Origin of the sequence: Rhodococcus sp. 4CII, from assembly GCF_014256275.1 — a bacterium.
Taxonomy (GTDB): Bacteria; Actinomycetota; Actinomycetes; order Mycobacteriales; family Mycobacteriaceae; genus Rhodococcus_F; species Rhodococcus_F wratislaviensis_A.
Window position 1 is genome coordinate 1 of sequence record NZ_JACCFE010000003.1, and the last position, 115,343, is coordinate 115,343.

The following is a 115,343-nucleotide window of genomic DNA, read 5'->3' on the forward strand; positions in this document are numbered from 1 at the left end:
CCCCCCGAAAGTCGTCGTCCCCGCTTAAACACTGTCGGCTCTGCGGCACTTACATAATGTACATACATTGGCGATACGAATGTACCTAACCGTTCTGCGTTTACGCAACGCTTATATAAGGTGTGGGTGTGACGTGTCGCGCGGGAGCATTGGGTTAAAGACGCCTGTCGTCTTTAAGTACGCTGCTTCCATGCCCGACATGCAGCAGTTCGCCGATGTGGTCAATCTGCGTCGACGTCAGTTGGGGCTGAGTCTTGCCGCTGTCGCAGCACAAGGCGGGCCATCTGAGCCGACGATGGTGAGGATCGAAAGCGGCGAGTCACCGCCCCTGCGCGTTGCGACGTTTAAGAAACTCGATCACGTGCTGCGATGGGTTGAGGGAAGTGCTGCGACAACATACGAGGGTGGCGAGCCAACACCGTTGGGCTCCGATGAGGTCGGTGCGCCAGCTGGTGAAGTATCGATTACATACTCAGCATTGGGCGAACTTGTCGAGGTGAGCGCCGAGCTTCGCCGGCTTGCCAACGACATTGACGAGCCAGAGCTGTCTGACGCCGTCGATCGTTTACGTACTCTGATCTCGCCGCACATAGGCAAAGTCGCATCGGCGATGCTCCGAAATCGGGGAGAACAGGGGCACATCAGCCCGACTTGGGTTGCGCAGGCGCTTGAAGAATTTTGGTCCGTACCTCCGGACGACATCACCCCGGCACGAACGAAAGCCAATATTCGACGTCGTTCTCTGGCCCACGACCTAACGAAGGATGATGATGCAGATGACTGACGAAGTCACCGACCGCCAGAAAGTTGAGTTGCTTCTCAGCGTTACGGCACTGAGTAGTGGTGAAGTTGCGGCGTCGCTCGATTGCAGCGAGCAGGCTCTCTTGGCTGGCGATCTCACCGTAGGCCAGCAGCATCGGTTCGTTGAGATCAGCGGCGTTTTCAACGACAAGAGTGCTGCTCACGCCACTTACTTCGGTACTCCCGGTGAGAATGACGCCTACACCGAACTCCGTCTGTTGAAGGTTTTGGTCGCTGCGGGGCCCGAGTGCGTAATGTTGCGTGGGTCTGCCAATGCGAGTCAGCGTAAAGCGCTTCTGGTCAGTCTCGAAGAGATCGGGAATCCCAACGCCGCGCAAGATTGATGACATCGGTTGCGGTGACTCGGGAGTCAGTGAGGGTCTTCGTATTCGGCACGCGCGGGGCGGAGTGTAGGTCCGTGATTGTGACTGTCGCTGGGTCTAGTCCGAGGTCGTAGAGGGTGTCAATGCACTCCGTGATCATCCGAACGGTGCGCGCGTCTGGTCCGAGATCTTTCATATCGAGCTTTACGTGCGGGGCGGCGTCGGTTAGGTCTCGCCACAGAACTTGAAGGTCAGTGACGTTGACGGATGAACGGTTGATAGCACTTTCACCACTCGTTCGCCGGACCACCGCCGCTGCACCGACCAACGCCACCACCAAAGTGAAGTACGCGAAGAGGTTCCCGTTTGAGTTCCGCTGGAACTGCTCTGCCGGTCCAATCTCGCCGGTGGCGGCACGAATTGCGTACCACAACAACGTGAGCGCATTGAGACCTGTGGCCAGGAAGAGGCCAACGACCGTAGCCGAAGGCGCGAGCAGTCCGCGGTTCGGCCTATCGGTTCGGATCGCGGCGGCGAGAACTGTCGCGGCATACGCTTCGAACACGACGATCGAGCCTGCATAGATTGTGAAATAAGCGACCGCGATGCCCTGCGGATGCACCGCTTCAATGACATGGTCACGTTGACCAGCCAACCCGTCGAGAGCGATCAGGCCAGCTGATGCAGCGACCACCCCGGAGGCCAGGCGGGCGGGCCGTAGACGTTTCGCTGCACTTGCTGCTGCCCAAGCTGCAACCGCGGCTGCTACTACACACAGGACGTGTGCAGCCAACCGGACCGTGCGGGCATCAAGGTAGAAGGTGAGCGCGTCGTTGATGGGGCCAGCCTTAAGGGTGTCTACCGCGGTGAAGCACAGGATGAGCATGGTGACGATCCGTGCATGTCGGCTGCGGACCAGGCAGAAGCGGGAGATCACAACGATCCAGGCAAAGATGAGTATGCCCAGATCGAGAGCGAGTGGCAGGTGGTTTCTCATCGGCTCGCGTAGGCCTGAATCATGTTGTTGGCACACACGATCTGCACAGAGCTACGCAACGCTTTGAAGTCCAGATCATCGAGTAGGGTCAGAATCAGCAGTTTGGTAGCCAAGTACTCGGCTCCGTACTCCGCGATGGTGTCGTATTCGGTTCGTTTGAGTGCGTCCTTGAGAAGTTCCGGAGACAGTGACGGGAACCAAGCGGTCAGCATTTGGTCGTCCAGTACTTCGGTCATTCCGCAGCTGTGGTCCAGAAGGATATGTGCTAGTTCGTGGCAGATTATCAGTGTGGCCCGCCACGATCCTGCTCTGTGATCATAAAACACGTAATCGGTGTTGTTTCGGGCGCGCAAGAGGAATCCGGAAGGCCGATCCTCCAGACCAGAGACCGGGAAGGGTACGAGCAAAACGCGCCTGCCGGTGCGGGCGGAGCAGAATTGGCGCAGGTCCTCGACTGTCACTGCGTGGTGGCGGAGTGCCTGCGCCACAATGCGCCGCGCCTTCAATCGAGTGAGATACCGTCTCAGCCCGATCATTGAATCCCCCGCCGCAACATCGTGCGGACTGCTTCTCCATCAATTCCTGTCGCGATCTGGTGAGGACCTGGTCCTACAACCTTCAGTACAGGTCCGGAATCAGATCCGTCGACCACGCTCAGCCGGCCGGACTCCGTCACAAGGCCAGCTGCCGCCGCGTCCACCAAGCACGCGGCAGTGACGCCATCGTGTGCCGGAACCCGCCAGCACTCCTGAGGGTCGTACCCGTAGGCCGCTCCTCGGCTGACCCCGTAGTCCTGATGGACTCGGCGAAGAATTCTGCCGGGCGCACCACTGCCGAAGTCCCCGTTTACGAGCAGCACGGTGCGAGTGACATCGATTCCTATCCAGAGTGCATGCAGCTCCGAGGACGCGACATGCTGGGAGGCAACCGGATCATGTCGAGTATTGGTATCTCCGACCTGCCGCAACCATTCACTATTGCTCGCACCGTGACCACCCATGATCACTACGCGTTTGAGCAGTTCGGGTAACCGTGGCTCACGCGTTAGAGCTGCCGACAGATTCGTCAGAGGCCCGATGCATAACAATTCACCTTCACCTGCATGGTCACGAGCGAACCGAACGAGTATTTCTACTGCATTCGTTGGACCGGCCCACCGCGGCCGAGGCACTTCGGTCCCACCGAGGCCATCTGGTCCGTGAGCGTCGCCGCGCCGCCACGAAGTGTGTGGATGAGACCCGCTGGTCACCGGTATGTGGTTTGCGTCCACCGCGTCGAGCACGTATCGGGCATTCGCTGCCGCTTCTTCTGCCGTGCAATTTCCCCAGGTCGACGTGACACCTACTAGCTCGATGTCTGTCGAGCCGACGAGAAAGGCCAACGCCAGTGCGTCGTCCACCCCGCAGTCGCTGTCCACGAGAACGTGTCGCAAATCGAGTCTCCCAGATATAGATAAGTGCCACATCGCTCATGTACCGCTAACATAGGTAGAGGAACGGAACGACTTGCTCGGATATGACGGCAACAATATCTGGATTTACCCAGCGTGTCGGAGCGCCTTGGCGGTCCAATCTGGACCAGGATGGACGTCGTAGAGAAGCTTCAAGGCAAGGAGATTCGGATGGCTATGCCAAGCAAAGGCGATCGTGGCCGTTTGGGCCGTGTTCCGACTGCCGTGTACAGCGATCTCGAAAAACTGGCCGAGAAGGCTGGGGCAAGCTCAGTTAGCCAGTACGTCTCTGACTTGTTGTCCCTGCATACCGGGCATCCCGAGCTAGTGCGCGAACTGGACCAGGGGGTGTTGCCACTCTCCGCATAGGACGCGAAAGCGAGACTCCAACACCAAAGGATTACTCGCGAGCCGCCACATACTTATCCGCGGTGCCGCTGACCAGCTGAGAAACCAAAAACCCCCGGCGGGTAGGCCGAGGGTTTTCGAGGTTGGTGAGATTCGAGTTACCAGCTCGAATCTCAGTGGTACTGCATCTCCCCGAAGGGACAGACTTTGCCGGTCTGGTCTCAGGGTATCTCACGCCCTGATGCAGGTCTAGAAACCCATGCGCGTGTCACCCCGCCACTTGGTGACCCCGATAACACACAACGGCTCTACAGCACGTGTACTCGACTGTGGTCGCCGCGCCGACGAGTCCGCATCGATCCAGACCGACAACACAACTACAGTGCCGCTGTCTCCATCCCAGCGCAGCTGCCGGAGTTTCCGTGGGCGGTCTACCTCACCGACTCCGACCGGCGGTTTCGCCTGCTCGGATTCGACTTCGACAGCGGCCGCCATGGACGCGGCATCGCGCTCGAGGATTCGGAACGTCTCGCCTCTCAGCTGACCGAGCTGGGAGTGGCGCATCTGCGAACTCACTCCGGACCCACCGGCGGGCAACACGTATGGGTCCGGCTTGCCGAAACCGGCGCAGACCCGGACAAGGTTCGGCGACTGGCGCATGCCCTCGCCCAGCACTACCCCAGTCTCGACACCTCGGCCCTGACGAATCCGGCGACAGGCGCGGTGCGCCCGCCGGGAGCGCCACACCGGGCAGGAGGCCGCTCGACCCCACATCTGCAAGGCCAGGCCCTCTCGGCGGCGCTCGATGAAGTCGGCCGCGGAACCACACCCGAAGTCGTCACCTGGCTACTCGCGCGCCATCCCCACAGTGAACCATCTCCATCCGCCGTCGCCCGTAGCTCGCGCGCACTGCGGATCGTGGAGGACGCCGCGGGTCCCCGGCTCGACCGCCCCCGCCGGCCCCTTCCCCACCGAACCGCAGCCTTACTAGGTGCCGCACCGGCACCGGGCACCGACCGCAGCGCCCTGACCCACACGATCTTCCTGTCCATGGCGCGGGCTGGGCACTCACTGGACGACGCCCGGGCCGCGGTTGCCGCCGCCCCGGGGCTGATTCGGCTTCGTGAGGACGCGGCCCGCGGCCGCGGCGACACAGAACGCCAATGGTCCCGCGCCCTCACCCGGGCCGCTACCTTTCCCGCTGACCCCGGCCAGGCTCCACGTGAGACGATCGACGACGAGCTCGACGGCGTGGAATATGCCCTCGGCGCGACAACGGCGCGCTGGGGCCGGCGCGGCGGGGCTAGTGACGAGCGGATCCTGCACGCGCTGACCAGCTTGGCGCGCAGCGCCCGGACTCGGGTTCTCGACATCGACTGCCGACGTCTGGCGCAGGCGTGCGCCCTGGACGCCTCCACGGTATCGAGAAGGCTGCGTGTGTTGGCAGGGGAAGGCTGGGTCACGTTGACAACTCCCAGCGCCGGGACGCGAGCTGCGAGGTGGACCCTCAACCTGCCCTCAGATGTGGGTATAGACACCTCTAATGCAACACAAGGGGAACCCGCCCCCGCCTCCGGAATTGGGCTTCCCCTTCTGACTCATCACACCCACGATCTATGGACCTCATCGATGTGCGGTGGGTTGGGTGCGGCGACCGCACGGGTTCACTGGTTCTACCGGTCAGGGGTGCAGAGCCCGAACGACCTGTCTGACAAGACCGGTTACACCACCGAGTTCATTGAAAGAGCCCTCAGTCGCCTTCATTTGGCGGGACTGCTCATCTCCGCGGCCACGGGCGAGAAGTTGCTCCGGGTGTTTGAGTCCGCCGCAAAGATCCGTGGGGTGGCGGGTACCAACGCACGCCGTACGTCACGACATCTGGTGGACCGAGAGTTGTTTACCTGGTGGAATGAAGAGCAACAGTGGCGGACTACGCGGGGTAAGAAGCGCGGGACACGCCGAACTAACTTGACCGGGGCGTTTGCACTACCAATTTCGGCGCCGGCGAGGGTCCGCTACGGCAGGTTCCCCACCAGATCGAACGGACGAGCCGATTACTCCACTGCTCGGGCCATCGTGGCTCAGATCAATTCAGCCGGTCGGTCGGCCGCATGACAGCACGATCGACGGCATCGACGAATGTCGCAGCGATACAGATGTGCCTCGATCCGCCGCGGCGCGCAAGAAGTCGTTCCGGCCGCAGTCTGGCGGTGCGATCGAGGGGCTGCCCCTACGGCGCGTGCCCCTGCAGAAGCGGCGACTGCACCGAGATGGTCCAGTATTCTAACGCTCTAGCATTGTGACGCTAGAACTGCATTATCACGGTTCTCGTTTCGGCAACTGCTCGACGAGGGGTGGGAACCGAATACGTCGGAAAGGGGCCGTGTCCCCGGTATAGGTCCTGTTCAGGTGCGGTCTGTTGTGGCTGTATCGGGTGTGGGTAGGGTGCAGTGTCGCGGACCCGCTTCTCGCACAAATGACCAGTTGTGCGAGTTCTGAGAACACCTCGCCGGGCTCGTGTCCGCCCAGGTCACCATTCTCAAAACTCCTCTCACAACTCGCAACTTCTGAGAGGGAGTTCTGCGACACCATCGGGGATGGGGGTCGCGGTAGTAGCGGCCGAATAATCACCGAGGTACCTGGTCAGTCAGCACGTACTCGCAGCGGTTAGAAAGATCGGGCTGGGCATAGCAATTGACCTGTATTTCCGCCCGATTCTCGGCGGATACCACGGCTACCCCGTTCCCGAGGGAGGACTACACCCGGACGAAGACCCCGAAGGCCAGCAAGCCGCCGCCGCGCGCGGGCAACCACGGCGGCCGAAGGTGATCGACGATGACGGCGTGCTCTTCGCCAGTGCGCTACCCCGACAAGGGCACCCCGATCGCGGCATCGTAAGAAGCTGACCATCAAGACCGGCAAGAACGCCGACCAGCAACCCGCGGCCCCTTTCCAGCGTATTCGGTTCCCACCCCCACTGCGGGTGCTGGTCTTCTTCTCGGAGAACACCCGCGTGCAGTGCGCGGCCACCGCCAGGCGCCGTGTCCGCGAGCGCTCGGTGGAGAGAGGCGACCGAGGGATGCTGGCCGGCGTTCTTTGGGTAGCTTCGCTTCACGAAGCGGGGGCGAGGAGTGTGTTGTCATTGTCGACCACCTTCGGCCGGTTGTCGCGGGGCGAACGCGTGCTTTCTGGCGCACTGGGGGGAGAGGGCGGGGCCTCCCCTCCCCCGCCTCTCATTGTTCCCACCCCAGGTTGACTCTTCGGGTTGTCTTCTCAACGGAGACAGGGTCGGCCATCGTGTCATTCAGATGCGACGTCGAGCGTTCAAGCGTTCAAGCGTTAGGGCATTATGACGCTAGAACTGTGTACGACCGCGAGGCCTCCGAAGACGGCTCACAACACCAAGGGGAATGCTTTCGAGTGCCATCTAGCGCAGCGTCCGTGTTCGCGGTCGCGACTGGAACTTTCGTCCCGAACGGCAAGGTTGTCAGCTGGTCGCACCGACTACGGATGCACGCGCTTCCTCGTCGTACTTTGCGCGGTCCGATCTAACGTCCGGCAACGGTGGTACGTCGTATCCGGCTTGATGCGCAAGGCTTTCGAACTTGTCGTACCGCCGCCATGCGGTAGAAGCGTGTACCGACGGGCTGGACGCGCTCCCGATGTACTCGAAGGACAGGGACGGGTCTGCCAGTTTCATGCGTGCGGTGGCTTTCACTGCATCGGAGAGGTCGGCATTCGTCAGAAAAACATCGAGAGTGAGTGCGTTTGGAGAAGATGCGAACGGGATTTCGTCCGATTCGTGTTCAACGTGGTCGGCGAGCGATTCACGAGTGTCACTCGATAGCAGTTCGGTCGTTTGCAGATTCTCCGCGTTGTAGTCGAGGGAGTCATCCCGTACACCAGCGAAGTAACGTGTATCCGCGCCGGCCAAGTCACTATGCTTTGTACTTGCGAGCTCTTGCTCCCGGAACTCGAAGAACTCTTCCTGGTCGACTTCGCTAGCTGCCACACGTATCTGGGCGCTGTACTCGTTGTACGCGGATCCGATGGCCTTGATCAGGATTCCGAGTCCGTGAGTGCAAGCGAGAATGAGCGCAGGCGGGATGATTGCAGTAAGCGCTGCAACCCAGGGCGCGTTCGGCGTGATTCCGATGTCAATACCTGCAGCAATCTTGCGTTCCGCTTCCACCACGGCTTGATACGCGTGGGACGCGTTCATGTAGACGCTGAGGAAGACGACGACAGCAGCTAAGCCAGCGAAAAAATTTCGACCCCTTGAGTGACCAGTTATTTTGTTCAGGGCGACGGCTGCCATCGTCGAGAAGCCGATCGCGCTGTCGATGATGGCAGGGAGTATCCAGGCGAGATCAGCACGCATCATGTTCTGTCGGCCGAACTCCCGCAATGCGTCGAACGAGAGTACGAAGCTTCCTGTGGTGATGCCAGTGGCGATAATAATCGCAACGACAAGGACAACGATGAGGCTGCGAAACTGGATCTTCGCAGCTCGGAGGTTAAAGTCGGTCATGATCGGGCTGTTCCTTTCTACGGGTTCCCGGTCACGGAGTCCCGTCGGTCTGCAAACCGGCGGGACTCCCCTGCTTTATAGAAAGTCGGAACACTGCGATGCGTTAGGCGACTACAGTCGTGGCCGTCCCTGATTACCTGGTGGGGGTGCCGCTGCGCGGATTGCGTCGATGACCTCGCCAGGGGTCATGCTTTCGGACAGGGCGCGGAGGGCGAAGCGCACGATTGCGCTGCGCGAATCGATGCGTGGCTTCTGCTTGCGGCCGAGGTAGATCGCTTCCTCGAGAAACTGGTCCGACGCATCGTCTAGGTAGATCGTGGACTTCGTCAGCTCTTCTGGCTCCTGAGAGGGGACAGAAGCCGGCGCCTGTTTCGGCAGTTCCGCGGGTGTCCGCTGGCGTTGAGCTGGCGGCTGCTGGTCAGCGTCTCCCCCGTTTGTAGTGACGGGCGGAACATGCATGCCAGCTGCCCCAGTCGCCACCGACGGCTGCGCCAAGTTGACCGGTTCCTGTACGGGCATCCCGGGGGTCGCCTCCTGGGAAGGCGACTCGTCCGAGAGATTCACCGGAGTGGCGCGCGGCTGATGACGCGGTGGCGGCATCGTGCGAGTCGCATTGCTCCGGGTGGACTTGCTCCGCATCTGGTTGAGTTGATCGATTCCGCTACTCACTGGACGTACTCCGTCAGGTACTTGGCCGTGTCTGTGATCGCTGCGGCAAACGCGCGTAGCGGCTTCGCCGGCGGCTCCTCGGCCGTAATCGCAATTCGTTTCGTACGGGTCCCAACGTGGCTGGCTGCTGGGATCGGCGGACCAACCTGAACAGGAGTCCCCTCGATCATTCGTGTGAGTCGTTCAACAGCCCGTGCGGGAGGCACGGGCGGCACCATCGACGGCGAGATGACGAGCGGATAGTCAGCCAGCTCGTCGATTAGTTGTTCGGTCGCATCAAGGTCCAACGTTCGCAGCGGTGTCGGTGCCAGCACGACATTCGCGACAGAGAGGGCGCCATGCCCGTGGGGGCTGGAGCCTGGATGCGTGTCGACGACAACCCATTCCGTGTCCCATTCCTCAGCCCACCGTACAAGGGCCTCAGCCATGACCTCCTCTGAGGGCGCCTGGTCGTACAGGTCTGGATGCCCTGGCACGAGCAGCGGTTTCTTGAAGCCCTTCATCGGCTTCGGAACTCGCCCTGACCTGATCGCGTCGAGCAATGGGACCTTGACACGATCTTGAGGACGATATCCCCATTTGCGTGTCGCTCCCCCACCGTCGTGCTCGAGGTCGACGAGAACTGCGTCGAGCTCGTATGCAAGTTCATAGGCTTCAGTGGTCTTGCCTACGCCTCCCTTGCGGGAATGGCAGACGATGATGTTGGCCATTTGCGCCTTCCTGAGGACTCATGTGGAAACGTCGCGCCTCGCGAGCGAAGGGACAAGCTGTCGGCGACGAACCGGAACTGAGGCGTCAGATCGCGACTGCGCTGTAGACGCTACAACCGCGCCGTAGATACGTGATGACGACACGCCGCTCTGGCGCATGAACCGTACAACGCTGAAGCGTTACAGAATTATGGAGTTATAGCGGTATAACGTCACAACCCTGAAATTCCCCCGGTGACCAGCGGACTACCTTCAGCGGATGGTCTGCGTTAGGGCTGTGTGCCTGGCGTTGTGGCGTTAGAACTACGTGACGCTGCAGCGTTGCAATGCCGACGGCGGCCTGGTGCAACAGGGGTGCCGGCTTGCGCAATGCGTCGCTCCGGAGTTCTGGCGTCACAACGCTCCAACGCCGTGACGTCCGGACGGTTGATTGCGGACCGATCAAGACTCGCTGTTCCAGCGCTATAACGTCATGACGTTCGACGGGCGTACCGGCGTTGCGCATCGGCGGACCGTGGTTGCGCAGCGTCTTGCGTCGCCGTTCTAGCGTCATAACGCCCTAACGCCCCAGAGGTGGTGTGGCGATGCAAATGCAACGCAAACCGATGTTCTAGCGTCACAACGTTCCGGCGGCATGGCGTCTCGATGGTGTGCGACTGCGACTGCAGTGCCGGCATCCGCGTTGCGGCATTGCAGCGCTACAACGCCCAAACGCTCGGGCGGCGGATCGGCGGACGGGCGAGTCGGCCGTTGAGCCCCGCAACGGGCCTCCATGGAGTTCTGGCGTCACAACGCTCCAACGCCGTGACGTCCGGACGGTTGATTGCGGACCGATCAAGACTCGCTGTTCCAGCGCTATAACGTCATGACGTTCGACGGGCGTACCGGCGTTGCGCATCGGCGGACCGTGGTTGCGCAGCGTCTTGCGTCGCCGTTCTAGCGTCATAACGCCCTAACGCCCCAGAGGTGGTGTGGCGATGCAAATGCAACGCAAACCGATGTTCTAGCGTCACAACGTTCCGGCGGCATGGCGTCTCGATGGTGTGCGACTGCGACTGCAGTGCGGGCATCCGCGTTGCGGCATTGCAGCGCTACAACGCCCAAACGCTCGGGCGGCGGATCGGCGGACGGGCGAGTCGGCCGTTGAGCCCCGCAACGGGCCTCCATGGCGTTCTGGCGTCACAACGCTTCAGCGTCATAGTTGCTGTCCGCCCCGTCGCATCCGCCCGGCTCCGACTCGTTAGGGCTGTGTGCCTGGCGTTGTGGCGTTAGAACTGCGTGACGCTGCAGCGTTGCAATGCCGACGGCGGCCTGGTGCAACAGGGGTGCCGGCTTGCGCAATGCGTCGCTCCGGAGTTCTGGCGTCACAACGCTCCAACGCCGTGACGTCCGGACGGTTGATTGCGGACCGATCAAGACTCGCTGTTCCAGCGCTATAACGTCATGACGTTCGACGGGCGTACCGGCGTTGCGCATCGGCGGACCGTGGTTGCGCAGCGTCTTGCGTCGCCGTTCTAGCGTCATAACGCCCTAACGCCCCAGAGGTGGTGTGGCGATGCAAATGCAACGCAAACCGATGTTCTAGCGTCACAACGTTCCGGCGGCATGGCGTCTCGATGGTGTGCGACTGCGACTGCAGTGCCGGCATCCGCGTTGCGGCATTGCAGCGCTACAACGCCCAAACGCTCGGGCGGCGGATCGGCGGACGGGCGAGTCGGCCGTTGAGCCCCGCAACGGGCCTCCATGGCGTTCTGGCGTCACAACGCTTCAGCGTCATAGTTGCTGTCCGCCCCGTCGCATCCGCCCGGCTCCGACTCGTTAGGGCTGTGTGCCTGGCGTTGTGGCGTTAGAACTGCGTGACGCTGCAGCGTTGCAATGCCGACGGCGGCCTGGTGCAACAGGGGTGCCGGCTTGCGCAATGCGTCGCTCCGGAGTTCTGGCGTCACAACGCTCCAACGCCGTGACGTCCGGACGGTTGATTGCGGACCGATCAAGACTCGCTGTTCCAGCGCTATAACGTCATGACGTTCGACGGGCGTACCGGCGTTGCGCATCGGCGGACCGTGGTTGCGCAGCGTCTTGCGTCGCCGTTCTAGCGTCATAACGCCCTAACGCCCCAGAGGTGGTGTGGCGATGCAAATGCAACGCAAACCGATGTTCTAGCGTCACAACGTTCCGGCGGCATGGCGTCTCGATGGTGTGCGACTGCGACTGCAGTGCGGGCATCCGCGTTGCGGCATTGCAGCGCTACAACGCCCAAACGCTCGGGCGGCGGATCGGCGGACGGGCGAGTCGGCCGTTGAGCCCCGCAACGGGCCTCCATGGCGTTCTGGCGTCACAACGCTTCAGCGTCATAGTTGCTGTCCGCCCCGTCGCATCCGCCCGGCTCCGACTCGTTAGGGCTGTGTGCCTGGCGTTGTGGCGTTAGATGTGAGTCGCCACCGAAATGTCAGTAGTGGTTCATCACGGCGGTGTCAGTAGTCCAGTTGGCGTTGCCGCACCTCAGCGCCCCTGTGCGAGGTCAATGCTTGCCAGCTCAGCCGCGTCGAGGTCAGGCGATTTCGCGACCCTGGCAGGTCCGAAAGTTTGCGCAGTTCAGCCCCGAATACTGACATCTAGGGACGAGACGTGCTGACATGGAGTGACGAGTTCGCAGGTCGTGCGTCTGACATTGCGACGACGTGTGAAGTGACAGTGGAGATGTCCAATCGGACCAGGCATTTGTCCAACGCGGTGCTGCTGGAATGCCGGTCGGTGTGCCAATCATTCTGTCCAATCGTTGCGAATTGTCGGACTCGGCGCGCGTTGTGCCAGTGAAGTGTCCATAAGGAAGGCCGTCAGCATCGAGGCACGATCGGGGGAATCTCGGCGATGACAGGGCCGCTTCCTGCGCTGCACTTCCGACATCAGCGACATCTCCCCAGGTAAGCCATCGAGAAGCCGGCGTTGGACAAGCCCCGGGCGCGATTGGACATAAAGGCTGGCAATTGGACAACTCGCGTGTCACTTCACACGACGGATCACACCTACACGCAGTCGCATCAGGCCTTCTTGCGCCCTTCAGCGGCTTACTTCTGGTTTGTGCGCGGTTGGTGACGAGAATTCCTCTTCCCGCACCGTCTTCCCGAAAACCGCACCTCAGCGCACTTTTCGCGTCGAAATCGTGTCGGAGGGTGCCGATAACATGCTCGGCATGACGATCGACCAGGGCCTACGTCCCCGCGAGCTGCCCGCGGCTGCTGTTACCGAAACCGCGGCGGTGTTTCCGGACCTGTCGGAGGCGGTGGCGGCGCGGATCGGGCGGTCGATGGCCGAGTCCCGGTCCGAGGGCACCCGCCGCACCTACGCCTCGGCGTGGCGGCGATTCACGCACTGGTGCGCCGCCCACGGGCATGCTCCGCTGCCGGCACACCCGGCGACGGTGGCCGCCTACCTCGTCGACGCCGCCGACACCATCGGCCCGGACGGCATCCGGGTGTATGCGCCGGCCACTCTGACCAAGTGGGTGGCCGCGATCGCCCACCACCATTCCCGCGCCGGCCACGAGTCGCCGACCGGGCAGGAGATCGTGCGGGCCACGCTGTCCGGGATCCGCCGCGACTACGCCGCGGTGGGGGACCGGCCCCGCACCCCGCGGGCCGCGCTGCTCACCGCGGACATCGTCACCATCGTCACCGCCGCCCGCGGCGCGGTGGACGGCTGGGCCGGCGCGGTCCTCGAACGCCGCGACAGCGCACTGATTCTGATGGGGTTCGCCGGCGCCTTCCGGCGCAGCGAACTCGTCGGCCTGGACGGCGGCGACGTGCGCGTGCACCGGCACGACGGGGTGCACGTGCGGCTGCGCCGATCGAAGACCGACCAGGAAGGCGACGGCACCGTGCGGGCGCTGCCGTTCACCGACCGCCACGACAGCTGCCCGCCCTGCGCCTATGTGCGGTGGGCGCAGGTCGTGGCCGCGTTCGATCACCGCGGCCGCCCCGGCGTGATCCGGCTGCTGACCACCGCGGACTCGTTCGAGTCGCACGTCTGCCGCGGCGTCAGCCCCCGCACGCCGGCGCGGGCGCCGCTGTTCCGGTCGATCCGCAAGAACGGCAACCTCTCCGACACCGCCCTGTCCGGGGCGGCGGTGCACAAGGCGATCCGACGCCGCGCCGCACAGGCCGGCTACGACCCGGACCAGGTCACTCAGCTCGGCGGACACTCCCTGCGCGCCGGGTTCGTCACCCAGGCCTTCCGCAACGGCGCCGACGCCCACGCGATCATGCGACAGACCGGGCATACCACCCCGGAAATGGTGGAAGCGTATGCGCGGGAACGCACTCCGCTCGTCGGAAACGCCGTCACCGTCCTCGGGCTGTAGGCGATGTACGCCACCACACCCGGCACCGGCGCCGATCCCGCGCAACCCCCACCGCGTCTGTCGGCCCGGGACCGGCACGTATGGGTGCTGTTCGCGGACTGGTGCGCCGCGACCGACCAACCCCCGATCCCTGCCACACCGCAGCAGCTGGCCCGGTTCCTCCGCGACAACCCCGCCGCCCCGGCCACCCAACGACGCCGGGTCAGCGTCATCAACACCGTCCACCGCAGGCAGGGGCACCCCGCCCCCGGCACGGACGAGGCGATTCGCCGCGCCCTCAACACCACGAGAGCCGCTCGCCTGCACCGCGTATCGGCAATCGTCGCCGAGCGGCTCCCGCAGATCCCTATCGCGGGGTGGCCGGCCGGATTCTTCGGCCGCCGCGACCGGCTCATCCTGGTCCTGGCCGCCGCCGGGGTGGGGTTCGAGCAGATCGCCCGGCTCCGACGCCGGGATCTCACCGCACCAGGCGACCACAATGCATCTCTCCTGCTGACTGTCGACGGTGGCCGGGTCGACCTGCCCGAGTCACCGGAAATCCCCGTGGGGGTGATCTACCGTGAGTGGATCGAGGTCCTGGGATTTCTCGACCGGAACGAGGGCACCGGCCCGGTCGCTAAGCGTTTCGAGGCCGGTCGCGACCTGACCGGTTTCGACGCCGGCTACCGCGCCGACGACCGACCGCTGCTGACCTCGATCAACCGCTGGGGACACACCCCGCTCGACCCGGCGCCGCCCACCGCACGTGCCGTCGCCGCGATCGTCCGCGCCCACCTGTCCGGAACCGCGCCCGCGCACGTTCTTCCGCCGCCGAAGCCGCGGCCGCGGCCGGCCGAGTCGCCCGGCAGGTATCCGATCGACGACGGCCGTGTACTCGATCCGTCCTACTACGAACGGGGCACCGCGGCCCGGCGCAACGCCCACCATGAGTTGACCGACGTCACCGACCTCCTCGACGACATCGAAGACCGCGCCGACCAGCTGTTGGCCGAACTGGACGGCATCCTCGACAACACGTTCTGAGTGGTCGCCGAGCCCGGACCGCTCGCTATCCCGGTGCAAGAATGGCCGGGACAACGTTGTGGGATGACGCCGTGTTGCGCGGGCGTTCTCGTGCTCGGCGATCGCGTTCTGCCAGTCCTTGGACACCAGGTGCACGACGGAGGATCTACGCAGAGGGTGCAGGAGGGCCGAAGTAGGCGCCTGTCACCGTTAGTCCGTCAGGCGCGGTCGAGTCGTGGGAAGGTGATTTCCTCGACGAGCAGGTGGATGGCGGCGGCGATCGGAATGGCAACGAGCGCACCGACGATCCCGAGGAGGGCGCCGCCGATCAGCACGGCGACGACGGTGGTCAGCGCCGGGACGTGGACAGTTCTGCCGATGATCCGCGGCACCAGGAGGTAGTCCTCGGCCAGTCGGAAGGCGACGAAGAAGATGATCGTGGCGATGCAGACCGGCAGCGACACCGTCAGTGCCACCGCTGCCACCACCACCCCGGCGATGGTCGATCCCACCACGGGCACGAGATCGAGCAGTGCAACGAAGATGCCGAGGAACAGTGCGTAGGGGACGTCGAAGGCGATCAGCCACACCGAGGTGGCGATCCCGGCGATCACCGAGATGAGGACGTTGCCGAGCACGTAGGCGCCGACCTTCGCGGTGATCTGGTCTCCGATCAGGATCGCACGCGGTCGGCGGGAGTGGGGTATCAGCCGGTAGCCGGTGGCCCGCAGTTGCGGGAGATTCGCCAGGAAGTACACGGTCAGCACGGCGAGGATCAGGGACTTGCCGACGGCGTCGACGACCGCGGTGCCGGCGCTGACGGCCTCGTTGACGAGGGTCTGCCCGCTTCCGTTCACCGCATCGGTGAGGCGGTCCTGAAGGTGGTAGCGGTCGTTCAGCCGGCCGACCGTCGAGGAGTGGTCCTGGAGTTGGCGCAGGTAGTCCGGTGCCCGGTCGATCAGCTGCTCGGCCTGGGTGACCATCGGTGGTATCGCGACCGCGAAGAAGGCCACCACCAGGGCAAGCGCGACGGTGAAGACGATGGTCACGGCCAGCCAGCGGGGGAGGTATCGGTCCACCAGCCAGGAGGTGATCGGGTCGAGGCCGAGGGCGAGGAACAGCGCCAACCCGATCAACACGAGGATGGGCTGCGCGGTGATGAGCAGGTGCACGGCCCCGTAGGTGACGGCGACCCCGGCGGCGCCGGTCGCGCCGATGAAGAACGGTGAGCGCCGGTTGAATCGGGGACCGAGATGTCCCAGGGGTTCTTCCGGGGTGCTGATTCGGGCGGCGACGGCTTCCGCTTCCGGGACCGGGTCGTTGTCGTGGACGGGTTGCGGCGCCGGCCTGCGGTCGGCGTCCTCGGCGGAACCGAGTCCAGGTGCAATGGGCATGGCGACGACCTCCATCCATCCGGTGCACCCCACGCCGCGGTGGCGTGCGGCACGATCGAATCGGCGCCCTGTCGACGGCGCCGCGTGGTGTGGCCGCCGGTCGGCGACGACACCGACAATGTTTCGAGCCGGGTGCCCCCGCCGCGGGGAAAGTAATCGCGTGAGGCAGATGGCGTTTCGAGCCGCACCGTCCACGACATGCACCCGCGGGCTCGGCGAGCAGAATCAGATCGTGGACGCCCGACGGTTACCGGAGGACACGGCCAGGCCCTTGGGGCCCTATGTGGTGGGTCGGCGAGCAAGCAGTCGAGGTGGCAGCGAACTGCTGAAAGGCCTGCGTGTTAGTGGTCGGCGCAGGTGGGTAATGCGTAGTGACGACGTCACTGCCCCGGCGTTCCCATTCGACCCCCCATTGTGAGGTACTCATGTCGACCGATGCGATCGTGCTCCTGAAAAGCGATCACAAGCAGATCCGAAAACTCTTCCGGGACTTCCGCGGTGCCGGGCCGAACGCCCGTGTGGAGAAAGGCCGCATTGTCGACGCCATCATCGAAGCGCTGACGGTGCACACCTACATCGAGAACGAGGGCATGTACCCGCAGGTGCGCGAACTGGCCCCGGACCTCGAGGAAGACATTCTCGAATCCTACGAAGAGCACCACGTCGCCGACGTATTGGTCGTCGAGCTGGCAGGGATGACGCCGGACGACGAGCGATTCGACGCGAAGACGACGGTGCTGATCGAGAACGTCGAGCACCACATCGAGGAAGAAGAGCAGGACTGGTTTCCCAAGGTGCGAGAAGAGCTGGGGCGCAAACAGCTCCAGAAGATCGGCGAGCGCCTGCTCGAGCTGAAGGAGAAGGCACCGACGTCTCCCGCCCAGCCGTCGGCGTTGAAGAAAACGGTCGACGCCGTCCTGCAATAGGGATCGAGCGGAATAATCGCACCTGCGGACCTGACCGTGCACACCCTCGACACGGTACGAACGGCGCCCGGGTCTTCCATCCGCGCGGCCTGGTCGCGACCGGGCACCTCGAGGTCAATTCTGCGTGGGGACCGCTGTCGGCGGGTATCCCGATCGACGTCGTGGCCCGGCTGTCCGGCGGGGTGGGCACACCGGGCGGTGTGCCCGACATGCTCGGACCGGCCCTGAGGGTTCCACTCGACACAATCGGCGCGAACTAGGATCTGCTGCTGGCCACCTCCGGTACAACCGCCGTGACACGGCTGTTCCCGCTCCCCGCACGGGGCTGGGACAGTGCCCGCTACAGCAGCCTGATGCCCTATTCGTGCAGGGGAACGGACACCAGACGGATCGTCGCCGTCCCGGTCGGCCCGCACCCGGGCACTGCCGCGAGAATGGGACCTGCGGTGGCTGCGGCGCTTGACGAAGCGTCTGTGGGGTACGGCAGACTGGGGCCGAGAACGGATCCTGGTCGGTGTCCACTCGGATCGTCGGCCCACGCTCGACCCGGACGGGTGGACGCGCAGTGCGGCCACCTGCCCCGGAAGCGCGGGAGGGCGGCCACGATGCGACCGGTCACGGCGGACGCGAAGATGCTGCTGTCGGTGATCGAGCGGGCCCCGAACCTGGTCGCCGTCTCCGACTACGACAGCGGTCGCCTGCTTCATCTCAACCCCGCGGGAATGCACCTGGTGGGATTGACCGACGCCGCGGCCGTCGCCGCGCGCAGGGCACCGGAGTTCTTCACCGATGTGGGGGTGGTACAGGCCCCGGAGATGGAATCGGCGCTGCTTGAGCAGGGGCAGTGGGAGGGCCGGTCGGAGTTCCGGCATTTCCTGCACGATCCCTTAACCGGGCTACCGAACCGTGCCCTGGCGCATCGGCAGATCGACGCCGCCCTGGGGCACGCGGGACCGAGCACACCACGGCGGTGTTGCTGATCGACGTCGACGCGTTCAAAATCCTCAACGACCGACTCGGTCACGGGGTCGGGGATGAAGCACTCATCCTGCTGGCCGAAAAGCTGCAGTCGGTTGTGCGTGCCGACGACACCGTGTCGCGGATCGGTGGCGACGAATTCCTCATCGTGTGCCCGGAGATCATCTCCGCCGAGGACGCCGTCACCATCGCCACTCGGATCACCACCCTGCAGGTCGGAACTCACCAGAGTGGGCGCGGTTTCCGGTTCACCGCGAGCGTGGGTATTGCACTTGCCGCACCGGCGGAGACACGTGAGATGTTGATCCGCCGCGCAGACGCGGCCATGTATCAGGCCAAGACCACCGGAAGTGGTTACGCTCTGGCTCCCGAGGCGATCCCCCGATGAGCCTCCGGCCGCTACGGACAACCAGCGCCGAAGGGAACTGAGCCTGCCCGAATGGAAGCGCCCGGTGTTCCGCCTCGACGGTGATCTGCCCACCCCGCCGGATGCCCCCACCCCGGTGAACCGTGGGCTTCGTCTAAGCGGACTTGCCCGGACCCGCTGGGAGGCAGGCCGATTGGCGCAAAGAGTCGGTGTGGTGTACAAACTTCAACACGCTGTGATGTGAAGCGGGTCACAGCATCTGTGACGGGTGGACACAGGCACCGCCCCTGCGGTGATTGCCGCACCTCGACATCACATTTGAAGGAGGAGTACATGAACACAGCCTCGACTGTCCGGACATCCCCGCTCACCGCCCGACCGCATCACGTCGGCGGCTCGATGAGCCCGGCGGAGATCAAGTCCAGGATCGAGGCCATGTTCGCCGACCGCCGCCCGGCCGCCCCGACAGGCGCACTGAGATGAGGAGGGAGCGCATGAATGTTCTGCTCCTGCCGACGTTGCTGCTGACCGGGTTCGCCGCGGTGTTGGCGATGCAGACCGACCCGCAGTCCCCCTCCCGCCACTGACCGAGGTTCGTTGCGAGAGCTTCGCTCCTTGGGCCATCCGGCGCTTACGCGCCTCCGATGTTGGAGAAGCTCGTGGCCACGCGGGGTGGCCCTGTCATCGGGGGCCCGTGTTCGTGGTCGCCGAGGTGACGACGAGCGACGCGATCGCCTCCATCCCTGCTGTGGTCGGGTGCAGCGGCTGTGCGAAAGACTGTGAGCGGAGGCCTTCGAACCATCGTTGCTAGCTCCGGTCGGGCGCAGGCATCGTGGCCCGCGCCGGCGGTGGCGATCTCCACGTACCGGGCCCGGTTCGTCAGCGCTGCTTCGGACAGGACGCGATTGAACTTCACGAAGAACTTGGAGATCCAGGCCGCGTCGGCATCGCTGGTGGGGATGTTCGGCCAGCAGCCGCGGCTGCCGAAGATCCCTCCATGACCGACAAGGAACACGGTTGCGCCGGGCGCCTTCCGGGTGATCGCGGCGAGTGTTGCGGACACCTTCGGCCCGAGCCCGGACAGCGCTGCGTTCATTCGTTCGGCGACCGCGGGGTCCGAGCGGCAGTTCGCATCCAATCCCGGGTGGTCTGTGTAGCACGAGCGCACCAGCGAATACCACCGGATGTCGTTTCCGCCGATGCTGAGGGTGACGAGCGTCGCGTCCGAGCGCAGTGCGTCGAGCTGCGGCGGCATCGGCCCCGACGGTGTGAGCTGTGCCGTATCCGTGACGTTCTCGGTCCTGGCCCCCGAGCAGGACACGTTGACGAAGTGTGCGACGTGCAGTGTCCGGGCAACCACGACGGGGTATCCCTCCGCCGACCGGAAGCATCCGTCCCGAATCGACGTCGGCGCCAGGAACGGCCCAGCTGCCCGCGAATCACCCATCGCGACATATCGGACGCTGCCGGGCACCGGGTCGGCCAGCGCCGGGTCGGACCACAGAACCGCGAGCGCCGCCATGATCACGATCAGTGGGAACCGCCGGTACGTGAGTCCGACCATTGTGCGGTCAGCAAGGGTTCGGCGGTCGACGGCTTCCATACGAAATCACTGCCGCGACGAGAATTCCGCAGATCCGGCGACGGTACCCGGTGAGGTGGCGGTTCTGCGGCGTCGGGTGCGCAGTGCGTTGATCAGGAGCGGCGCTGTCGAGACGAGTACCACGGCGATGAGGATCACCTCGATGTGGTTGCGTACGAACGGTATTCCTCCGAGGAGGTAGCCGAGGACAGGAACACCCATTCCCCACAGGATTCCCCCGATGACGTTGTAGAGGGCAAACGTGCGGTAGCGCATGCCGGAGGCTCCGGCCATGACCGGCGCGACAGTCCGGGCGATGGGAACGAATCGGGCGAGCAGGATGGCGCGTGGCCCGTACCGGTCGAAGAAGCGGTGCGACTGCTCGAGCTGTTTCGGGCCGATCCTCTTCGCGCCCGGCCGTTCGAACACCGCCGGCCCCAGCCGGCGGCCGATCACGTAACCGAGCTGATCGCCCAGGATCGCGGCGATCGGGACGGTGATCAAGAGCAGCCAGAGAGGAGCGAGGGGGTGTGGCTGCGCGGCGAAGACGCCGGCGGTGAACAGCAGCGAGTCTCCGGGCAGGAAGAAGCCGACGAGGAGCCCGGTTTCGACGAAGACCGCTCCGAGAACGCCGAGCAGGCCGAGGGTGCCCAGCAGGGTCGATGCATCCAGGATCCCGATTCCCAGTGCCAGATTCATGCTGCGGTTCCCCACGTCGTCGTCTCGGCGGCCGCGGTCTGAGCGGGACGCTCGCCGTGGTCGGTCGCGGTTGTCTTGCTCATCCAGGCGGCGTAGACCACCGACCCGGCGAGGACGGCGGTACCACCGAGCAGAACACCACCGACGACGTCCGTGAGCCAGTGTTCGCCGAGATAGAGGCGGGTGACGGCGATCAGCACGGTCAGGCCACCGGCGAGCAGACGCAGCGCCCACCGCTGCGCAGCGGGCAGACCGAAGCCGAGCATGACCGCGGCCATCCCGAACAATGCCGTTGCTCCGGTGACGTGCCCGGACGGGAAGGAGTGATCGGTCTCGAGCAGGACCTGCGTCACCAACGGCGGACGCTGCCGCCCGACCAGCGCTTTGGCGGCGGTGGACGCCGCGGCTGCCGCACCGACGGTCCCGATCAGGATGATCGCGGGCAGCAGCGAATGTGCACGCCGGGACAGGACCGCCCCGCCGACGACTGCCAGGACGACGGTGCCGACCGGGCCGCCGGCGTCGGTGATCGCGATCGCCGGTCCGGTCAGCCACGCTGAACGATGGCCCGCGAGCCAGCTCAGCACCGGCCCGTCGGCCGCGATCATCTGTCCCGACACCCGTACCTGGTAGGCAAGCGCCCCGAACGCCACCACCAACGCACCGACGCGAATTCCTCTCAGCCCCCACGTCCAGCCCCCGCGACTGTCACGCGCGGCAGTGAGCCACAGTGATGCGACAAGAAACAGGAGGAGACAGGAGGCGAGAAGGACCAGTGTGACGGTGGCCGCTCCGCCCTCCTGAACTTCCGTCACGGCGTCGCGACCGACACCGATCAACCGGACGTGAACGGGCAAGCCTTGCGTGCCGGCTGGGACCAGCTGTGTTGCTACTTCTCTCACACCTAGCAGTATCTGCGCCGGTCGCTGTGGCGACGCTGAGAGGAAGACGCCGACGCCCGGGGTGTGCGGTGTTCTGCCGTGGGCATCGGCCTCTCAGCAAAGCCACAGCTGTTCGAGCCCATCCTCGTGGACGAGAGCCGACCACGGGAGGCCAGCAGTGATGCCGACGACAACGAACGAGTCTTCCCGGTCGCCGGTCCGACAACGGCGCACGCACATCCTGCGGATCTCGCGCAGGACGACAGCGGTGGCGGCCCTCGTCCTGGTGATCGCCGTGTCGCTCTCGTACACCCAGGCGATCCCGGCTCCCGGCTACGCGACCTGGCAGGACAAAACCTCCTCGTGGCTGCGGGACCACGGCGCAGCGTCGATGGTGAACGCGTACGAAAATTGGCGCTACACACGGCATCCCCCGTCGAACGCGTAACCCGACCCGAGTGAACTCCCGTCTGCGCCGCCCCCGCGCGCCCTACTCATCGCACCGGATCCCGCACTACCCGCCCTTCCCGGTCCTCCCGACGTGCCTGCACCGGTGTGGGCTGCCGGGCGCACCGATTCCGGCGGCGTTCCGCTGTCCTACACAGCGGTGTTCGAGCCCGATCCGGAGCATCGCAGCGTGGTCGCCGGGGTGGTGCTCATCCGGGCGCACGGGACGGCCGCCCATCTGATGTACGGAACGCAGGAACCCGCCGGCGCGTCTGCCCCCTCAGGCGCGCAGGTACCCGAAGCGGACGTGCCCACACTGGTCGCTGTGTTCAATTCGGGTTTCAAGGCGAAGGACTTCGACGGCGGGTACTACCGGAACGGCGCGCCGGTGCGGCCGCTCCTGAACGGTCAGGCATCGGCAGTCATCGACGACCTGGCCACCTGGCGGTGGGGGAGTGGGGCCGCGATCTCGCGATGAATGAGCACATCGTCGCGGTCCGCCAGAACCTCGGTCTGGTCGTCGACCATGGTGCACTCGTCGTCAGCCTCGCCGCCAACGACAACCGGCGATGGGGCAGTCCCAAGAATCAGCTGCAATACACGTCCCGTTCCGGGCTGGGAACTACCGCCACAGGTGACCTCGTGTATGTCGCGGGCACGAACATGACCCTGACGGTTCTGGCGCGGGCGCTGGCGGAGGCGGGCGCGCTGGAAGCGATGGAACTCGATATCCACGGCGGAATGACGTTCTGCAGTATCTGGGCACCGAACTCCGGCGGGGTCCTGTCACCGACCAAGCTTCTCCCGACGATGGAGGGGCCCGTGGACCGGTATCTGGCCCCGGACCGGCGGGACTTCTTCTACGTCACGACGAGCCGGTCATCCACCGATCCGGTTCGACACGGTGCCACCGTGCTCGCGGGCGAGTCGACAGCCCTCCCCGGCGTCCGCGGCACTGCCTGGCCGGTGACCGGAGTGAGGAGCGGATGATGACGGCATGAGAAGTCTGCCGGCCTGGGCGCGTCCCACCCTGTGGGGACTGTCGATCCGCTCGGCACTCACTGCCGCCGCGGTGGTGGCGGTGGCGCTGGCAGTCGGGGCACTGGCGTTGGTGTTCGTCCTGGATCGCACCTTGAAGTCGGCGCTCGACGACGCCGCCACTGCCCGTGCCCAGGACATCACCGCCCAGTTGCGTGCCGATCCCCCCGACGACCTCGACAGTCAACTGCTCAACACCGACCAGCGCATTGCCCTGGTTCAGGTGGTCGACAGCAGCGGCCAGGTGGTGCGGTCCTCGGAGGACGAACCAGGCAGCGCGGTCACCGATATCCGACCGCCGGTCGGGGGACAACCGGCCCGGGTTGTCAGAGTGGGCGGTGCGGACGGTGCGGACCTGCGCATCACCGCGCAGGGGGCGCGCGGGGTCGACGGCGACTACACCGTCGTCGTGGCGGCCACCGAGGAGTCGGTGGAGGCGACTCTCGCGACCGTCGGCGGCCTCCTCGCCCTCGGTGGCCCGATCATCGTGGTCGTGGCCGGCGGGGTCACCTACCGGCTCGTGGGTCGGTCGTTGAGGTCGGTCGAGCACATCCGCACGCGGGTGGCCGCGATCTCGAGTGCGGATCTGAGCGGGCGCGTTCCGGTACCGGTGCAGCGGGACGGCATCGCCATGCTGGCGCGGACGATGAACGACATGCTCGGGCGGCTCGAAGCCGGGCATGCGGCGCAGCGGCGGTTCGTCGCGGACGCCTCGCACGAATTGCGGAGCCCGCTGACCACGGTGACCGCCGCATTGGAGCTCGCCGACGCCCGCCCCGAACTATTCGACGGAGACTTGTTGCGGCACACTCTGTTACCCGAGGCTCGCCGCATGCACCTGCTGGTCGACGACCTGTTGCTTCTGGCCCGCGCGGACGAGCGGGGGTTGCCGCTGCGCGTCGCCGACGTCGACCTCGATGACGTGGTGGACGGGGAGGTGCGGCTGGTGAGCGATACCGCCGACATCGTGGTCACCGCAACGCTGGTGCCCGTTCGGATCCGCGGTGATGCCGCCCAGCTTTCCCGTCTCACCCGCAATCTTCTCGACAATGCCGTCCGGTACGCCGCCACCACCGTGCACGCGGAGGTGTCCTGGGATGGTGATCGCGCCCGGATCACCGTCTCCGATGACGGACCGGGGATCGCCGAGCGCGATCGGGAACGGGTTTTCGACCGGTTCGTGCGCCTCGAAGACGCGCGGGGACGCTCGACCGGCGGCTCCGGGCTGGGCCTGGCCATCGTTGCAGAAATTGTTGCAGCACATAATGGATCGGTCCGAATTGACATCAGCGAGTCCGGTGGGGCCTCGGTGGTGGTCAGTCTTCCGGCGAACGGGGCGAGCCGGGCTTGAGGCGGTAACCGACGCCGCGGACCGTCTCGATGCTGTCGGTGCCGTACGGGCCGTCGATCTTGCGCCGCAGATAGCCCACATATACCTCGACGACATTTTCGTTGCCGTTGTAGTGGGCGTCCCACACATTGTGCAGGATGTCGTTCTTGGGCAGCACGATGTCGGGATTGCGCATCAGATATTCCAGGAGCCCGTATTCACGGGCGGTCAGATGGATCGCCTCGCCGTCGCGTTCGACCCGGTGCCGGGACGGGTCGAGCCTGAGACCGCCGACTGTGAGAACGACCGGGCGGGCGGGTGCGCCGCGGCGCATCAAGGCGCGCAATCGTGCGACGAGCACGATGAAGGAGAACGGTTTGGTCAGGTAGTCGTCCGCCCCCAGTTCGAAGGCGTCGGTTTGGTCGTAGTCTCCGTCCTTCGCGGTCAGCATGAGGATCGGTGTCCAGATCTCGCGTGCCCGGATCTCGCGGAGCAGTTCGTACCCGTTGAGCCCGGGCAGCATGATGTCGAGGGCGATCACATCGAAGGTGTCCTCGGTGGCGAGATGGAGACCGTCGGTGCCGGTGGTGGCGGTGACCACCACGAAACCTTCGAGTTCGAGCCCACGCCGGACCATGTCCGCCAGGCGCGGTTCGTCCTCGACGATCAACACCCTCATGGGCCGATCCGACCGGTACCGGTGTGCACCCGACCCACACTATCGGCCCGGCCGAGGCTACTCCGGCCGGTTCTCAGCGTGCCCACAGCACACCGGGAGAATGCTCGGATGTCACGGAGGCAACAGCTGACATTCGGAGGCGCACCGTGACCGGGGCTCGATTATTCATTCACCGGACCGCGTCGCTGACCGCCGTCACCGCGATCGCGGTGGTCTCCATTGCCGGCTGCGCGAGTTCGGAATCGTCCGGCCCGCCGGAGTCGTCGTCGGTGACCGCTCCGGATGTGGGAGGGCCCGGTGACATCCCGGACACCCAGGCCTTCGTGGCGGCGGCGTTCCCCGGCTTCACCCTGACGGTGCCCGAGGGATGGTCGAGCACCCGGAGTGCGGAGGGCGGAGCCTTCACCGACAAACTGAACTCGATCACCGTGGACGCCCGGCCCGCGACGACCCCACCCACCGAGAGCAGCGTGCAGCAGGACGTCGACGCTCGAGTGTCGACTGCGCCGGGATACACCCCCGGATCGGTGACCACGGTGACCCGTCCCGCTGGGAACGCGGTGCTGGCGACATATCGGATCGACGGACCGGTCAACCCGGTGACCGGCAAGAGTGTCACCGACGAGGTAGAGCGCTACACCTTCTTCCGTGAGGGCCGACTGGTGACCATCACCTTGTCGGCTCCGGTCGGCGCGGACAACGTCGATCCGTGGCGCACCGTCACCGACTCGTTCCGATGGACGCCGTGAATTCCGGGTCGCCGCCGACCGTTCTGGCCGCGGTGGAGCTCTACCGATTCTTCCGTGCCGGTGAGGAGGAGATCCTCGCCCTCCGCGGGGTGTCGGTGAGCGTGCGGCGCGGCGAGATGGTGACCGTCGCCGGCCCGTCGGGTTCGGGCAAGTCCACCTTGCTGGCGTGTCTGGCCGGGCTCGACGAGCCCGACGGCGGTTCGGTGCGCATTCTCGGTGACACGATCAGCCATCGACCCGAAGCCCGGCGCGCCCGGATCCGTGCCAACCACATCGGGGTTCTGTTCCAGCACGACAACCTGTTCGCGCATCTGACGGTTGCACAGAACGTCCGGCTGGCTCGTCGGCTCAGCCGCTCCGTTGAGCGTCAACCGGTGCGCGAGGTCCTGGCGCGGGCGGGAATCGGCGAACTGGCCGATGCTCTGCCCTCGCATCTGTCCGGGGGCGAGGCCGCCTGCGCCGGGTTGGCAGTCGCGCTGGCGAACGATCCCGCCGTCCTCCTGGCGGACGAACCGACCGGGGAACTCGACGCGGACTCGGAACTACGCCTGCTCGACCTCCTCCGGGCGCGCTGCCGGGAGGGTGCCGCCGTCCTCGTCGCCAGTCACAGCCAGATCGTGCAGACGCAGGCAGACCGGGTCGTCGAACTCGTCGACGGGCGAGTGCGCTGATGGGCGAACATGACCCGGTGCTGCGTTGCCGTGGCCTGACCCGAATCTTCGGATCCGGCCGCACCACCCGTGTGGCCGTCGACGACGTCACCGTCGAGGTTCCCCGCGCCGCCCGCATCGCGGTGACCGGCCCCTCCGGTTCGGGAAAGTCGACGCTGCTGCATCTGTTCGCCGCCCTCGACACCCCCAGTGCGGGTGCACTGTCCTGGCCTGCTCTCGATGTCGATCCCCGCCGGGACCGCACCCGGATCGGGGTCGTATTTCAGGCCCCGAGTCTGATCCCGGAACTCGACGTCACGGAGAACGTCGCGCTCCCGCTGATCCTGGCCGGATGCCCCGACACCGACGCGCGGGCCCGCGCCGTGTCCACGCTGGCCCGGCTGGGTCTCGAATCCGTGGCCCACCGGCTTCCCGACGAGCTGTCCGGAGGGCAGCTGCACCGCGTCGCAATGGCCAGGGCGCTCGCCGGAGCGCCCCGGCTGGTGCTCGCGGACGAGCCGACCGGGCAACTCGATCACCATACCGGCGCACAGGTACTCGGCACCCTGTTCGGCATCGTCGGCGCACTCGGTGCGGCCCTCGTCCTGAGCACCCACGACGACGCCGTGGCCCGCCGCTTCCCTGTTCGGTGGTCGATGCGCAACGGGCGCATCGACACCCGCAGCACCCCCGGCCGGGCGGCGACGTGAAGTCGGGAATGGCTCTGACGGGGATGTGGATGACCGGGCTGCTGCGCAGGCGACCCGGCCGTCTCCTGGCCGCGGCGGCGTGTATCGCGGTCGCGGTCAGTTTGATCGTGGCGTTGGGCGGATTCCTCGGCGCGTCCAAGGCCACCATGACCGGGCGGGCCGCCCGCGCCGTCGCAGTCGACTGGCAGATCGCGGTGCAACCGGGCGCCGACGCCCGAGCCGTCCTCACCGACATCCGGACCCACCCGGGCGTCCGAGTCGCCGACCCGGTCGGCTTCGGCGACGCCCTCGCGCTCACCAGCAGTGCGGACGGGCACACCCAGACCACCGGGCCCGCCGTGATCGTCGGGGTTCCGGACCACTACCGGCAGCATTTTCCCGACATGATGCGAACGCTCAGTGGAGCCGACACCGGTGTACTGCTGGCACAGCAGACCGCATCCAACCTGCGTGCCGCACCGGGGTCGACGGTCACGATCCATCTGCCGGGCGGCACCACCGCTACCGAGCACGTGGACGGCATAGTCGAACTACCACAATCCGATTCACTGTTCCGGACCGTGGGGGCAACCTCCCCGGCTCAGCCGCCCGCCCCGCCGGACAACGTGCTGCTCATGCCCATCGCGGAATTTGATGCCGTGTTCGCGCCGACGAGGACGGTGGACCCGGCGGTGGTACGCACCCAGGTGCACGTCAGCCGGGATCGCACCCTGCCCCCGGATCCGGCCCAGGCCTACGGTGCCGACGCCGCGCAGGCCCGCCACCTCGAGGCGACCCTCGCAGGTGCCGGCATCGTGGGTGACAACCTCGGAGCGACCCTCGACGCCGCCCGCCAGGATGCCCTGTACTCGCAGGTCCTGTTTCTGTTCCTGGGTCTGCCGGGCGTCGCGCTGGCTGCGGCGCTGGCTGCGGTCGTGACCGCCGGCGGCGCACTACGCCGCCGGCAGGAACAGGGTTTGCTCCGGGCCCGCGGAGCCACCACCGGCCAGATCACGGCGCTGGCGGGAATCGAGGCCGCCGCGGTCGCGGTGGTCGGGGGCGCGGTCGGCATCGGACTCGGGATGGGGGTGCAGCACGCCATCTCGGGTACGACGGTGTCCCTCACCTGGGCGCTGGTGGCCATTGCGGCGGGTATGGTGATCGCCGTCGGCGCCGTGGTGGTGCCTGCCGTGCGGGACCTGCGGTCGCTGACGGTCCTCGCCTCTCGTGCCGACACCGGACGGTTCCGGCCGCCGCTGTGGCGACGCATCGGGCTCGACTTCATCGCTCTGGCAGCGGCATTCCTGGTCTACCGCACCACCGGTCGGGCCGGATACACGCTGGTGCTGGCGCCGGAAGGTGTCACATCGTTGTCGGTGAGTTACTGGGCATTCGTCGGCCCGGCCCTGCTGTGGATCGGCGCCGGGTTGATCACCCTGCGACTGGTCGATCTCGTGCTGACGAGAGGAGGACCCGTGATCCGAATCCTCCTGCACCCGTGGGTGGGTCCTCTGTCGGGCACCGTGTCGTCGATGCTCTCGCGTCGCCGGACCGCCCTCGGACGCGCCGCGGCCCTGGTGGCGCTGGCCGGGGTCTTCGCCGTCTCGACCGCGGTGTTCAACAGCACCTACCGGCAACAAGCCGAGGTCGATGCCCGACTCACCAACGGTGCCGATGTGACAGTGACCGAACCACCGGCCTCGACCGTCGGGGCCGATTTCGCCGATCGCCTGGGGGCGATCCCCGGTGTCCGCGGGGTCGAGCCCATCGAGCACCGCTTCGCCTACGTGGGCACCGAGGTGCAGGACCTCTACGGGGTCGATCCGACGACCGTCACCCGAGCAGCGCAGCTGCAGGACGCGTATTTCGACGGCGGCACAGCGGACGAGCTGATAGCCGCCCTGTCGGCGCACACGGACGGGGTGCTGGTCAGCGCCGAGACCGTGTCCGACTTCCAGCTCACCCCCGGAGACATGCTGAATCTGCGCCTGTACAAGGAGAATACGGATGCCTTGACGACCGTGCCGTTTCGCTTCGTGGGCGTCGTCAAGGAATTTCCCACCGCACCGAAGGACAGCTTCCTGGTGGCGAACTCCGCCTACATCGCCGAGGTCACCGGGAGCCCGGCGGTCGGAGCGTTCCTCGTCGACACCGGTGGTGTCGACACCGCGCAGGTGCGAACCGCCGTCGCCGCGGTGACCGGAACCGGTGCCGTGGTCACCGATATCACCACCGCCCGCGGCGCGGTCGGTACCACTCTCACCTCCGTGGATCTCAGTGGTCTCACCCGACTCGAACTGGCCTACGCGGTGGCGCTCGCCGCGGCAGGTGCGAGCATCGTTCTCGGCCTGGGATTCAGTGAGCGCCGCCGCACCTTCGCGATCGTGACGGTGCTGGGCGGAACCCGAAGGCATACCGCATCGCTCATCCTGTCCGAGGCCGCGGTCGTCACCGTCGTCGGTGCGACCGTCGGGGCCGTCGGCGGCGGAGCGCTGTCCGGGTTGCTGGTGACGGTGCTCCGGGGAGTATTCGACCCGCCGCCCGCCGCCCTCGCCGTGCCCTGGGCGTACCTGCTGCTCGTTACCGCCGTGACCGTTGCGGCGATCGCGACAGTCACTGCGGTGTCCACGTGGGCCGCCGCGCACTACCCGATCAGCGCACTGCGTGAGTAATCTCGGGCCGAGCCCCGCCCGCTGTGTCAGCGGGGAGCGGGCCACCGCCCGCTCCATCCCACCTCGCCCCATACCGCACGGTGCCCGGCACCGCGCGGTCCTGCCACCTTCAGAAGGTGCACCGGCGGTACTCGGGCAGCTACACCGCACTTCAGCTACACCGCACTCGGAGGCCCCATCGGCGATAGTTCTACTGCAGCGCGGTCAGTAGAGCGGTGAGGGTCTGCGACTCGGCCGCAGGATCGGGCTTGCCGGCCCGCACCGCCTGCAGGACGGCGTCGATCCGGCCGTCGAGAACCTTCCAGGCGGCGCCGTCCATGGGACGCAAGGTCGCCTCGTCATCGTCCCACGCGGTTTCGAGGTCCTTGATCCGCGCTGCTGCGGCGGTCTGGTCGCCGGCCTGCACCGTCGTCAGCGTGTCCTGGGTGATGGTGCGGAATTTCGCGACCTCCGCCGGCGGGAAATGCGCGGTCGCCTGCCCCGGGTCGAGTGTCGCGGTCACCGACGGCGTGCCGGATTCCTCCTCCTCGCTCGCCGCGGCGGCGTGCGGCTGCCCGGCCGCCCACATGAGCAGAGCGCCGGTGGCGACCGCGACGGCGGCGTAGTACCCGAGCATGATCCGCTCATGGGCCGGGGTCGTGGTCACGGCCGGCGTATGGGTGCGTTCGTGCTCCTCGATGACGTCGCTGCGGGTGAGGGTGAGATACACGACCGTCGCGAGGATCGCGATGAGGAAGATCGCGCTGGTGAGCGCGGTACCCCACCCGAGGCCGTGATCGGCCGAGGGGGACGCGAGCCAGTCACCGAGGTTGGCACCGAGCGGGCGGGTCAGGATGTAGGCGAGCCAGAAGGACAGCACGGCGTTCGCGCCCAGTCGCCAGCCGATCGCGATCAACACGATCAGGCCGGCCGGCAGGAGCACCGAGATGCCAGGTCCCCAGCCGGTGAGCTCGAGTGTCCAGTCCCCGGCTGCTGTGCCGAGCGCGAAGGTGACCAGCACGGCGAGCCAGTAGAACAACTCGCGAGGAATCGTGATGATGCTGTGGATCGACAACGTCCGCTCGCGGGCGTACCACACCCCGAACACGACGATCAGGGCCGCTGTGAAGACACTCGTGCTCACCGCGAGCGGAACGCCCAGATCATCGGTGAGGATGTCGGTGTACAGCGTCCCGGTCACACTCAGCACGACGACGGTCAGCCAGTAGACGAACGGCACATAGCGATCGAGCCGTAACTGACACGCCAGAACCGCGACAAGAATGACCGTGAAGATCAGGGCAGTGACGTTCAGACCGAGACCCAGAGTCATGTTGATCCAGTCGGCGAAGCTCTCACCGACGGTGGTGCACAGAATTTTGATCACCCAGAACCACACCGTGATCTCGGGCACCTTGTTCAGCATCACCCGCCCGGATATGGCGGTGTCGGATCTCGTTGTCTCGGTCATGACCGTCGACCGTAGAGGCCCGATGCTGAGCTCACGCTGAGCGACGGGTCACGGCCGATAACGAACGAGACGCACCGCATCCAGTTGGGGCCAGTGGATCATGATGGCTCTGACGTCGCGCCCGAGTGATTCCGCCGTGGCCGTACTCGGTCCCGCACGGGTGCACTGTGGTTCTGCGTCGCGCGGATAGCCGCGGTTAGAGCGCTCGACTGAGAGAACTCACAACTGAGAACTCACAGGGGGCGACGCCCCACATCTTCGTCGGCGACCGGCAAAGATACATCTGGGACACAGGCCTCCCCACGGACCCGCGTCGTCTCGGTCCCGATGACGGTAGAGACCACCGCTGGCACACGCGCTGGGGGTTCGCTTACTGTCGGAGGCGCCGTCGTCGAGCATGGACGATTCCCCCGCATCCGTGCCGAACACGCCGCCGGCACCGTGGGGTGGGGATTGCATCGGCCACCGGTCGCACTGTTCGCCCGGCGTCGGGGACTGCTGGTTGCCGGCCCCAACCGGTAGACGGGCGAGGCACGCCACCACACTCACGGACCGGTCCCGTCCGCGGTCACGAGGGCGCCGTTGGGTTGCTGCGGGGACCCGGTCCGCCGGTGGACCGGGGCCGGGAGCGGATCGAGCGGGTGCGAACGAAGGTGGATGCTCTGGTAGATGATCAACCCGATCAGGACCGACAGCAGCGCCGCGGACGTCCACATCGTGCCCCACGCGAGGCCGCCGTGGTCGAGCGGTTTGCTCAGAAAGTCGCCGGCGGTGGCGCCGAGCGGGCGGGTGAGCACGAACGCGACCCAGAACAACAGCATGCCGTTGATGCGGGTGAAGTAGTGCGCGGCCAACAGCGTCAACATGACGGCGGACAGGACCAGGGCGCTGTCACGGAAGCCGACGCCGAGGTCGTCGGCGAGGAAGTCTCCGCTGGAGGTGCCCAGACTGTTGGAGAACAGGATTGCGATCCAGTACAGAATTTCGCCCCTGAACGTTGCGACGTTCTCCACATCGAGGGTTTGTCCGCTGCGCCACCAGATCACGAACACGATCGCCAGGCCCCCGGTGAGAATGATTGCACCGTTGGTGTATCCGATACCGCCCGTGCGATTCATCAGGTCCGACAACGTGGTGCCGGCGGTGCTGGTCAGGGCAATTACGCTCCAGTAGATCGCCGGCTGAAACCGCCGTGCGCGGAGCTGAAATACAACCGCGACCAGGAACAACGCGAAGAAGATGAGCGTGCTGACCAGGTAGCCGACCTGCAGTGTCTGCGCAAGCAGATCTCCGCCGGTTTCCCCCAACGTGGTCGCGGCGATCTTCAAGATCCAGAAGATCAGGGTGACGTGAGGAAGCTTGCGGAGCACATAGCGTGCCGGCGGATTCGGGATGTGCGGACTCTGCGATCCGGGGGATGCCGAGACCATAGTGCTCCCATCTGACTGCTGTGTCGTCGTCTGTCGTATGCCGGGCCGCCCGCGGTTATGTCGGGGTGCACACGGCAGGACCACTGTGCCCAGGCGCCGCTGAGCGGACGCTGAGTGGGCCGAATCGGCCCGAGCATTTCGCCCGTGGGGCGGCACGGATCGGGATCGGCCGGTGGGATTTCGGTCGGCTGCACAGCATGCACCCGCCGTCCTGTGCGGACGCTGAGAGCCGTGACCAGAGCGCAGGTAGCTGAGACTGCGCTGATAGTCTGCACCTACATCTTACTTAAGATGTTGGGGTGTAATATAATTCGAGGACTGGTGATCGATGCAGCTGCCGGCATCAGTGCACCCGGAGGCCATTCCTAGGCGAGAGATGGCACCCGGTGGCGGCGGCTCCCGCGTGTGAACCCCTTCGCGCGGGAGCCGCCGCTGTTATACGCACTCAACGAGCGTGGGTCGGGGCGAGACCGTGTCCACATCCAACGAGGAAGAGTGCTTTATCTATCCGGGTCATACAGAATCGCACCTTTCGGGGGGAGCCCATGTCGAGGGCCTGCCGTCCGACGCCGAGGGCACGTAGGCCGCTGTCGACAGTTCCCGTGCGGTCGTCGACGTAAGGCAAACTGCAGCGAGGGTGAAGTCACCGCTCGACGACGGGCCGGGTCCTCAGGCCAGGCGCCGAGCAATGGCGAGGCCGGTGGCGGCGGCCGCGGCGACCAGTGCGGAACCGAGGATCAGCCAGGGCCGGCTGGCGTCGCCGAGTTGGTTCTCGTAACCGATCTGCTGCTGGAGGTCCTGGTAGCTGGCATCGAGTTCGTCGGCGGTGGTGGCGGTGAAGAATGATCCACCGGATAGGTCGGCGACCTGCCGGAGGGAGTCGTCGTCGACGGGGACGGGGACGGTCCGGCCTTGAATGTCGACCGTGCCGTGGGTGGTGCCGAAGGAGATCGTCGAGATCGGGACGTTCTTCTGTTTCGCCAGCCGGGCGGCGGTGAACGCGCCGCGCGGGTCGTCCAGGGCGGCGGGCTCGGTCTGTTTGCCGTCCGACAAGAGGACGATCCGGGCCGGCGGCGGACCGCCGTCGCCACCGCCGAGCACGCTACCGAGGGTGTCGATCGCCTGCAACGCGGTGAAGATCGCTTCCCCGGTCGCGGTCCGCTCGGCCAGTTGGAGGTGGTCGAGCGCGCCTGTGACGGCGGCATGGTCGGGAACGGGGGAGACCAGAACCGACGCCGTTCCGGCAAACGACTCGAGCCCGAGATTGATGCCCGGGGTGAGGGTCTCGGCGAACGTCTTCGCGCCGGCCTGCGCCGCCGCGAGACGTGTCGGTGACACATCCGTCGAACGCATCGATAACGACACGTCGATCACCAGCATCACCGTGGCCCGATTGCGCGGAACCTTCCGGGCGGCGGTCGGCCCGGCCAGTGCGACGGTCAGCAGCAGCAGCCCGATCAGCAACAGCGCGGTGGGGACATGCCGGGATATCCGGGGTCGGTGGGGTGCCACGCTGTCGAGCAGCTCGAAGTTGGTGAACCGCAAAAACCTTCTGCGCCTCTGCCGCTGCACCCACAGATACCCGGCCAGCAGGGCCGCGATGACCGCCGCGAACAGCAACCACAACGGTGACGTGAATCCGGACACGCTCATCTCTACTCCCGCCGTCCAGGGGTTCGTGCCGGACGGCCGTGGTCGCTCACTGCGGCACGGCGGCCCGATCCCGTCGCCCCGCATACCTATGCCGGGAGGACGATGCAGTGTGCCGTGACCGCGTCCCGGTGGCAGCGCGCCGCACCGGTCCCGCCGCGACAGTAACGACGAGTGCGGCGAGCAGCATCGCGACAATGACAACGGTCAGGCGATCGCCCCCCGAATACAGCCGACCGACGAGTGCGGCGACGACTACGAGCGCACCGGCAGCGACCGCGCCGACCCGGCGGGGGCGCGAACGGATGACGCTCGCGATCGCGGTGAAGAGTCCGATCAGTGCTGTTAAGGCAGCGAGGACTGCGTCTGGCAGCACAGATCCGCCGTCGTCGGCCAGCGCGGCGCCGCCGAGCGCCGCGGCGCCCACCGCTGTCAGAACCATCCCGGCGGCAGCGTCCTTTCCGCGTTGCCGCAGTGCAAGGGCGCAGACCGCAGCGCCCGTGGATACGGCGACCGCACCGGCCGGGGTACCGCTCAGGCGCGTGAGCTCGTCGAGCAGCGCGTTGTGATGACCATCCAGAAACGACGCGACCGGCCGGTCTGCGCCGGTCAACCATCCCCCGACGTGGATGTGAACGCAGAAGACCGCCAGGGCCGCGGCCAACCCCGAGACCCTCAGCCCGGTGGGCAGCACCGGCCCGGTGGCGAAGAATCCGGCTCCGAACACGGCCGCCGCGATCGCCAGGGCGGGCAGTGCGATCTCCATCGTCGCGCCCTCGGTCACCACCTCGGTGACGACCTCCTGCACCAAAGGCAGTGTGTGCGACACCCCTCCAGTGTCGAACGCCGCCGCTGTGGAAACACTGAGAATTGGTGGTGCCCGACCCCGACGGTGTGGTGCTGTAATTGTGCCGTCGGCGGAACGTGGGCACCCGCACTCCGCAGACGGCCCTGCATCAATGGCGACAGTCGGTTCAGGGACCCCCGGGGACCGGGGCCCATGGCGCAACGGGGTCGCTGTCCTTCGTTCGTCACCACCGACCGGTGAATCCTTCGGTGGTGACGCTCCCGGCGCGGACGTCAGTCGCCCCGGTCGTGGTGAAGTCAGTCGCCCCGGTCGTGGTGAAACTGGCCGCCGTCCCCTCCGTGGGAGATCAGCACAATCGCCGCGATCGCGTACAGGACGATCGCCAGGAGCAGCAGGGCGCCGAAGATCCACAGCGACAACTGACCGAGTTTGCGGACCCGGCGTGAGGCGTAGAGAGCGCCATCGGTATCGCCACCCGCCCACAATGGATACACCTCGAACGCGTGGTGGAACGCAGAAAACGCCAGCGGCCAGAAGAACAACAGTGACACCACTGCCCAGCCGGCATTGTTGCTCGGTCGCGGCTGCGCGACGGAACTGCTGCCCGTGACGGAAGGGGAGTGTTCCGGCTCGCCCGGTGCGGGTCCGGATAGCGACGACTCCATGATGCGAACCTCTCATCCGTAGAAGGATCGCCACCGAACGTATGCGGAGTTCGTTGAGAAATCGCTGAGAGTGCCTAAACCTGTTCGGCACAATGAAATAAGTTGGAAGGAAACTTGTTTCGACGTTTCTCGCGCATCCTTGTGCGCGATTGCGTCGCTGTTGGGTTCTTCTCGTGACGATCGCTATCGGAAACCCGTTATGGCCGGAGGAAGACGTCGTCGAGGGTGACGGTTCGGAGTTTGCGGTCGCGGATGATCTGGACGAGATGCGGATACACGTGGGTGACGGGCAGGTAATTGAGGTGTCCGATGACGATTGCCTGCGGGGTGAAGTACTTGTCGGCCATCTGCATCAGATAGTCCTCGGTGATCAGCTGGGAGTCGGACAAGGACCCGAACCACAGGGTGGGGACGGTGTACCCGAGGCTCGCGGCCACCGCATCGACGGTGCTGTTGTGGTTGCCGTACGGAGGACGAAAATACGGTGCGGCCTCGACACCGTAGGTGTTTGTCAGGAATGCGTCGTTCTTGGTCAATTCCTCCGCGATCCTGGATTTCGACACCGTGGTCAGATCCGGGTGAGACCAGGTGTGATTGCCGAGCTGGATCTGACCGGACTCCACCAGGGGGCGCAACAGCGCCGTGTTGTCGGTCCAGGACGGGTACTGCCCGTTCACGAAGTAGGTGAGTCGGATGCCGGTGTCCTTCGCGAATTGGGTGTAGAGGCGGACGACGTCGCTGTTCACCCCGTCGTCGACGGTGAGCGCGAGGAGATCCCCGGTGCCCGGCAATGCGGTCAACGCGCCGCCGCCAGGCAACCGGACCCTCGACGTCGGCGGCGGTGGCGGTAGTACCGACGGACTCGGCGGCGTGGTTACCGGGGGTGGCCCGGGCACGGTGGGATCGGGCACTGCTTCGCCCGCCGTCGCGTAGCCACTGACGGCATAACCCGCGCCGGTGGTGACGGCCACGGTCGCCGAGGCGAGCAGGGTCAAGAACTGACGTCGATCCACGCGCGAAAGTGTAAGGGCCGACGGGCAAGGCTGGGTGGCGGCGGCACCGGTAGCGACCCGATCGCAACGTTGATCGAGAGAATGCGGGTGCGGCGAGAATCGGAACCCTTTCGAGAGCAGTCGAAAAGGGCGCAGGCGTCCACCCTGAGGGTATGTCTCACGTCCTGTGAAATCGCTGAGAAGCGACACCCGCCTGGGGTGGCATGCCGCAGGGCCAGCGAGTGGCGGGTAGTTGCTGAGAACGCGCTGAGAACAGCGGTCGTCGTTCTTCCTTCTGAAATTGCGCGGGAATAGCATTGGGATGCTGCCGTCGTTCGCTGCAACCGATACGAGGCAGCGCACCGAGTTCTCGCCGCCAGGCGACGCGGGGGCCGGTGCGATCGGCTCCCGCCGGCGCCTCCCATTCGGTGTCGACGGGAGCTGTGAACGTCCAAACATACTGCCCAACAGTGTGAATCACCGTGTTGCACCTCCTACTGGGTGCGCCGGTGGCTTGCAACTCGATACACCCGAGGTGTTGCGGTCGTGGCTCGACGTCGGTCTCCTCCTGCCTTCACCACACGCGACAGCGCGGCACTCGAATCAACAGGATTAACCCCGAGGAAAGACATCGCAGCGTGCCCGCCCTGGGCATCAGTTGCCGTGGTCATCGCCGTACAGTCGGGGGGTGCGGACCCGATTCAGTGACAACATCGACGTCCTCGCAGCGGATCTGGTTGCGATGTGCGGGCATGCCGAAACGGCGATCGCGGATGCCACCGGGCCCTTCTGGCCGCCGATCTCCGCGGGGCCGAGCGGGTGATCTCCACTCGCGAATGGTTCAACGCTGCCGCACAGGGATGGGAGAACAAGGCCTTCGCGCTCATCGCGCTGCAGGCGCCCGTCGCAGCGGACTTGCGAACCTTGGTCGGCGGACTGCACATCGCCGCCGACCTGCAGAGAATGGGCGGACTCGCAATCCAGATCTGTAGTTCACCCGCCGTCGGCACCCCGCTTACGTGCTCCCGGTGGAGGTTCGCGAGGGCTTCACGACCATGGGACGACTCGCCGCCGCCCACACCGCCGAGGCCGCCGAAGTCCTGCGGAACCGGGACGTCGAACGGGCCGGGAGGCTCGAGCACACCGACGACGAGATGGACGACTTGAACCGCACCCTGCTCGCACACACCACCTCCGGGCTGGCCACTTGGAGTAGAAGCCGCCATCGACGTGACACTGCTCGCCCGCTTCTACGAACGGTTCTCCGACCGCACCGTGGAAATCGGTCGCCAGGTGATCTTCATGGAAACCGGAATGCACGACGCGACGTAATAATTCGCTCTCGGTGGGCCAGCGAGGCGGGGCACCTCTGAGATGTTGTCGTCCTCGCCCTACGGCCGTAACCGGACGAAACCGTGTCGGTGGGCCGACACGTCCGACGTGATTGGAGGGCAACGACGTGGACATCCTCGGCAGTCGGCAGTCTCGCCGCTGGGATCCATCGAAATCAATGCGGATCGGGTGCGGGGCGGACCGCGATGTTCTCGACCGATGTCGTGTTCTGACCGGTGCAATCCATGACGACCGTGTAGAAGCTGCCCGATGGGATGCTGGTCAGTTTCACGAACTGTGTTGCCTTCGGTGCCAGAGTGACCTCTCTCGACGAGATGGTCTCCTTCGATGGGGCCAGGACGCTGAAATCGCACTCTCGCGCCGTGTCATCGCCCTTGGCGGTCACGGTCACCTGCCCCCGCCCGCCGACCGCGGTCATGGTCGCATCGGCAGACGCCGCTCCGGCGCCCAGACCAGCTAGTGCGACTGCCGCCGGTGCGACCATGATGGCCTTCAGAACGCGTCGCTTCACATACCAAATTCTAGTCCTCGATCGGCTCGTTGGCGTGCCTAGATCGGTCGGGTCAGTGCAGCGCAAACCCGGCTCCGCCGACGCATCGGACGCGAGCTCGGGTGCGTGGCGAAGGGCGGGTGCCGTTGGCGACCAGCGACCAGACGTCACCGGTTCGGAGGAGGAACCCGGACCCCCATCGTTGGCCTGCACTGTGGTTCTGATCCGGAAAGGACGCGCGGATCGAGGGATGTCTTCATCGGCGACGCCGCAGGAATGCTTTAGGGTGTGCCGAGCTGCACGCCCGTTTCGGGCAGGTTGAACGGGATGGGCACGCTTCCCGTGCCAACCGAGACGGCTTGGGTGCGCAATTGCGCTGCGTCCGAAGTGTTGCGGGCGCGCCCACGAAGTAGCGACGTGACGAATAGCTCACACGCGGCGGCGATCCGGCGAGAGAACGGCGGCGCCAGAACACACCGTGGCAGCCGGAAATGGGTGATCGCGGGCGCGATCATGTCGAACTCCGTACTATCGCGCACTCGACGTGACCTCATCGCCGAGGGTCATCGACCGCAAAACGACTTTGGCGCAACGTGATCAGCAATCGAGTGCAATGCAGGCAGCACTGGACAGCGAATCGACCAACTGTAGAAACAGTTGCACGACTGAGTAATTGCCCACTAGATGCGGCCAGGGAAGGGTTGGTCTAGGTGGCACGCTCCACTGGTATGACAGACGGTGGTCGATCCAGAGTATGCGCCCCGTATCCTGTGAGGACGCTGAAAGGCGGGCCGATTCTCTCCGCAGGGGCACTGCCTGCCGAGGACGGACTGAGGCTTCGCTGAGAATCAGCAGCTCGACTGTTCCGTATCGAGCTGCAGTGGAATAGCATTCGGGATCTGGTGATCGCTGTGGCCGAACATCACACATCCGGGGATCGCTCCGATGGGAGGTGGGACCCCCGGTGCAATCGGGCTCCCACCGGTGGTGACCCCAGATCACCGGCGGGAGCCTTTGGTGAGCTCACTCGCAAGGAAGCAGTCCTCGCCTACGCGACCCGAGCACCGATTTCACTGATCGGCGATCATCCTTCCCTCTCGCTGGTTACCCTGAGCTCCTACACATTTCGTCGGGAATCCAGGATGAATGGGGTCGGTATGACGAACATCAGCCCACCACGGAGCGGGCACAAGCGCATGAAGCAAACACTCGCGGTGGCCGCGATCGCCGTCCTTTCGGTTGTCCTGGGCGGTGGCACCGCCGCGGCCGGGGTGGACAACTCCAGTTCGGTCGTCGACGCGCGAGGCAATCGCATCGAGGTCTTGCAGGGCGACACTCAATTCCAGGTCGTTCCACCGCTGGATGGCGTGCCCACGTCGGTGGAGTTCTTCCACAACGGGTACGCCGGAGTCAATATCACCGGACCGAACGCTGCGGAGTTCAAGGGAACCAAACTCACCATCGGCTACCAGATCGGCTACCCGATCGCATTGTCAGGCGCCACCGTCGTGCTTCACTCGCCCGGCCTCGGGTTCGTGATCGGCGCAAGCAACGGAATCGACCTCGGCCTCGTCCCGACGCCCTCACTGGACTTGCACGCATCGAACCACGCCGACCTTGCGGGGGACATTATTCCGTCCCAGGAACTCGACATCGACCTCAAGCCCGGCGGCATCACCACCGTTCCGCTGCTGGAGAACCAGTCGTTCGACGGACCCGCCGCCAGCGTGCGACTGCAGGGCATCCACGGTTCGATCTCCGGTGCTCTCGGGCCGGTCACCGTCCGGCCGTACGCGACCGCGGTCACCGCGCAGGGCGACACCGTCACGACCTACGGTGTACCGCAGAAACTCAACTAGAACTGTCGTGACGGACGACATCGGCCGCCCCATCGGTATCGGGCGGCCGATGTCGCGCGGTTGGCCATCGGGCTTGTGAAGCCGATGGAACTGAACACCACGGCCACGACGGTCGCAGAGGCCGTCGCGCGTCCGGTCGGCGGCGCTAGGCTCTTGAAGAGCGAGTTCTTCGTAGATGTAGTCGGCAAGAGCTCCCAGCCGCTGAAGCTCAACACCGACACGGGCCACGTCGCCGTCAGGGGCAAGCATGTGCAGGCCCTCTTCCCACTGCGCGCCAGTCCGCTGTCCGGTCGAAGAATCCCCAGGAGGTCAACGACTTCAGCCACCCACAGTTTTCGCGCCGCTCGTCCTTGCCCGGCGTTGGAGCGTGGGACAGTATGCCGAGTTCATATATCGCGGGATGGCCGCACAGTTGCTGCAGTCGTCCGAGTGATGGACGCCCCTTCCCACCACGAACAAACGGGCTCCACACCTGCCTCAATGGGATCGGGCACCGCACGAGGGTCATCGACCGATCACCGATCCGCCACCGGTCGTCAGCCTCTACCTGCGGAAGTGACATAGTTCTCTGTTTCTAGAGCGGTAGCGAGGTGATCGTTGTGCTGGTAGAGCAACACCGTGCCCCGAGGAGACCTCATGACCACATCCCGGGATGCCCGGCTTCCGCTGGTCCAGTGCGCTCGCTTGCTCCGGTCCGTATCGGTGGGGCGGATCGTGTTCACCGAGAACGCGCTACCGGCGGTGCGCCCGGTGACGTTCGCTGCCCTCGCGGGTGAAGTCGTTATCCCCGTCGACGATGTGTGGTTCGAACGCTTCGACAGTGAGTTTCTTGCATTCCAAGCCGACAGCATCGATCCGTGGACTCGAATGGGATGGAGCGTCTTTGCCATGGGCAGAGCCACATATCTTTCCAATTCGGACAGCGTCGCTCGAGTTCTCACACAGCAGACGGTCCCCTGGTCCGTCTCTCCGAGCACCTGCCACCTGGTCATCGACATGGAACAGGTGACCGGACGCCGGATCGCACTGACCGCCGTGACTGCGACGACCAACTGAGAATCCATACGGACCCGCGGTCGGGACGAGCGCCTGGCCCGCTGCCGGATCTACGGGACGCCGATCATCCCGATGCGGTTCCTCCCGCAAATGCGTTTGCCGTGACCACACGTCGAATCACAGGTAGGCGCACTGATCGTCCGACGGTGTTCACGATTGCGGCCTGCAGTGGCGTGCCGATGCGCCGATGAGGAGACGGGCGTGTTCACGGGTGGTGATGCGGGGGTGCGGGGTTCGAGGGTCGGTTGCGGGCCGAGCTCGAGCGGAACGCGACACTTCGATGGTTACCGGCTGGTAGTGCGGGGTAGTCGCGGTAACGGTGCGCCGTGCACGAACCCAATACCGCCAACGCCGAAGGGCGAGAATTCATGAGCACACTCGACACCACCACCTTGTTGACCCAGTTACGTACCGTCCTCGACCTGACCAACACCGAAATCCAGGTCGCCGACACCCGGATCGGGCAGGCCCGCACCGAGGCGGTGCGCCGGGAGTTGTCCGAGAACGCCGACAACGCCCGGGCCCGGGCGGAGGCCGTCGACGCCGCGATCCGCGAACTCGGCGGCGTCCCCGAGCTGATCGGCCCCTTCCTCGGCCGGGCCGCCGCCGCGGTCAAGACCATGGTCGAGCAGGCCCAACCGTTCGACGAAGCCCTGCTCGGTGACCTGAGCCTCGAGCATCAACTGCTCGACCGCGCCCGCTATCTCAAAGCCCTCGCGATCACCGCCCAGCAGCCCGACGTGGTGGCCTTGGCGGAGCGGCTGATCACCGCGCACTCGGCGACGGTGGACTGGCTGAGCACCGTCCTGGCCGAGGACGCCCTCGGTGGCCCGGCGGCGCTGCGCCGCACCCCGCTGCAGGCCGCCACCGGGACCGCGGTGAAGTTGGTCAACCTTCCGGTGTCCTGGTCGACCCGCGGCCTGGACCGGGCCCTGGACACCGTCCGCACCACCCCACCGGCGCTGAGCGAGCTGCTCGCCCGCGGCGCGCACGCCGGCGATGTCGCCGTCAAAACCCTCACCGCCTCCCGCGATGCCGCCCTGGAAACCGCCGAGCAGGTCACCCGCCGCGAAGGAGCGGACACCGCCGCCGACGCCTTGCACTCGGTCCGCACCGCCACCGGCGTCCTCGCACCGGAGGAGTTGCCGATCGACGACTACGACGACCTCAACGTCACTCAGGCCGTGGCCGCGGTCAAGGAACTCACCGAGCCTGCGGACGTGCGGGCGATCGTGGCGTACGAGGAGGCCAACAAGAACCGGCAGGGGGTGGTCTCCGCCGCCCAGACCCGCCTGGCCGCGATCGCCCAGGAAGTCACCGGCCTCCGCTGACCGCCCACGGGACCGTCGGTCAGTACCTCGCGGCTCGAGGGGGCTGCGGGGTACTCACCGGTGCACCCCCCGGGTGGCCGATCACTCTCAGCCTGGCCCGACCGCGTCTGTGCGCCGGTCGGCCCGCACCTCGTCTCACCCCCCCGGCCGGCGCCGGCGCCGGCGCCCGCCGGGGCGAGAAATCAGGCCGTAATCGTCACTGGCACAGGCATGCGCGTACCGTCACCCCTCATCGCCGCGCACGTCCTCTCGCCGACAGCCCGCGCCGGCTCGTCGGTGTATAACGACTCGTCCCGGGTATTCCTGCCTCGACATCCGCTCCGCGTGGAGGCAGAACCAATAGGGAGAATTCGTGGACACCATCGCCGGCAGCGGCGCCCGGCGCCGATCACCGGTCATCATCGCCCTGGTGATCCTCGGGATTGTCGGAGCGCTGATGCTGGCGGGCGCCTGCGGAACGAACACCCATACTCCGGAGGAGATGAGCGCACCCCTTGCCACCGAACCGGCAACAGCGACCGCGGACGCGGAGGAAACAACCGCACCCGCGGTGACCGAGTCGACCACCGCCACCGTAGTGAGCGACGACGACCAACTCGCGCTGGAGACCCTCGATGCCATCGTGCAAGGCGACTTCGAGTCTGCCACCGCGCGTTTCGATGATGTCCTGCACCAGAATCTGCCCGCCGACATGCTCGAATCGAGCTGGTCCACCTATCAGGAGCAGTTCGGCAGCTACCAGTCACACGCAGACCCGCAGGACACCGCCCGGGGGCAGATCACCGTGGTCAGCGTGCCCCTGCAGATGGAATACGCGCCAGGCGAGTTCCGTGTGAGCTTCGATCAGGACCAGAAAATCGCGGGGCTGTACTTCCTCGAGGCGGGTGTTCCGATTCCGTGAGCCTCGTTCCACCGTGTATCCGCACACTCACCGCTGACCGACATCGGCGCACGGCCGTCACTCTGGGTGCCGTTTCCGCAGTGCGTCGACCTGACAGAATCCCGTCCTGCAGTGGACCTGGGCCGGCAGCGTCAGGTATGCGATCCGGATCGGCGGCGCCGTGTCGGAGCGGATCCTGGCGGCCTTCCCTGAACTGCAGGCCGGCGATCAGACCACCGGCGAGACCACCCTGTACGGGCGGATCGAGGACCCCACCGCCATGCGCGTTCGGCCTACATGCGGAGGACGGCGGCGTGTATGCGATCCAGGTGAGGGCATTTTACCCGCAACCCGAAGTGACAACCACTTCTGCTGTTGCTTCACTATGTGCATGTCCGACACAGCGAGCCCGGTCGCAGATTCCGGCAGCGAGATCGTTCCCGGTGTTCGAGTCCGGGTCCGGGAGGGCGATCGATCCTCGGCGCCGGGAACGGTGGTCGAGGACTTCGCCGAAGAGGCCGCAATGACGCTTACGCGCGAGTGGGCACCGGTACGCCGATGGGCGGTCGCGCTCGACGACGGCCGCCTGGTCTTCGCCGACGACGTCGAATCTGAGCCCGCACATCGCCAGTAAGGACCTCGGCCGCACCCGCCGGGCCCGGCACCACACAAACAATACCGATTGGTTTGTTACGGTGTCGGGTGTTTTCAGGAAATCGACTGTCGTGCTGCCGGCAGGCTCGGCGGTGGCGGGCGTGGCGGTGCCGATGAGCGTGCTGGTCGGATACGCCTACGGCAGCCTGATGTGGGGGTGCGTCACCGGTGTCGGTCTGACGGCCGCGATCGTCGTGGCCGCGGCGGGGATCCGCTGGTGAGCCCCGACGCGGCCCACGGCGGAGACCGCCGGGACGCAGCCACGCGGCACCGGCCTCGGGAGTGCGCCGGCCCGGGCTGGGCGACGGTGCTCGAGGTGGAGCGGTGGTGGCGGGTCGGAGATCTGCTGGCCAACTGTGCCCTCACCGTGCTGCTCGAGCGGGCCGGTTTCCGGGGCGAGGACCTGGGCGGTATCGGTGGGCGGCGGAGGGTTCTGCGGGCCGCGGTGAACGACGGCGACGTTCGAGCCGAATTGGCCCAGTGGTGTGCCCTCGTATCCGAACGCCGAGGTGGCCGGGACGACCGGAATCCGCGGCTGTGGCTCCCCGAGGTCACCGCGCACCTCGACCGTCCCTTCGGGAGCGGCCCGGTTCCCGGGCATGTGCTCGAGCAGTTGCGCAGAGCGGTCACCGCGCCGATGCGGCACTGGCCTGGGCCCGGCCGCAGCCGGAGATGGTGCACCCCGACGCCGAACTCCTCGCCCTGCTCGACGAGTACGCCCGCGCCCTGGCGCGGGTGTTGCGGCACTGACGGTGATCGAAACGCCGTCCGCGCGCGGGGTCCGATTCATGCCCGGGCATCCGGGCGCGCGTACATTGGGATGTGCGGATCGAGCGAGTGATCGGTAACGATGACAGACTCGAGAAGCAGAGATCCGGCCGAGAATGTGAGGCATTCCCGGCCGAACCCCTGTCTGGGGCAGGTCTCGGGATCTCTTCACCGGCGAATCAGGGAACTCCCAAGCCTCGGCGTGGTCGAACCGAGCATCACACGGACCATCGGGCCGCGCCCCTCGGCGGTACTAGTCCTGCCAACCGGGCACGGCGGGGCAGCGAACTGGCGAAGGCTCTGGACGGTCATCGGATCGGTCGTGGGAGGACGGCTCATCGCGTCGGCGTACTTGCGGTGCACGTCCTCGGCACATGTCGCCACCAGCGACCGAAAAGCGTCGCATTTCACGTTCCGGCCCTCAGTCCCTTTTCCTTTGATCGCAATGACCACTTCGGCGATTCTGAACAAATGTCCACACGGGACGAATCAATGACCTGAAAAGACGAGTGCCAAGGTCGGCCGACCGGAAAGATTAATCGCCGGGTCACCCGCGACCCTGGCGAGAAGATTCGGCCACTTGGCCGGGCCGGGGAGGCGGGTGGCGAGCGGCTCTCGTGCCGGAAGGGGTGGCCGACCCGAGAGTCTGGCTGCCCGCGACGGCGTCATTTTCGCGTGCAGCGTTCATGTCGAATACCCCTCGTTCGGCAACTTCACTCCCCCTTCTTTCGGTGAATATTCAGAATTCGGAAAATTCGGTCGATTCCGGCGGGCCACGGATTGTGAATATCCGGATAGCGTCGTTACGGTTCATCCCCTATACAGGAACAGGGTGGCTGGTTTTTTTATCGGTAACCGGAAGTAACCGGTCCCGAGCCGCACCATGAGCATGCAGAGCAGTTCCCGGATGCGGCCGACGGCGCCGGTGTTCGGGAACGGGAGGAGCCGGGTTGTGGGGTCCAGCGGGGCCGATGCCCGACGGTAAGCACTCGCGGCCGCGGTTCGGATGCGGCATCCTCGGCCCGCCCGGGCAGCTGTCGGCGGGAGCGCCGGGACACCGCGTCGGCGGTGACCGCGGCGGCGGCAGAGGCCGCAATCACCGACAGCGCGGCAACCAGGGTCGCAATCATCCAGAACATGTTCATGCCGGGCACTCGAACTTCCTTGTTTTGGGGTGCCGGTCGCGGGCGACGCCGCGGGCAACCCCCACTCCGTTTTCCCGCCCCGGTCCTCCTATCGCCGCGAAAGCACATCGTGTTTCGCGGCCGGTGGCAAATTTTTTCAGCGGCCGCGTTACTGGACAAGGCGCGGAAGCGCTCCCCACTTCCGAAACCCCGCAAGACTCGCGAACCTGAGCAATTGTCCATTTCACTATTTTGAGCGGTCGTCCAATTCGATTCTGAGCGGTCGTCCAACTGAAATGGTGTTATTTCGGTTTCGAAAAAGAACCACCATTTTCAGATTTTGTGAAACACCGGAGGCGTCTTCGAGCGATAGGGGGAGTAAGCGGGAGCGACGATTCCGTGGAGGGAAGTCCAATCAGAGGAGTGAGGAGTTCATGGGTTCTGCAGGTGTTGATTTTTCCGTTGCGTTCGAGGCGTTCCTGAAGTGGCTGAGCGTCATGTTCGGCGGCGGTATCGGAATGAGCGGTTGATCGGCCGGAGACTGCCTCGTACGGCGGTGGCTCGGCTCACCAGGTGGGAGCCGAGCCACCGCCATGAGCGGGCGACCTCCCGCCCAGGACAGTCCACCCGTGGCCCCGCACATGTCGGGTGGTCCTGCCGGACGGACGCGATGACTCTGTGCGGTGGGGGACCCTGCCGGTGAGTGGGAAGGGGAAGGCCATGGTTATCCGAACCCAGAAGCGTGGACAACTCACCCGGACCGCGGTGGTGCACCGTGCGGCCGAAGAATTCGACCGTCACGGCTACATCCATGCGACATTGCAAGACATTGTCGATGCGGTGGGTGTCACCAAGGGCGGCCTCTACTTCCATTTCACCTCCAAGGAACACCTCGCGCGCGCCGTGATCGATGCGGGTTTCACCCGACTGGACCAGATCTTCGCCGAGCGGATGAACACCCAGACCAGTGCCGCCGAGGCACTGATCGAATTCACCTACGCCCTCGCCGCCGACCACCACAGCGACCCGACGATCGCGGCCGCGTTCCGGTTGGTCCTCGAGATCGGCGACTACCGCGGCACCGCACCGACCACCGTCTTCGACAGGTGGACGCAGACGTGTCGGGAGCTGGTGCGCCGAGCCGGCGCGGAGGGTGATTTCCGCGAGGACATCGACTCCGACGAGCTCGCCCGGTTCCTGGTCGAGGCGGCCTACAGTGTTCGCCTGCACGCAGGTTCCCCCGGGCCCGAGGCCAGCCCTGCACAGCAGATACCCGTGATGTGGCGGCTGCTGCTTCCGGGCCTGACCGATCCGGCGACCGGACAATACCTGTGCCAGTTCGCTGCCCGCCGCACCCGACCGACGGACACCGCCGCCGCAGTCCCTCACCGGAGGCGTCGCCTACCGGCCTGAATCATCTCTCGCGTACTGCCCTGAATCTTCTTTCGCGTCACGATGTCCGGTGCCGTTCGAATGCCGGATGCGCGGGAGAAGCAGACTCTACGATCAGCGAATGCCGAGACTTTCCGAGGACGTCCGCCGCGCTCAGCTCGTCGAATCGGCGTTGATCGTCGCCGAAACGGGCGGCCTGGACTCGGTCACCGCCCGCGCGGTCGCCCAGGAGGCCGGGGTTTCGCTCGGTCTGCTGCACTTTCGTTTCGAGAGCATGGACGAGCTCGTCACCGCCATGGGTGAAAGTCTGATTGTGCAGCTCAGCGAGTCGCTGCAGGCCGGGTTCGGTCACATCCGGGATGCGCAGGAACTCCGCGGACTGTCCGGGTTGCGGCAACTGCTGGCCGTCGGGATCGGCGGGATGTGGCCGATCATCGCGGCCACCCCGGGGCGTCAATTGCTGACCTACGAGATCACCGCCCATTCGTTGCGGCGCGCCGCGACCGAACGGACCCCCGCCGCTGCCGTCGCCGCCGGCCAATACCGGACGATGGACCACGAGGCCGCCGTGTTCCTCGACGCCTGCGCCGAGATCACCGGCGTGCGCTGGAGAACTCCCGCTGCCGACGTCGCCCGGTTCGCCCTGGCCGCACTGGACGGATTGGTGCTGCGCTGGCTCGTCGACCGCGACGACGACGCGATCACCGCCGCCCTCGACGATCTCGCGCGCATCATCACCGCCAAGGCCACCGAAATACCGGGCTCGGACACCCCCGGCCCGGTGCCCTCCTGATCGCCCCGGCCTCTGCCGTTCGCGAAAACACGGACAGGGAGGTACGTCCACAGCGGGACGCGATCCCGATACCCTCGCCCGGATGGAAGAGTCACCTCCGTGCTGCCGCGAAGATCGGCTGGAGAACTCCGCGGTCTCCGACGCCGTCGTGTCAGCGTGGGTGAGCAGGGAGACGAACTCCTCGCGCGAGCGGTGATCGATGCCCTCCTCGAGGGCATGTCCTGGGAGCGGATCGCCGCCCGGCTCGACGTACCCCGCCCGGCCCGCAACGCCACCATGACCGACCGGGACCGGCAGGACGCGATCGTCGACCGCGAGACGCCGAGCGCAGCGGGTACAGCCGGGACCACCGGAGGTGAGGGTGGCTGACGGCGCCCCGGCAACACCGCCCGGGGATGATGGCGATACTCGCGGAGGAATAGCCCGACGGACTGCCCTCAGGCGTCGTCGGTACCATCCGGTCCTGTAAGCCCGCCGGGTGACGGAAGGACCGAGATGATCGCCGAGGACTACATCGACGTGGTCGGAGCGCAGTCGGTGATCGAGGTGGCCGATGTGGTCGCCGGCGTGCTCGGCGCCCGGATGGAAATGGGCGGCGAGCCCGGCCGCATCGTCGTCACCGGGGCATCGGATTCCGGTCTTCGGATCGTCATCGGGTTGGCCGTCGACGACCGCTCGGCGTCCGGGACGTGGACACGTCGGATCGCGATCACACACCACAGCGACGACGAGCGGGCCCGGTGGGCACGCCAACTCCACCACGCCCTCACCGCACGCCGCGGCTGGGTGCTGACCCTGACCTGCGGCGACCGATCCGATCCTGCCGCCGCCGCGGACGACACCTCGGACTGACCGTCCTGGAGCCGGTGGGCCAAGCACCGGGTTGGCCGGCCGAACGGACGATGGCGTTGTTCATCGACAGACCCCATTACGCCGGACCTCGATAATTTCGGCAGGCGGCAGGCGGCAGGCGGCAGGGGTAGCAGCCTGTTGCACACCCTCACACCTGTGAGGAACGAAGACCTGACATCGGGCATCGGTTTGCCGCACAATGGCGACCGGAACATGCCAAAGGTTGTCGACGGCAGTGTGCGGCAACCACGTTGCCGTTTCCCCTCGTGGACACGTCCGAGCCGGAGGAGCTGATCAGATGCCCGTTCCACAGCACGCGCTGTTGCACACCGTGCAGGACCGGGTGCTCGACCTGCGCAGATGGTTGGACTACGACAACAACAGCGCGACCCTGACGGCGTACCTACGCGACGAACCGGTCGACCCTCGGTGGCTCGCCACGTATCAGCGCCTGCAGTCCGACCTTCTGCGGGCCGTCGGCCACGCCCACACGCCCGCGGCGGTGCACACTGCCGAACGCCGGCCCTTGACGTCGCCGCCGAGCTTGGTTCCACCTGCGCCGATTCCGATGCCCCGCGATCTGGGCTGATTGCTCGTGAGGCTGAGCCGCGCGGGCAACGGCCGGTGGGGCACCGCGCCGGCTCGGTGCCCGCGTCCACGGGTACATTGCCCGCCTCCACGGGGTGCCCCGCATCCGCACTGCCACTCGCCGGGTCCGGGCGGCGGCGGTGTCGGTGGTGGCCGCGGTCGCAGTGGTGTCCAGGTCAATCTGTTCTTCACCGCGTATCCCACGGTCGAGACCAATTGGAGTGCGGGGCGAATAACCGGGCCGATGCTGCGGGTGGAGGTGCAGGCGTACCTCGGTACCGCGATGCGCGCGAGTGTTTCGACGTGCGCGGGGTCAGGCCAGGCCGCCCGCGCCGCTGAGGGTGACGAATTCGATTCCGGTCGAACGTAGTTGGGACACCGCCGCGGTGAGGCCCTCCGCGGTGGCACCCGCCGGCCGGTTGACGTGCATGATCACGATGGACCCCGGTAGGGCGGAGGTGACGGCGGCCTGGACCTTGACGGCGGGCAGGGTGGCCCCCGCGTCGCCGTTGACGGTGAAACCCCCCCACCTGCTCGCCGAGATCGCGGACGATGGACGCTGCGACCTCGTCGCAGTGGGCTGTGCCGGGGCGGAACCAGCGCGGTGGGGTGCCGGTGATCGCGTGCAGGCGGTGGTGATTGACCCATACCTCGTCGATCACCTCGGCGGGCGAGGTGGTGCCGGCGATGCCGTACGCGGATTTCCCGGTCACCGACAGCGGCCGGTGCCGGGTGACGTGGTTCGCCAGTTCGAGGAGCGGGTTTGCGGCGAGCCGCCCGGTCAGCGCCTCGTTCGCATCGAGGCTTGTCCGGGCTACTCACATCCGAGCCACTCGCGAGTGCTGCGCTCGCACTGCGAACAGTGCTGTTAGCCAGATTGATCCGAATCTGCCGATGGCCTGTCAGTTCTGACACCAGGAATAGCAGTGGCATCGGCCGCCGCGTCTGCGTCGTGGAACTCGGTGAAAGTGACCTGGATCAGCCGCATACGCCCGATTGTGCCCGTGACCTGGGAGCTACGCAGGTAGAAGGCTCAGGGCAGCGCGTCGCCGCCGGCGGGCGATAGGTACTGGGTCAAGTGCCAGGAGTTCCACCAGAGAACTATGGGCACCAGCCAAGGTGTCCACACCATCCAGCTGTCACCCGACCCGTACGGGGGGATCGGAATCGCCGTCATCACCTCCGGAGTTAGGTGAATGGAAGCGACCCCCACCACGTGCCTATTGCTACCCACGCGTCGGCGAGCTGAGGGAAGGCATAGAAGAATCCCAGGTCTAACATGACGAACTCCTTGGTCGGAAACGGGCTCAGTTGAATGGAAGCGCACTCCTCCTACGCTGTGTATCGACCGCCGGAGGCGGATCGGTACAACTGCCCAGTAAGAGGACACCGGAAACTGCCAAGCCCGAACGCACAAGGGGAACTTGACCGAGTTCTACACCGCAACCGACCTCGAGCAGGCCGGATACGTCCCGTACCGGCTGGCGGAGCTGTTCGGGGAACCCGACATCACCACCAACGAGGACCGCTGGTCACGCGAGACCGTTGAAGCTGTTGAACACGAGGTCCTCGCCCCAGCTGCGCGGGTGGTCTTCGCCGCGTTCGAGCCGCAGCTCGACACCCGTGCAGGGATGATCGCCGCCGATCTGCGGGTGGGGAGGCCGCAGATGGAACAGATGCTCGCGCGCGTGACCGTGCGAGAGTCAGGCAATGGTCGGAATCCCTGACGACGCACCAGGAACTGCCCCGTCAAGAACATCCGTGAGGGCCTTCCGACGCTGTCCGGCTGGATGGACGGAACCTGTCGGTGGTCAGGCCGTGGTGACGATCCGAATCTCGGGATCGGTATCGGCTGCCCGCAGGTAGTGCGGACATCCAACGACTTGGCGGGGCGCCCGGATCGCCTGCCCGTCGGCGGCGAGGTAGAGCCGGTAGGCCAGCTGCCCGTCCCGGTGCTCACCGGTGTCCGGGTCGACGGCGCCGAGGAAATACCCCTGCGCCGCGTCGACATCGGCGAAGATCGCCCGCGCCCACTCGCCCGGCTCGGTGACCGGGAGATACCGCGGTAGGCCCGTTGCGGCGTCGACGATGTGCACGAGCACGGTGACCACGAACCCCGATGCCGCCGGCACCCACTCCCCGGCCGGAACATCGAACATCGTGAGCCACGTGTGGATCCGCAGCTCGATGTTCGTGCCGGTCCGGGCGGGCACGGTGATCACGTGTGGATCCGCCGACGGACCCAGTGCGGTCAATGACGGCAGCACCGGGGGACGCTCGGCGGAGAGGTCGTCGGAGGGAGCGGACACCAGGAAAGACTACGGGTCCACCTGCACAGATCGGCCTGAGCGAGGTGCGCCCCGGTCCTGTGACCGCGACGACCTACGGGGTCACCTGTTCCCCGGTGACGAGGAAGACCACCCGGCGCCCGACCACGACGGTGTGGTCACCGAAGCGTTCGTAGAAACGCCCCAACAAGGTGACATCGACCGCGGCCGGGATGGTGCCGGTCCAGGCCGGATCCTCGATCAGGGTGAGCAGCCGTCGGTGCAGGTCGTCGAGCTCGTCGTCGCGTCTGCCGATCTCGGCGGCCAGTTCCGGATCGTGCGTGCGCAGAACCCGTTCGGCGAGGCCGGCCAACTCGGCCGCCACCCGCCCCATCTGGGAGAGCAATTCCTCCGCCTCACCGGAGGCGACGTGCTCGGGATGGCGGCGGCGGACACTCTCGGCCACATGCTGCACCAGCCCGCCCATCCGGCTCAGATCCGTCACCAGGTGCACACCGGTGACAACCTGACGCAGATCCCGTGCCACCGGGCCCTGCAACGCCAGCAGTGCCATCGCCAGGTCCTCGCACGGACCGCGTAACTCCTCGATCTGTTCGTTGAGGTCGAACACCCGCTCGGCCAGGGGCAGGTCAGCCAGCACCAAGGCGTCGGTCGCCGCCCGGGCAGCATCCCCGGCCAGGTGGCACATCGACGCCAGACGGTCTGTCAGCTCGTCGAGCTGCTCGTGAAACTTCATCCGCATGCGCATCATCCTCCGGCACCCAGCTCACGGGCGTCGATGAGACGCAGCCGGGACGAGACCGCTGACTGCTAGGAATCGGCCGGGACGAGAAACTTCACCGCGACGCTGAAGGCGTATTTTCCTGGGCTGTCCAGTAGGGACTCGATGAGTGCATGGCCATCCTCATCGATACTGAGGATTTTGAACTTCGAGACCCCTTGCGGGTGGAGCATCACCGTGTCGCCAGTTGTCAAACCCGCGCGGGTTCCCGGAGTCTCGGTCATACGACATGCCTAACTCGTACGAATTCGGTGCGCAAGCCACCAAATATTGCTGGGTTCGATGCGGCTCCGACTGCCGCAACGGGCTGCGCCAGATCGCTTTGCCGATAGCGGATCGTCATCCGGGTGTTAGTCGTGTCGCTCGGTGAGGAAGTATCCGAGGGCGAGGACGGGCACCGCAGCCCCGGTCAATGCGGTAACCGTCCATCCGTGGTGGGCGTAGACGAATCCGCCGAGTGCTGAGCCGACTCCGCCCCCGACGAAGAATATGGCCATGTAGAGGCCGTTGAGGCGGGCACGTAGTTGGGGTCCGAGGCTGTAGAGGGCACGTTGTCCGAGCACTACATTGGTCATGACGCCGAAGTCGAGCGGAATTGCCGCACCAACGAGGACTGAGAGCCCGAGGGCGGATCCGGCGGGAACTCGGATCATCGGGTCCTTCCCGGCCTGGGTACCGCCCAGTCCCGCGTACTGGTTGCCGTCCTCGGGCAGCGGTCGAGTACGCGTCCCGCCTCCGCCCGGGCTGGCGTTCCGCGTCGGCGGGAGCGTCGGGCCGGAAACACCGCCGCCGCCGGTCGGGGTGGAAGGTCCGCCGGTGCCGTGATATTCGGCGTCGGAGCGCAGTGATGCGCGATAGTGGCAGGTGTCGGATGGGCGGACTGGTAGGAGAGGATGTCCTGTGTCATTGTCGCTGGCCGCGGTGGCGGACCTGGTCGAGGCGCAGGGCCGCAGCAGCGTCGACCTGTTTTCGCCGCGGGTGCGGTTCCGGAGCGTGGGTCTCAGTGATTTCGACGCGTGCCTGGACTGGTTCGCCGAAGTGACCATGACGGTGGACATCGACGACGCCGACGACGTGGTGGTGGGCTCACTCGACTTCACGGTGATCCGCCTCGGTACCGAGGACCCGATCGCCTTGTGCCTGGACCAGTTCGACGGAGATCACGAGATGCTGGCCGGGTTGTTCGACGGTAATCAACTCGCCAGGCAGGTCGAGGAACAGTACGAGACTCTGGCCGTGATCACCGAGGCAGTCCTGATTCCGAACATCGCGTTCGTCACCGAACCGCTGCGGGGCCACGATCTGGGGGCCTGGTTGGTGGCCGAGACGATTCATCGGATGCTGCCCACCGGGATCGTGCTGATGTGGCCCTACCCGGTGCTCTCCGACCCTGATCCGGATGCGGACCCCGCACAGATCGCGGCGCTCGACTATGCCATCGGCCGGCTCTCGGACCACTTCGGGCGGTGTGGGCTGACACCGGTCGAGTCGGCGCCGTGGGCGCTGGGAATGTCGACCGCCTTCGAGGCTCTTCCGGCGGCACGGGCCCGACTACTCGGTGCGGTCCGGAACACCACGGTGACGCTCTCGCTCGATCAGCTCCGGTCCGCTTCCCCACCACCGGCACCGGACGAGTAAGGGTCCGGTCGGCGGACCGCGTTGACGTCGGCGACGAGTTGGTCAGTACTGCAGGTCGGTGACATCACCGGCGAGGGCGGTTACCTCTCGATTGCCCGGGTGTGCCGGCGACTTCTTTCACAAACTGGGATTCGAGGAACGGTGGTGAGCGATAACCGTCAGCTCGTGGTGCGCCCCCGGATATCGGCGAGCTCGGCGCGCAGTTCCTCGACCCGTTCGCGGCCCGGGCGCGCAGGGATTCGACGAGTTGCTCCTGCTCGACCAACCTTTCGCGGTAGGAGCTTTCCATCGTGCGCAACTGTTCGGCGTGGTCGGCGTTGGCTTCCGCGAGCGCGGTGGCGGACTGCTCCGCCGCCTGCTCGGCGGCCTGGGCGGCGGCATCGGCGTTGATCCGGTCGTCGATCGCGGTGTCGAGCTGATCGCGGAGTTGTTCGATCTCGGCGGCGGCATCGGCCCGGACCTTGTCCGCGGCGACCTGGGCGCGGCGCAGATGCGCATCGACCGCGGCCGGGTCGCCGAGCAGGTTCACCGACTCGGTGATGCGGGTGGCGACGGCGGACAGCCTGTCGGCTTCCTGCCTCAACAGCGGAAGGGACTGGGCCAGGGTTGCCGAGGCCTCGATCGGATCGGTCGGCGTCTCGGTGGTCTCGGCTGTGGTCGAGCCGGACTTTCCCTTCTGCCGGGCCCGCCAGGCGCGGACCCGGTCGGCGTCCGAGGCGTACTCCCGAGGCCTACCCGGCCTGCTCTCGCTCATCTCGACGCCACTCCCCCTCGATAAACGGTTACCACCCCATCATCGTAACATTACATAACATTTCGTTTCGTTTCATTTCATAATAAAATGTAACGAAATGTCGAGAATCGGCTGGGGTGGGGCCTCGACTACTCACAGGACGACCTCGCGCCGCCCGAGGGCGCGCGGGCTCTCGCCACCAGCTCGGGCTCAGGCCACCGCGGCCCGCGAGCTGACGCCCCCGACCACGTCGAGCCGGTACGCCTGTATTCGTCGTACCTGCGCAACTTCGAGGGCGACGTCCTGGTGATCACTCGGCTGGACCGGCTGGGCCGGTCGATGCTGCACCTGATCACCCTGGCGCCGACCTGCGCGAGCGCGGCATCGGCCTGCAGGTGCTTGAGCAGGGCATCGACACCGCCACCGCCGAGGGCCGCGCCATGTTCGGGATGTTGTCGGTCCTGGCCGAACGCAACCTCATCCGGGAACGCACCGAGGTCGGCCTTGCCGCCGCCCGTGCCCGCGGCCGTGTCGGTGGCCGGCCACCGAAGATGACCACCAACAAGATTCGGCAGGCGCACAAGATGCGCGAGAACGGGATGCCGCTCGTCGACATCGGCGAGATCCTCGGCGTCGGGCGTACGACGCTGTATCGGCATTTGAAGTGAGATCCGTACCTCGCTTCTGTCGCCCATTTCGCGGGGCGGGACCCTCGCTCAGCGAGTGGAATGACCAATTGTGGCCCTTCCTCAGAACTGATTCCACCAGCGCATGAACATGTTGATCTCGCGGAGCACGGGCCACTGCCACTGGTGTCCCCCACCCGTTTCCCCGCGAGTGGGACGAGCAGAGCTGCCGGTGGTGTATCCCTATCGGGCCAGGTCGACGACCACTCGGGTCTTGCCCAGCACGGCCCGTCCCTTACAGCGGACGGTCAGATCGATGCGGGCGGTCGCCGCTCCGGGGTCGAGGTGCGCGACGGTGGCGATGATGTCGACGGCGGCGCCGATGTGCGGGTCGACCACGACGGGCCGGGTGAAGCGGGTTTCGTAGCTGAGGATGCGGGTGGCGTCGCCGCGCCAGTCGATCACCGGCTGCAGGGCCAGGCCGGCGGTGAGCATGCCGGGCGCGAGCACCCCGGGCAACCCCGCCGCGGCAGCCACGTCGTCGCGGTAGTGAATGGGGTTGAAATCCCCGGAGGCACCGGCATACCGGACCAGCGAATCCCGGGTGATGGTGTGGGTTGCCTTCGCCACCACATCCCCGACCGCCACCGCGAGGGTCGGGCGGGCGGTCATGCGTCTGCTCCGCGCACGAACAGGGTGGAGGTCACGGTCGCGACGCGGCGGCCCTGGCGGTCGCGGATCTCGCTGGAGGTGGTGACGATTGCGTGGGTGCCGCGTTCGGTGACGGCCGTGACGGTCAGGTCGGTGGTGAGTTCGTCGCCGGCGACGATGTGCCGGTGATACCGCGCGCTCTGCGAACCGTGCACCACCCGGGTCGGATCCAGGCCGGTGTCGGGGCTGCGGAGCAGCTGGCCGACCGCGGGGTCGACCACCACCGCGGCGAACGTCGGCGGGGCAACGACATCGGGGTGGCCTGCGGCGCGGGCGGCGTCGACATCGTGGTGGATGGAATGCGTGGCGGACACCGTGTGCGCGAACTCGCGGACCTTCTCCCGGCCGACGAGATACGGTCCGACCGGCGGGAAGACACGACCGGACAGGCTGGGGGTGAGCGGCACCGCGGGGACTCTACCGGTTATGACTGGCGGGCGACGATGTCGACCTGATATCGGGGGCGTGGGACAACGCCAGGTCATGGCCTCCCGGTCACGGGACCGCGCCCGGGACGCCTCGGTCAGCGTTTCTCCACCGGCTCCGGTCGTTCGGACCGACACCGCAACGGTGCGCCCACACGTCATGATGACAGGTGTGAGGATCTGGATGCTGGTCGATCTCGAACCCGGATACGAGCGCCTGCACGTAGGAGACCGAATCGAGGCCACTACTAGTGGTGCCGACCAGAAATGCTGCCGGTGGAAGTCGTGAGCTGGGACGTCCCCGTGCATGTCGAACGCGCGGCCACGAGCCGACCCGGTGAATACGACTGGATAGCCCAGGCCAACGGACACTTCTCCGCGCTGCTGCCGGACTGGAAAGAATCAGAGGGCCCCACCGCAATCTCCGGCTGTCTGATGTACGACAGACATCGGCGCATGTTTCACCACGTGGTGCCGACGACGCGGGGTCGCATTCTGCGTCGCGCCGTGATCACCCAGGAAGCACACCGCGTCCCGGCCCCGCGTGGGGGCTACTCGGTGAACCCGTCGGGACGGCCGACTCTGACCGAGCGCGGCGACGTTCCGTCAGACAGGGCCGTGACGTGGGACTGCGTCGAACTCGACACCGACGCCGAGTAGATCTCAGGACAACGATCACCGGTCACTGCACCTGACCTCGGCTGCCGGGTCCATCGGGCTGCGCCGTCGCAGCGGAAAAAGGGGAAACCCTCCATCGATGCCAGGACAAGGTTGCATTTGAATTGCGTTGCACGTCAGCCCTTTCGAATGGTTCGACCTGCTCCCGTGCTGGGGCATTGTGGGGATCTGCGGGTGCAGCTCCTGGTGTGAGACCAGTTCGAGGTCGAAGTGCACCGTCGCCCGTCGTGGTGCAGGGCGCTAGTCCAGTTGGACCGGCGGGGTGTTTGTCCGGTTTCCCTCAGCCGCTGCGGTTCTGCGCGGCGGTGGGGTGTGGGGCTCCGATAGTCTCGGGTGCTGAACAGCTTCTGCTGTAGGTGTGTCAATCTTCAGGAGGAGTTACATGTTGCTGCGCCTGCCCGGGGTTTATCCGCCGCAGGCGGACACGGGGATGCTGGCCGCGATGCTGTCGTCGGAGAAGCTGGACGCTGCGTCGCGGGTGTTGGATCTGTGCACCGGAACGGGTGCGCTGAGTGTGCACGCGGCGGCGTTGGGGGCCGGCTGTGTGACGGCGGTGGACATCTCGCGTCGCGCTCTGATCAACACTCGGCTCAACGCGGCACTGCGGCGCCGGTCCGTGGACACCAGGCGGGGTGATCTGACGGCCCCTGTCCGTGGGGACCGTTTCGACCTGGTGATCTGTAACCCGCCGTATGTGCCGGCGCAGGACGATGCGCTTCCGGTTCGGGGCGCCGCGCGCGCCTGGGATGCCGGACGGAACGGGCGAGCACTGCTCGATCGGATCTGTGTGGAGGCGCCCGAGGTCCTCGACCGGGACGGTGTCCTGCTGATCGCTCAGTCCGCGCTGAGCGGAATCGCCGAGACCGAGGCAATCCTCGCGGAGCGGGGCATGAGGGTGGGGATCGCGGCGCGTGTCGAGGTGCCGTTCGGTCCGGTGCTGTCTTCGCGCACCACGATGCTCGAGAAGCGGGGTCTGATCGGGTCCGGTCAGCGCTCGGAGGAACTTGTCGTCGTGCGGGCGGTCCGGTGACGATGCGGCGATGGGGAAGGGGCGGCAGAGTGAACTCCTCCGTTACCGGTCGATAGGGGTGGCTGACGTGACCGGACCTGCCGTGTTTGCGCTGACTGCGGCTCAGAAGGCGATCTGGCTCGCCCAGCGGCTGTCCCCGGAGGTGCCGTTCGTCATCGCCCAATACGCGGAGCTGCGGGGACCGGTCGATCTCGACGCTCTGGTCGCCGCGAACCAGGACGCCTACCGGCAGTTGTGCACGGGGTCGGTGCGGCTGATCGAGGTCGACGGTGAGCCGCACGTGGTGTCGGACGACACGCAGGGTGTCGCCGTCACCGTCGTCGATGTGCGTAGTCACGACGAGCCTGCCCGGGTGGCGCAGGAGTGGATGCGCCGCGACAGCACCACCGCGGTGGACATGTACGCAGGGGATCTGGTGGTCTCGCGTGTCCTGCGGCTCGCCGACGATCACTACTACTGGTATTCGCGGGCCCATCACATCGCGCTCGACGGGTACGGGGCGATGAGACTGATCAGTCGGACCGCGGAGCTGTACGCGGCGGACGCCGACCGCGAGCCCGCGCCGTCGGTGGCTGCGGATCCGCCGGGTGTTCTCGCGGAGGACCTGCGGTACCAGAACTCGCAGCGACGGCAGCGTGATCGCCTGTTCTGGCAGGAGGAGACCGCCGAGCTTCCCCCGGTCGTCTCGCTGGGAAGCGGTGTCCGGCCGCCGGGGGCCGCCGCGCACCTGGTCGGCGGCACGTCGGCCGCACCGGGCGGTGCCGGGCTCGACCACGGTGGTGGCCTCCGGTGGTCGGCGACGGTCGTCGCCGCATTCGCTGCGTTCCTCGGGCTCATGTGCGCCGCGGACGACGTCGTGCTGTCGCTGCCGGTGTCGGCGAGAACCACTGCGCTGCTGCGTAAATCCGCGGGGTCGGTGTCGAATGTTCTGCCGTTGCGGTTGAGGACGGCGGTCTCGGTGTCGGTGGGTGAGGCGGTGCAGAACGCCCAGCTCGCGTTGACCGGAGTCCTGCGTCGTCAGCGGTACAGACGTGAGGACATCGGACGCGACCGCGACTCGACCACGGTGGGCCCGGCGCAGTTCGGTCCGGTGATCAACCTGATGATGTTCAAGCAGCAGATCTCGCTGGGCGGTATCACCGGCCGGGTGCAGGTGCTCACCACCGGCCCCACCGCCGACCTTTCCGTGAATGTGTATCCCGGTTCGACGGATTCGTTGCCGCGCATCGATTTCGAGGGAAATCCGGCGGTGTATACCGAGAATGATCTCGCACTGCATCACACGCGATTCATGGCGTTCCTCGCCCGGTTCACCGCCGCGGATCCGGCCACACCGATTACCGCGCTCGACCTGTTCCTCCCGGGGGAACGTGCCGACTTCGCGCCGGCAGCGGGGGCGGCCGCCGCCGACCCCGAGGTGCTGCCCGACCTCTTGGCGCGGACCGTTGCGCACACGCCGGATGCGACCGCGGTGGTCGGGATCGACCGCACACTGACCTACGGTGAGCTGGATCGGCATGCCGACCGCCTGGCACGGACGCTGATCGCGCGGGGCGCCGGACCTGAAACCCCGGTGGCGGTGGCGATCGGCCGGTCGATCGAGTCGGTGGTGGCGTTGTGGGCGGTCGCGAAGACCGGTGCCGCGTATGTTCCGGTCGACCCGGCCCACCCGCCCGACCGGATCGGGTACACCGTGACGGACTCCGGTGCGGCGGTGGGAGTGACGGTCTCGGGTGCGCGCGAGCGACTGCCGGACGCAGTGGACTGGCTTGTCCTCGACACCCCGGCCGGCGAGCACGTGGCGGGCGGACCCGGTGAGATCGGGTGTATTCGGCGCCCGGACGCAGCGCACCCGGCGTACATCATCTACACCTCCGGGTCGACCGGCACCCCGAAGGGCGTGGTGGTCACCCATTCGGGTCTGGCGAACCTGACCCGGGAGATCGACGAGAAGTACGGCATCACGGCGAGATCGCGGGTGCTGCACCTGGCCTCGCCGACCTTCGATACCGCCCTCGTCGAGGTTCTTGCGGCCGCGATCAGCGGCGCCACCCTGGTGATCGCACCGCCGACCGCGTTCGGTGGCGGCGAACTCACCGACTTCCTGCACACCCAGCGAGTGACGCACCTGCTGGCGACACCGTCCGCGCTGGCCACCGTGAACCCGGCCGGCCTCGACCACCTGGAGCTGGTGCTGGTCGGCGGCGAGGCGTGTCCGGCGGCGCTGGTCCACCGGTGGGCGCACGAGCGGGACATGCGCAACGCGTACGGGCCGACCGAGACCACGTGCAGCGTCACCCTGAGCGGCCCGATGCACTCGGCGGGCGAGATCACGATCGGCCCGCTGATGCGCGGCGTCCAGGCCGTCGTACTCGACCACCACCTGCACCCCGGACCCCCGGGCGCCCGCGGTGAACTGCACCTCGCAGGACCCTGCCTGGCCCGCGGATACCACGGGCAGCCGGCATTGACCGCCACGAAGTTCGTGGCGAACCCCTTCGGGAAACCCGGATCGCGGATGTTCCACACCGGCGACCAGGTCCACTGGACAACCACCAGGGAACTGCGCTTCCTCGGCCGCACCGACGATCAGGTGAAGATCCGGGGACTGCGCATCGAACTCGGCGAGATCGACACCGCCCTCACCGCCCACCCGGGGGTGCGGTTCGCCGCCACCACCGTGCACCGCCGCCCGTCCGGCGATCAGGTACTGGTCGCGTACGTCGCCATCGACGACCCCACCACCTTCGACGTCGACATACTGCGTGGGCACACGCGAGAGGCACTCCCCGACTACATGGTCCCCTCGGCCGTCATGATCGTCGACGAGGTGCCCCTGACACCGACCGGAAAATTGGATCGCGCCGCCCTCCCCGCCCCGCAGTTCACCGCAACGGCGCCGTATCGGGAGCCCGCCACACCCACCGAACGCAGTGTCGCGGACACCTTTACGGCGGTGCTCGGCATGAGCGGCGTCGGTGCCGACCATTCCTTCTTCGACCTGGGCGGGGACTCGCTGTCCGCGACCCGGGTCGTGGCCCGGATCAACGACGAATGGGGATCGTCCCTGGGGGTGCGGGAGGTCTTCGACGCCCCCACCGTGGCCGCGCTGGCGGCACGAATCAGCACCACGACCGCCGATCCCGGCACGGTTCGACTCGGCCACATCCCGGTGCCCCAACAGATCCCACTGTCGCCGGCGCAGCGTTACCTCGACCGCACCCACACCAGCCGCCCCCTCTACAACATTGCCTTCACCATCGAGGTCCGCGGCCGATTCGATCACCAGGCGTTCACGGGTGCCGTCACCGACCTCGTCGCCCGGCACCCCTGCCTGCGCACCGTATTCCCCGACACCCCGTCCGGTCCCCGGCAGCGTCTCCTCGACACCGGCGACGCCCTGCCCGACCTGACCCCGACCCCGGCCGACGACGACGCAGTCACCGCGGTGGTCGCGGCCGGCTTCGACGTCCGCACCCGGCCTCCGCTGCGGATCGGCGTCTTCGAACACGGACCCGATCACCATCTGATCGCCTGCGCGGTGCACCACATCGCGGTCGACGGCTGGTCCCTGGCGCCCTTGGCGCGCGACCTCGTCCTCGCCTACACCGGACGGGTCAACGGCACCGCACCTGGGTGGCCCGACCTCCCGGTCGACTACACGGACTACACGCTCTGGCAACTGGCTCGTCTCGGCGACGAAGACGACCCCACCAGCCGCGCCGCGACGCAGATCGCCTACTGGACCCGGCAGCTGACCGGACCAGCACCGGTCCTGGCGTTGCCGGCCGATCGCCCACGCCCCGACCACTGGTCCTACGCCGGTGCGCGCATGCCGTTCTCCGTCGGCGCCGCCGCGCACCGCGCGTTGCTCGAGATCGCGCGCACCCATCGCACCGGGCTGTTCACCGCGCTGCGGTCCGCGGTGGTGATGCTCCTCGCCGAGGTCAGCGGTGACACCGACATCACGGTGGGCACCCCCATCGCCGGACGCCACCACCCCCTGCTCGACGCGGTGGTGGGCATGTTCGTCAACACCGTCGTCCTGCGGCAACAGGTGAGCCCGGCGATGACCTTCGCCGACCTGGTCGCCGAGGCCCGCGAAACCGAGCTGCAGGCCCTCGCGCACGCCGACGTCCCCTTCGAGCGGCTCGTCGAACTCCTCGATCCACCCCGCTCACCGTCGTCGCACCCGTTCTTCCAGGTCGCGATGTCACTGGAAAACTTCACCCACGCTCAGCTCGACGTCGAGGGCCTGAGCTTTGCGATCACACCCCGCCCGCTCGACATCGCCAAATGCGATCTGCACTTCTACTTCACCGAACGCCATGACGACACCGGCGCACCGAACGGCATCGACGCCGAACTGCTGTACTCCACCGACCTCTTCGACACCGAATCGGCCGGGACGTACGTCACCGGTCTGCAGACCATCATCGAGGCCGCCACGTCCCTCCACCGCGGAATGCCGCACTGAACTGCCCGTGGCCTACCAGCTCGCATGACTCGCCCTGCTGCGCTCGGGAACCGCAACGCACCCTCAGTTCATTCTCAGCGCCACTGCGGATACTTGCGTCATGTCCACCGTCAACGGTTTGCCCGCCCACGTGCTGCTGGTCCACTTCATCGTGGTTCTCGCTCCGCTGACCGCGATCGGGGTCGTGTTGTGCAGCGTGTGGCCGGCAGCCCGGCACCGCCTGGTGTGGCCCACCCTCGCGTTGGCGATCGTGACGACCGCGCTGACCCCGCTGACCACCGATGCCGGGGAATGGCTCGAAAAGCACGTCGGTCGCTCACCCGCCGTGCACACGCACACCGAACTGGGCGACACCATGATCTACTTCTCCGCCGCGCTGCTCCTCGCCGCGGCGGCCGCCACCGCGGTCCACCTTCGTGAGCGGAAGACGGCACCATCGCGTCCCCTGACGCTGATCGTCGCGGTCCTGGCGATCGTCATCGCAGCCGGAACCATCGTCCAGGTCTACCGAATCGGCGAGTCCGGCTCACGCGCCGCCTGGAGCGACGTCGCGACCACCGGTTCGGCCCCGTAACAGGAGTTCGGCGGGTTCGAGAACACCACGATCCGAACGCCGCGATTCGATGAAAACAGGACACCGGCATCTGTTTGCAAACGGGTTCGGCCACCGTCACGAGCGGGTAGTCGCACATCGACCGCCGACCGGGTCCCCGAACACCGACGCCCCCAGATCCCCAGACCCAGATTCATCCTTCGCCGACTCGGGCTGCGGTGCCGCGCCTGCGCGTTCATTGCGTGCGAGCTTGAGGTTCTCGTACAGGGCCGTCTTCTTGAGGTCGTAGCCCGCGCACAGGTCATCGACGGTGAATCGGCCGGTCTCGTGGTCCCGTAGCAGGAGGTTGCGGCGGAGCGGTGACAGTTTGTGCTGCTTGCCGCGCATCTTGCCCTTGGCCTTCGCGACCTCGACGCCGGCCTTCGTGCGCTGACGATTGAGGTCTGACTCGAATTCGGCCATGATCGCCAGAAACCCGATGAACATCTTGCCCATCGGATCGGTTGGGTCATACACCGTGCCGTCGATGTTGAGGGCTACGTTGCACTCGACGAGTCCGTCGACGATCTGGTGGAGGTCGCGGGCCGAGCGTCCGAGGCGGTCGAGCTTGGTCACCACGAGCTGGTCGCCGCTGCGGCAGACTTCGAGCGCCCTGGCGAGCGCCGGCCGTTTCCGGTTGCGTCCGGTGTAGCCGTGATCGGTGTAGACCTGAGCGCCGTCGACGCCGAGCTTGCCGAGCCATGCAACTTGGCCGGCGACGTCTTGTCGGGCGGTCGAACACCGTGCGTAGCCGATTTTCATGCTCGCAGTATCGCCGAACGGGCCGACATCTCACGTAGTTCGTTTTCCGGCGCGTCGTACCGGAATTTTCAACCGAACATCTATAACGAACGGGTCGGAGTCGACTCACCAGCCGTAGGTTCGCCGTGGAGCACCGTTCTCCGGTGTACCGGTATGGCCATGGCCAAAACGGACCCTGGTGACCGCAGGAAGGCGCTCAGCCCGTTTCGCGTCCGCGGGCGGCTCGGTAACAGCTGACGAATTGATGATCGCGACCGTCAACTACTGCTCACCCTAGAAATGGGTAGACGCAGGCATAGTCGACGAAACGCACGTCGTCGGAACCGTTAGGTCGTCCACACTTTGTGCTCGGCACGCAGTTGTGCAGCAGGGATTTTCGGTACTGGGGCTGTTCACGTGTGGCGAACAGCCCCAGGAGGGTCCTGGATCAGCGTCGATCGGTGAGTGCCAGGATGAGTGTTTGCAGTCCGTCGGCGTCGAGGTAGTCGACCAGGGCGTCGGCGAGCGTGACGGGGTCGGCCTCTAGGCGGCGGAAGGTGCGCGTGACCTTCGCTGCGGTGACGGGAGTTCGTGCTGGCTCACGGTTTTCGGGGTCAGGAGTGGGATCCGGGTCGGGCGTCTTGTGGTCCCGCTCTTGTTCGGCGGCCCAGGCTTGGACCTGGGCCTCGGGTGGGACCTGGGCGAGTGAGCGGGCAGTTCGGACGGCGAGTTCTCCGTTGCGGAGCGCGGCTTGCAGCTCGGGGGTGAGTCTAAGCAGGGCCCGCCGTTGAGAGATCCATCCCTTGGACTTCGCAAGCTTCATGGCGGCTTGCTCGACGGTCCCGCACTCGCTGATCAGAAGTTCGACTGCCTTGGCCTCTTCGATGACGTCGAAGTCGCGGCGGCCGACGTTCTCGATGACCGCCGCCGCAAGCAGGGTGACCCGGTCCTTGGCGACCTCGTCCTTGACAACGATATCGAGGTTGGGGCGCCCGAAGTTTTCGGCGGCGGCCAGGCGCCGGCAACCGTTGATCACCACCCACCGGGCGAGCCCGATCTTGGTTTCGTCCTCCGGATACAGCCGCAGGTAGGCGTCCCGGGTGACCACCAGGGCGGGTTGGAGTTGAGTGCCGGTGATCGAGACTAGATCGCTGAGGTCGCCGAGGTCGTCACGTGGATTGCGCGGATTCGGGGCCAGCTCGCTCAGTGGCACGTTGGTCGGTGTCGCGCCGGCGGAGGGCCGGTCGACGGGGGAGTTGTCGCCGACGACGCCGGCGAGGGCTGCGAGGTTGGTACGGGTGCCGCGTGCCATCACCGACCACCGTCGATCCGCAGCTCCAGAGCCAGCCGGTAGAAGTCCTCCCGGGCCTGCAGCGCCACCCGGTTGGCGGGGTATTCGGTGACCACCAGGCCATCTGCGCTCGCTCGGGCATGCAATTTGTAGTGCCGGATCACGGTTTTCGCCAGCGGCCACTTGTTCGCGCGGATGAACTCCTTCGTTTCCTCGAGATCGAGCTTGCCGTCGCGAGGGTCCCAGTTGTTGATCACCACCGTGTACGGAATGCCGCGGGGCTCGAGGATCTTTCGGATGGTGCGGGCGGTCGGATCGAAGGACAGCGGCTCGGTTTCCATCGGCACGATGACGTGATCGGCAACATCGAGGACGGTCCGCAGCGCGTCGGCGGCCGGTCCGCGGCCGAGTGGGTCGGAGGTGTCGTCGGCGGCGTTGAGGTCGATCCAGCCGGGAGTGTCGACGTACACGTGGCGGATGCCGGGTAGTTGACCCAACTGGCGGAGCCCGTTGAGGTCGTCGTGGGCCTGCACGACATGAAACGGCAGGTTGTCGAGGCGGTCGGCCCACCAGATCGCCGAGCCCTGCGGGTCGACGGAGACCGCTGCCACGGGGGAGGTGGCATCGGGATCGTCATCCTGGTTGAGAACGTCCGCGGTGACGGCGGCGAGATTGACGGCGACGGTACTCTTTCCGACGCCGCCCTTCTGATTGAGAAGGACATGAATGGTCATGGGACCCTTTCCGTTTGCTTCACCCACCGATGTGGGCTACTTCGGACGGGATGCACGGTACGGCACCGGGCGCGCGGGTCGTGCCCGACACGCGGCCGGGCGGCGGAATGATGCGCGGATCATCTAACCGGCCTCGATAATGTCCGTTTTGTCCGTTGTTTACCGCGGTAAACAACGGACAAAACGGACATTTATAGCTTTAGTGCTGCACGAAGAGTGCCTCGATGAGCGCGGCGGCCGCCGCGGTCTTCGCCGCGGTTTTCGTGGTCGCGTCGACGGTGGCAGTGTGGCCGGCGAGGTGCACGGTGGCGGTGAACCGAGGTGCGTGCGCGGGCCCCTCCGTGCGGAAGTTCCACTCAGGTGGGGGCTGGTTGTTGTTCTGAGCGAGACTCATCAGCCAAGCGATGGGGTTCGACAGAGCTTTGGACTTCCTCGCCCCGTCCACGTTCAGGGCGGCCAGCGTGGCCGTACGGTCTGGTTCCGCGGATTTGGCGGGACCGGAAACCTGCGGCGTCAGTGGGGGAGTCGTGGGTTGCGGGGATGGCTCGGTGGTGGGCCAGTCCGGTGCCGTGTCGGGGTGGTCGGTGCCGATTAGTTGCGCGCGCACCGCCGCCCAGAGGGCGACCTGTTCGGCCGGCTTCTTCGCAGTTGCGGTGGCCCACGGTCCGCGAATGTTCAGGTGGGTGGCGCGGGCGGCGAACAGTGGGTTGTGGTCGGCGCCGTTGCGCCGGATCTCCACGTCGGTGGGCGGTTGTTCGGGGTGGGCTTGCCGCCATACCGACGCCACGCTGGGACTCATCTCCGGGTGGGTGTCGGCGAGGGTGTCCAGGACGCGGAGTTGGAGGGGAAGCCAGGTGGGGTCGGCGGCGTCGATCAGGACCGCGACGTCCGGGGCGGTCAGCAGGTCGGCGTCGACTCGGCGGGCGAGCTCGGCGGCGAGTTCGGCCCGAAGCGGTCCGGCGGCTGCGGCTTTGAGGACCTTGTGGAATCGGCGACTGTCGAGGGCGGTGAGATCGGCGGTGGCCTGCTCGGCGATGATGCGTTGGTCGGCGTGTTTGAAGTGATTCTTCTTCGCCTCCCGGGCGGCGCGGGTGCGCCGGTTCAGGTCCGAGCCAAGGGCGGCCAACTGATCCGTGGTGTAGGGGGCGGGGGTGTGGTCGAGGTGGGCGAAGATGATTCGCTGGTTGATCAGGTCGGCCACCCGACGCAGCGGTGAGGTGACGTGGGTGTAAGCGCTCAGGCGGAGGCCGTAATGGCCGTGCACGGTCGGATCGTAGGTCGCGGCCCGCAGTGCGGACAGAAGTCGGCCGCGTAGTTTCGCGAATAGATCCGGGTCCCCGGCCGCGGCGGCGATCTCGTGCATCAGCTCATCGGTGCTGCCGGCGACCGGGTTGGCGCGGTGGTTGCGGAACAGGATCGGCAACCCCTGCTCAACGCACCACAACGCCACCGCCTCGTTGGTGGCGATCATCATCTCCTGCACGATGACGTAGGCGACGGTCCGCAGTTCGGCGGCGATCGCCACGATGACTCCGTCCTCGCTGCTCGCCCAGCCGCGGGTGAGGTCGTAGAACGCCAGCGCCCCGCCGTCGCGGCGGGCGGTCAGCAGCACCTGGGTGGCAGCATCCGCCGCGGCCAACTGGGGGTGCAGCGGATGTGCCGGGTCGGTGAGAATGGTGGGCACCTCGGCGTGATCAACCGCCACACACCGACCCGACGGAATCTCCCCGCGGCCGACGGTGACATCGACCAACCGACCGTCGGTGGTGACGGTGCCGGTGATCCGCAGGCTGGTGCGACGGGATTCTGCGGTGAGGGTGGCGGCCTGCTCGGCCGTTTCGCCGAGCATCGGGATGGTGCGGTTGCGCAGATACCGGGTCTCCGCCCGCAGGAACGCCTGCTCGTCGGCGACCGAGCCCAGGTTCACGACGTCGGCGACGCCGGCGATATGAACTTCGATCGCCCACCCGCGGCCACCGGCCAGCGGGATGACGGAGAAAGCGTCGTCCCGGTCCCACGCAGACGCAGAGTCGATCATCAGCACCGTCGACACGTCGGTGACTGTCGAAGATGTCATGGTCGCGCACCCCCTTGGTTCTACAGGCCTCCGACGATAACCAATCTTCACCAGGCACCGTCAGCGACGCGCCCCTGGAACATCGCCCACGCATCCTCAAACCCGACTTCAGGTACGGTTTGTTCACCGCGGTGAACAGTGGACAAAACGGACAATCCTGATGGGCTCGAATGGACCTATACGGGTGGCACGCAGCCTCAAGTGAACAGGGTGCGTTTCCAAATGCCGCTCGCGAAGGTGGGATCGTATGACTCCTGAACCTGGCCCCATGCCCGACTCTGTCGCGGAACCGCCGCGCGGCGGCGCTCGCTGTCGCCGTGCGAGTTGGAGATCTTCCGCATATGGCTGCGTAGCCACCGCCCTGGCGAGGAGTCGTCGGTGCGGTCACCACCGGCGACGGCACCCGCGCTATCAGCGTCCATCGGAAAGCCACCCGACCTTGCCCATTCGGGAGCGCGGAGTGGACTTTTCACGCAGGCCTCGTGGCCCGCTCGCATGCCGCTCTGCTCGCTTGATTTAACCGGGTGTTGATGTTGACTGGACAAAGGTATCGATGTCCAGGATCGCTCGCCGCAGGGCACGCAAGTCTTGCTCCGGGACTTCGACCCACCCACCGTCAGTAAACTCTTCGTTCAATGGCAGCATGCCCTGGGGTGCATTCTGGGTGTTGATCAAGTCCACGTACGCGCCATAGTCGATCACGTAGACGTCATATCGCTCACCCGGCGCATCCTGTGCCGAATAACCACGCCGCACGAGGTGCAACACTCGGGCATCGAACAAAGCAGTCAACAGCGGGGCGCCGGCCGATCGTTGGTTCACAAGAAATCCGCGGGCTCTCTTCTCTCGGATTACCTTGTCGATTACCCAGTTCAAGAGCTCATGGGCAGCTGGGACGCCACGTAGAGCGCCTTCCTTATCGGCTTGGAACCACTGGCGGGCGGCCGCGCGAACATCTGGCATCGAGATCGTTCGATCGCTTGCCCTGAATGCAGCCTTAGCGGCGATATTGATTGCGTCTCGCGGAACGCCCTCAGCGGCGCGAACAAGCTCGTCGAAGACTCGATATCCCGTGAAACCCAAAGAAATCAAGTCACTTTCAGAGTTGAGTCCATCAACGCGTTCGTCATCGTCGACACCAGCGGTAAGGTGCTTGAAAAGTAGACCGCGAAAGAAGTCGCGGGCTCGCTGTGCGTCCTGCTCGAATACCATGAACTCATCGAGGTTGATGTTCGCAGCGAAATCCGCGCCGAGTTCGATTCCAATTGTCGTGCCCCCCTCCAGAACATGACGGAATCGAGTCTGTTGCTCAATCGCGGCGATCTTTACCGTAAATGCCTGCACCGGAGTCACACAGCGTACGAGGAATGCGCCAAGGTACGGCTGCACGTCGAGAGGGAGACTGCTCCACTCATCAAGCAAGAGCCAGATTCGTCTAGCAGAGAGCGACGCGGCTAGCTCGCGCAAAGCTCGTGCGACGTCAGCAAAGTTGAGGCTTATCCGCTCCTGGCCACGGCGCACCTCAACCTGTCTGTCCCTGTTCGATCCTCCGGACTCGGCAGCAACAGTCATCGAGAGAGTCGGCTGCGGCAAGGCGAGGCCCGCTTTTACCGAGCTCGCGCTGCTCGTCGTGTCCTCTTTCTCGACCGTACTCTCAACTGGACCTACGACCCTGATCCCTGTCAGTGATGTAAGGAACGTGTCCAACCTTGTTACGAAGGACTCGTCTGCAACGAGAGCGTCGTCATCGAGCACCGCGTTGAGCACCGCGTCGTGAACCTGGCCCAGGAGATCGACGAGAATTCGTGCTGTTCGCTCGACCGGTGTTATCTGCTCGAATTCGAACAATCCTTCTGCTGAACCTACGGTTCGTAGGTCGACGTATATACCTATGTCTCCAGCTTCGGCGCGCGTCGCAGCGAGGTAGGCGAACGCGTGGGTCTTTCCGGTGCCGCGCCTGCCGTACACAACCTGGTGGTCGATCGACTCAAGCGCCGCTGCAACTCCCGAATCAACGAAAGTGTCTTTGAGTTGCGTCGATACCCTCGACTCGGCGCGCCTGGGAACACGGTTGAATGCTCTATTGATTGAGGACAGTCCGGCCACATGGTCACCCTAGACCTGGGGTGTGGATTCGCGGGACAGTGCCTCGGCAATCGAGGAGTTCGATGCGAGCTATTCCTCGATTTGGGTGATGCCCGGATCAGGCCAAGGCTGCGTCTTCAACTGACTGGGAGCGAGGCGAGGTGTGCCGCGTGACGGCTACACTTTGCGGAGCGTCCGCGACAGTCACGGTGTTCACGATGAATCGTCGGGAACGCAGGTGTAGGTTCCACGTCCGACGTCGGTGGTTCATGTCGGTGACCTGGGTTTTCCAATCAGTTTGGCGGAGCTGGCTTCCCGGCATTCTGTCGGATTTCCAGACCTGGAAGTAGTGGATCGGTCAGCCAATCTTATGACCTGCGGAAATGCGTCTGGTTAGGGTTCCTACCGACACAAAACTTGGACAACCGCCGCGGTCTACACCGGGCGCCCTGCTCGTTCGTGGGCGGTGAGCAGCAGGTGATCAAACTGGGTGCGCAGAGTTGCGCCGGGTTCGCACTGGCCGAATCCGGCGATGAGCACCTCTGCGAGGAGGCGTAGCCGGGTGTTGGTCTCCTGAGAGCGCCAGACGAGGACATCGAAGGCCCGGTCGGCGGGAATGCCGTAGACCAGCATCAGCGCACCCTTGGCCTGCTCGATCACCACCCGTGACTGTTCGAGTTCGGCGACCGCCTCGTCGACCGACTCCTTGACCTCGTCGCGGTAGGAGTCGGTGAGGTCGATGTAGAACCCGGTCGTCCCGATCACAGCACCGGTGTCGTTGCACAGGCGGTCCCCGACGACGACGACCTGGTGGATCTCCCCGGCGGTGTCGAGGATGCGGTGTTTGCTGCTGAACGGTTCGGCGGCGCTGATCATCCGGTCCAGGACTCGCGCCACGTGCGGGTGGTCCTCGGGGTGCTTGTGGGACAGCAGCAGTTCGGTGGTGGGGACGATCTCGCCGGGCTGGTAGCCGTGCATCCGGGCGACCGCATCGGACCATTCCCACCGCTGACCGTCCAAGAAGAAGCGGAAGCTGCCGACCCGTTGCGGTTCCCCATCGAACACCTGCTGTGAACTCACGTCCCCATTTCTAGCGCACCGCGGTAGCCGCAGAGTTGCCCAGGTCCCGCGGCGGCGGCTCGCGCCGCGACTGGGGTCGTAAGGACGTCAACTGTGCTGCGGCAGGGAAGAGTTGGCGTGGATCGCTTTGGTGATGTACAACCTTCACTACAGAAAATGTGAAGCAAGTCACATCACTGTGACGGGCGTGCACATCAAACGGATGTGCCGAGTCCGCGGATACGAAAAGGTAGGGCGCGCATGACCACAGCCTCGATGATTCCGGCGTCTTCGATCCCCTCGCGGCCGCTGGTGCGGCGCAGCGGCGGCATGAGTACCGCGGAGATCAAAGCGAGGATCGAGGCCATGTTCGCCGACGGCGCCGACCGGTCCGCCGGACGGGTCCGCGCTGACACCACGAAGTGAGGGCGCCGCGATGAATGTGCTTCTTCTGCTGGGTTTGCTGATCACCGCGTTCGCTGCCGTGCTGGCGATGCAGACCGACGAGCAATCTCGCTTTCGGCATTGACCGGCGGGTCACCGGTGGTGTCGGTGACCGTGGGTAGATTCCCGGTGTGACGATCGAGGTAACCGCCAGCGCCCCAGCCGAGCCGAGGTCCGATCAGGCGTGGGGTGCGGTACCGCAGCTGTCGGAGCAGGCGGTGGCGCAGATCGCCGGGGCGCTCGAGGCGTCACAATCGGCGGGCACCCGCCGCGTCTACGCCTCGGACTGGCGCCGTTTCCGCAGCTGGTGCCACACCCACGGCCACTCTGCGTTGCCGGCGCACCCGGCGACCGTGGCCGCGTATCTGGTCGACGCCGCCGACACGCTCACCGGCGCGGGGGAGAAGGCGTATTCATCGTCGACGTTGAACCGGTGGGTGTCGGTGATCGGGCACTACCACCGCACCGCGAACCTGCGAAACCCGTGCACCGAGACGCTGGTGACCGCGACGCTGTCGGGGATTCGCCGCACGTACGCCACCAACGGCGACCGGCCCCGCAATCCCCGGTCGCCGCTGCTTGTCGAGGACATCGTCACCATCGTCCGATCCGCCCGGCATGCTGTTACCGGGTGGGCGACCGAGGTCCACGAGCGCCGCGACAGTGCGTTGCTGTTGATGGGTTTCGCTGGGCCTTCCGGCGCAGCGACCTCGTCGCCCTGCACTGTGGGGACGTCACCGTGCACCGGCTCGATGGAGTGCGTGTGCGGTTGCGGCGGTCGAAGACGGACCGGGAAGGCGCAGGCATGGTGCGGGCGTTGCCGTTCACCACCAGCCATCACAGTTGCCCGCCGTGCGCGTATGTGCGGTGGGCGCAGGTCGTCGCCGCGTTCGATCTGGCCGGGCGACCCGGGGTGATCCGGTGGCTGCGCACCGCGCCGCCGTTCGAGGGCCATGTCTGCCGGGTCGCGTTGCCGCGCATGCGAGCTCGGGCGCCGTTGTTCCGGTCGATCGCCAAGAACGGCAACCTCTCCGAGACCGCGTTGTCGGGGGCGTCGGTGCACGCGGCGATCCGCCGCCGCGCCCAGGCCGCGGGCTACGACGAGAACATCGTCGCCCAGCTCGGTGGGCACTCGCTGCGGGCCGGGTTCGTCACCCAGGCGTTCCGCAACGGCGCCGACGCGCACGCGATCATGCGCCAGACCGGGCACACCACCTCGGCGATGGTGGAGCTCTACGCCCGCGAACACGCACCCCTCGTCGGAAACGCCGTCGCCGACATCGGACTCTGAGCATGTACGTCGACTGCGCCACTGCCCCTCGATCGGTGGGTAACAGCCCGGATCCGGTGGTGCCGCGGCGGTACCGGCACGACTGGGCACTGTTCGTCGATTGGTGTGCCGCCTGCGAGCACCGGGTGCTGCCCGCGTATCCGTCGGTGCTGGCGGAGTTCCTCGCCGACCATCCGGCGGCCGATGGGACGCAGCGTCGCCGGATTACCGCGATCAATGCAGTCCACACCGGAGCCGGGTTGCCGGCGCCGGGGCGCGCGGAGGCGATCCGGCAGCTGGTCAACGCCGCGCGCGCGGACCGGCTTGCCCGGGTGGGGGAGCGGGTGGCGCAGGTGGTGTCACAGCTTCCGGTGACCGGGTGGCCGGGTGGGTTGTTCGGGCGCCGCGACGCCCTCATTCTCACCCTGGCCGCCGCGGGTCTGGGATTCGAGGAGATCGCCCGCCTGCGGCGCACCGACGTCACCGTCGAGCGCGACGCGCTCGTCCTCAGGACACGGGAGGAAAACTGGGTGCGTGTCACCGCCGAATCCGGTGTCGAACCCACCGCCGTGTATTGGAATTGGGTGGAGGTGCTCGGCTTTCTGGACCGGTATCCGAGCACCCAACTCCTCGCCGGCCGCCTCGATAGAGGTGCGAGCCTGTCGGTGTTTGCGGACAGCGCGCGCCGCGACGAACGGCCGCTGCTCACACCCATCGACAGGTGGGGCCACACCCCCTTCGATCCGACCCCGTTGACAGGGCACTCCATCGCCGGCCTGGCCCGGGCGCATCTGGCCGGGCAGGCGCCGATACACAAGCGGCCTCCGGCCAGGCCGCCCACGGTGTCACACGAGAACGCGGTGGTCACGGTCGTGGTCGATGTCGAACTCGACCAGGGCTACTACGACCGCGGCATCGCCGCCCGCCGCAACGCCCACACCCACCTCGAGAACGTCACCGACATCCTCGACGGCATCGAAGACGAAGCCGACAAACTCCTCGCCGACCTCCTCGTCATCCTCGACTCCGAAATCGACTGACGGAGAAATGGTCTCGACGCAGAGATAGCGTCGCCTACGGTGCGATAACTGAAATTATCGTCACCGAGTGCGCACAAACCATGAGTGACACGATGTTGCGGCCTGAAATGGTCTTTTACAGGCCGATGTGTAGGTTCTCACCGCCGGTGTCAGTTTTCTCGATTTCGTTTCAGTAGGTCGCGAACTTTGCGCGTTACCCCAGTTCAGCGACCTGGACGTCACCGAAATGTCCGAGATTCTGACAACTTAGTGAGAATCCCTCGGCGACAAGACTTTGCAAAGGACGCAGGTCAGCACGGGCGTGCGACCGACAAGATCGACGAGAACTACACGAGGTAAGTTCCACGTCCTTTGCCGTTGACTTGAGGGCGTTGCCGGCTCACCGGAAGGCAGCCTCGACGTTCCTGCCATCGAACTGATCGGCGTCGACGACATGCCTTAACTTGAGTTAGGAATGCGGCAGAAATGCCACTTGCGGCCGGTCGCCCATTGTGGAGGGCATCCAGATCGCGGCCCGTTCGTGTCTCAGATCAGAATGGCAGCGGGGCGGTTTCACTGGGCCCATGGGTGAACGGCAAGGTACACCCGGTCACGTGGTTTTTGGACTTGCGCACAATGGGTGCATCCCAAGAAAAGCCGTCTCCTCGGCGTTGATGAGACGATCGTCACATGCGAGCTTCGGGACCACCGCAAAGACCGCGCGCTCTCAGTGCCATCCAAATCCAGCCGACACCCATCAGCTGTCCGAGTACATTCGCATACGAGGTGTGAAGAGCGTACGGAACTTTCGGGACCACACACCACCGCTGCACCGGGTGGATGTTTCATTGACCACCCAGGGCAACAGCGAAACAACGCCGGCCGCGTCACGTCTCAGAATCCCACCTGTTCAGACATGGATCATGAACCTGACACTCTCCTTCACAGGAAACGTGGAAAAGAGCCGGACAGGAAATATCTCCATCAACATCCATGGGGCTCGTATCGGGCTCGAGTCCCACGCCCCTACTCCAGAGAGAAGCCAGATGGTATCGGAAAGCACGCTTACCACTCGTGCGGGCAGCACAGTTACCCGCAGCGCCAGGAGGGCAATTGTTGCGGCCAGCTTCGGCACATACGTCGAGTATTACGACTTTGTCGTATACGGGTATGTCGCTGTGTACATCGCCCATGCGTACTTCCCCTCCGACAATCCCCTCGTCGGCTTACTGCTCACCTTCGGGGCTTTTGCTGCGAGCTACGTCGCGCGTCCGCTGGGCGCGGTAATCTTCTCCCCGCTTGGCGACAAGTACGGACGCAAAACCGTACTCGCCGTCGTCATCTTGATGATGACCCTTGCGACCGCAGCGATCGGACTTCTACCGACATATGCACAGATCGGTCTCTTCGCCCCGATACTGCTCACCGTGCTTCGTGTCCTACAGGGGATCTCAGCCGGTGGCGAATACGGTGGCGCAACCTCGCTGATCGCCGAGTTCTCCCCACCCGACAAGCGTGGGTTCTACGTCGGATTCATAGCTCTCACAACTGGTCTTGCACTTCTTACCGGATCAATCGTGGCTCTCTCCCTTACACGGATGCTGCCGGAGGAATCCATGCTCTCATGGGGATGGCGTATCCCCTTACTGCTCTCCCTACCGCTTGGTCTTGTCGGCCTGTACATCCGATTCAAACTTGAGGAGACCCCGCACTTTGCTGCGCTGAGCTCGCAAGAAAAGGCGGTAAACAAACCTCTGGCAACTACTGTCAAACGTGACTACAAGACGGTGATACTCGCAATTGGACTCGCGGCCACGAACGCAAGCTTGCTGGCCGTCTACTTCATCTATATGCCATCAGCTTTGAAGCAATTCGGGAATTTCGAGGCCGCCGATGCCCAACTCATCACGTTCTCGGGACTGGCCGCCTACTGCCTGGCAATCGTTCCCTTCGCAAAGCTGACCGACAAGGTAGGTCGCCGCCCACAGTTGATCGCCTCGACGATCGCGCTTGTCCTCGTAATCTATCCATCCTTCCTGTTGGTATCACATGGCAGTATTGCTCTTGCTGTCTTGGGTATGGTCATCGTCACGCCGCTTATGGCAGCCAATGTAACGGCGGTGCTCCCGCTCCTTACCGAGCTATTCACTACCGCCAACCGGTACACCGGATTGTCGTTGGGCTGGCAGATCGCGACCACGCTGTTCTCGGGCCCCACTCCGGTCGTGCTGGCCGCGCTGGCCGGCGCCGCTGGCGCAACGATGCCGGCGTTCTATGCGATGGCCATCGTCGCACTGTCAGCATGTGCCGCATTTGCCGTTCGGGAAACCTTCGATACACCACTGCAGTAGGTGGTGAACCTGCTGAGAGCAGACTGAATTGTCGGGGGTCTCTACAGAACGACTGGACATCAGAAGAATCGCCCGTGCGACTCAACGGCTGTCTGCAGAGCGTCAAGCATCCAGCTGCTCCTCCGCCGACCGCACACACCCACCCGCCGACGCCGGTCAAGAAGGTGCGAAGCTCTCAGGCCGCGGCGAATAGCCGCGGCCTGAGAGTCTGACCTTCCCAACGGTGCTTGGGTGCGCAAGTCCCCGCAGATGAACGAGGTACTGCCGCTGCTGTATCTGCACGGGCTCTCCACCAGCGACTTCGGGCCGGCCCTCGAGCAGTTCCTCGGATCGGGCGCCGGGCTCTCGGCGGCCTCGATCACCCGGTTGACGACCCAGTGGCAGGACGAGGCCAAGGCCTTCCATGGTCGGGACCACTCGGTCACCGACTTCGTCTATCTGTGGGTCGACGGCATCACCTCAAGGTGAGGCTTGAGCAGGACACCTGCTGGTGGGGTCCCTCCCTGCAGTGCTTGGGGGAATGATCGGGGTCCGCGCGGACGGCCGGAAGAAGCTCGTCGCCCTCACCGACCGAGTCGTGGGCGGACCTGCTGCGCGGTTGCCGACGCCGCGGCATGACCGCTCCCGTCCTCGCGGTCGGTGACGGCGCGCTGGGGTTCTGGAGGGCGCTGCGCGAGGTGTTCCCCGAAACCCCCGTGCAGCAGCGCTGCTAGTTCCACAAGCAGGCCAACGTGCTTGCTGTGCTACCGAAGGCGGCGCACCCGGGTGCACTTGTGGCGATGAAGGAGATCTACAACGCCGAGGACATCGACAAGGCGCAAGTGGCGATCAGAGCCTTCGAACTCGACTACGGCGCGAAGTATCCGAAGGCGGTCGCGAAGATCGCCGACGACATGGACGTGCTGCTCGAGTTCTACAAGTATCCGGCCGAGCACTGGGTGCATCTACGCACGACAAATCCCATCGAGTCTACTTTCGCGACGGTGCGGCTCCGGACGAAGGTCACTAAGGGGCCCGGATCCCGTGCGGCGGGACTTGCCATGGCCTACAAGCTTATCGACGCAGCCCAGGCGCGCTGGCGTGCGGTCAACGCACCGCATCTGGTCGCGCTCGTTCGCGCCGGCGCGGTGTTCAACAAGGGCAGACTGCTCGAACGACCCACCGACATCACCCCGGTCACCGAGGCCGCCGAGCCCGCCAACGCTGAATCCGAGGTCGCCTGAAAGTTACCCATCCACAGGAATTAATGCGATGAAAGGGGTGCCCCTCGCCGTCTATCCAGTTCACTCAGGAGCCACCTGCTCGCACGCGTTTCCTCGTTGGGACGACACGTGTCGACCACGAGAGGTTATCAACGCGCGCCGAAAACGGGCTTTGCTAAAGCCAACTGGGGAGATGGCTATACGTCGAGGACGATGCGAGGGGTTTTCGACCTGGAGCAGCAGGGCGTGATGACCTCTCCGGATGCGCGTTGCTCCTCGGTGAGCACAGCATCTCGATGCTCAGGAATGCCTTCGAGCACTTTGGTCTCGCAGGTTCCGCAGACTCCTTCACCGCAGGAGACGGGAATATCGATGCCGTAACCGGCGAGCACGTCGACGATGGTTTGGCCGGCGGGTACCTGTGCGGTTACTCCGGACTGTGTTGCGACGACCTCGAACGTCGCATCACGGAGAGGATCTGTCCCCGGGTTGACGGGGGCTTGGAATCGTTCCACGTGCAGTGATCCGGGGGGCCAGGAGCGCGAGAGGCGTTCGACGGCTTTGATCAAAGGTTCCGGACCACAGCAATAGATGGCCGTCCCGAATTGCGGGGTACCGAGAACGGTGTCGAGGTCGATCAGGCCCCGCTCCTCTTCGGGCCAGACCTCTACCTTGTCACCGAAGCGGTCGAGTTCGGAGAGGAACGCCATGGATTCGCGGCGCCGGCCGCCGTAGACAAGAGTCCACGGTGTATCCGGACGCATCACGTCGAGTTCGTCGATCATCGGCAGCAGGGGGGTGATGCCGATTCCACCTGCGATGAAAACGTACTTGCGCGCGGATTTCAGCGGGAACTTGTTACGGGGGCCGCGAACCCGGAGGTGGTCACCCGCTCGGATCCGATCGTGAACCCATTCGGAGCCGCCCCGGCTCTCACTGGCGCGCAGGACCGCTACCCGCCAACGGGACCGGTCGTCTCGGGACCCGCACAGGGAGTACTGCCGCTCGAGTCCGTCGTCCAACACCAGATCGATATGTGCGCCGGGATCCCAACCGGGCAAAGGCCGGCCGTCGGGCGTAACCAAGGACAAGGATCGAACTCCGTCGGACTCCTCGTGCACGGTCTCGACGAGGACGTCGAATCCGGTCACGTCATGAGGTTGGGTCATGCTGTCGGTCCTGATACTTCCGCTAGTGGTCATCGTCGGTTCCTGCCGCTTGTGCTTCGCGCTCAACCATGCGCAAGTACAGTTCTAATATTCTTCGGTCGAGTTGTTCGCGCAGAACTCCGTCCAGCGACTGGTCTGAACGCCAGCGGTGGTCGAAGTCTTCGAGGAGGCCCTGAAGGGCTTCGTTGACGGCCATTTCCATGGCCAGTCTGTGGTCGTGCACTCGGTACTGCTGTGTATCCGTACCGTTGCCGCCGGTTGCTTTTGCGAGGCGAGTAAAGAGGTCGCTGTAATCCGCCCCGGCTGCGGCGGCGGCGACGTCGGCGAGGGCGATGCTCAAGGTTGCTGCAATGTCGTCATTGTCAGCCGCCAGGTACGCCGGCATCCGATCCCAGGAGCGTTCGAGTCTGCCGAGGATGTGCAGTGCCGCCCGAAGTTGGCGGGCGGCGCCCCCGTCGGACACCTTCGGGAGGACGTCCTCGGTCAGGCCGCGACGTACCCCGCCGAGCAGTTCTGTGGTCGTGGGTTTCAGCACCAGGCCCATCCTTTCCCGTCGTCGGCGATCCAATTCAAGCTGCGTTTGAGCGATGCGGTGACGGTCGCGGCGCGGTCCGCCAAGCGGAGGTTCCCGCTGACACCATCGGCGAACGAACGTGACGCCTTTAGGGAGATGGTTGCGAACTTCACTTCGGAGAAGACCCGGTAGAACCGCAACGCGTGTTCGGTCACCTTCGGTCCGCCGAACTCCTCGTACGAACGGACGAATTCCTCGAGGCCGACAAATCCTTCAGGACTCCACAGCGCACGGTACGCCCAGGCGAGATCTTCGACCGGGTCACCGAGATGCGCCATCTCCCAGTCCAACAACGCGACCACGATGTTGTCTTGGTACAGAAAGTTCCCCGGACGGAAATCCCCATGCACCACGCTGATTCGGGTCGGCTCCGGCAGGTTTTCCCTCAGCCACCCGAATACGTAACCCAGTGCTGGATGAGGCTCCATGCGGCTGGTCCGGAACTGGGCTTCCCAGGATTCGATCTGGGCGAGTGGACTGCGGTCGGTGGGTCCGGACGCGAGGATGTCACCGAGGCCGAGTCCTTCCCAGTCCGAGGAGTGCAGTTCCGCGGCGGCCCGGGCGAGGTCGAGGGTCAGCTTTCGGCCACCTTCGCGGTCCTCGGATCGCAGGAAGCCGAGCGGATCGGCGCGTCCAGGCATCCGCTCGAGCAGGATCGACGGCGCCCCGACCACGGAGCCGTCCGCGTCGAGCGCGAAGGCGCGTGGTGCGCGAGTCGCCGAGTGCCCGAGTGCGCTGAGAACACCGAACTCCCATTTTGGGTCGGCGTCGACCTGTGATCCGTTCGTGCGGCTGAGCATGATGACCGATTCGGAGCGGCTGGCACCGGATTGGTCGGTCCAACGGACCGTCGATGCCCATGCGCGTCGGGCATTGCCGCCGAAGACACGCTCGACGCCGTCGGCCCGCACGTCGCGAACACCGGTGATCGAGACGCGCAGCAGCTCCTCGATCCGCTCGCCGATCTCCGAATCGTCCATGGTCAGCGCACCCCGGCCGCGACTCGCATGACCTCACCGGTGACGGCGTCGGACTGTGGTTCGAGGAAGAAGGCGATTCCCTCGCCCAGATCTTCCGGGGTAGCCAGGTCACCGAGTGCGGTGTAGGCGAGGTGGCGCTCGTGGTAGCCCGGTTCGATCCACGACTTGACGCGCTCGCTCAGGACCAGGCCCGGGGCGATGCAATTGGCGCGGACGCCCTTGCGGCCCATCGACATGCTCAAGCTGCGAGTCAATCCGACGACGGCGGCCTTTGCGGAGTTGTAGGCGGCGTTGCCGAGCTCGGGGCGGTTGGCGAAGGCGGCCAGTGAGGCGACGTTGACGATCTTGCCGTAACCCTCGTCGTAGAAATGTCCTTCGATCGCCTTCGACAACAGGAAGGCGCTGTTGACGTTGAGTGCGAATGTTCCGGCAAAGTAGTCGAGTGAGATGTCCGACAACGGGAGGTCATACACCTCCTGGTTGATGTTGACCATGCCACCGGCGACGTTGGCGATGCCTTGCACGGTGCCGAACTCGGACAACGCGTAATTGACGGCGTCCTGGGTGCCGGACTCGGTGGTCACATCGACCTTGATCGTCTTCAGCTTCCCGGGCAGATCTTTGGTCTTGTCCTCCGTCTCCGCCAGTCGTCGCGAGCTCAGATCAACCCCGACGACGTTCGAACCCACGCGCAGGAGTCGTGCTACCGCGGCGCCACCGATGCCACCACCCGCTCCGGTCACGATGTAGGTCCGATCCTGCAGAGCCCGATTGGATCGGGGCGGAGCGGTAAAAGGCTGAGTTGACATGTGTGGTCGTCCTTCTGGTGTGGTCGTCGGTGATCAGATGTAGGAGCGCTGCTCGAATACGGGTGGCCGCTTTTCCTGCAGCGCGGCGAGTCCCTCTTTGGCTTCGGGGCCGGTGAAGCCGAGGATTCCGAAGGCGAGTGACGCCTCGAACGACGGCCAGGCGGCCCGAATCCAGTTGTTGAGAGCAAGTTTGGTGAATCGGATCGCGCTTGGCGCCCCTTGGGACAGGCGGATCGCGATCTCGAGGGCGTGAGCATCGACCTCGTCGTCGTCCACGCAGAACGACACCAATCCGATGCGCTCGGCTTCCTCGCCGGTAATTGCGTCGCTGGTCATGAGGTAGTACTTGGCTTTGGCCATGCCGCACAGCAGAGGCCAGAGTGCGACGGCGTGGTCGTCGGCGGCGACGCCGAGGGTGGTATGTCCGTCGACCAGTTTCGCTGTTCGTCCCGCGACAGTGACGTCGGCGAGTAGTGCTGCGGCCAGCCCGCCTCCGGCGGCGGGGCCACTGATCGCGGAGACGATCGGTTTGGTGCAGTCGAGCATGTTCTGCACCAGTGCGCGACCTTCCTTCCACATCTGGCAGCGGAAGTCGTAGTCGTCGATGATCCGCTGGACCATGTCGAAGTCGCCGCCGGCGGAGAAAGCACGGCCGTCGCCCGCCAGCAAGACCGCCGAGACGGTCGGGTCCTCGTCGATCAGGCGCCAGATGGATCCGAGGTCCTTGTGCATCTGGAAGTCCAGCGAGTTCATCTTGCCGCGGGAGAGCAGGACACGCAGCACATGAGGAGCGGGCCGGTCCAGTTTCAGGCTTTCGTAGTCGGGGTAGACGACCGGCGGTGTTTCCGGGGCCGTCGTGGTGTTGTTGGGGGTGGACATCAGGCGGTTCCTCCGACGTATTCGATGGGTGCGCCGGTACCGAATTCACGGCGCAGAGCCTCTTTTTGGATTTTTCCGTACACGGCGCGCGGCAAGTCGTCTCGGAATATCACCGCACTGACCCGTTGATACTTCGCGAGTCGGTCGTTGCCCCAGACCCGCAGTTCCTCGTCGGTGATCACGGCACCGGCGCGGGGAATGGCGATCAGGATCGGGGTCTCTCCCCACTTGGGATCCGGTTTGGCGATCGCCGCGACCTCGAGGACGTCGGGATGGCGCATGAACACCTGCTCGATGTCCACGGCGAAGATGTTGATGCCGCCGGATTTGATCATGTCCTTCTCGCGCCCGGAGACGTAGAGGAAGCCGTCTGCGTCGACGTGGCCCACGTCGCCGGTGCGCATGAAGGAACGACCGTCCGGTGCGTACCAGGTCGCCGCTTCGGTCAGCTCCGGGTTGTTGTAGTAGCCCTTCATCATGCCGATGGAGCGGGCGACGATTTCTCCGGTCTGCCCGACGGGCAGTTCGGTGCCGTCGTCGCCGACGATACGTGCCTCCTCGAGCATGATCGGCTTGCCGACCGACGTCCGTTTCCCTTGGGCCGCGTCCTCGGGGATGCGCAGGTAGGCAAAGCCTTCCGAGAACCCGTAGACCTCGTAGATGCCGGCGTTCTCGAAGGCGCGGTCGATGGCGTTGTAGGTCTTCTCGGCGATCGGCTGACCGGAGGTGACCAGGCATTGCATCGAACTGACATCGAAGTCGCTCAGGTGCGGATCCTCGAGCAGCGCGATGTACTGGGTGGGCACGAGGAAGGCGTGTGTTCCCCGTTCCCGTTCGACCGCCGCGAGGAATGCGTCCGACGTGAACTTCTCCAAGATCACGATCTTCCCTCCCCGGTACATCGTGGGGATCATCGTGATCCAGGTACCCGACGCGTAGGGCGGAGTGGCCAGGATGGCGGTCGAGTACCGATCGATGCGCAGCCCCATGCCGAAGCCGTAGGGGTACATCATCCGGCTGAGATGAGTGTGTTCGATGCCCTTCGGCATCCCGGTGGTTCCGGAGGTGTAAAGGATCGTGATGGTGTCCTGCGGCTTGATCTTCACCGGCGGCGCCTCAGGTGAAGCGCCCTCGATCAGGGGCCGGATATCGGACCATCCCGTCCCGGTCTCCCCGAACGTGAAGAACCGATCTGCGGGAATGTTGGTCAGCGTCGAGCGAACGGAATCGATCTGGGCCGCGGTCTGCGAATCGACGAAAATGATTTCGGCATCGGAATCGTTGAGCAGACGGGCCAGGGAGTCGCCGTCGAGTAACACGTTGAGCGGAACGGTCACGCACCCGGCCTTCGCGCTACCCCAGAACGCGATGAAGGTGTCGATCGAGGCGGGCATCAGGAGTGCGACTTTGTCGCCCTTGTCCAGTCCCAGCTCCCGGAGGGTGTTGGCGAACCGATTGGTCGCCTCGTCGACCTCGCGCCAGGTCATCCGGGTGTCACCGCACACCAACGCAGTCTGATCTGTGAAGACACGACCGTTGTGGCTGATCACGTCCGGACACATCAAGGGGAAGTCGTACTCGAGGGTCATGGGGTGCTCTCCTGTGCGGTGGTAGCGCTTCATGCGGATTGGGAGGTCGGTGCGTGTGGTGACCTGCGGCCGTGGGGCACATGCACCGGGTGCGGGAGTCACACTGTGGTGGTAGCCACACTAGGGAACGAAGGGGAAATTCTTTGGACTAGTCACCTCTGACCTTTGTGCACAAGTCCAAAATCCGGTTGCCAGTCGGCCGGCACCCGGGTCGGGGGCTCTGATCGGCACACCGGTGATCAGAGGAAGGCCCACCCGCGCTCACCGCGGGCACAGGACTCGTAGGCGTCCGGTTCCAGTGGTTGCAAGATTCCCGTGGTGGTGCGGTCCTCACAGGTGATTCGGCAATGGTGCTCATTGAGACCGCTCAGTTTCGAACGCACCGAGGCCTCCCGGACATCGAATTCGTCGCCCTCCACCATCGGCTCTCCGACGTATTCGCCGTGGTGGAGGCCTGTTTCCGGGCTCCCACCGTAGAGGCCGCACTTCATGTACGCGGTCTGGAAACCCAACCGTTCGAAGTGCACCTGCCGCTGCTCGCCGGTGTCGAAGGTGTAGTCGATCACGCCCTCGGTGAAGATCTTGGTGTCTTCCTCGAACCGGAGTCGGCGTTCGACGTTGACCACCCTTCCCGCTCCCGGGCGGGGATCACCGAAGTCGTAGAGGACGGTGCGACCCCAGATCGCGAAGTCGTCGAACCAGATCCAGTTCCCGCCCTTCCAGCCGGCCTTCACCGTGCGGCCCGGATGCATTCCGGGTCCGCCGACACCGCGCCCGATACCCCAATGCCGATCCCGGGTCCCGCGGGCGGCACCTTCCGGCCATTCGACCCGGACGTCGCCGATCTGCACCCACCCGGTCACATCCCCGAAACCCTCGAAACCCGCGGTCACGTGCTTCTGCGAACCCGCGGGGGTGGCTGATTTGAGAGATCCGTAGGCGGCGCTGTACACCTGCCGCCTGCGGTCGACCCAGTCCAGCTCGTAGGAGATGTCCCAGTCATTGGGTGCGAGTACATGCCGCCATCGTCGAAGCCCCTCGACGATAGACGGCCGGATCGGACCGACTTCCAGGTCCATGCGGTCGACGCCGAGCGGACGAAACGCCCGGACGGAGCGGTGAATGCCGCGGTAGTTGACGATCGCGTACGCCTCCGCCAAGTCGAGGTTCGGGTAGAAGGTCCCCCCCGCGGCGATCAGCAGATCACCCACCTCGTCATGGAAGACATTCCAGTACCGCTCGTAGAACCGGGGGTCCGAGGAGTAGGCCACCCTGATCGGATCCGGGGTCTGATGAATGAGGTGATCATCGAGTGGCGCCAGGGGAAACTGCTCGTCTAGGTGCTCCACGGGATCAGCTCAGCTTCACTGGAAGTCGGGTGGGGCCACGGGTGACCATCGAGTTGCTCCACGCGATCTCCTCGACCGGCTCACTGATCCGGTAGTCCGGGAAGCGCCGCACGATCTCGGTCAAAGCGATCTGCGCCTCGAGCCGGGCGACGGGGGCTCCGAGGCAGAAGTGTGCACCCTTGGAGAACGCAACGTGGGCGTTCGGGCGACGCTGAAGATCGAGTTCGTCGGGTCGATCGAACACGGCAGGGTCACGGTTGGCGGCAGCAAGGATCGCGAAAATGCGGTCGCCCTCGGCCAGGTGCTGTCCACCGAGTTCGGTGTCCTCGGCAACGATCCGGGCTGTCGAGAGCACCGGACCGTCGTAGCGTAGGAATTCCTCGATCGCCCCGGGTGTCACCTTGGCCGGATCGGCGCGCAATTCAGCCAGCGTTTCCGGGTGCTCCTGCAACGCCAGCAGGGCATTGCCGATCAAGTGCGCGGTGGTCTCCTGGGCGCCGTTGCCGATCATCATCATCGAGGCGACCAGTTCGTCCTCGGTCAGTGTCTCGCCGTCGATTTCGCTGGTGATCATGCGGGTCAGCACATCATCCTGCGGCGCCGCCTTCCGGTCCGCGATCAACCCGCGGAACAGTTCCGCCATCGCCAACGCGCCGTGGCGGGCGCGGCCGTACTTGTTCTCCACCGAGCGTGCACTGCCGATGAACAACATCATCTCGTCCGACCACTGTTTGACCTCCGGCAGCCGCTCCCGAGGGACGCCGAGCAGGTCCATCACGACATATCCGGGCAGCTGCAGGCCGAAGTCGGTGTAGAAGTCGAACGACTCGTTCTTCGGGAGGCCGTCGAGCAACTCGGTGGTGATTTCCTGGATCGGCTCGCGCAGAGTCTTGGTCATGTTCGGGTTGATCACCTCCGCCAAATGGCGGCGGAGCCGGGTATGGTTCGGCGGGTCCTGGAACACCATCCAGATCGACAACCACCGCATGACGTCGGCGGCGGAGGCCTGATCCTTTTCCTTGAGCCGGTCGAAGACCGGCACCAGGCGGTTCGCCGAGAACACCGTCGGTGTCGTGAGCACCGTCTGAACGGACTCCGCGTCCACCGCCAACCAGGCTGACAGCTCCGCGCTCCAGTGCACGGGCGCCTCGGCCCGCATCCGCGCGAACGTGTCATACGGGTTACGAAGGGTCGCAGGATCCGTCGGGTCGAATTTAATAGTCGAAGTAGACACTGTTTTCTCCAGATCATGTGGCTGGGGCCACCACCTCTGCCCGCGGCTGGGACGTGGCCGGCTCGTGTTTCGAGCATCACACGGATGAGTGCGGAGCCGGTGCGGCCGGCGTCGAAAACTTTGGACATCGGCACAAATAGTCATCGACCCTGGTGGAGGACGAGATCCAGGCTCGGATGGCCGGCGAGTCGAGGACGGCAGGCGCGCTGCGAGGGTTCTCCTCGCCCTGCAGGCCCTCCGGTACGCAGGCCCGACGACAAAGGTGTCCTCGTCTAGTTGGATAAGGGCACAAAAATTCGTCTCGTGGGCGGCACGGTAAACGAGAGCGTTATGAGACTGTCGTCACATGAGCCTTCCAATCAAACGCGTGGTCACCGGTATCGATTCCAATGGCAAGTCGGTCGCCTACGAAGCGGCGGATGTTGAACCCGTCGAGTTGGCGATGATGCCCGGCGCCCAGTTCTTCGCGATCTGGGGCACCGAGGGAGCCCTCGAGAGTCCGGTCGTCTCCCCGCAACCGGCCAACAAGACCTTCTTCCCCGGCCCGGGGGGCACCCGGTTCGGGTTGCTCCGTTTCCCTCCCGAGTCCGCGGCAGAGCCGGACGCCCCCGCTCCCACGGAAGAGGAGCTTTCCGAGTGGGCCGCGGAGGCCGAAACCAAGCTTCCCGGCCTGGTCGGAGTCTTCGAGCCCGACGCCCCGGGTATGCACCAGACCACGACGGTCGACTACTCCATCGTCGTCGAAGGTGAGCTCTACCTCGAACTCGACGACGGCGCCGAGGTGCACCTTCCCACCGGGGCGACGATCGTTCAAAACGGCGCACGCCACGCCTGGCGCAATCGCAGTGACCGGGAGGCGACCCTCGCCTACGTGATCCTCGACGTCGACAAGTAGGACGAGTCGGCTGGAGCTCATCAGTGCCGCCGAGACAGATCCTCACCGCCCGGGCATCCCGGGATACCTAGGAGATGGTTGTGCCTACCAACCCTTACAAGTCGCTCGATCTGACGGATAAATCGCTGATCGTCACCGGCGCCGGCAGCGGTATCGGCCGCGCCAGTGCACAGCTGTTCGCTGCGCGCGGTGCAAATGTGATGGTCGCCGACATCAATGAGCAGAACGCGAAAGAGACCGCAGAGCAGATCAAATCCGGCGGCGGCCGGGTCGAATACCTGCGCATCGACGTCTCCGTCGAAGAAGAGGTCGAGGCCCTGGTGCACACCACGGTCGAGAAATTCGGTGGCCTGCACGGCGCGTTCAACAACGCCGGAATCGGGCCACAGTCACCGCTTCACGAGACCAGTGCGGAAGACTGGTACCGCACCCTCGGCATCAATCTGACCGGTGTCTTCTTCTGCCTCAAGCATGAAATCGGATACCTGCTACAGCACGGCGGCGGGTCGATCGTCAACACCGCATCCCTGGCCGGATACAAGGCAGTTCCCGGGATGCCGGCGTACGTGTCGAGCAAACACGGCGTCGTCGGACTCACCCGCGCCGCCTCACTCGACTACGCCTCCCAAGGCATTCGGGTCAACGTCATCTTGCCCGGCACCATCGCCACGCCGATGCTCGACTCGGTGCTGCACGATCCGGTGCTGGCGAAGTCATTGGCAGAGGGTCAACCGATCGGACATGTCGGGAACTCGATCGACATCGCCGAGCAGGCTGCCTGGCTACTCTCCGACGCCTCCGCCTTCTCGACGGGTTCACTGTTCTTCGTCGACGGCGGCAGCAGCGGTGTCTGACCGGCTTCCTCACTAATACGAGTCCAGGACATCGTGGTGGTTGCTTGTGGGACTGTCCAATTCTGCCAAGCGGCCGCCGAGGTGACCGCGCCAATGCCCTGCTACACAGGGAACATCGGCATCACCTTCGGTGAATTCCTCGAGGATCGGTTCGCTGCCACCACCTTTCGCGCCACCGGTGTCGTACCAGCTGGTGCCGAGAAGCGGGCCCCCGCCCGCCAGGGCGTCGAGTCCTCGAGCCGGTCGGTGCCTAGGAAATCGCCTACGCCGGGGCGCCGACCGCTTCCATCCGCAACGAAAGAAGTTCACTCATGACCAACGCGGTAATCGTCGATGCCGTGCGCCTCGCCTCCGGCAAGGGCAAGCCGGGTGGTGCCCTGTCCGGCACCCACCCCGTCGACCTGCTCGCCCACGTGCTGCGCGCCGTCGTCGACCGCAACAACCTCGACCCGGTTCTGGTCGACGATGTCATCGGCGGCTGCGTCTCCCAGGTCGGGGAACAGGCGCTGAACATCTCCCGCACTGCGCTGCTGTCGGCCGGATTCCCGGAGTCGGTGCCCGCGACGACCGTCGACCGCCAGTGCGGCTCGAGCCAGCAGGCCGCGCATTTCGCGGCGCAGGGCATCATCGCCGGCGCGTACGACATCGTCATCGCCTGCGGGGTGGAATCGATGAGCCGCATCCCTTTGGGTGCCGCGTCGATCGGTCAGGACACTTCCGGCCCGGGCATCGCCGCCCGCTACCGGCAGGGCCTGGTCCATCAGGGCATCTCCGCCGAGTTGATCGCGGCCAAGTGGAAGTTCGACCGTGAGGCCCTCGATGCGTTCTCGGCCGAATCCCACCGCCGGGCCGCCGCCGCGGCCGCGGACGGATTCTTCGACGGTGAGATCGTGCCCATCGCGGTACCCAACGCCAACGGCAGCGTCGTCGAACACACCGTCGATGAGACGGTGCGCGCCGCGACCACCGCCGAGGGCTTGTCCGGACTCAGGCCGTCGTTCCGCACCGACGGGTACGCCGCCCGGTTCCCCGAGGCGCAGTGGCTGATCACCCCGGGCAATTCGTCGCCGCTGACCGACGGGGCGTCGGCGGTGCTGATCATGAGCGAGCAGGCCGCGGCCAAGCTGGGCCTGACTCCGCGGGCGCGGTTCCATTCCTTCGCCGTCGCGGGCGACGACCCGCTGTTCATGCTCACCGCCCCCATTCCGGCCACCCGCAAGGTGCTGGCCAGGTCGGGGCTGGGCATCGACGACATCGACGCCTTCGAGGTCAACGAGGCCTTCGCGCCGGTGCCGTTGATGTGGGCGCACGAGTTCGGTGCCGATCCGGCCCGGATGAACCCCCGAGGCGGCGCGATCGCCCTCGGGCACGCCCTCGGCTCGTCCGGCACCCGGTTGCTGACCACGCTGGTCAACCACCTCGAGGTCACCGGTGGCCGCTACGGCCTGCAGACCATGTGTGAGGGCGCCGGCCTGGCCAACGCCACCATCATCGAACGCCTCTGAAACGAAAAGTCGGAACAACAATGCAGCGCACCTTCTTCGAAGAAGACCACCAGGCGTACCGGGAGACGGTGCGCGAATTCCTCGCCCGCGAGGTCGAACCGCACTACGAGCGGTGGGAGACCGAACGGCTCATCGACCGCTCCGCCTGGCTCGCCGCCGGCAAGTCCGGGATCGTCGGCCTCGCCATACCAGAGGCCTACGGCGGTTCCGGCGTGACCGACTACCGATTCCGTAACGTGGTCGCCGAAGAGATCGCCCGCACCGGCACCACATCCTTCGGCGCGGGTATGAGCCTGCAGGACGACGTCGCACTTCCGTACATCATCGATCTGGGCACCGACGACCAGAAGCAGCGCTGGCTGCCCGGCATGGCCGCCGGCGAACTCATCGGCGCCATCGCCATGACCGAACCCGGCACCGGATCGGACCTGCAAGGAATCAAGACCACCGCCGTCCGCGACGGTGACGACTGGATCCTCACCGGACAGAAAACCTTCATCACCAACGGCATCCACTCCGACGTGGTGATCGTCGTCGCCCGCACCGACCCCAGCGCCCGCGCCCGCGGCTTCTCCCTGCTCGTCGTCGAACGCGACATGCCTGGCTTTACCCGAGGACGCAAGCTGCACAAGGTCGGCCTGGCCGGCCAGGACACCGCCGAACTGTCCTTCGACCAGGTGCGCGTACCAGGATCGAACCTGCTCGGCACCGAAGGCCGCGGCTTCCTCCACCTGATGGAGCACCTTCCCCTCGAACGGACCTCCATCGCCGTCACCTCGATCACCGGCGCCCGCGCCGCGTACGAATGGACCAAGAACTACGTGTTCGAGCGCACCGCGTTCGGCGCACCGATCGGCGACCTGCAGACCACTCGCTTCGCCCTCGCCGAGATGCTCACCGAGATCGAAGTCACCCAATCGCACATCGACCGGTGCGTCCTGGCCCTCAACGCCGGGGAGCTGACCGCCGTCGACGCCGCCAAGGCCAAATGGTGGGCCAGCGAACTGCAAAAACGCGTCGTCGATCGGTGCGTGCAACTGCACGGCGGCTACGGCTACATGCTGGAATACCCCATCGGCCGCGCCTACGTCGACACCCGCGTCCACACCATCTACGGCGGCACCACCGAAATCATGAAGGAAATCATCGGCCGCGACATCGCCACCGACATGTCCTCACCTGCGTAACCAGAACACTGCGTAACCAGAACACTGCGTGACCAGAACACGTAACGAGAACACTACGTAGACGGAAACTTCCGTGGCCGGACCCATCCAAGGAGACGAGCCCGGCGGCGGGCCCAGTTCACAGGAACTGATCCAGCAACACGAGGCTGACGAAGTAAGCAACTGCCGGGGGTCCATGCGGCCACCCGGCGTAAGCGAACTGAGGTGAATTGTATGGCCAAGCCCGTACTTCTCGTGCACGGTGCCTTCACCGGAGCATGGGCGTGGGACAAAGTAGTCGCCGAACTGGAACAGCGCGGCATACGGGTAAATACCGTGGATCTTCCGAGCCGCGGTCCGGACGGAACGCTCGAGCGAGATGCCCAGGCAGTGCGCGACGCGCTGAAAGATTTCGAGGAGCCGGCCGTCTTGGTCGGCCACTCGTACGGTGGTGCTGTGATTACCCGTGCCTCCGCGGACAACGACGGCGTGGCACATCTGGTCTATGTCTGTGCCGCCCTGCCGCAGGCCGGCGAATCGGTAAGCGACCTCCTGAGCCGCGACCCGGAGCCACAGGGCGATCTCACGGCAGCGCTCGAGCCGCGGGAGGACGGGACCGCCACGCTCAAGCGGGAGGCAGCACGGGAGACCATGTTCAACGACGCCCCAGACGAGCAAGTCGCCCCCATCTTGGACAAGATGGGCCCACACGCGCTCGGCACGCTCGGCGAGACCGCCACTGGGCTCGGCTGGCAGCAACACCCCGCCACCTACGTGATCACGCTCCAGGACAAGATGTTCTCCGTCGCCTTGCAGCACGAGTTCGCGAGCCACGTCGACACTGTCGTCAAGGTGGACGCGGGACACGGACCGATGTTCACCAAACCGGCCGAGATCGCCGAGGCGATCGCCGCAGCGGCGAGCTGACACTGTCCAACAGGGCCGGGCCGGAATGAATTCCGCCCGGCCCTGTGCAAGCGAAGTCAGCTGTATCTAGAGGAAGCCCCTGGCCCCTTTTTGGCCGAGCAGTTCGCTCGAGGACCCTGGAGTCGGTCCTCAGGTGGGCGGGTGCGTGCGTTGACCGTGCCGGCGAGCTCGGCGTTTTTTTCGAACACGATGCGTCACAATCCCAGCAGCGTCGAGCAGCTCAGCGGCTTGCCGATCACGACCCGGTTCGCGACTACATGACGGGCCCGGATGGGCGTTGCAATGGCTCGGGCGACCGCTATTGGGCCGGATCAGGGCCGTTCCGGCCACCGACTGACGGCTCGTCGAGGATGCCCGTCTCGTCGATCTCGAGCTCGGCGAGCACTTGACGGGTTTGGTCGCTTCCCCACGCGGTGCTGCCCAGCGGCCGAAGCGCCGTTCGGCTGAACCGGGGCGCCGGCGAGGGAAGGAGATCGTCGCCGGCTCGGGTGAAGATCCCCCGTTCCCGGTTGTGCGGGTGGTCCGCGGCCTCCGCCCCCGTCAACACCGGCGAGATGCAGGCACCAGCGGCCTCCGCGTGCTCGGACCACTCGGATTGCGTGCGCTGGGCGAAAGCGGCCCCGAGTCGTTCACGCCACCAGGGCCAGGCGGCACGATCCCACCGATCCGGCCCGTCGTCTCGAATCTCGAGCAGCGCCAGCAGGGACTTCCAGTACCGCTCCTCCACGGCTCCGACCGCGACAAGGCGGCCGTCAGATGTTGGGTACACGTCGTAGAACGGGGCGCCGGAGTCGTTGAGGTTCGAACCCCGGTCTTCGTTCCACCGTCCCTCGTTGCGCATCTCGTGACTCATGGTGCTGAGCAGTGCGTGGCCCTCGAGCATCGACGTGTCGACCACCTGTCCCATACCCGACTCGCGGGCCTCCAGCACGGCAGCGGTCACCCCAAGCGTGAGCAGCATGGCGCCCCCGCCGTCGGCGAGCAAGTTCATCGGGGGCGCCGGCAGGGTGCCGGCGCGTCCGAGGTGGGCGAGTACGCCGGAGACGGCCAAGAAGTTGATGTCGTGGCCGGGCTGGCTCGCCAAGGGCCCGGTCTGCCCCCAACCGGTGATGCGTCCGTAGACCAGCCGGGGATTTGCGGCCATACAGTCAGCGGGTCCCACACCGAGGCTCTCGGTGACTTCAGGTAAGAAGCCCTCGAGGACGGCATCGGCCCGGCTCGCGATCGTGAGCGCGGCCCGCCGTCCCGCCGGGGTGCGCAGATCGAGACTCACTCTGCGTCTGCCGCGCCCGAGCCCGGCATCTCCTGACGGCGTGATGTCATCGGCGGGCCGCGGACGGTGGATGCTGATCACCTCGGCGCCGAGATCGGCCAGCAGCATTCCGCTGAAGCGCACCGGACCTCGGCCGCCGAGCTCGAGCACCCTCAGTCCGTGCAGGGGTCCCACGTCGATTCCTTTCGCGTTCGCATCATCGAGCTTTGAGGGCCCGCTCGCGCTACTGCACGAGCGGACCCGCAACGCGCCGATGTCAGCTAGGCAACAGCGTGCGCGGCATCAAGCACGTTGCTCGTGAACACGTAGCTCGAGAACCCGCCCTCGACCTCCTGATTCACCGCTGTGACGTAGTTGCCCAAGCCGCCCAGATAGCACAAGGTGCTCGGCTTCTTTCCGGGCACGTTCGCGCCCAGGAACCACGGCCGATCGCCCAGGCCCTGCTCGAGCAGCGTCGCCTTGAGGACCATGTCGCACTGGTCCGACCAGGCCTCGACCCCTTCCGGAGTGGCCTCGACACGGGTGACCTTTTCGGCCAGGGCGCGTTCGAGGATCTTTTCGATGAGGTCGACCTGCGTCTCGATGACCGGTGGGTGGCTGGCGAAAGGGGCCTGAGGTCCCAGGATCGTGAACAGGTTCGGGAAGCCGGCCGCGGACAGACCGAACAGCATCTTGGCCCCATCGGCCCACTGCTCCGCGATCGTGCGACCTCCGACTCCGCGGATGTCCAGGTTGGCCAGGGGGCCGGTGATGGCGTCGAATCCTGTTGCGTAGATGATCACGTCCAGCTCGTACTCGGCGCCGCTCGCAGTACGTAGGCCGGTCGGCGTGATCTCCTGGATCGGATCCTCGCGCACACTCACCAAGGACACGTTCGGACGGTTGTACGTCTCGTAGTAGAAGCTTCCCAGCGGAGGGCGCTTGCCACCGATCGGGTGGGTGGTGGGGCAGAGCAGGTCGGCGGTGTGCGGGTCCTTCACGATGGTGCGGATCTTGCGGCGGACGAACTCCGCGGCCGCGTCGTTGACGCGCTGGTCTACCAGCAGGTCGTCGACGGTCTCGAAGATGAACCGGAAACCGCCGGCCTCCCAACCGGCCTCGAAGACCTTCTCCAGCTCCTCGTCGCTGAGCTCGGAACCAAGCCGCTGCGGAGATTCCATCGGGAAGCCGAAGACGTGCTTGAACGCCTTGTCCCAGACACTCTCGTAGTCACGACTGAGCTCGGCCTTCTGCTCGGGCGACAACGCATGGTTGCGGGTGGGCACCACGAAGTTGGGGGTGCGCTGGAAGACCGTCAGATGCTCGGCGACGTGCGCGACACTCTGGATGACCTGGACTCCGGTGGCCCCGGTACCGATGACGCCGACCCGCTTGCCGGCCAGGTCGACCGGCTCGTGGGGCCACTGGGACGTCGAATAGAACTCGCCCTGGAAGGAGTCCGCTCCCGGGAAGGGAGGCTTGAAGGCGACGCCCAGCCACCCGAGGCCCGTGATCAACCAGCGGCAGCTGACCTGGAGACCGTCCTCGGTGACCACAGTCCAACGGTTTGTGTTCTCGTCGAAGGTTGCGCCCGTGACCCGCGTGGAGAACCGGATGTGTTTGCGCATGTCGTGCTTGTCGGCGACATGGCGAAGGTAGTTGAGCGTGTCGGGCTGCGAAGCGAAACGCTCAGGGAAGTCCCATTTCTCCCAGCCCTCACGGTCGAAGGAGAGACAGTAGGCCCAGCTCTCGGTGTCGGTCCGCGCACCGGGGTACCGGTTCCAGTACCAGGTTCCGCCGACGTCGGTACCGGCCTCGAACACTTGCATGGACAGCCCGAGCTTGCGCAGGGCGTGGATGGTGCGCAGGCCGGCGAAGCCTGCGCCGATGACGACGGCGTCCACGTCGGACATGGTCTGCAATGGCATAGCGGGTGGTCCCTTCGATCTTTCAGGTTGTGTGTTGCTGGGTGCGCCGGCTTCGGCGGTCGATCTAGATCGACGAACTGGCGTCGAGGATCAGGTGGGCAAGGTGGCCGGCACCCTGCCGTGGGTTGTTGCCAGCCGGACCGGACTCGTCCTGGACGCTGCCGCCCGGACGCACATGCCTTCGGTGGTGACGCCAGTGACGACTCGCTGGAGGGGAACTGTCATGAGCCACTGTGACACGCATCTCAGAACCGGCGGCCCTCACGCGGACCACAAGTTTGTGCACTAATACAGAAGCGGTCCGAGGAGCACCTCCGCTGGGCGTCAGGCGTCCCGCGGTGATAAGGGCGGGTCCGGAACGATTGAGGGTACGTCGACCTGCGGAGAAGGCGACTCCTCTGCCGGCACGCGACCCGCGGCCCCGGCGCCGGTGTTGTCTGCCAGGTTGAGCGGGGGCTGCTGAGGTTTGACCCCGACAGACGATCTTCCTGGCCGGTGCCGTCGACCTCACGGGGCTCGATCAATCAGGCGACCTACAGCGGCGGTTTCCACGGGAGACTTCGGGCAGCCGGTCTGCATCACGGGGAGTACGACGGCCCCGAGGGGTCGAGTAGGACTGGTTTGCCGTGACGGATCCGGATGTCGAGCGGCAGCTCGGGGACCGAACGAGCACTACTACCGGGTCGTCAAAGGGAGCCCGCACCACCACCAGCATCCTGCAGCCCCTGGAACCCGACATACGCGTCACCTCCGTCGGCCGGCAGTTGTGCTGGTGTGACTGTGGGACGACCACTGCGCCCTCTTTGTATGGATACACAGAAATGCCGCGTCGGAAATCATGGCCGCGAACCCCTGGGGCGACTATCGCCGCGAGGCAGACACTGCCGCGGCCCAGGTAGAACAATAGTCGGGCCAGCTCGGACTTCGACCCGGCTACCTACAGAGGAACTGGAAAGTTGCGAGTCCACGTCGCGGCGCGGGTTCTAGCTGCAACAACTCCGTCGACTTGGACGTACGATTTCTCCCTGATGTGTCCAAACGTCATTAGGCACTCTCGCCAGCGACAACAGGTCCGATTCGAGCCGGCTCTCGTGCAGCACTTTGGTTGCCGATCGGAACATCCCTGTGTATGCCGCCGACGACGATGACTCTGCACCCGGTGAATCGGCGGGCGGTGAATCATCGATGTGGATTCGCGGCGGCGATCGTCGTTCGGACTAATGGGCGTTGACGGCGACAGCGGGGCGCGGTGCGAGGTCGCGGCACCGTCGAAATTGGGAGAACCCGTCTGGCGATCGGAAACCCGAGGCCCGTGATGCGCTGCACCTGGCCCGCCTTCTCCGACTCGCACGAGGTGACGTCGATCCCGACGGTGTATCAGGAGATGTCGATGTCGAGTCCCAGCGAAGTGCTGCCCGCCGCACTGGGCCGGGGCGCGAGGCGGCGCAGCAGGGACGCGACTAACTGCTTCCACCTGAGAACAAACCGGCCGTGTAGATCCTGGCCATCGCAGGGCGCCCACGAAGGTCACTGATCGCTATGCGCCTCCAGCAAAGCGGGAACGTCGCTGAAACATAGGACTTGCTATTCCACGTCGGCGTCGGCGTCGTCGGCATCGATCTGATCGCTGGTTTCCGCGAGATGATCTGTCATTGGTAGGGCGGATGCCGGGGGAAGCAGACCATTCATCCGGAGAATGAGAAGTGCGAGCTGTGCAGTGAGCTGGGCGTGTGCATCGGTGGCGACGTCGAGGCCGGTCAGCTGCTCGATCCTGGCGGTGCGGTAGCGGATGGTGTTGGCGTGTACCCCGAGAAGTCGCGCGGCGCGTCGAACGCTCCACCCGGCATCCAAGAAGACGCTGAGCGTGGTCAACAACTCCCGGGTTTTGGCGCTGTCCGACGCCAGGAGCGGGCCAAGTGCGTCATGCGCGTAGCGCAAGGCATCAGTCGGGTCGGTGGAGGACAAGAGCAGACGGCCGGCGCCCAGTTCGTCCACTGTGAGGAATTGAGTGCCGGGAATGCCCAAATGGTGGTGCATGCAGGACAGGACCTGACGGGCCTCGTTGAAGGCGCGGGTGTCCTCACCCGGGGCGTGGGCCACGGTGGAGATGGCAACGTTCAGCGCGTTCTCGGAGGCGATTCCGGTGAGGGCTGCACGGACTCGATTTTTGGCCCAGGCGACGCCGCGACGGTGATCGGCACTCTCGGGAAGCTCGAGAATCAGGGCAATGTCGTTCCCGGATGGCGCAGCCATGACCGCCGAAGGTGAGTCACGATCGGTGAGCCGTTTTGCCAGCATCTGAGGTGAGATTTGCAGGGTCGCGTCCTTCTGCCGCGCGGCAACCAGACATACGACGCGGGGAACGTCCAGACGTAGGCCCAACACCTCGGCCCGCTCCTCGAGGGCCGCGACCGACTCATCGCCACGTAACAGAGATCCCGTGAACGCCTCGATCGTGTGCCATTGAACGGTACCGGCGCGTCGCTCACCGGATCTTTCCAGCGCGATGTTCAGCGCGGCGCGGCGAACCACGGCCTCGTCGAGTGGGCTCAATCGACGACCGTGTTCGGCGACTACCACGTAGCCCCAGCAATCCTCATCGAGCATGACGGCGCAGAGGAGGAGACGATGATGCAGCCCGAGCCAGGGGAGGGGTTGGATCACCGTGGGCGTTCCGGGCTTCAATTGGGCAAGCGATTCCTTGACCGCTGGAGCCTCGCGAATATCCTTGTCCAGCAATTTAGGGGTGAAGTTCTGCGCGGACCTGGCAGGGGAGGACAACACTCGTCGGCGGAATGCGTTGTCGTAGATCGCGCACGGTTTGCCCAGAAGGCGGGCGACCGTGTCACCAATCTCCCTTAGGCTCGACCCTCGAAGAACTATCTCGGTCAGCTGCTCTTCCAGGCTGGCGGCTTGCCGCAGTTGTTCGATTTGGGTGGCTACGGTGGACAGACTCGAGCGCAGCCGAGTGGTCAGCTGTGTCTGCCGGATCGCCGTGGCCCCCAGGTCCGCGAACGCGACAGCGAGTTCCTGGTCCGCGGCGCTGAATTCGACAGGGGTGTTTTCGCTGTCGAGGTAGACGACCCCGATGACTTCATCGTGAAGGACCATCGGAACACCGAGGACGGATTGAGCGTTCCATCGACGCATCGCGGATTTGATCGGGCGCGGGTCAGACAAGGTGTTCAAGAGGGCCACCGGTCGGCGAGTCGTGAGGATCTCCCGGGTGAAACTGTCCTGCATCGTGCCGCTGACCAGCTGTTTGACTTGGGCGTCGATATTGGTCGGGGCATGCGCCGCCCGACCATGCAGAAGCCCGGTCTCCTTATCCACCAGATGAATGCTGCAACGGTCGGCGCCGGTCAATAGGGACAGCTTCTCGGCGATAACATGCAATACGACATCGAGATCGCGGCCCTCGGCCAGCGCCTCGGCCACCTCACGAAACGCGGTGCACGCCCGGATGTCGGCCTGGTACGAACCTGGTGCCGTGCCAGCTGGCTTACGTTTGTCAGGCAAGGGGGCTGCAGTGCTCACACGAATCTCCGTTGATCTGGGTCATGCCTGGAGGCAACCCGTAATGTGAAACCTGCCACATGACCCATGTAGCGCCATGTTCGCGATGCGGAACCCTGATGTCAAATCTCCGCGTGGCTTCATCCAAAATGGCCGCGTGAATCTTTTCGTTGCCTCACGGGAGAATTCCCGCGTAGCGGTGTGTCTATTCACTTCGTGCGGTGGTCGAGGGGTAGGGCCGGATGATGGAACTAACCATGGCTGGCGAAAATCTCGACGAGCTGTGCGCCACGACCGGCTGGCATAGCGACCATTCCCACAAGGCATTACGGGCAGCTTTGACCAGAAGGCGGTACGTCCCGGACAGCGCGCCCACCGACGCCGAACATTGTTGCGGCATTGATCTTCTGCTGGGTGGTGCTGGGAATACCGGGCGGCAAGCGGCGGCGCGGCGTTGCCCGACTCGTGCCCATTCTGCACGCGTTCGGTGAACTCGACATCTACGACGTCACCGCACTGTTTGCTGGTCGGCAGGCCTGCGGCCACCATCGACCGACAGCCGGCGCCGAACGCCAGAACTTGCGGGGCCGGATGTCCGTGTTCGTCACGACACCGACGCACAAGACCGTGGCCTGTCAAAGTTGGATCTGGGGCAGCAGGCACTTGTGTAACGCGAGCCGGTAATCCTCACTCAACCCGGCCGCGCCGGCTTGGCCTTCGACGGTGTTGACGTCGACAGACCGCGCCACGGCCACACAGCGGCCACCCTGGAAGAGAGCAGCCCCTTGCCGTACCGAGGTTCTTCCGATCTCATCGACGCCGATTCCGATCTGTACCTCGCCGGGGTAGGAAACTTCCGCGGCATAGTCGATTTCGACGTGTGCCAGTACCATCCTCATCGCGCGTTTCTCGGAAAGATAGCTGTCTACCATTCGATACAGATGGACCCGTGCCTCTTCGAAGAATCTCGCGATCGCCACGTTGTTCACATGGCCGATGGTGTCAATGTCCCCGAACACCAGGCTGAGGTCGCGCTGACACGGGTACTTGTCGAGCGGCAGGCGATCCAGGGGGTACATGGTCATGAATTACTCCACGGTGTCCGTGTTTCATGGATGAGAAAGCCGACCACAGGCCGAACGCACTCTCCGCGTCGTCGGACGTCGCTGAACCAGGTCGGACATCGCCTACTCAGGTGGTGTGGGGTGGGCATCGGACGAACAAGCATGTGACGATCGTCTCAGCAACGCCAGTGGCAGGGTTTTTCTCGGGGTGCACACGCTGTGCACAACTCCAGAAACTCACGTGAGTGGGACCCACACAACCGAGTCGCTATCCGGCCACCACTGCCGATTGTCCGATTCTTGTGGACTCACCCACCGCCAAAATGCGCAGGAAGCTGCAGTACTTGGGCGAATTCTCGGTTGATCTGGACCATCTCAGGCAAACCACCACCGTCTGAGACCTGCCACATGAACCCATGTAACTGTTCGCCATGCGGAACCTTGAGGGCAAAATTCGTCAACACATAGACATGAGCCGATCGGGGCGCTACCTGAGCGTCGACCGAACTGATCGAGCACAGGGATGGGGAGTCGAGTCCCGTCCAGCCCATCGCTTCGAGGACGGAGACTGTCAACGACGATTTTGGACGAGGGTCATGAGGTGGTGAGCGGTCCTTACGGGGTGCGGACCCAGACCCAGGTGCCTGACTGCCAATTTGCGAACCTGCACACGGCTCGCGTGCAGGGACATACTCGTTCGTCTTTCTGTTCTGCAAGCGCGGCCACCACATCAACGATCCTGCATCGGGGATTGGTCGCCCTTTTGTTGCTTCAGGAGTATTCGATATAGCTGATTTCCCCCGGTGAATCCCTTCAATTGATGTGTTCCCGCCGATTCAATGGTCATTTCTGCACTTTTTATTCGGCGCATGGTCTCACTGTCTGCAAGGACCTCGCGCGGCTCCGCTATTGTGGCGATCCTACTGGCCCGATTCAGCGGTTGGCCAATCCAATCGCCAGCGCTGCGGACAGCAGTACCCCACGCAATGCCGGCATGTATGGGCGGAAGGCCATGCTGTTGGGCGGCGGTAACAATTTTGAGCACAACCGCAGCCAGACGGGTTGGATCGGGTGAGAGTAACATCACCGCGTCGCCCACTGTTTTGACGAACTGGACCGGCGGCTCGATCAAATCGGTAGTTAGGGTGTCAAGTCGATCAGCCAAGTCGCCCAGTTCGGTCGGCGTCAACTGTTCGCCTAAAACAGTGAAACCGACCATATCAGCGAAACACACTGCGATGTCTTGCGCTTCAGGCGCGTGCTCGGCGGTGATGTCTGCACGAATTTGTTGACTGATTTGCTGTCGAAGGCGAGTGGCAACTGCCCGGTGGAGAAGTTGGGATTGAAATTCGGCGAACCGTTGCAATTCACGCGCAAATTGTAAAGCGATCTCGGGTCGATCGCGGTTGGTGTCCAGATTCTTTTGTATCAATGACTTGCTTGCGTCGGCCAAAGTTGACGTATTTCGTCCCACAATCCGGGCGAACGCGAACAATCCAGCGTCTGCGATACCCAAAGCCCGATACTCGGTGAGTAATTGCGCAAGGCGCAGGTCGTCGTCGTTATAATCTACCGAGGTACTTGTAGACACGCCGCGGCCCATTGACCTGAACCATCTCTCAACGTCTTCCGGCGATATGTTGGTCGATTGTGAAATCTGCTCCAACGAGTACATAGCGCCGTGGGGCGACAGGGTCACGTCGAGCAATTGGTGACCTAACTGGCCTTCACGAGTTGCGGACGCCAGGCCATCGGTACTGATCCCTCGGTCGGCGAGATGTTGCAGTATCCGGATCCGGATAGATCGTTCTGTTCCGTCCAGGCCATCCAACAAGTCCGCCTCTGCGAATTCGCGAATACGCCGGTGTCGTCGAAGAACTCGGACGAACGCGGACAACGGACATCTACCCCTTGACGACGGCACCTCAAAATTGTCTCAGGCCGCGCACGAGGCGGCTCGGGACCAGACTCAGCGCCGATTCCATGCCCAGCCGGGGGCTGCGTCGTCTCGAGCTTCCATCATGGCGTGGGCGGACTGGGGTCGGTTCGGCTTCGTGTTGGGGCTGCGCGCGCGCAAGTTCGGGATGACCCATGAGCCTGCACAAGGCGGCAACTGACCCTGCGGGCGATCGTAGAGATCACCTAGCTTAAAGGCCTGTCCGGCACACGCTGCAGCCAGCGACATGGGCACGCCCTCAGCCGACGACCCGAGTTCTCTGTAGAAATAGTTATTGGAATACCGTCCAGGGATCTATCTCCAGGAGGGGATGCAACCTGGGTCGGACGGCTAGATTGCCCCCATGGGTGAAGACAGGGTCCGTGTCCGAGTAGCGGATAACGGTGTCGCGACGGTCACCATGGTCCGCAGCGACAAGCTCAACGCGTTGGATCATGCAATGTTCGAAGGATTGCTGGAGGCCGCCGACGAGTTGGCCACCAACCGACGTGTTCGAGCAGTTGTACTCCATGGAGAGGGTAAGAGCTTCTGCGCGGGCCTGGACGTTCCGAGCTTTCTGGCTGGTCCCACGGGTATCGATGGACTACTCGTCCGAGAACACGGCGGCAAGGCCAATTTCGCCCAGCGCGCAGCTCATGACTGGTCGCGCGTCCCTGCGCCGGTGATCGCCGCCATCACCGGCAACTGCTTCGGAGGAGGCATGCAGATCGCACTCGGCGCCGACATCCGTATCGCCGCGCCTGACGCGAAACTCTCCATCATGGAGGTCAAGTGGGGGCTCGTGCCGGACATGGCGATCACACAGTCGCTACCCAGGCTGGTCGGCATCGACGTCGCCAAGGAACTTACTTTCACCGGCCGCATCCTCTCCGGTGATGAGGCCGATGCGCTTGGCCTGGTCACTCGCACGGCGGAAGACCCGCTCGCATCCGCGTTGAGATTGGCAAACGAAATAACCCAGAAGTCACCCGACGCGGTCCGCGCGGCCAAGCGCCTGTACAACGAGACCTGGTCCGGCACCGACGCCGCCGCGGCACTCATGCTGGAAACGGACTTGCAAACCGAACTCTACGGAAAACCTAATCAGGTCGAGGCCGTCACAGCGGGCGTCTGCAAACGCGCTCCGTCGTTCGCCGATCCAGACTGAGGCCTGCCCCAGGGAGTCACGACACAATAGGCGGAGATCCGACGGCGCATCCCTCATCGCAGGGTGGTGACAGTGGCGTGTGCTCCTCCCTAGCGGTGGCCTAAGTTCGAGTGGGATCAGAATTTGGACAACACACCAGGGCTGATCTGCCGAGTCAGCGGCCCGCTCATCACCTGAAAATTAATGTCGACGGGATACGTCGTCCGTCGGGAGGAACTCGCGTGTCTGCTCCAGTTACAGAGAAGAAGGGCCCCCTCGCGGGCATTCGCGTCGTCGAATTCGCCGGCCTCGGACCGGGCCCGCACGCCGCCGCCCTCCTGGCCGATCTCGGCGCCGACGTGGTGTGCGTCCAGCGTCCCGGAGTGATTCCGCCGGACGGCCCGTACGACCAGATCCAGCGGGGTCGTCGCGTCGTCGAGGCCAATCTGAAGGACCCCGAGCAGGTGGAGAAGGTTCTCGGTCTGATCGAGCGCGCGGACGTCGTGATCGAGGGCTTCCGCCCCGGTGTCACCGAGCGCATGGGCCTGGGCCCGGACGTCTGTCTCGGGCGCAACGAGCGACTCGTGTACGGACGGATGACGGGCTGGGGCCAGGAGGGTCCGCTGGCCAGCGCGGCCGGGCACGACATCAACTACATCTCGCTGACCGGTGTCCTGCACGCCATCGGCCGCAAGGGTGAGCGTCCCGTGCCGCCGCTGAACATGGTCGGCGACTTCGGCGGCGGTTCGATGTTCCTGATCTTCGGGATCCTGTCGGCGCTGGTGGAACGCCAGTCTTCCGGCAAGGGCCAGGTCGTCGATGCGGCCATGGTCGACGGCGCGCTGGCCCTGTCGCACATGATGTGGGCGTTCCGCGGCCGCGGCGTCTGGTCCGACGAGCGGGGTGTCAACCTGCTCGACACCGGCGCGCCGTTCTACGACACCTACGAGACGTCCGACGGCAAGTACATGGCCGTCGGCTCGATCGAGCCGCAGTTCTACGCTCTGCTGTTGCAGGGCCTCGAACTCGACCCCGCCGAACTGCCGCAGCAGATGGACATCTCGGCGTGGCCGCAGATGAAGAAGGTCTTCGCGGAGAAGTTCCTGTCGAAGACCCGCGACGAGTGGGCGGCCATCTTCCTCGGCACCGACGCCTGCGTGTCGCCCGTGCTGACGTTCGCGGAGGCGCCGTCCAACGAGCACATCGCCGCCCGCGGGTCGCTGATCGACCTCGACGGCGTCACGCAGCACGCCCCGGCGCCGCGGTTCTCCCGCACCCCGGCCGGCGCACCCACCCCGCCTGCCCGCGAGGGCGTCGACATCGACACCGTCTGGATCTGACCTGGAACAGGCGGAAGCATGCATAGCGGCGGCGCCTGTATCGAGGCTGCCCTCGTCTCAGCGATGCCAGATATAACGTCCGGCCGACCTATCCCACCACAGTGCGCAGCGGGTTCACTCATTGTGGCGGTCCGACGGCAAAAAGCCGAGCCAGCGTCGGGCATTTCGTGCAGTTATCTCCTGACAAAGCGCGTCGAAAGTCCGCTGCGCAACCTGGGGAAACTCCTGCTGGTCGTGCAGCCAACTTCTGAAACCGACATCGGGTATCTGAGGGTAAGTGGCACCGATCAGGTGCTGGATTTGCAGAGGGACGCTCCGGCGGCCGCCGGGTGCTCGAGGGGTCTGGGAGGAAGTGGCGAGCGGTGCCAAGAAGGACCGCCCCGAACTCCTGGACCTACTCGGGCATCTTCGCGCCGGCGACACCCTAGTCGTGTGGCGCCTGGACAGGCTTGGGCGATCGCTGAGTCATCTGATCGAGACGGTCGAAGGCCTCCAGGAACGCGGGGTGGCATTCAAATCGCTCACGGAGACGATCGATACCTCTTCTCCCGGGGGGATGCTGATCTTTCAAATCTTCGGCGCGCTAGCACAATTCGAAAGAGCGTTGATTCAGGAGCGGACGGTCGCCGGACTCGCTGCAGCACGGGCCAGGGGGAGGGTCGGTGGGCAGCCCAAAGCAATCGACGCAGCGAAGGCCCGACACATCCGACAGATGATCGAGGCTGGGACCCCGAAGAGCGAAATCGCCTCAGTTCTGGGGATCGGCCGCGCGACACTGTACCGACATCTCTCGGAGACGTCGCTGTGAGGCGCAGTGGAGGGCGATTTCGAGAAAGTGAGCCACGAAAACTCAGTAGTACTCCTGGATGTAGCCGAGTGCCTTTTCGAAGACGTCGTTGTCACGGATCTTGAACTGGACGTACAGCGTCTTGCGCAGGGCTCGGCGAACCTCTTGATCGCCACGGATAGTGGCCTGCCAGCCGTCGAAACGGACAGCACGGACGACCTCGTCGATCCGGGTGACCAGGTTCTCGACGATGACCGGGGTGCCCACGGTCTTAAGCGCATCGAACAGTTCGGTGAGAGCCGCCTTACCCTGTTCTTCCCGGGGCATTTCGTCGACGGCCTTCGCCGCTGCCACGGTGTCACGGGCTAGTTCCAGCAGCTCCCTCAAGAAGTCGAGACTGGACTGTTGGATGTCGGCGTACTTCTCCCGCAACTGGTTCAGGCGCTGGCCAAGTTCGACGAACACCGGGTTGTTGAGGTGCCGGGCGATCCGGGCGGTGATCTGCTTCTCGATCTCCGCAGCGGTGACGTCCTTCTTCTTGCCGCTCATCAAGGATTTTGAACTTCGAGACCCCTTGAGGGTGGAGCATCACCGTGTCGCCAGTCATCACCCGCGATGGAAACCACCCGCGAAGCCCTCTTGCCAGCGGGTTAACATGGACTTAATATTGGACCAAAAGGAAGCGGTGCTGCCGCCATGCCTCGTTCATGTCTGCAACGGCCCGCGCGGGCCCGATTTCGTGAGCTGCATCAGTCGGCTACACCTTGCTAAACGACACAGGTCAGCCGTGCAGCCGACTCCTGAAACTGACACCCGTGCCGCCGAGAGGAAGTCCACATGCAGTCGGAAGTCGTGCCGGATGTGGTCAACACGGCAGAGCTCGCGGTCGCGGCGGCGGGCATCGAGGTCCAACGGTTGGCACGGGCGCTGTTGAGGCACACCACCGAGATCGCCGCCGACGTGACGAAAAGCGTGGTCGAGGCGGTGCCCGAGGTGGCCCCCCTTGATATTCCTGATTCCCTCGCAGCTTTGGGGGAGAGCACCGAGCACAATATTGGAGCGATTCTCTCGATGTTCGCATTCGACGCGGTGCCGACCGCGATCGAGCCGCCGGCGGCGACTCTTCGGACCCTCCAGGGCACGATCTCGGCAGGAGGTGACCTGGCTACGGTGTTGCGAGCCTTTCGTGCCGGGCACGCCGCGGTCTGGGAGCGTTGGTCCACGTACGTTCAGCGGGAGACCGAGTCTGCGCTGGTCCCGAATGTTCTCGCATACTCGTCGAAGCGGCTCTTCGCTTATATCGACGGTGCCTGTGAACAACTCGTGACTCGACACCGGGAACTCTACCCGAACCGCGGTGATCAGCAGGCAGGGCCGCGGTCGCGTCAGGCCGCGTTGGCTGCCCTTCTCGATGGCTCGGCGGCCGACGAGCGTGCTGCCGCCGACGAGCTCGCGTACGACGTCCACGGCTACCATGTGGCGCTCGTACTTGCTCCGGCCGCGGCGTCAGCGAACGTTCGGGAGGCGCTCGGTGCCCTGGTCGCCGCAGCCAGTCCGGTCCGCACGTTCACGCACACGAGCGGGGACGGGCGGTGGTTCGTGTGGCTCGGGTGGGATGTGGCGCCGACGCCCCAGGTGCTGCGCGCTGTCGCCACCGTGGCAACCGACGGTGTTGTCGTCGGGATGGGGGCCGCTGCTTCTGGGATTCGGGGGTTCCGGCGATCTCATGCGCAGGCGTTGGAGACCCTGCGGACGGTGCAACTGCGTCCCACGGCTCTGACGGGGGTTACACAGCACTGCGAGGTCGAGTTGGCCGCCGTCCTCGTCGCCGGAAACGCCGACCGGTCGCGTCGCTACGCCGCGGAGCGCCTTGGGCTCCTCGGCGCGCGCGACGAGTCGACCGCCAGGCTCCGCGAGACGCTTCGCGTGTTCTTTGCGACCGGAGGCAGCCAGAAGCAGACGGCCTCGCGGCTGTCCGTGCACGCCAAGACCGTCGCCTATCGGCTCGCGCGAGCCGAGGAGCTGCTCGGTCACCCGGTTTATCGGCATCGCACCGAGGTCGAGGTGGCGCTGCTGATTGACCACGCGCTGGCTGGCCCATAGGGACAAAGATCGTTATCTCGTCGAGAGTAAGGCGCGGGTCCGTGCACGCTTAAGCGAGCCGGCACGCCGCTGCGGCGCCAACGTGCGAGCGGTCACTTAGCTCGGCGAGCGATTGTCGGACGGCGGAGTGCGTGTGAAGGATGGTGTGGGCCCCGTCACACGGACGAGGCCAGGCCGGTATGGCGCTCCCGCCGGCGCCGGCGACACGATCCCGAACCAACCGAGGAGACTCATGGCGTCCACCGTCACGTCGACCGAGCACTTCGCCCGCCACATCCTCCGGCCGGAGGATGTGGCGCGAGAATCGTTCCTCTACAACGTCAAACTGCCCGATCAAGGACTGGTCGGCCTCGTCTACACCTGGGTCGACGCGCAGAGCGTCGCGGGCTGTGCCGCGTGGATCTACGGCGGAAACCCCGATGGATCGGCCATCTTCGAGATTGCCGACGGCATCCAGGTCCCAGCCGACCAGGGGTTCGACGCGTGGACGGTCGGTCCGCTGTCCGCCTCGATGCAGCCCAGCAATGAGGGGACGACGGTCAGCTTCGCGGGCGATCGGATCGACGTCGAGATCGAATTCCATCCGATGCACGAGCGGTACCTCTACTCCGAGGCCCCGAGCGGATGCCCGTCGTACTTTGCTGACGACCGTATGGAGCAGAGCGGTCGGGTATCCGGCCGGCTTCGAATCGACGATCGGTCGATCCCGTTCGAGGCACTCGGCCACCACGACCATTCCTGGGGGACGCGGGACTGGGGCGCCGTGCAGCACTACAAGTGGCTCGAAAGCCAAGCGGAGGACACGGCGGTCCACGTCTTCGATCTTCAGGCCTATGGCGAGAGACACCTCGCCGGCTACGTATACCGCGACGGCGTCCGGTCCGGAGTCCACTCTGCGGACTGGGATGTCACCTACGACGAACGATGGGTCCAGCAAACGGTGGAGCTGCGCGTCGTCGACGAGACGGGCCGGAGGACGACGGTGACCGGCCAGACGTTCTCTGACATCGCGTTCCCCGTAGATCCGAACGCGACTCTTGTCGAAGCGATGGTCCGAGGGGAGGTCGGCGGTCGACCGGGCACCGTCTTCCTCGACTTCCTCTGGCCGCCGGACTACATCGCGCACATCACCGCCAAGTAATCCGGGGCGTCGTGGCGACGCCCTGACCCTGACCCCCGGCGCCGCTGTCTGCGGCACGAACCAAAGGACCACACCATGGCTGTGCTCAACCACTTGGATGAGACCGCGACCAGGACAACCCTGACGCATTGGTTGTCGAAAAAGCTCGACGGCGCGTCGAACGTCGAGATCCCGGCGATCTCGATCCCAGCCTCGGCAGGAATGTCGATGACCACAATCTTGTTCTCGGTCAGCTACGACGCGGAGGGGAGGCGACGCGAGCTCGATCTTGTGGCGCGAGTCACGCCCGCCACCCCCGGGATTTTCCGGGAGCCCGACCTGGCGGCAGAGTTCGCGCTACTCACGGCAGTTGCCGAGCACACCGCGGTCCCGGTGCCCCGGGTTCGCTGGCTCGAAGACGATCCGGCGCTGCTGGGTGGCCCGTTCCTTGTGATGGACCGCGTCGATGGTCGGGTCCCGGGGGACGATCCGCCATTCGTTTCCGAGGGCTGGGTTGTGGATCTCTCGCCTGCTGAGCGGGGACGCCTATTCGACAACGCGCTGGGCGCACTGGCCGAACTCCACGACGCCGACCCCAAGGTGCTCGGGGTCGAGTTCTTGCACAGCAGTGAGTTCCGCGAGCCCGGGATCGCGCACCAGCTCGCCGAGTGGCGCCAGTTCTACGACTGGACGGCAGAGTCCGGTCGGATCGCCAACATCGAGGCGGCATACGAATGGCTCGAGGAGCACCGTCCCGACGACGATGAGCTGGTGCTTTGTTGGGGCGACGCCCGGCTGGGGAACATCATCTTCGGCGCTGACCAGTCCGTAGCGGCGGTCCTCGATTGGGAGATGGCGACCATTGCCAGCCCTCAGCTGGACCTCGGGTGGTTCGTTCTTTTCGTGCGGTACTACTCGGAAGGCATCGGGGTTCCGCTGCTGAAAGGGCTTCCGACCCGCGACGCCGTGATCGCGCGGTATCGCGAGCTCACGGGCCGCAGTGCGGCAGATGTCGACTACTACGAGCGATTCGCCGCCTACCGCCTCGCGATCATCATGGCTCGGATTGGCCGTCTGATGATTTCGGGCGGAGCCCTGCCCGAAGACAGCGCGATGCCGGCGAACAACCCTGCCAGCCAGGTCCTGGCGCGTTTGTTTGACCTTCCAGCCCCCGAAGGTGCGGAGGCCAACTACATCGGCCACCGCTGAGCGGACGCCACACGTGGCCCAGCAGGTCGGTGCCCGTCACCAGTCGCCGTCGCCGGTGACGCAGCCGCAGACGCTGCAGGCGGTGTCGAATGCTGGCTGTTCGGGTTCGCAATGACGGCAGTGGTGTCGACCGATCAGGGTTCCGAAAAGGGCCGTTCACCGGCATCGGTCTGAGCTGGCGGATTGCCGTTTGACCCGTCCGGTGAAGATCGCCGGTTGGGTGTGTTCAACGGTGCAGAAAGATGTGGGTCGGTTGCCTACTGGCCGACGAGTATCGGAATCCGCTAGCAACTCGCGGATTGCACGCGTAACTCAACGTGAGCACGGTTGGCTCGAACGACCAGCCGAGTCCGCCGACTACGGCGACGCGACCATGACAGCGGGCCGATCGGGGTCGTGGGAATCGGCCCTTCTGCTCGACGTCATCTACTTCGGGAACGGCCTCAACCTCATCTCCGACGCCCCCGACAGCGAGGAACACCGGGCATCCGGGCCGAACGGATGAAATGTGGAGGGCCTTACTGGTAACCCCGCATATTCGGTCCGTGCGTATGTGGACTCCGAATGATGACTGTCGTTAGGCGTGAGTTTCATCTGTCAACGGTCGCTCGGCGGCGCAGGACATTCTGTGTGCGCTCGGACACCTCCTGGAACGGTGCCAGCTCGTCCATATCCGCGTCATTCATGATGGACTCCACACCAGTGGTAGCCAGGTATCGGACGCCTCCACGGTTCACGTACGGATACCAGCACGGACCGGTACTTCGATACACCACACCCTCCGGAACTTTCCTCCAGCTGTTCCAGGTGCCCTGATTTGCGTCAGTCATTTTGTTCCTTTCATCTGTGGTCCGCGGCGTATCCGGCCCAAGGTTGCGCCACTTCAGCGGCATGGCGATGTGCGATCTGCTGGCTGTAGCCGAGCATGTCCGCCACGACCGGAGCAGGCACCTCAGACACCAATGTGCGGATCGCTGTGGTGCGAGCACCGAGGAGATCGATACCGAGGGCGCGCAACCGGTCCATGATCGTGTTCGGGTGCAGGTGACGGCCGGGCGTGCGGCCGGGAAAGAGCCACTCCGAGTCGCCATCTCGGACCGCATGCAGGTTGGGCCGTTGCGCGAGGTGTTCGGTGAGCATGCCCGCGAACGGCGCCGGAATGGGCGCAGGATGTGTGCCGAGGACAAGATATGGACCGTCTGACGCCAGGAGGACGTCGGACGTGCGATGGGATGCGATCCTCGCGATTGGTTGAGCGTAGAGGAGCAGCAGTGTGCCGGCGATCCGATAAGGCAGGGATTCGCTGTTACCGGTCAGCAGTTCACGCAGCCAGGCGATCCGTTGGTCCTGGGTGATGGTGGGGGAGGAGCGGGCACGGCGGGGGCTGATCAGGATGGTGGTGTTGACCCGCGCACGTCGAGCCCAGACGAAGAACGTTCGGATGCAATGGCGGGTGGTCGGTCCAACAGCCAGCCATTCATCGACGTCGCGTTGGTTGCATGTCGAGGCGACGCGTCCGTGGGCAGCGAGTAGCCAGTCCAAGAACTTGATTGTCTCGGCAATCTCTTGTTTGGCCGCGTGGACAGGACCGCGCGTCGAGGATCCGGTGGCCGAGATGTCGCGGATCCGCCGAAGGTGGTGCCATGTAGCGAACTGTTCGACGGGTTGCCGCACGGCCGCCTCGCCGATGGCATCGAGCTTGACCCGCAGCCAGTGCTCGAAGCGGGCGAGATAGGCGTCGCGTTCGGGTAGGAGACCATGATGCTCGAGCAGACCCCGGAGGTGGGACGCTCGATGGCCGTGTCCGAGCTCGTCGATCCCTTCGTGACTCATCGAGATCGTACCGACCGCCAGCTTGCGCAACATCTCTCGTACCTGGGCCGGTCGCATCCATGTGATCAGGCTCTCGGGGCGCTCGTCACGGCACAGCCCATCCACAAAAGCGGTCATCGCACCGGGATCCGCCGAATCGACGACCAGCAGTTCTGTGAGGTCGTCCCGAAGAGCGCAGCGAGCGCAGATGCTCCGGCGGTAGTGCTCGGCCTCGACACCACATCGGGAGCAGGCGAGGTCGTCGGTGATGCCGGCACATGGTCCGCAGATCGGGCCGTCGTGGGAATCGAGGCGGCCGGGTAGCAACCGCTCCAACCCGCAGATCGGACAGTGACCGTGCGTGCGCATCGCCGCGTAGAAGCAGGTGCCGCAGATTGCGCCGTCGGGCCAGCGGGCGCGGATCCTGCCTACCTGCCGACCGCATCGATCACAACTGGCATCACCGGTGGTGCGAGGGCGGCCCCGGCGCGTCGACCGGGGCGTCACCTCAATCATCGGAGATCACGCGGGCTCGTCTCGGGCGGGCCGCCTTGTTCATTTCGACCACGTCCGCGGTGGAGGCGGCGCGCTTGCGTCGGGTGTCGGTGGCGGTCACGGTGACCAGGTCATCAACTCCGCAGCCGAAGATGTCGCAGAGCGCTGCGACCATCTGCAGCGAAACACGTTCCGGGCGCTGGGTGACCAACCGGTAGACCTGGGGGCGGGACAATTCAATTCCACGTTCGTGCAGCAGGGGCATCAGGTCGGTGCTGTTGTGCAGCCCGCGCGCGGCCATGAGTTCTGCCAGCCGCCAGGTGTAGTCAACGGTGCGCTTCACGAAAATCGTCCTTCGTCGGAGAGTGCGGCATCCATCGAGGCGTCGAGAGCACGACGCAACGTGCGGATACGGAAGTCACTGGACACGCATGTATAGATGGCGGTGCTGCCGGCGTGGTCATGGCCCATCTGTTGTTGCACGAACAGAGCGTCCCAGCCGTCCTCGATGAGGTGGGTGGCGTAGGAACGACGCAGCGAGTGCAAGTCGAGCCCGGGCTCGAGGTTCAGTTCAGTGCAATACCGCCGAAACCGTCGCAGCACAGTGTTCTCGGCGACGAGGGTCCCGCGTTCGCTGGGAAACACGTCGATACCGTCGTCGAGGTGCCGCTGCCCATTGGCGAGCCAATCCGCGGCGACTTCGGAGGTCCAGTCGAAGACCGTCAGGACGCTGCGCCGTTTCGGTGCCGAACCGGGTTTGGCCTTGCCATACCGGATGTGGACCAGGCCGTATCGACCGAACTCTCGGGCGTGCGGGTTCCGGGCGAAATCGACGGTCTGCAAGTGGCGGATCTCGTTGAACCGCAATCCGAAGGCGTAGGCGAGCTTGAACATCGTGGCGTCTCGGTAGGCCGGGAGCCACCCCTTCCGTCCGGACGCTGCTATCCGCGCGACCTCGTCGTCCGCGCGGTCGAACAACGCCTGCAACTCCGGTTTGGTGAAGGCGCGCTTGGACGGACCCGACTCGTTGTCTTGCACGTGCTGCGCGGTGTTCCAGTCGAAGAAGACCTGACTCGGATGCGTGCCGAATCGCTGCTCGCATACCCGGTCCCACCCGTAGGTCGGATCCGCTACATACGAACAGAACAGACGCAGCGCCACCTGGTAATTGCGGACGGTGGACTGCTTCGCGTGCCGTATCGAGCGCAAGTCCGCGAAGAACTCGTCGACCATCGCCGGAGTCCACTGCCAGGGGTATTCGTTGGTGGAGTGGAGGAAACGGCGCACGCAACGCTCGCGTTGCTCGATCGTGGCGTGCTGAAGATTGCGGCACAGCTGCTGATTGCGCCATCCCTGGAGCATCTCGGCGACTGTCTGCTCCTCCGGATGCAGCATCGGAACGGCATCCACAAGATGCACCCGGCCGCTGTCGTCGACTCCCACCGAACCCCCTCGGGGCGGTCTCATCTGATGATCGAATGATTCATCGAATGAATCATAGCGAGAAGGTCCCTGCTCCGCGCGGCAACCTGAGGTGCCGATGCGGACGCAGCCATCGTGTCACCGCGACCCGCGCCGACCGACCTACCTGTCCGCGACCGTGAAGTCGCAGGTCACCGCCTCCGGCGACGTTTAGATCCGGACGGCTCCCACGGTTCCCTGCATGAAGCCGATGATGCATCTGATGAAATACGGAGCAGTCGAGTTGACATAATATTCGTTATCGGTAGTTCTAAAAGGCTTTCTTGCAGCGGATTTGGCGTTCCTGTGCGGTTTGCGTCTACGGGTTAAGCGCCGTAATTCTGACCCGGTTGCCCGCGGGGTCGGTGATCGTCGCTGTCCCGTCGATGATCGTTTCCGGGATGATGTCGTGGTGCTCGAGGTCGGCGAGGACACCGACCATGCCGTCTACCTCGAGCGCCACCATGGAGCTGCCGGCGCCGTACGGATCGAGTACCAGTTGCAGGGCCACGTCACCGGTGATCCGCCATTCAGCGAGATCGGGCAAGTGACGGTCGGCAGGTCGGCCGAAAAACGTCGTGTACCAGGCAACGTCGACGTCGACGTCGACGACGGCGACTACTGCGTTTACACGGCTGGGCTTCATGGACGGTCATTCTCCCAAGCGGACCGGAGCGCATCGATTCGACCCTCGACGCCGGTAAAGCGTCATCGGTACTCCGAACTCGCTGACGATGCTGCCGGGATACGGCGATGTGCTGCCTACCGTCGGATGCGTGTGCGCGTATCGGTCGGGGGTGTATGGAGGGTCTTGATAGAACAGAGGTAGTGATACCGATGGTGAGCCTTGAGGGGGCATGTGCGTTTCAAAGATGAGCACCCAGAACTGTTTCGTCAGCTACATCCCACCCGCAATACTGGGGTCGATCTTGATGCGATCACGAACTCTTCACACGAGATGCTGTGGTGGCGTTGTCCCGTCGGTCACGAATGGCGAGATACACCGCTGCAACGGCGATCGCACGCGAGGTGGAAGAAGGGGGATCTCACCGCCTGCCTGTACTGCGTAGCTCCCGGCTGCATCGTTCACAGTTGCGGTCACCGCAGGCTACGGCCCAGCGAGTCCACCTTCCGTGTGCTCGCCCACCCGTGCGACAAGTGCGAGATCACAGAGCACACACGCCTGATCCTCGACGCGGTTGACGATTCGACCGCCGCGGCGGTCCGCCTCCTCGATGACAGCCCCCTTTACACCCTGTTCTGTGGCAAAGCGACCGACACAGTCGAGTGGTGGGATGAGATCTTTCCGCTGGTGGAGGCATACTTCGTGCGGATGGTCAGCGTGTACGTCGCGATCGCGACCGTCGAGCATCGTCCCACGCCCAGCTACCCGACATCGAGTCTGCTCGGCGCGTGCATGCTGCGCATCCTCGACGCACTGCCGCAGAACTGCCGGGAGGAGATGCACTCGGTCGTGCCGGAAGATGCCGGGCACTTTCGGGACGGGTATCTTCCCGGCTGGCATGCCAGCGAGATCGGATGGGCGCTGAAGAAGCTCGGCTTCGACATTTTCGACGCATCCCT

General features: G+C 65.3%; 103 protein-coding genes and 7 pseudogenes (1 of these 110 running past the window's edge). 57 read left to right on the forward strand and 53 right to left on the reverse strand.

From position 1 onward, the window contains the following. Positions 1 to 190: 190 nt before the first annotated feature. Both H0B43_RS36640 and H0B43_RS36645 read left to right on the forward strand, forming a co-directional pair. Positions 191 to 784, forward strand: a complete 594-nt coding sequence (locus H0B43_RS36640; RefSeq protein ID WP_185730413.1) for a helix-turn-helix domain-containing protein — start codon at positions 191 to 193, stop codon at positions 782 to 784. Then, positions 777 to 1,145: a hypothetical protein gene (locus H0B43_RS36645; RefSeq protein WP_185730412.1), complete on the forward strand. Its 369-nt coding sequence runs from the start codon at positions 777 to 779 to the stop codon at positions 1,143 to 1,145. The genes H0B43_RS36640 and H0B43_RS36645 overlap by 8 nt, the downstream gene beginning before the upstream one ends. Here the strand turns inward: H0B43_RS36645 and H0B43_RS36650 are convergent. The 7 genes from H0B43_RS36650 to H0B43_RS36680 all read right to left on the reverse strand — a co-directional run bounded on the left by H0B43_RS36650 (position 1,102) and on the right by H0B43_RS36680 (position 9,829). Beyond that, a complete protein-coding gene (locus tag H0B43_RS36650) occupies positions 1,102 to 2,121 on the reverse strand; it encodes a DUF6545 domain-containing protein (protein WP_185730411.1) in 1,020 nt (339 codons plus the stop codon). The genes H0B43_RS36645 and H0B43_RS36650 overlap by 44 nt on opposite strands. Continuing rightward, positions 2,118 to 2,357 carry a hypothetical protein gene (locus tag H0B43_RS36655; RefSeq protein WP_185730410.1) on the reverse strand — a complete coding sequence of 80 codons (240 nt, stop codon included), beginning with the start codon at positions 2,355 to 2,357 and terminating at the stop codon, positions 2,118 to 2,120. Before H0B43_RS36655 ends, H0B43_RS36650 begins: the two co-directional genes overlap by 4 nt. 296 nt (positions 2,358 to 2,653) lie before the next feature. Further along, positions 2,654 to 3,586: a nucleoside hydrolase gene (locus H0B43_RS43350; RefSeq protein ID WP_397517529.1), complete on the reverse strand. Its 933-nt coding sequence runs from the start codon at positions 3,584 to 3,586 to the stop codon at positions 2,654 to 2,656. A gap of 1,401 nt (positions 3,587 to 4,987) precedes the next feature. After that, a complete protein-coding gene (locus tag H0B43_RS42985) occupies positions 4,988 to 5,245 on the reverse strand; it encodes a hypothetical protein (protein ID WP_185730408.1) in 258 nt (85 codons plus the stop codon). 2,161 nt (positions 5,246 to 7,406) lie between these two features. Then, positions 7,407 to 8,450 (reverse strand): DUF2637 domain-containing protein, encoded by a 1,044-nt coding sequence (locus tag H0B43_RS36670; protein WP_185730407.1) that lies wholly within the window; start codon positions 8,448 to 8,450, stop codon positions 7,407 to 7,409. A 111-nt stretch (positions 8,451 to 8,561) separates the two neighbouring features. After that, positions 8,562 to 8,969, reverse strand: coding sequence for a hypothetical protein (locus tag H0B43_RS36675; RefSeq protein WP_252190345.1), 408 nt, complete (start codon positions 8,967 to 8,969; stop codon positions 8,562 to 8,564). 146 nt (positions 8,970 to 9,115) lie between these two features. After that, positions 9,116 to 9,829 carry a ParA family protein gene (locus H0B43_RS36680; RefSeq protein WP_185730405.1) on the reverse strand — a complete coding sequence of 238 codons (714 nt, stop codon included), beginning with the start codon at positions 9,827 to 9,829 and terminating at the stop codon, positions 9,116 to 9,118. A 3,184-nt stretch (positions 9,830 to 13,013) separates the two neighbouring features. On the opposite strand from H0B43_RS36680, the gene H0B43_RS36685 reads away from it, so the two are divergent. Both H0B43_RS36685 and H0B43_RS36690 read left to right on the forward strand, forming a co-directional pair. Beyond that, a complete protein-coding gene (locus H0B43_RS36685; RefSeq protein ID WP_185730404.1) occupies positions 13,014 to 14,189 on the forward strand; it encodes a site-specific integrase in 1,176 nt (391 codons plus the stop codon). A 3-nt stretch (positions 14,190 to 14,192) separates the two neighbouring features. Beyond that, positions 14,193 to 15,212, forward strand: a complete 1,020-nt coding sequence (locus H0B43_RS36690; protein ID WP_185730403.1) for a hypothetical protein — start codon at positions 14,193 to 14,195, stop codon at positions 15,210 to 15,212. A 197-nt stretch (positions 15,213 to 15,409) separates the two neighbouring features. Here H0B43_RS36690 and H0B43_RS36695 read toward each other — a convergent pair whose 3' ends face one another. Further along, positions 15,410 to 16,585, reverse strand: coding sequence for an AI-2E family transporter (locus H0B43_RS36695; protein ID WP_185730402.1), 1,176 nt, complete (start codon positions 16,583 to 16,585; stop codon positions 15,410 to 15,412). A gap of 425 nt (positions 16,586 to 17,010) precedes the next feature. Here H0B43_RS36695 and H0B43_RS36700 point away from each other — a divergent pair, with 425 nt between their 5' ends. The 4 genes from H0B43_RS36700 to H0B43_RS36710 all read left to right on the forward strand — a co-directional run bounded on the left by H0B43_RS36700 (position 17,011) and on the right by H0B43_RS36710 (position 19,339). Continuing rightward, positions 17,011 to 17,511 carry a hemerythrin domain-containing protein gene (locus tag H0B43_RS36700; RefSeq protein ID WP_185730401.1) on the forward strand — a complete coding sequence of 167 codons (501 nt, stop codon included), beginning with the start codon at positions 17,011 to 17,013 and terminating at the stop codon, positions 17,509 to 17,511. A gap of 605 nt (positions 17,512 to 18,116) precedes the next feature. Continuing rightward, positions 18,117 to 18,491, forward strand: a complete 375-nt coding sequence (locus H0B43_RS42140; protein ID WP_252190344.1) for a hypothetical protein — start codon at positions 18,117 to 18,119, stop codon at positions 18,489 to 18,491. Then, complete coding sequence (locus tag H0B43_RS42145) at positions 18,482 to 18,877, forward strand: GGDEF domain-containing protein (protein WP_312034121.1); 396 nt, start codon at positions 18,482 to 18,484, stop codon at positions 18,875 to 18,877. The genes H0B43_RS42140 and H0B43_RS42145 overlap by 10 nt, the downstream gene beginning before the upstream one ends. A gap of 312 nt (positions 18,878 to 19,189) precedes the next feature. Then, complete coding sequence (locus H0B43_RS36710; RefSeq protein ID WP_185730400.1) at positions 19,190 to 19,339, forward strand: hypothetical protein; 150 nt, start codon at positions 19,190 to 19,192, stop codon at positions 19,337 to 19,339. A gap of 148 nt (positions 19,340 to 19,487) precedes the next feature. Here H0B43_RS36710 and H0B43_RS36715 read toward each other — a convergent pair whose 3' ends face one another. The 3 genes from H0B43_RS36715 to H0B43_RS36725 are packed head-to-tail and all read right to left on the reverse strand — an operon-like array spanning position 19,488 to position 22,039. Continuing rightward, positions 19,488 to 20,459, reverse strand: coding sequence for an SGNH/GDSL hydrolase family protein (locus H0B43_RS36715; protein ID WP_312037654.1), 972 nt, complete (start codon positions 20,457 to 20,459; stop codon positions 19,488 to 19,490). Between the two features lie 6 nt (positions 20,460 to 20,465). Further along, positions 20,466 to 21,137, reverse strand: coding sequence for a DedA family protein (locus tag H0B43_RS36720; RefSeq protein ID WP_185730399.1), 672 nt, complete (start codon positions 21,135 to 21,137; stop codon positions 20,466 to 20,468). Then, entirely contained in the window at positions 21,134 to 22,039 is a 906-nt protein-coding gene (locus H0B43_RS36725) for a phosphatase PAP2 family protein (protein WP_185730398.1), read from the reverse strand. Before H0B43_RS36725 ends, H0B43_RS36720 begins: the two co-directional genes overlap by 4 nt. A gap of 160 nt (positions 22,040 to 22,199) precedes the next feature. Here H0B43_RS36725 and H0B43_RS36730 point away from each other — a divergent pair, with 160 nt between their 5' ends. The 4 genes from H0B43_RS36730 (at position 22,200) to H0B43_RS36745 (ending at position 24,854) form a co-directional block, all read left to right on the forward strand. Beyond that, positions 22,200 to 22,466 (forward strand): hypothetical protein, encoded by a 267-nt coding sequence (locus tag H0B43_RS36730; protein ID WP_185730397.1) that lies wholly within the window; start codon positions 22,200 to 22,202, stop codon positions 22,464 to 22,466. A 93-nt stretch (positions 22,467 to 22,559) separates the two neighbouring features. Beyond that, positions 22,560 to 22,943: a hypothetical protein gene (locus H0B43_RS36735; protein ID WP_185730396.1), complete on the forward strand. Its 384-nt coding sequence runs from the start codon at positions 22,560 to 22,562 to the stop codon at positions 22,941 to 22,943. Continuing rightward, on the forward strand, positions 22,940 to 23,455 hold the full coding sequence (locus H0B43_RS36740) for a phosphodiester glycosidase family protein (protein WP_185730395.1): 516 nt from the start codon (positions 22,940 to 22,942) through the stop codon (positions 23,453 to 23,455). Before H0B43_RS36735 ends, H0B43_RS36740 begins: the two co-directional genes overlap by 4 nt. Before the next feature lie 7 nt (positions 23,456 to 23,462). Next, on the forward strand, positions 23,463 to 24,854 hold the full coding sequence (locus H0B43_RS36745; RefSeq protein WP_185730394.1) for an ATP-binding protein: 1,392 nt from the start codon (positions 23,463 to 23,465) through the stop codon (positions 24,852 to 24,854). On the opposite strand, the gene H0B43_RS36750 is transcribed toward H0B43_RS36745, so the two are convergent. Beyond that, entirely contained in the window at positions 24,820 to 25,512 is a 693-nt protein-coding gene (locus H0B43_RS36750) for a response regulator transcription factor (protein ID WP_185730393.1), read from the reverse strand. The two genes, H0B43_RS36745 and H0B43_RS36750, sit on opposite strands and share 35 nt — an antisense overlap. Positions 25,513 to 25,658: 146 nt before the next feature. On the opposite strand from H0B43_RS36750, the gene H0B43_RS36755 reads away from it, so the two are divergent. Genes H0B43_RS36755 through H0B43_RS36770 form a run of 4 tightly spaced genes read left to right on the forward strand, consistent with a single transcriptional unit; the run spans position 25,659 to position 30,272 of the window. Then, entirely contained in the window at positions 25,659 to 26,261 is a 603-nt protein-coding gene (locus H0B43_RS36755) for a hypothetical protein (protein WP_213016519.1), read from the forward strand. Next, complete coding sequence (locus H0B43_RS36760) at positions 26,249 to 26,932, forward strand: ABC transporter ATP-binding protein (RefSeq protein WP_185730392.1); 684 nt, start codon at positions 26,249 to 26,251, stop codon at positions 26,930 to 26,932. The genes H0B43_RS36755 and H0B43_RS36760 overlap by 13 nt, the downstream gene beginning before the upstream one ends. Then, the gene (locus H0B43_RS36765) at positions 26,932 to 27,621 is read left to right on the forward strand and encodes an ABC transporter ATP-binding protein (protein WP_185730391.1); all 690 of its coding nucleotides are present in this window, start codon (positions 26,932 to 26,934) and stop codon (positions 27,619 to 27,621) included. Before H0B43_RS36760 ends, H0B43_RS36765 begins: the two co-directional genes overlap by 1 nt. An 8-nt stretch (positions 27,622 to 27,629) precedes the next feature. Then, the gene (locus H0B43_RS36770) at positions 27,630 to 30,272 is read left to right on the forward strand and encodes an FtsX-like permease family protein (RefSeq protein ID WP_252190343.1); all 2,643 of its coding nucleotides are present in this window, start codon (positions 27,630 to 27,632) and stop codon (positions 30,270 to 30,272) included. A gap of 190 nt (positions 30,273 to 30,462) precedes the next feature. Here H0B43_RS36770 and H0B43_RS36775 read toward each other — a convergent pair whose 3' ends face one another. From H0B43_RS36775 to H0B43_RS36800, 6 genes are all read right to left on the reverse strand, one after another. Then, positions 30,463 to 31,722, reverse strand: a complete 1,260-nt coding sequence (locus H0B43_RS36775; protein WP_185730390.1) for a hypothetical protein — start codon at positions 31,720 to 31,722, stop codon at positions 30,463 to 30,465. 545 nt (positions 31,723 to 32,267) lie between these two features. Then, positions 32,268 to 33,152, reverse strand: coding sequence for a hypothetical protein (locus tag H0B43_RS36780; RefSeq protein ID WP_185730389.1), 885 nt, complete (start codon positions 33,150 to 33,152; stop codon positions 32,268 to 32,270). A 669-nt stretch (positions 33,153 to 33,821) separates the two neighbouring features. Then, positions 33,822 to 34,805 (reverse strand): VWA domain-containing protein, encoded by a 984-nt coding sequence (locus H0B43_RS36785; RefSeq protein WP_185730388.1) that lies wholly within the window; start codon positions 34,803 to 34,805, stop codon positions 33,822 to 33,824. Between the two features lie 46 nt (positions 34,806 to 34,851). Further along, positions 34,852 to 35,631 carry a hypothetical protein gene (locus H0B43_RS36790; RefSeq protein ID WP_185730387.1) on the reverse strand — a complete coding sequence of 260 codons (780 nt, stop codon included), beginning with the start codon at positions 35,629 to 35,631 and terminating at the stop codon, positions 34,852 to 34,854. 275 nt (positions 35,632 to 35,906) lie between these two features. Then, positions 35,907 to 36,275 carry a CD225/dispanin family protein gene (locus H0B43_RS36795; RefSeq protein ID WP_185730386.1) on the reverse strand — a complete coding sequence of 123 codons (369 nt, stop codon included), beginning with the start codon at positions 36,273 to 36,275 and terminating at the stop codon, positions 35,907 to 35,909. A gap of 197 nt (positions 36,276 to 36,472) precedes the next feature. Beyond that, positions 36,473 to 37,288 carry a polysaccharide deacetylase family protein gene (locus tag H0B43_RS36800; RefSeq protein WP_185730385.1) on the reverse strand — a complete coding sequence of 272 codons (816 nt, stop codon included), beginning with the start codon at positions 37,286 to 37,288 and terminating at the stop codon, positions 36,473 to 36,475. Positions 37,289 to 37,955: 667 nt separating this feature from the next. Between H0B43_RS36800 and H0B43_RS42650 the strand changes: the two genes are divergently transcribed. From H0B43_RS42650 to H0B43_RS43360, 3 genes and pseudogenes are all read left to right on the forward strand, one after another. Then, complete coding sequence (locus H0B43_RS42650) at positions 37,956 to 38,090, forward strand: hypothetical protein (protein WP_282555525.1); 135 nt, start codon at positions 37,956 to 37,958, stop codon at positions 38,088 to 38,090. Then, positions 38,087 to 38,197, forward strand: a pseudogene (locus H0B43_RS43355) (phosphate transport system regulatory protein PhoU); the annotation flags it as partial. The gene H0B43_RS42650 and the pseudogene H0B43_RS43355, both read left to right, overlap by 4 nt. A 125-nt stretch (positions 38,198 to 38,322) precedes the next feature. Next, positions 38,323 to 38,415, forward strand: a pseudogene (locus H0B43_RS43360) (hypothetical protein); the annotation flags it as partial. A 359-nt stretch (positions 38,416 to 38,774) separates the two neighbouring features. Here H0B43_RS43360 and H0B43_RS36810 read toward each other — a convergent pair. Next, entirely contained in the window at positions 38,775 to 39,131 is a 357-nt protein-coding gene (locus H0B43_RS36810; protein ID WP_185730384.1) for a hypothetical protein, read from the reverse strand. Between the two features lie 260 nt (positions 39,132 to 39,391). Continuing rightward, positions 39,392 to 39,625, reverse strand: a complete 234-nt coding sequence (locus tag H0B43_RS36815; protein WP_185730383.1) for a hypothetical protein — start codon at positions 39,623 to 39,625, stop codon at positions 39,392 to 39,394. Between the two features lie 642 nt (positions 39,626 to 40,267). On the opposite strand from H0B43_RS36815, the gene H0B43_RS36820 reads away from it, so the two are divergent. From H0B43_RS36820 to H0B43_RS36875, 12 genes are all read left to right on the forward strand, one after another. Continuing rightward, a complete protein-coding gene (locus H0B43_RS36820) occupies positions 40,268 to 40,969 on the forward strand; it encodes an MspA family porin (protein WP_185730382.1) in 702 nt (233 codons plus the stop codon). Positions 40,970 to 41,605: 636 nt separating this feature from the next. Next, positions 41,606 to 42,025 (forward strand): pyridoxamine 5'-phosphate oxidase family protein, encoded by a 420-nt coding sequence (locus H0B43_RS36825; RefSeq protein WP_185730381.1) that lies wholly within the window; start codon positions 41,606 to 41,608, stop codon positions 42,023 to 42,025. Positions 42,026 to 42,393: 368 nt separating this feature from the next. Beyond that, positions 42,394 to 43,356 (forward strand): ferritin-like domain-containing protein, encoded by a 963-nt coding sequence (locus H0B43_RS36830; RefSeq protein WP_185730380.1) that lies wholly within the window; start codon positions 42,394 to 42,396, stop codon positions 43,354 to 43,356. Between the two features lie 352 nt (positions 43,357 to 43,708). Continuing rightward, a complete protein-coding gene (locus H0B43_RS36835) occupies positions 43,709 to 44,257 on the forward strand; it encodes a DUF3887 domain-containing protein (RefSeq protein WP_185730379.1) in 549 nt (182 codons plus the stop codon). A 370-nt stretch (positions 44,258 to 44,627) separates the two neighbouring features. Further along, positions 44,628 to 44,870, forward strand: a complete 243-nt coding sequence (locus tag H0B43_RS36840) for a hypothetical protein (protein ID WP_185730378.1) — start codon at positions 44,628 to 44,630, stop codon at positions 44,868 to 44,870. 91 nt (positions 44,871 to 44,961) lie between these two features. Next, a complete protein-coding gene (locus H0B43_RS36845) occupies positions 44,962 to 45,111 on the forward strand; it encodes a hypothetical protein (protein ID WP_185730377.1) in 150 nt (49 codons plus the stop codon). Further along, complete coding sequence (locus H0B43_RS36850; protein WP_185730376.1) at positions 45,108 to 45,731, forward strand: hypothetical protein; 624 nt, start codon at positions 45,108 to 45,110, stop codon at positions 45,729 to 45,731. The genes H0B43_RS36845 and H0B43_RS36850 overlap by 4 nt, the downstream gene beginning before the upstream one ends. A gap of 1,771 nt (positions 45,732 to 47,502) precedes the next feature. Further along, positions 47,503 to 48,195, forward strand: coding sequence for a ScbR family autoregulator-binding transcription factor (locus tag H0B43_RS36855; protein ID WP_185730375.1), 693 nt, complete (start codon positions 47,503 to 47,505; stop codon positions 48,193 to 48,195). 100 nt (positions 48,196 to 48,295) lie between these two features. Then, positions 48,296 to 48,967, forward strand: a complete 672-nt coding sequence (locus H0B43_RS36860) for a TetR/AcrR family transcriptional regulator (protein WP_185730374.1) — start codon at positions 48,296 to 48,298, stop codon at positions 48,965 to 48,967. A 156-nt stretch (positions 48,968 to 49,123) separates the two neighbouring features. After that, entirely contained in the window at positions 49,124 to 49,336 is a 213-nt protein-coding gene (locus H0B43_RS36865) for a hypothetical protein (protein ID WP_185730373.1), read from the forward strand. A gap of 126 nt (positions 49,337 to 49,462) precedes the next feature. Further along, on the forward strand, positions 49,463 to 49,819 hold the full coding sequence (locus H0B43_RS36870) for a hypothetical protein (RefSeq protein WP_185730372.1): 357 nt from the start codon (positions 49,463 to 49,465) through the stop codon (positions 49,817 to 49,819). Positions 49,820 to 50,117: 298 nt separating this feature from the next. Continuing rightward, entirely contained in the window at positions 50,118 to 50,408 is a 291-nt protein-coding gene (locus H0B43_RS36875) for a hypothetical protein (protein ID WP_185730371.1), read from the forward strand. A 541-nt stretch (positions 50,409 to 50,949) separates the two neighbouring features. Here the strand turns inward: H0B43_RS36875 and H0B43_RS43365 are convergent. Continuing rightward, positions 50,950 to 51,198, reverse strand: a pseudogene (locus tag H0B43_RS43365) (polysaccharide deacetylase family protein); the annotation flags it as partial. 633 nt (positions 51,199 to 51,831) lie between these two features. On the opposite strand from H0B43_RS43365, the gene H0B43_RS36885 reads away from it, so the two are divergent. Beyond that, on the forward strand, positions 51,832 to 52,134 hold the full coding sequence (locus H0B43_RS36885) for a hypothetical protein (RefSeq protein WP_185730370.1): 303 nt from the start codon (positions 51,832 to 51,834) through the stop codon (positions 52,132 to 52,134). A gap of 84 nt (positions 52,135 to 52,218) precedes the next feature. Here the strand turns inward: H0B43_RS36885 and H0B43_RS36890 are convergent, their stop codons facing one another. The 4 genes from H0B43_RS36890 to H0B43_RS36905 all read right to left on the reverse strand — a co-directional run bounded on the left by H0B43_RS36890 (position 52,219) and on the right by H0B43_RS36905 (position 54,129). Next, the gene (locus tag H0B43_RS36890) at positions 52,219 to 52,674 is read right to left on the reverse strand and encodes an N-formylglutamate amidohydrolase (protein WP_312034126.1); all 456 of its coding nucleotides are present in this window, start codon (positions 52,672 to 52,674) and stop codon (positions 52,219 to 52,221) included. A gap of 115 nt (positions 52,675 to 52,789) precedes the next feature. After that, on the reverse strand, positions 52,790 to 53,437 hold the full coding sequence (gene phoU / locus H0B43_RS36895; RefSeq protein WP_185730368.1) for a phosphate signaling complex protein PhoU: 648 nt from the start codon (positions 53,435 to 53,437) through the stop codon (positions 52,790 to 52,792). Positions 53,438 to 53,505: 68 nt separating this feature from the next. Next, positions 53,506 to 53,700 (reverse strand): hypothetical protein, encoded by a 195-nt coding sequence (locus H0B43_RS36900; RefSeq protein ID WP_185730367.1) that lies wholly within the window; start codon positions 53,698 to 53,700, stop codon positions 53,506 to 53,508. Positions 53,701 to 53,826: 126 nt separating this feature from the next. Next, a complete protein-coding gene (locus tag H0B43_RS36905) occupies positions 53,827 to 54,129 on the reverse strand; it encodes a hypothetical protein (RefSeq protein ID WP_252190342.1) in 303 nt (100 codons plus the stop codon). 247 nt (positions 54,130 to 54,376) lie between these two features. Here H0B43_RS36905 and H0B43_RS36910 point away from each other — a divergent pair, with 247 nt between their 5' ends. Then, on the forward strand, positions 54,377 to 55,114 hold the full coding sequence (locus H0B43_RS36910; RefSeq protein ID WP_185730366.1) for a hypothetical protein: 738 nt from the start codon (positions 54,377 to 54,379) through the stop codon (positions 55,112 to 55,114). A gap of 64 nt (positions 55,115 to 55,178) precedes the next feature. Here H0B43_RS36910 and H0B43_RS36915 read toward each other — a convergent pair whose 3' ends face one another. Beyond that, the gene (locus H0B43_RS36915) at positions 55,179 to 55,868 is read right to left on the reverse strand and encodes a hypothetical protein (RefSeq protein WP_185730365.1); all 690 of its coding nucleotides are present in this window, start codon (positions 55,866 to 55,868) and stop codon (positions 55,179 to 55,181) included. Between the two features lie 189 nt (positions 55,869 to 56,057). Beyond that, positions 56,058 to 56,195 (reverse strand): hypothetical protein, encoded by a 138-nt coding sequence (locus H0B43_RS36920; RefSeq protein WP_185730364.1) that lies wholly within the window; start codon positions 56,193 to 56,195, stop codon positions 56,058 to 56,060. Here H0B43_RS36920 and H0B43_RS43370 point away from each other — a divergent pair. Next, a pseudogene (locus H0B43_RS43370) lies at positions 56,154 to 56,317 on the forward strand (recombinase family protein); the annotation flags it as partial. The gene H0B43_RS36920 and the pseudogene H0B43_RS43370 overlap by 42 nt on opposite strands. Before the next feature lie 114 nt (positions 56,318 to 56,431). After that, positions 56,432 to 56,515: a helix-turn-helix domain-containing protein gene (locus tag H0B43_RS43375; protein WP_397517552.1), complete on the forward strand. Its 84-nt coding sequence runs from the start codon at positions 56,432 to 56,434 to the stop codon at positions 56,513 to 56,515. A gap of 201 nt (positions 56,516 to 56,716) precedes the next feature. Here the strand turns inward: H0B43_RS43375 and H0B43_RS36930 are convergent, their stop codons facing one another. Further along, positions 56,717 to 57,145 carry a MaoC/PaaZ C-terminal domain-containing protein gene (locus H0B43_RS36930; protein WP_185730363.1) on the reverse strand — a complete coding sequence of 143 codons (429 nt, stop codon included), beginning with the start codon at positions 57,143 to 57,145 and terminating at the stop codon, positions 56,717 to 56,719. Next, complete coding sequence (locus H0B43_RS36935; protein WP_185730362.1) at positions 57,142 to 57,591, reverse strand: MaoC family dehydratase N-terminal domain-containing protein; 450 nt, start codon at positions 57,589 to 57,591, stop codon at positions 57,142 to 57,144. The genes H0B43_RS36930 and H0B43_RS36935 overlap by 4 nt, the downstream gene beginning before the upstream one ends. A 285-nt stretch (positions 57,592 to 57,876) precedes the next feature. On the opposite strand from H0B43_RS36935, the gene H0B43_RS36940 reads away from it, so the two are divergent. The 4 genes from H0B43_RS36940 (at position 57,877) to H0B43_RS36955 (ending at position 64,368) form a co-directional block, all read left to right on the forward strand. Further along, positions 57,877 to 58,269: a hypothetical protein gene (locus tag H0B43_RS36940; protein ID WP_252190341.1), complete on the forward strand. Its 393-nt coding sequence runs from the start codon at positions 57,877 to 57,879 to the stop codon at positions 58,267 to 58,269. Positions 58,270 to 58,669: 400 nt separating this feature from the next. Next, positions 58,670 to 59,317 (forward strand): HemK2/MTQ2 family protein methyltransferase, encoded by a 648-nt coding sequence (locus tag H0B43_RS36945; RefSeq protein WP_185730361.1) that lies wholly within the window; start codon positions 58,670 to 58,672, stop codon positions 59,315 to 59,317. A gap of 67 nt (positions 59,318 to 59,384) precedes the next feature. Next, entirely contained in the window at positions 59,385 to 63,794 is a 4,410-nt protein-coding gene (locus tag H0B43_RS36950; RefSeq protein WP_312034110.1) for an amino acid adenylation domain-containing protein, read from the forward strand. Between the two features lie 100 nt (positions 63,795 to 63,894). After that, complete coding sequence (locus H0B43_RS36955) at positions 63,895 to 64,368, forward strand: DUF2231 domain-containing protein (protein WP_185730359.1); 474 nt, start codon at positions 63,895 to 63,897, stop codon at positions 64,366 to 64,368. 96 nt (positions 64,369 to 64,464) lie between these two features. Here H0B43_RS36955 and H0B43_RS36960 read toward each other — a convergent pair whose 3' ends face one another. From H0B43_RS36960 to H0B43_RS36985, 6 genes are all read right to left on the reverse strand, one after another. After that, entirely contained in the window at positions 64,465 to 65,148 is a 684-nt protein-coding gene (locus H0B43_RS36960; RefSeq protein ID WP_185730358.1) for a recombinase family protein, read from the reverse strand. Between the two features lie 427 nt (positions 65,149 to 65,575). After that, entirely contained in the window at positions 65,576 to 66,439 is an 864-nt protein-coding gene (locus H0B43_RS36965; RefSeq protein ID WP_185730357.1) for a ParB/RepB/Spo0J family partition protein, read from the reverse strand. Then, positions 66,439 to 67,152: a ParA family protein gene (locus H0B43_RS36970; protein WP_185730356.1), complete on the reverse strand. Its 714-nt coding sequence runs from the start codon at positions 67,150 to 67,152 to the stop codon at positions 66,439 to 66,441. Before H0B43_RS36970 ends, H0B43_RS36965 begins: the two co-directional genes overlap by 1 nt. Positions 67,153 to 67,351: 199 nt before the next feature. Then, positions 67,352 to 69,229 carry an RNB domain-containing ribonuclease gene (locus H0B43_RS36975; protein WP_185730355.1) on the reverse strand — a complete coding sequence of 626 codons (1,878 nt, stop codon included), beginning with the start codon at positions 69,227 to 69,229 and terminating at the stop codon, positions 67,352 to 67,354. A 516-nt stretch (positions 69,230 to 69,745) separates the two neighbouring features. Beyond that, positions 69,746 to 71,335: an ATP-binding protein gene (locus tag H0B43_RS36980; RefSeq protein ID WP_252190340.1), complete on the reverse strand. Its 1,590-nt coding sequence runs from the start codon at positions 71,333 to 71,335 to the stop codon at positions 69,746 to 69,748. A gap of 414 nt (positions 71,336 to 71,749) precedes the next feature. Beyond that, the gene (locus tag H0B43_RS36985; protein ID WP_185730354.1) at positions 71,750 to 72,394 is read right to left on the reverse strand and encodes a PAS and ANTAR domain-containing protein; all 645 of its coding nucleotides are present in this window, start codon (positions 72,392 to 72,394) and stop codon (positions 71,750 to 71,752) included. A 240-nt stretch (positions 72,395 to 72,634) separates the two neighbouring features. On the opposite strand from H0B43_RS36985, the gene H0B43_RS36990 reads away from it, so the two are divergent. From H0B43_RS36990 to H0B43_RS37010, 5 genes and pseudogenes are all read left to right on the forward strand, one after another. Continuing rightward, complete coding sequence (locus H0B43_RS36990; RefSeq protein ID WP_185730449.1) at positions 72,635 to 72,799, forward strand: hypothetical protein; 165 nt, start codon at positions 72,635 to 72,637, stop codon at positions 72,797 to 72,799. A 149-nt stretch (positions 72,800 to 72,948) separates the two neighbouring features. Next, positions 72,949 to 74,108, forward strand: a pseudogene (locus H0B43_RS36995) (site-specific integrase). 35 nt (positions 74,109 to 74,143) lie between these two features. Further along, a complete protein-coding gene (locus H0B43_RS37000) occupies positions 74,144 to 75,127 on the forward strand; it encodes a hypothetical protein (RefSeq protein ID WP_312034109.1) in 984 nt (327 codons plus the stop codon). Positions 75,128 to 76,029: 902 nt separating this feature from the next. Next, on the forward strand, positions 76,030 to 77,457 hold the full coding sequence (locus H0B43_RS37005) for an MFS transporter (protein WP_252190339.1): 1,428 nt from the start codon (positions 76,030 to 76,032) through the stop codon (positions 77,455 to 77,457). A 225-nt stretch (positions 77,458 to 77,682) separates the two neighbouring features. Then, positions 77,683 to 78,680, forward strand: a pseudogene (locus H0B43_RS37010) (IS256 family transposase); the annotation flags it as partial. Between the two features lie 176 nt (positions 78,681 to 78,856). Here H0B43_RS37010 and H0B43_RS37015 read toward each other — a convergent pair. The 8 genes from H0B43_RS37015 to H0B43_RS37050 form a co-directional block, all read right to left on the reverse strand. Further along, positions 78,857 to 79,828 carry a PDR/VanB family oxidoreductase gene (locus tag H0B43_RS37015; RefSeq protein WP_185730352.1) on the reverse strand — a complete coding sequence of 324 codons (972 nt, stop codon included), beginning with the start codon at positions 79,826 to 79,828 and terminating at the stop codon, positions 78,857 to 78,859. Between the two features lie 22 nt (positions 79,829 to 79,850). Continuing rightward, positions 79,851 to 80,372: a hypothetical protein gene (locus H0B43_RS37020; RefSeq protein ID WP_185730351.1), complete on the reverse strand. Its 522-nt coding sequence runs from the start codon at positions 80,370 to 80,372 to the stop codon at positions 79,851 to 79,853. After that, positions 80,357 to 81,382, reverse strand: coding sequence for a phosphotransferase family protein (locus H0B43_RS37025; RefSeq protein ID WP_185730350.1), 1,026 nt, complete (start codon positions 81,380 to 81,382; stop codon positions 80,357 to 80,359). Before H0B43_RS37025 ends, H0B43_RS37020 begins: the two co-directional genes overlap by 16 nt. Before the next feature lie 2 nt (positions 81,383 to 81,384). Then, positions 81,385 to 82,191 carry an SDR family NAD(P)-dependent oxidoreductase gene (locus tag H0B43_RS37030; RefSeq protein ID WP_029539784.1) on the reverse strand — a complete coding sequence of 269 codons (807 nt, stop codon included), beginning with the start codon at positions 82,189 to 82,191 and terminating at the stop codon, positions 81,385 to 81,387. A 33-nt stretch (positions 82,192 to 82,224) separates the two neighbouring features. Continuing rightward, the gene (locus H0B43_RS37035) at positions 82,225 to 83,070 is read right to left on the reverse strand and encodes an enoyl-CoA hydratase/isomerase family protein (RefSeq protein ID WP_185730349.1); all 846 of its coding nucleotides are present in this window, start codon (positions 83,068 to 83,070) and stop codon (positions 82,225 to 82,227) included. Next, positions 83,070 to 84,659 (reverse strand): class I adenylate-forming enzyme family protein, encoded by a 1,590-nt coding sequence (locus H0B43_RS37040; RefSeq protein ID WP_185730348.1) that lies wholly within the window; start codon positions 84,657 to 84,659, stop codon positions 83,070 to 83,072. The genes H0B43_RS37035 and H0B43_RS37040 overlap by 1 nt, the downstream gene beginning before the upstream one ends. Positions 84,660 to 84,898: 239 nt before the next feature. Beyond that, positions 84,899 to 86,008, reverse strand: coding sequence for a hypothetical protein (locus tag H0B43_RS37045; protein ID WP_185730347.1), 1,110 nt, complete (start codon positions 86,006 to 86,008; stop codon positions 84,899 to 84,901). A 4-nt stretch (positions 86,009 to 86,012) separates the two neighbouring features. Then, entirely contained in the window at positions 86,013 to 87,242 is a 1,230-nt protein-coding gene (locus H0B43_RS37050; protein WP_185730346.1) for a cytochrome P450, read from the reverse strand. 346 nt (positions 87,243 to 87,588) lie between these two features. Here H0B43_RS37050 and H0B43_RS37055 point away from each other — a divergent pair, with 346 nt between their 5' ends. The 5 genes from H0B43_RS37055 (at position 87,589) to H0B43_RS37075 (ending at position 92,589) form a co-directional block, all read left to right on the forward strand. Beyond that, positions 87,589 to 88,137 carry a cupin domain-containing protein gene (locus tag H0B43_RS37055; RefSeq protein WP_185730345.1) on the forward strand — a complete coding sequence of 183 codons (549 nt, stop codon included), beginning with the start codon at positions 87,589 to 87,591 and terminating at the stop codon, positions 88,135 to 88,137. 74 nt (positions 88,138 to 88,211) lie between these two features. Continuing rightward, positions 88,212 to 88,991: an SDR family NAD(P)-dependent oxidoreductase gene (locus tag H0B43_RS37060; protein ID WP_043827446.1), complete on the forward strand. Its 780-nt coding sequence runs from the start codon at positions 88,212 to 88,214 to the stop codon at positions 88,989 to 88,991. 311 nt (positions 88,992 to 89,302) lie between these two features. Beyond that, positions 89,303 to 90,496 (forward strand): thiolase family protein, encoded by a 1,194-nt coding sequence (locus tag H0B43_RS37065; RefSeq protein WP_185730344.1) that lies wholly within the window; start codon positions 89,303 to 89,305, stop codon positions 90,494 to 90,496. A gap of 20 nt (positions 90,497 to 90,516) precedes the next feature. Then, on the forward strand, positions 90,517 to 91,683 hold the full coding sequence (locus tag H0B43_RS37070) for an acyl-CoA dehydrogenase family protein (protein WP_185730343.1): 1,167 nt from the start codon (positions 90,517 to 90,519) through the stop codon (positions 91,681 to 91,683). A gap of 213 nt (positions 91,684 to 91,896) precedes the next feature. Further along, the gene (locus tag H0B43_RS37075) at positions 91,897 to 92,589 is read left to right on the forward strand and encodes an alpha/beta fold hydrolase (protein WP_185730342.1); all 693 of its coding nucleotides are present in this window, start codon (positions 91,897 to 91,899) and stop codon (positions 92,587 to 92,589) included. Between the two features lie 298 nt (positions 92,590 to 92,887). Here H0B43_RS37075 and H0B43_RS37080 read toward each other — a convergent pair whose 3' ends face one another. The 5 genes from H0B43_RS37080 to H0B43_RS37100 form a co-directional block, all read right to left on the reverse strand. Next, positions 92,888 to 94,036, reverse strand: a complete 1,149-nt coding sequence (locus H0B43_RS37080; protein ID WP_185730341.1) for a CaiB/BaiF CoA-transferase family protein — start codon at positions 94,034 to 94,036, stop codon at positions 92,888 to 92,890. A gap of 86 nt (positions 94,037 to 94,122) precedes the next feature. Beyond that, a complete protein-coding gene (locus H0B43_RS37085) occupies positions 94,123 to 95,769 on the reverse strand; it encodes an NAD(P)/FAD-dependent oxidoreductase (protein WP_185950103.1) in 1,647 nt (548 codons plus the stop codon). Between the two features lie 1,584 nt (positions 95,770 to 97,353). Next, entirely contained in the window at positions 97,354 to 99,306 is a 1,953-nt protein-coding gene (locus H0B43_RS37090) for a GAF domain-containing protein (RefSeq protein WP_185730340.1), read from the reverse strand. Between the two features lie 614 nt (positions 99,307 to 99,920). Next, positions 99,921 to 100,370 (reverse strand): acyl-CoA thioesterase, encoded by a 450-nt coding sequence (locus tag H0B43_RS37095; protein ID WP_185730339.1) that lies wholly within the window; start codon positions 100,368 to 100,370, stop codon positions 99,921 to 99,923. A 709-nt stretch (positions 100,371 to 101,079) separates the two neighbouring features. Continuing rightward, on the reverse strand, positions 101,080 to 102,180 hold the full coding sequence (locus tag H0B43_RS37100; RefSeq protein ID WP_312034104.1) for an adenylate/guanylate cyclase domain-containing protein: 1,101 nt from the start codon (positions 102,178 to 102,180) through the stop codon (positions 101,080 to 101,082). 469 nt (positions 102,181 to 102,649) lie between these two features. Here H0B43_RS37100 and H0B43_RS37105 point away from each other — a divergent pair, with 469 nt between their 5' ends. From H0B43_RS37105 to H0B43_RS37115, 3 genes and pseudogenes are all read left to right on the forward strand, one after another. Further along, on the forward strand, positions 102,650 to 103,453 hold the full coding sequence (locus H0B43_RS37105; RefSeq protein WP_185730337.1) for a crotonase/enoyl-CoA hydratase family protein: 804 nt from the start codon (positions 102,650 to 102,652) through the stop codon (positions 103,451 to 103,453). Between the two features lie 221 nt (positions 103,454 to 103,674). After that, positions 103,675 to 104,772, forward strand: coding sequence for a CaiB/BaiF CoA-transferase family protein (locus tag H0B43_RS37110; protein ID WP_185730336.1), 1,098 nt, complete (start codon positions 103,675 to 103,677; stop codon positions 104,770 to 104,772). A 258-nt stretch (positions 104,773 to 105,030) separates the two neighbouring features. Further along, a pseudogene (locus H0B43_RS37115) lies at positions 105,031 to 105,580 on the forward strand (recombinase family protein). Between the two features lie 42 nt (positions 105,581 to 105,622). Here H0B43_RS37115 and H0B43_RS37120 read toward each other — a convergent pair. Continuing rightward, positions 105,623 to 106,108 (reverse strand): hypothetical protein, encoded by a 486-nt coding sequence (locus tag H0B43_RS37120; protein WP_213016522.1) that lies wholly within the window; start codon positions 106,106 to 106,108, stop codon positions 105,623 to 105,625. 288 nt (positions 106,109 to 106,396) lie between these two features. Between H0B43_RS37120 and H0B43_RS37125 the strand changes: the two genes are divergently transcribed. The 4 genes from H0B43_RS37125 to H0B43_RS42655 all read left to right on the forward strand — a co-directional run bounded on the left by H0B43_RS37125 (position 106,397) and on the right by H0B43_RS42655 (position 110,496). Continuing rightward, complete coding sequence (locus H0B43_RS37125) at positions 106,397 to 107,662, forward strand: helix-turn-helix domain-containing protein (protein WP_185730335.1); 1,266 nt, start codon at positions 106,397 to 106,399, stop codon at positions 107,660 to 107,662. Between the two features lie 232 nt (positions 107,663 to 107,894). Then, positions 107,895 to 108,803 (forward strand): hypothetical protein, encoded by a 909-nt coding sequence (locus H0B43_RS37130; RefSeq protein ID WP_185730334.1) that lies wholly within the window; start codon positions 107,895 to 107,897, stop codon positions 108,801 to 108,803. A gap of 75 nt (positions 108,804 to 108,878) precedes the next feature. Then, the gene (locus H0B43_RS37135) at positions 108,879 to 109,991 is read left to right on the forward strand and encodes a phosphotransferase family protein (protein WP_185730333.1); all 1,113 of its coding nucleotides are present in this window, start codon (positions 108,879 to 108,881) and stop codon (positions 109,989 to 109,991) included. 373 nt (positions 109,992 to 110,364) lie between these two features. Beyond that, complete coding sequence (locus tag H0B43_RS42655; RefSeq protein ID WP_282555519.1) at positions 110,365 to 110,496, forward strand: hypothetical protein; 132 nt, start codon at positions 110,365 to 110,367, stop codon at positions 110,494 to 110,496. Positions 110,497 to 110,831: 335 nt separating this feature from the next. Here the strand turns inward: H0B43_RS42655 and H0B43_RS37140 are convergent, their stop codons facing one another. The 4 genes from H0B43_RS37140 to H0B43_RS37155 all read right to left on the reverse strand — a co-directional run bounded on the left by H0B43_RS37140 (position 110,832) and on the right by H0B43_RS37155 (position 114,405). After that, on the reverse strand, positions 110,832 to 112,172 hold the full coding sequence (locus H0B43_RS37140) for a hypothetical protein (RefSeq protein WP_016881977.1): 1,341 nt from the start codon (positions 112,170 to 112,172) through the stop codon (positions 110,832 to 110,834). Between the two features lie 139 nt (positions 112,173 to 112,311). Beyond that, the gene (locus tag H0B43_RS37145) at positions 112,312 to 112,641 is read right to left on the reverse strand and encodes a helix-turn-helix transcriptional regulator (protein WP_016881978.1); all 330 of its coding nucleotides are present in this window, start codon (positions 112,639 to 112,641) and stop codon (positions 112,312 to 112,314) included. Beyond that, positions 112,638 to 113,741 (reverse strand): site-specific integrase, encoded by a 1,104-nt coding sequence (locus tag H0B43_RS37150; protein ID WP_172653183.1) that lies wholly within the window; start codon positions 113,739 to 113,741, stop codon positions 112,638 to 112,640. Before H0B43_RS37150 ends, H0B43_RS37145 begins: the two co-directional genes overlap by 4 nt. Before the next feature lie 337 nt (positions 113,742 to 114,078). Next, positions 114,079 to 114,405 (reverse strand): VOC family protein, encoded by a 327-nt coding sequence (locus H0B43_RS37155; RefSeq protein ID WP_185730332.1) that lies wholly within the window; start codon positions 114,403 to 114,405, stop codon positions 114,079 to 114,081. Between the two features lie 213 nt (positions 114,406 to 114,618). Between H0B43_RS37155 and H0B43_RS37160 the strand changes: the two genes are divergently transcribed. Continuing rightward, positions 114,619 to 115,343, forward strand: partial view of a zinc-ribbon domain-containing protein gene (locus H0B43_RS37160; protein ID WP_185730331.1) — the 5' portion only. 613 nt of this gene lie beyond the right edge of the window; 725 of the gene's 1,338 nt are visible here — the first part of the coding sequence; it begins with the start codon at positions 114,619 to 114,621; its stop codon lies off the right edge, out of view.

Coding starts and splice junctions, on each gene's coding strand:
- H0B43_RS36640 (WP_185730413.1), top strand. CDS start 191: ATGCCCGACATGCAGCAGTTCGCCGATGTGGTCAATCTGCGTCGACGT.
- H0B43_RS36645 (WP_185730412.1), top strand. CDS start 777: ATGACTGACGAAGTCACCGACCGCCAGAAAGTTGAGTTGCTTCTCAGC.
- H0B43_RS36650 (WP_185730411.1), bottom strand. CDS start 2,121: ATGAGAAACCACCTGCCACTCGCTCTCGATCTGGGCATACTCATCTTT.
- H0B43_RS36655 (WP_185730410.1), bottom strand. CDS start 2,357: ATGACCGAAGTACTGGACGACCAAATGCTGACCGCTTGGTTCCCGTCA.
- H0B43_RS43350 (WP_397517529.1), bottom strand. CDS start 3,586: ATGTGGCACTTATCTATATCTGGGAGACTCGATTTGCGACACGTTCTC.
- H0B43_RS36670 (WP_185730407.1), bottom strand. CDS start 8,450: ATGACCGACTTTAACCTCCGAGCTGCGAAGATCCAGTTTCGCAGCCTC.
- H0B43_RS36675 (WP_252190345.1), bottom strand. CDS start 8,969: ATGCCCGTACAGGAACCGGTCAACTTGGCGCAGCCGTCGGTGGCGACT.
- H0B43_RS36680 (WP_185730405.1), bottom strand. CDS start 9,829: ATGGCCAACATCATCGTCTGCCATTCCCGCAAGGGAGGCGTAGGCAAG.
- H0B43_RS36685 (WP_185730404.1), top strand. CDS start 13,014: ATGCTCGGCATGACGATCGACCAGGGCCTACGTCCCCGCGAGCTGCCC.
- H0B43_RS36690 (WP_185730403.1), top strand. CDS start 14,193: ATGTACGCCACCACACCCGGCACCGGCGCCGATCCCGCGCAACCCCCA.
- H0B43_RS36695 (WP_185730402.1), bottom strand. CDS start 16,585: ATGCCCATTGCACCTGGACTCGGTTCCGCCGAGGACGCCGACCGCAGG.
- H0B43_RS36700 (WP_185730401.1), top strand. CDS start 17,011: ATGTCGACCGATGCGATCGTGCTCCTGAAAAGCGATCACAAGCAGATC.
- H0B43_RS42140 (WP_252190344.1), top strand. CDS start 18,117: ATGCGACCGGTCACGGCGGACGCGAAGATGCTGCTGTCGGTGATCGAG.
- H0B43_RS36710 (WP_185730400.1), top strand. CDS start 19,190: ATGAACACAGCCTCGACTGTCCGGACATCCCCGCTCACCGCCCGACCG.
- H0B43_RS36715 (WP_312037654.1), bottom strand. CDS start 20,459: ATGGAAGCCGTCGACCGCCGAACCCTTGCTGACCGCACAATGGTCGGA.
- H0B43_RS36720 (WP_185730399.1), bottom strand. CDS start 21,137: ATGAATCTGGCACTGGGAATCGGGATCCTGGATGCATCGACCCTGCTG.
- H0B43_RS36730 (WP_185730397.1), top strand. CDS start 22,200: ATGCCGACGACAACGAACGAGTCTTCCCGGTCGCCGGTCCGACAACGG.
- H0B43_RS36740 (WP_185730395.1), top strand. CDS start 22,940: ATGAATGAGCACATCGTCGCGGTCCGCCAGAACCTCGGTCTGGTCGTC.
- H0B43_RS36745 (WP_185730394.1), top strand. CDS start 23,463: ATGAGAAGTCTGCCGGCCTGGGCGCGTCCCACCCTGTGGGGACTGTCG.
- H0B43_RS36750 (WP_185730393.1), bottom strand. CDS start 25,512: ATGAGGGTGTTGATCGTCGAGGACGAACCGCGCCTGGCGGACATGGTC.
- H0B43_RS36760 (WP_185730392.1), top strand. CDS start 26,249: ATGGACGCCGTGAATTCCGGGTCGCCGCCGACCGTTCTGGCCGCGGTG.
- H0B43_RS36765 (WP_185730391.1), top strand. CDS start 26,932: ATGGGCGAACATGACCCGGTGCTGCGTTGCCGTGGCCTGACCCGAATC.
- H0B43_RS36770 (WP_252190343.1), top strand. CDS start 27,630: ATGGCTCTGACGGGGATGTGGATGACCGGGCTGCTGCGCAGGCGACCC.
- H0B43_RS36775 (WP_185730390.1), bottom strand. CDS start 31,722: ATGACCGAGACAACGAGATCCGACACCGCCATATCCGGGCGGGTGATG.
- H0B43_RS36780 (WP_185730389.1), bottom strand. CDS start 33,152: ATGGTCTCGGCATCCCCCGGATCGCAGAGTCCGCACATCCCGAATCCG.
- H0B43_RS36785 (WP_185730388.1), bottom strand. CDS start 34,805: ATGAGCGTGTCCGGATTCACGTCACCGTTGTGGTTGCTGTTCGCGGCG.
- H0B43_RS36795 (WP_185730386.1), bottom strand. CDS start 36,275: ATGGAGTCGTCGCTATCCGGACCCGCACCGGGCGAGCCGGAACACTCC.
- H0B43_RS36815 (WP_185730383.1), bottom strand. CDS start 39,625: ATGATCGCGCCCGCGATCACCCATTTCCGGCTGCCACGGTGTGTTCTG.
- H0B43_RS36820 (WP_185730382.1), top strand. CDS start 40,268: ATGACGAACATCAGCCCACCACGGAGCGGGCACAAGCGCATGAAGCAA.
- H0B43_RS36825 (WP_185730381.1), top strand. CDS start 41,606: ATGACCACATCCCGGGATGCCCGGCTTCCGCTGGTCCAGTGCGCTCGC.
- H0B43_RS36830 (WP_185730380.1), top strand. CDS start 42,394: ATGAGCACACTCGACACCACCACCTTGTTGACCCAGTTACGTACCGTC.
- H0B43_RS36840 (WP_185730378.1), top strand. CDS start 44,628: ATGTCCGACACAGCGAGCCCGGTCGCAGATTCCGGCAGCGAGATCGTT.
- H0B43_RS36855 (WP_185730375.1), top strand. CDS start 47,503: ATGGTTATCCGAACCCAGAAGCGTGGACAACTCACCCGGACCGCGGTG.
- H0B43_RS36860 (WP_185730374.1), top strand. CDS start 48,296: ATGCCGAGACTTTCCGAGGACGTCCGCCGCGCTCAGCTCGTCGAATCG.
- H0B43_RS36870 (WP_185730372.1), top strand. CDS start 49,463: ATGATCGCCGAGGACTACATCGACGTGGTCGGAGCGCAGTCGGTGATC.
- H0B43_RS36875 (WP_185730371.1), top strand. CDS start 50,118: ATGCCCGTTCCACAGCACGCGCTGTTGCACACCGTGCAGGACCGGGTG.
- phoU (WP_185730368.1), bottom strand. CDS start 53,437: ATGCGGATGAAGTTTCACGAGCAGCTCGACGAGCTGACAGACCGTCTG.
- H0B43_RS36900 (WP_185730367.1), bottom strand. CDS start 53,700: ATGACCGAGACTCCGGGAACCCGCGCGGGTTTGACAACTGGCGACACG.
- H0B43_RS36905 (WP_252190342.1), bottom strand. CDS start 54,129: ATGATCCGAGTTCCCGCCGGATCCGCCCTCGGGCTCTCAGTCCTCGTT.
- H0B43_RS36915 (WP_185730365.1), bottom strand. CDS start 55,868: ATGAGCGAGAGCAGGCCGGGTAGGCCTCGGGAGTACGCCTCGGACGCC.
- H0B43_RS43375 (WP_397517552.1), top strand. CDS start 56,432: ATGCGCGAGAACGGGATGCCGCTCGTCGACATCGGCGAGATCCTCGGC.
- H0B43_RS36930 (WP_185730363.1), bottom strand. CDS start 57,145: ATGACCGCCCGCCCGACCCTCGCGGTGGCGGTCGGGGATGTGGTGGCG.
- H0B43_RS36940 (WP_252190341.1), top strand. CDS start 57,877: ATGCTGCCGGTGGAAGTCGTGAGCTGGGACGTCCCCGTGCATGTCGAA.
- H0B43_RS36945 (WP_185730361.1), top strand. CDS start 58,670: ATGTTGCTGCGCCTGCCCGGGGTTTATCCGCCGCAGGCGGACACGGGG.
- H0B43_RS36955 (WP_185730359.1), top strand. CDS start 63,895: ATGTCCACCGTCAACGGTTTGCCCGCCCACGTGCTGCTGGTCCACTTC.
- H0B43_RS36960 (WP_185730358.1), bottom strand. CDS start 65,148: ATGAAAATCGGCTACGCACGGTGTTCGACCGCCCGACAAGACGTCGCC.
- H0B43_RS36965 (WP_185730357.1), bottom strand. CDS start 66,439: ATGGCACGCGGCACCCGTACCAACCTCGCAGCCCTCGCCGGCGTCGTC.
- H0B43_RS36970 (WP_185730356.1), bottom strand. CDS start 67,152: ATGACCATTCATGTCCTTCTCAATCAGAAGGGCGGCGTCGGAAAGAGT.
- H0B43_RS36975 (WP_185730355.1), bottom strand. CDS start 69,229: ATGACATCTTCGACAGTCACCGACGTGTCGACGGTGCTGATGATCGAC.
- H0B43_RS36990 (WP_185730449.1), top strand. CDS start 72,635: ATGACCACAGCCTCGATGATTCCGGCGTCTTCGATCCCCTCGCGGCCG.
- H0B43_RS37005 (WP_252190339.1), top strand. CDS start 76,030: ATGAACCTGACACTCTCCTTCACAGGAAACGTGGAAAAGAGCCGGACA.
- H0B43_RS37015 (WP_185730352.1), bottom strand. CDS start 79,828: ATGACCCAACCTCATGACGTGACCGGATTCGACGTCCTCGTCGAGACC.
- H0B43_RS37020 (WP_185730351.1), bottom strand. CDS start 80,372: ATGGGCCTGGTGCTGAAACCCACGACCACAGAACTGCTCGGCGGGGTA.
- H0B43_RS37025 (WP_185730350.1), bottom strand. CDS start 81,382: ATGGACGATTCGGAGATCGGCGAGCGGATCGAGGAGCTGCTGCGCGTC.
- H0B43_RS37030 (WP_029539784.1), bottom strand. CDS start 82,191: ATGTCAACTCAGCCTTTTACCGCTCCGCCCCGATCCAATCGGGCTCTG.
- H0B43_RS37035 (WP_185730349.1), bottom strand. CDS start 83,070: ATGTCCACCCCCAACAACACCACGACGGCCCCGGAAACACCGCCGGTC.
- H0B43_RS37040 (WP_185730348.1), bottom strand. CDS start 84,659: ATGACCCTCGAGTACGACTTCCCCTTGATGTGTCCGGACGTGATCAGC.
- H0B43_RS37055 (WP_185730345.1), top strand. CDS start 87,589: ATGAGCCTTCCAATCAAACGCGTGGTCACCGGTATCGATTCCAATGGC.
- H0B43_RS37060 (WP_043827446.1), top strand. CDS start 88,212: ATGGTTGTGCCTACCAACCCTTACAAGTCGCTCGATCTGACGGATAAA.
- H0B43_RS37065 (WP_185730344.1), top strand. CDS start 89,303: ATGACCAACGCGGTAATCGTCGATGCCGTGCGCCTCGCCTCCGGCAAG.
- H0B43_RS37070 (WP_185730343.1), top strand. CDS start 90,517: ATGCAGCGCACCTTCTTCGAAGAAGACCACCAGGCGTACCGGGAGACG.
- H0B43_RS37075 (WP_185730342.1), top strand. CDS start 91,897: ATGGCCAAGCCCGTACTTCTCGTGCACGGTGCCTTCACCGGAGCATGG.
- H0B43_RS37085 (WP_185950103.1), bottom strand. CDS start 95,769: ATGCCATTGCAGACCATGTCCGACGTGGACGCCGTCGTCATCGGCGCA.
- H0B43_RS37095 (WP_185730339.1), bottom strand. CDS start 100,370: ATGACCATGTACCCCCTGGATCGCCTGCCGCTCGACAAGTACCCGTGT.
- H0B43_RS37105 (WP_185730337.1), top strand. CDS start 102,650: ATGGGTGAAGACAGGGTCCGTGTCCGAGTAGCGGATAACGGTGTCGCG.
- H0B43_RS37120 (WP_213016522.1), bottom strand. CDS start 106,108: ATGAGCGGCAAGAAGAAGGACGTCACCGCTGCGGAGATCGAGAAGCAG.
- H0B43_RS37125 (WP_185730335.1), top strand. CDS start 106,397: ATGCAGTCGGAAGTCGTGCCGGATGTGGTCAACACGGCAGAGCTCGCG.
- H0B43_RS37130 (WP_185730334.1), top strand. CDS start 107,895: ATGGCGTCCACCGTCACGTCGACCGAGCACTTCGCCCGCCACATCCTC.
- H0B43_RS37135 (WP_185730333.1), top strand. CDS start 108,879: ATGGCTGTGCTCAACCACTTGGATGAGACCGCGACCAGGACAACCCTG.
- H0B43_RS42655 (WP_282555519.1), top strand. CDS start 110,365: ATGACAGCGGGCCGATCGGGGTCGTGGGAATCGGCCCTTCTGCTCGAC.
- H0B43_RS37140 (WP_016881977.1), bottom strand. CDS start 112,172: ATGCGCACGCACGGTCACTGTCCGATCTGCGGGTTGGAGCGGTTGCTA.
- H0B43_RS37155 (WP_185730332.1), bottom strand. CDS start 114,405: ATGAAGCCCAGCCGTGTAAACGCAGTAGTCGCCGTCGTCGACGTCGAC.